The sequence below is a fragment of the Nocardia sp. XZ_19_369 genome, assembly GCF_015355715.1.
GTDB lineage: Bacteria > Actinomycetota > Actinomycetes > Mycobacteriales > Mycobacteriaceae > Nocardia.
This window is the reverse complement of record NZ_JACVED010000012.1, coordinates 171,082-286,424: the sequence shown is the minus strand read 5'-3', so window position 1 is coordinate 286,424 and position 115,343 is coordinate 171,082. Positions and strand designations below refer to the sequence as shown.

The 115,343-nt window shown below is 67.6% G+C and carries 107 protein-coding genes and 2 pseudogenes (2 of these 109 only partly in view); 45 read left to right on the top strand and 64 right to left on the bottom strand.

The features are described 5' to 3' along the window. From IBX18_RS37495 to IBX18_RS37470, 6 genes are all read right to left on the bottom strand, one after another. A protein-coding gene (locus IBX18_RS37495) for an amidohydrolase (protein ID WP_194838155.1) crosses the window boundary here: on the bottom strand, positions 1–421 show its beginning. 1,175 nt of this gene lie to the left of the window's left edge; 421 of the gene's 1,596 nt are visible here — the first part of the coding sequence; it begins with the start codon at positions 419–421; its stop codon lies beyond the left edge, outside the window. A 40-nt stretch (positions 422–461) separates the two neighbouring features. Beyond that, positions 462–704: a ribbon-helix-helix protein, CopG family gene (locus IBX18_RS37490; RefSeq protein WP_135231752.1), complete on the bottom strand. Its 243-nt coding sequence runs from the start codon at positions 702–704 to the stop codon at positions 462–464. 76 nt (positions 705–780) lie between these two features. Next, on the bottom strand, positions 781–1,263 hold the full coding sequence (locus IBX18_RS37485) for an FxsA family protein (protein WP_194838154.1): 483 nt from the start codon (positions 1,261–1,263) through the stop codon (positions 781–783). Positions 1,264–1,356: 93 nt separating this feature from the next. After that, on the bottom strand, positions 1,357–2,772 hold the full coding sequence (locus IBX18_RS37480; protein ID WP_194838153.1) for a vanadium-dependent haloperoxidase: 1,416 nt from the start codon (positions 2,770–2,772) through the stop codon (positions 1,357–1,359). A gap of 104 nt (positions 2,773–2,876) precedes the next feature. Beyond that, positions 2,877–3,536, bottom strand: a complete 660-nt coding sequence (locus IBX18_RS37475; protein WP_107657642.1) for a response regulator transcription factor — start codon at positions 3,534–3,536, stop codon at positions 2,877–2,879. A 166-nt stretch (positions 3,537–3,702) separates the two neighbouring features. Then, positions 3,703–4,878: a histidine kinase gene (locus IBX18_RS37470; RefSeq protein WP_306796576.1), complete on the bottom strand. Its 1,176-nt coding sequence runs from the start codon at positions 4,876–4,878 to the stop codon at positions 3,703–3,705. Between the two features lie 173 nt (positions 4,879–5,051). Between IBX18_RS37470 and IBX18_RS37465 the strand changes: the two genes are divergently transcribed. Then, a complete protein-coding gene (locus IBX18_RS37465) occupies positions 5,052–5,819 on the top strand; it encodes a TSUP family transporter (protein ID WP_194838189.1) in 768 nt (255 codons plus the stop codon). On the opposite strand, the gene IBX18_RS37460 is transcribed toward IBX18_RS37465, so the two are convergent. Next, the gene (locus IBX18_RS37460) at positions 5,820–6,359 is read right to left on the bottom strand and encodes a TetR/AcrR family transcriptional regulator (protein ID WP_240772256.1); all 540 of its coding nucleotides are present in this window, start codon (positions 6,357–6,359) and stop codon (positions 5,820–5,822) included. It lies immediately after the preceding gene. 279 nt (positions 6,360–6,638) lie between these two features. On the opposite strand from IBX18_RS37460, the gene IBX18_RS37455 reads away from it, so the two are divergent. Next, entirely contained in the window at positions 6,639–8,192 is a 1,554-nt protein-coding gene (locus IBX18_RS37455) for a TldD/PmbA family protein (protein WP_373889261.1), read from the top strand. Beyond that, the gene (locus IBX18_RS37450; RefSeq protein ID WP_194838152.1) at positions 8,189–9,574 is read left to right on the top strand and encodes a metallopeptidase TldD-related protein; all 1,386 of its coding nucleotides are present in this window, start codon (positions 8,189–8,191) and stop codon (positions 9,572–9,574) included. The genes IBX18_RS37455 and IBX18_RS37450 overlap by 4 nt, the downstream gene beginning before the upstream one ends. 83 nt (positions 9,575–9,657) lie before the next feature. Here IBX18_RS37450 and IBX18_RS37445 read toward each other — a convergent pair whose 3' ends face one another. Both IBX18_RS37445 and IBX18_RS37440 read right to left on the bottom strand, forming a co-directional pair. Beyond that, entirely contained in the window at positions 9,658–10,041 is a 384-nt protein-coding gene (locus IBX18_RS37445; RefSeq protein ID WP_194838151.1) for a PPOX class F420-dependent oxidoreductase, read from the bottom strand. Positions 10,042–10,059: 18 nt separating this feature from the next. Continuing rightward, positions 10,060–10,608 carry a PadR family transcriptional regulator gene (locus tag IBX18_RS37440; RefSeq protein ID WP_194838150.1) on the bottom strand — a complete coding sequence of 183 codons (549 nt, stop codon included), beginning with the start codon at positions 10,606–10,608 and terminating at the stop codon, positions 10,060–10,062. Between the two features lie 115 nt (positions 10,609–10,723). Between IBX18_RS37440 and IBX18_RS37435 the strand changes: the two genes are divergently transcribed. Next, entirely contained in the window at positions 10,724–11,443 is a 720-nt protein-coding gene (locus IBX18_RS37435; RefSeq protein WP_194838149.1) for a glyoxalase, read from the top strand. Positions 11,444–11,857: 414 nt separating this feature from the next. On the opposite strand, the gene map is transcribed toward IBX18_RS37435, so the two are convergent. Next, entirely contained in the window at positions 11,858–12,625 is a 768-nt protein-coding gene (map, locus tag IBX18_RS37430) for a type I methionyl aminopeptidase (RefSeq protein WP_194838148.1), read from the bottom strand. A 202-nt stretch (positions 12,626–12,827) separates the two neighbouring features. Here map and IBX18_RS37425 point away from each other — a divergent pair, with 202 nt between their 5' ends. Beyond that, complete coding sequence (locus IBX18_RS37425) at positions 12,828–13,091, top strand: helix-turn-helix transcriptional regulator (RefSeq protein WP_194838147.1); 264 nt, start codon at positions 12,828–12,830, stop codon at positions 13,089–13,091. Positions 13,092–13,244: 153 nt separating this feature from the next. On the opposite strand, the gene IBX18_RS37420 is transcribed toward IBX18_RS37425, so the two are convergent. Beyond that, the gene (locus tag IBX18_RS37420) at positions 13,245–13,631 is read right to left on the bottom strand and encodes a PPOX class F420-dependent oxidoreductase (protein WP_194838146.1); all 387 of its coding nucleotides are present in this window, start codon (positions 13,629–13,631) and stop codon (positions 13,245–13,247) included. Positions 13,632–14,540: 909 nt separating this feature from the next. Next, on the bottom strand, positions 14,541–15,704 hold the full coding sequence (locus IBX18_RS37415) for an epoxide hydrolase family protein (protein ID WP_194838145.1): 1,164 nt from the start codon (positions 15,702–15,704) through the stop codon (positions 14,541–14,543). A 197-nt stretch (positions 15,705–15,901) separates the two neighbouring features. Between IBX18_RS37415 and IBX18_RS37410 the strand changes: the two genes are divergently transcribed. The 8 genes from IBX18_RS37410 (at position 15,902) to IBX18_RS37380 (ending at position 22,155) form a co-directional block, all read left to right on the top strand. Further along, the gene (locus tag IBX18_RS37410; protein WP_194838144.1) at positions 15,902–16,333 is read left to right on the top strand and encodes a hypothetical protein; all 432 of its coding nucleotides are present in this window, start codon (positions 15,902–15,904) and stop codon (positions 16,331–16,333) included. 249 nt (positions 16,334–16,582) lie between these two features. Beyond that, positions 16,583–16,975 (top strand): VOC family protein, encoded by a 393-nt coding sequence (locus IBX18_RS37405; protein WP_194838143.1) that lies wholly within the window; start codon positions 16,583–16,585, stop codon positions 16,973–16,975. A 39-nt stretch (positions 16,976–17,014) separates the two neighbouring features. Then, complete coding sequence (locus tag IBX18_RS37400; RefSeq protein ID WP_194838142.1) at positions 17,015–17,950, top strand: triacylglycerol lipase; 936 nt, start codon at positions 17,015–17,017, stop codon at positions 17,948–17,950. A 379-nt stretch (positions 17,951–18,329) separates the two neighbouring features. Next, positions 18,330–18,860: a GtrA family protein gene (locus IBX18_RS42555; protein ID WP_228542361.1), complete on the top strand. Its 531-nt coding sequence runs from the start codon at positions 18,330–18,332 to the stop codon at positions 18,858–18,860. A 5-nt stretch (positions 18,861–18,865) separates the two neighbouring features. After that, the gene (locus IBX18_RS42550) at positions 18,866–19,510 is read left to right on the top strand and encodes a formylglycine-generating enzyme family protein (protein ID WP_228542415.1); all 645 of its coding nucleotides are present in this window, start codon (positions 18,866–18,868) and stop codon (positions 19,508–19,510) included. Positions 19,511–19,730: 220 nt separating this feature from the next. Then, a complete protein-coding gene (locus IBX18_RS37390; RefSeq protein ID WP_194838140.1) occupies positions 19,731–20,705 on the top strand; it encodes a RimK family alpha-L-glutamate ligase in 975 nt (324 codons plus the stop codon). Positions 20,706–20,851: 146 nt separating this feature from the next. Next, positions 20,852–21,130: a hypothetical protein gene (locus tag IBX18_RS37385; RefSeq protein ID WP_135231768.1), complete on the top strand. Its 279-nt coding sequence runs from the start codon at positions 20,852–20,854 to the stop codon at positions 21,128–21,130. 65 nt (positions 21,131–21,195) lie between these two features. Continuing rightward, positions 21,196–22,155 (top strand): YafY family protein, encoded by a 960-nt coding sequence (locus tag IBX18_RS37380; protein ID WP_194838139.1) that lies wholly within the window; start codon positions 21,196–21,198, stop codon positions 22,153–22,155. A gap of 97 nt (positions 22,156–22,252) precedes the next feature. Here the strand turns inward: IBX18_RS37380 and IBX18_RS37375 are convergent, their stop codons facing one another. From IBX18_RS37375 to IBX18_RS37365, 3 genes are all read right to left on the bottom strand, one after another. Beyond that, positions 22,253–22,780: a hypothetical protein gene (locus IBX18_RS37375; protein ID WP_194838138.1), complete on the bottom strand. Its 528-nt coding sequence runs from the start codon at positions 22,778–22,780 to the stop codon at positions 22,253–22,255. A gap of 174 nt (positions 22,781–22,954) precedes the next feature. Next, positions 22,955–26,707 (bottom strand): cobaltochelatase subunit CobN, encoded by a 3,753-nt coding sequence (gene cobN, locus IBX18_RS37370; RefSeq protein ID WP_194838137.1) that lies wholly within the window; start codon positions 26,705–26,707, stop codon positions 22,955–22,957. A 209-nt stretch (positions 26,708–26,916) separates the two neighbouring features. Continuing rightward, on the bottom strand, positions 26,917–27,513 hold the full coding sequence (locus tag IBX18_RS37365; RefSeq protein WP_228542360.1) for a TetR/AcrR family transcriptional regulator: 597 nt from the start codon (positions 27,511–27,513) through the stop codon (positions 26,917–26,919). A 104-nt stretch (positions 27,514–27,617) separates the two neighbouring features. Here IBX18_RS37365 and IBX18_RS37360 point away from each other — a divergent pair, with 104 nt between their 5' ends. Then, positions 27,618–29,168 (top strand): MFS transporter, encoded by a 1,551-nt coding sequence (locus IBX18_RS37360; protein WP_194838135.1) that lies wholly within the window; start codon positions 27,618–27,620, stop codon positions 29,166–29,168. A 6-nt stretch (positions 29,169–29,174) separates the two neighbouring features. Here IBX18_RS37360 and IBX18_RS37355 read toward each other — a convergent pair whose 3' ends face one another. Next, positions 29,175–29,615 (bottom strand): nuclear transport factor 2 family protein, encoded by a 441-nt coding sequence (locus tag IBX18_RS37355; RefSeq protein WP_194838134.1) that lies wholly within the window; start codon positions 29,613–29,615, stop codon positions 29,175–29,177. Positions 29,616–31,020: 1,405 nt separating this feature from the next. On the opposite strand from IBX18_RS37355, the gene cobG reads away from it, so the two are divergent. Next, a complete protein-coding gene (gene cobG / locus IBX18_RS37350; protein WP_194838133.1) occupies positions 31,021–32,214 on the top strand; it encodes a precorrin-3B synthase in 1,194 nt (397 codons plus the stop codon). A 488-nt stretch (positions 32,215–32,702) separates the two neighbouring features. On the opposite strand, the gene ddaH is transcribed toward cobG, so the two are convergent. Beyond that, a complete protein-coding gene (ddaH, locus tag IBX18_RS37345) occupies positions 32,703–33,545 on the bottom strand; it encodes a dimethylargininase (protein WP_373889260.1) in 843 nt (280 codons plus the stop codon). A 137-nt stretch (positions 33,546–33,682) separates the two neighbouring features. Between ddaH and IBX18_RS37340 the strand changes: the two genes are divergently transcribed. The 5 genes from IBX18_RS37340 to IBX18_RS37320 all read left to right on the top strand — a co-directional run bounded on the left by IBX18_RS37340 (position 33,683) and on the right by IBX18_RS37320 (position 37,682). Beyond that, the gene (locus IBX18_RS37340; protein ID WP_135231775.1) at positions 33,683–34,120 is read left to right on the top strand and encodes an Lrp/AsnC family transcriptional regulator; all 438 of its coding nucleotides are present in this window, start codon (positions 33,683–33,685) and stop codon (positions 34,118–34,120) included. A 53-nt stretch (positions 34,121–34,173) separates the two neighbouring features. Beyond that, a complete protein-coding gene (locus IBX18_RS37335; protein ID WP_194838132.1) occupies positions 34,174–34,809 on the top strand; it encodes a precorrin-8X methylmutase in 636 nt (211 codons plus the stop codon). A 293-nt stretch (positions 34,810–35,102) separates the two neighbouring features. Next, positions 35,103–36,779 (top strand): precorrin-3B C(17)-methyltransferase, encoded by a 1,677-nt coding sequence (cobJ, locus tag IBX18_RS37330; RefSeq protein WP_194838186.1) that lies wholly within the window; start codon positions 35,103–35,105, stop codon positions 36,777–36,779. A gap of 32 nt (positions 36,780–36,811) precedes the next feature. Continuing rightward, the gene (locus tag IBX18_RS37325; RefSeq protein WP_194838131.1) at positions 36,812–37,078 is read left to right on the top strand and encodes a hypothetical protein; all 267 of its coding nucleotides are present in this window, start codon (positions 36,812–36,814) and stop codon (positions 37,076–37,078) included. A 73-nt stretch (positions 37,079–37,151) separates the two neighbouring features. Beyond that, positions 37,152–37,682 (top strand): PadR family transcriptional regulator, encoded by a 531-nt coding sequence (locus IBX18_RS37320; protein WP_194838130.1) that lies wholly within the window; start codon positions 37,152–37,154, stop codon positions 37,680–37,682. Here the strand turns inward: IBX18_RS37320 and IBX18_RS37315 are convergent. The 4 genes from IBX18_RS37315 to IBX18_RS37305 all read right to left on the bottom strand — a co-directional run bounded on the left by IBX18_RS37315 (position 37,668) and on the right by IBX18_RS37305 (position 41,330). Continuing rightward, entirely contained in the window at positions 37,668–38,408 is a 741-nt protein-coding gene (locus IBX18_RS37315) for a cobalt-precorrin-6A reductase (protein ID WP_228542412.1), read from the bottom strand. The genes IBX18_RS37320 and IBX18_RS37315 overlap by 15 nt on opposite strands. After that, positions 38,405–39,022, bottom strand: coding sequence for a DUF6861 domain-containing protein (locus tag IBX18_RS42545; protein ID WP_228542359.1), 618 nt, complete (start codon positions 39,020–39,022; stop codon positions 38,405–38,407). Before IBX18_RS42545 ends, IBX18_RS37315 begins: the two co-directional genes overlap by 4 nt. Before the next feature lie 114 nt (positions 39,023–39,136). Next, positions 39,137–40,369 (bottom strand): precorrin-6y C5,15-methyltransferase (decarboxylating) subunit CbiE, encoded by a 1,233-nt coding sequence (gene cbiE, locus IBX18_RS37310; protein ID WP_194838128.1) that lies wholly within the window; start codon positions 40,367–40,369, stop codon positions 39,137–39,139. Positions 40,370–40,574: 205 nt separating this feature from the next. Continuing rightward, entirely contained in the window at positions 40,575–41,330 is a 756-nt protein-coding gene (locus tag IBX18_RS37305) for an SDR family NAD(P)-dependent oxidoreductase (protein WP_194838127.1), read from the bottom strand. 365 nt (positions 41,331–41,695) lie between these two features. Between IBX18_RS37305 and IBX18_RS37300 the strand changes: the two genes are divergently transcribed. Then, positions 41,696–42,124: a PPOX class F420-dependent oxidoreductase gene (locus IBX18_RS37300; RefSeq protein ID WP_194838126.1), complete on the top strand. Its 429-nt coding sequence runs from the start codon at positions 41,696–41,698 to the stop codon at positions 42,122–42,124. A gap of 495 nt (positions 42,125–42,619) precedes the next feature. On the opposite strand, the gene IBX18_RS37295 is transcribed toward IBX18_RS37300, so the two are convergent. Beyond that, positions 42,620–43,747, bottom strand: a complete 1,128-nt coding sequence (locus IBX18_RS37295; RefSeq protein ID WP_194838125.1) for a Xaa-Pro peptidase family protein — start codon at positions 43,745–43,747, stop codon at positions 42,620–42,622. Between the two features lie 727 nt (positions 43,748–44,474). Here IBX18_RS37295 and IBX18_RS37290 point away from each other — a divergent pair. Beyond that, complete coding sequence (locus IBX18_RS37290) at positions 44,475–45,446, top strand: 5'-3' exonuclease (protein WP_194838124.1); 972 nt, start codon at positions 44,475–44,477, stop codon at positions 45,444–45,446. A 1,485-nt stretch (positions 45,447–46,931) separates the two neighbouring features. Here IBX18_RS37290 and IBX18_RS37285 read toward each other — a convergent pair. From IBX18_RS37285 to IBX18_RS37255, 7 genes are all read right to left on the bottom strand, one after another. Then, on the bottom strand, positions 46,932–47,624 hold the full coding sequence (locus tag IBX18_RS37285; RefSeq protein WP_194838123.1) for a DUF4333 domain-containing protein: 693 nt from the start codon (positions 47,622–47,624) through the stop codon (positions 46,932–46,934). A gap of 119 nt (positions 47,625–47,743) precedes the next feature. Beyond that, on the bottom strand, positions 47,744–50,446 hold the full coding sequence (locus tag IBX18_RS37280; RefSeq protein ID WP_194838122.1) for an RNA helicase: 2,703 nt from the start codon (positions 50,444–50,446) through the stop codon (positions 47,744–47,746). A 2-nt stretch (positions 50,447–50,448) separates the two neighbouring features. After that, a complete protein-coding gene (gene tatC, locus IBX18_RS37275) occupies positions 50,449–51,402 on the bottom strand; it encodes a twin-arginine translocase subunit TatC (protein WP_194838121.1) in 954 nt (317 codons plus the stop codon). 89 nt (positions 51,403–51,491) lie between these two features. Continuing rightward, positions 51,492–51,761 (bottom strand): Sec-independent protein translocase subunit TatA, encoded by a 270-nt coding sequence (tatA, locus tag IBX18_RS37270; protein ID WP_194838120.1) that lies wholly within the window; start codon positions 51,759–51,761, stop codon positions 51,492–51,494. Between the two features lie 147 nt (positions 51,762–51,908). Further along, entirely contained in the window at positions 51,909–52,946 is a 1,038-nt protein-coding gene (locus IBX18_RS37265) for a 2-dehydropantoate 2-reductase (protein WP_194838119.1), read from the bottom strand. Next, the gene (locus tag IBX18_RS37260; protein ID WP_306796574.1) at positions 52,943–53,920 is read right to left on the bottom strand and encodes a YafY family protein; all 978 of its coding nucleotides are present in this window, start codon (positions 53,918–53,920) and stop codon (positions 52,943–52,945) included. The genes IBX18_RS37265 and IBX18_RS37260 overlap by 4 nt, the downstream gene beginning before the upstream one ends. Before the next feature lie 141 nt (positions 53,921–54,061). Continuing rightward, on the bottom strand, positions 54,062–55,057 hold the full coding sequence (locus IBX18_RS37255) for a YafY family protein (protein WP_194838118.1): 996 nt from the start codon (positions 55,055–55,057) through the stop codon (positions 54,062–54,064). Between the two features lie 89 nt (positions 55,058–55,146). Here IBX18_RS37255 and IBX18_RS37250 point away from each other — a divergent pair, with 89 nt between their 5' ends. Then, the gene (locus IBX18_RS37250; protein ID WP_107657673.1) at positions 55,147–55,443 is read left to right on the top strand and encodes an MTH1187 family thiamine-binding protein; all 297 of its coding nucleotides are present in this window, start codon (positions 55,147–55,149) and stop codon (positions 55,441–55,443) included. Here IBX18_RS37250 and IBX18_RS37245 read toward each other — a convergent pair. The 4 genes and pseudogenes from IBX18_RS37245 to pafA form a co-directional block, all read right to left on the bottom strand. After that, complete coding sequence (locus tag IBX18_RS37245) at positions 55,440–55,817, bottom strand: nuclear transport factor 2 family protein (RefSeq protein WP_194838117.1); 378 nt, start codon at positions 55,815–55,817, stop codon at positions 55,440–55,442. The genes IBX18_RS37250 and IBX18_RS37245 overlap by 4 nt on opposite strands. Positions 55,818–55,880: 63 nt before the next feature. Further along, the gene (locus IBX18_RS37240; protein WP_194838116.1) at positions 55,881–56,288 is read right to left on the bottom strand and encodes a type II toxin-antitoxin system VapC family toxin; all 408 of its coding nucleotides are present in this window, start codon (positions 56,286–56,288) and stop codon (positions 55,881–55,883) included. A 133-nt stretch (positions 56,289–56,421) separates the two neighbouring features. After that, positions 56,422–56,517 (bottom strand): annotated as a pseudogene (locus tag IBX18_RS43540) (antitoxin); the annotation flags it as partial. A gap of 40 nt (positions 56,518–56,557) precedes the next feature. Continuing rightward, positions 56,558–57,916 carry a Pup--protein ligase gene (gene pafA / locus IBX18_RS37230; protein WP_186818252.1) on the bottom strand — a complete coding sequence of 453 codons (1,359 nt, stop codon included), beginning with the start codon at positions 57,914–57,916 and terminating at the stop codon, positions 56,558–56,560. A gap of 278 nt (positions 57,917–58,194) precedes the next feature. Here pafA and hutH point away from each other — a divergent pair, with 278 nt between their 5' ends. Continuing rightward, entirely contained in the window at positions 58,195–59,874 is a 1,680-nt protein-coding gene (gene hutH / locus IBX18_RS37225; RefSeq protein ID WP_194838114.1) for a histidine ammonia-lyase, read from the top strand. Positions 59,875–59,997: 123 nt separating this feature from the next. Here hutH and prcA read toward each other — a convergent pair whose 3' ends face one another. The 4 genes from prcA to dop all read right to left on the bottom strand — a co-directional run bounded on the left by prcA (position 59,998) and on the right by dop (position 63,467). Continuing rightward, the gene (gene prcA / locus IBX18_RS37220; RefSeq protein WP_135231794.1) at positions 59,998–60,759 is read right to left on the bottom strand and encodes a proteasome subunit alpha; all 762 of its coding nucleotides are present in this window, start codon (positions 60,757–60,759) and stop codon (positions 59,998–60,000) included. Next, positions 60,756–61,616 carry a proteasome subunit beta gene (prcB, locus tag IBX18_RS37215; RefSeq protein WP_194838113.1) on the bottom strand — a complete coding sequence of 287 codons (861 nt, stop codon included), beginning with the start codon at positions 61,614–61,616 and terminating at the stop codon, positions 60,756–60,758. Before prcB ends, prcA begins: the two co-directional genes overlap by 4 nt. Next, positions 61,613–61,807, bottom strand: a complete 195-nt coding sequence (locus IBX18_RS37210) for a ubiquitin-like protein Pup (protein WP_107657679.1) — start codon at positions 61,805–61,807, stop codon at positions 61,613–61,615. The genes prcB and IBX18_RS37210 overlap by 4 nt, the downstream gene beginning before the upstream one ends. A 160-nt stretch (positions 61,808–61,967) precedes the next feature. Beyond that, a complete protein-coding gene (gene dop / locus IBX18_RS37205) occupies positions 61,968–63,467 on the bottom strand; it encodes a depupylase/deamidase Dop (RefSeq protein WP_194838112.1) in 1,500 nt (499 codons plus the stop codon). A gap of 145 nt (positions 63,468–63,612) precedes the next feature. On the opposite strand from dop, the gene IBX18_RS37200 reads away from it, so the two are divergent. Continuing rightward, complete coding sequence (locus IBX18_RS37200; RefSeq protein ID WP_194838111.1) at positions 63,613–64,827, top strand: DUF418 domain-containing protein; 1,215 nt, start codon at positions 63,613–63,615, stop codon at positions 64,825–64,827. 42 nt (positions 64,828–64,869) lie between these two features. Here the strand turns inward: IBX18_RS37200 and IBX18_RS37195 are convergent, their stop codons facing one another. Continuing rightward, positions 64,870–65,625: a DUF6882 domain-containing protein gene (locus tag IBX18_RS37195; protein WP_194838110.1), complete on the bottom strand. Its 756-nt coding sequence runs from the start codon at positions 65,623–65,625 to the stop codon at positions 64,870–64,872. 97 nt (positions 65,626–65,722) lie between these two features. After that, positions 65,723–66,433, bottom strand: a complete 711-nt coding sequence (locus IBX18_RS37190) for a TetR/AcrR family transcriptional regulator (RefSeq protein ID WP_194838109.1) — start codon at positions 66,431–66,433, stop codon at positions 65,723–65,725. Between the two features lie 99 nt (positions 66,434–66,532). Between IBX18_RS37190 and IBX18_RS37185 the strand changes: the two genes are divergently transcribed. Further along, positions 66,533–67,432 (top strand): diiron oxygenase, encoded by a 900-nt coding sequence (locus IBX18_RS37185; RefSeq protein WP_194838108.1) that lies wholly within the window; start codon positions 66,533–66,535, stop codon positions 67,430–67,432. Beyond that, positions 67,429–69,195 (top strand): DUF4873 domain-containing protein, encoded by a 1,767-nt coding sequence (locus IBX18_RS37180; protein WP_194838107.1) that lies wholly within the window; start codon positions 67,429–67,431, stop codon positions 69,193–69,195. The genes IBX18_RS37185 and IBX18_RS37180 overlap by 4 nt, the downstream gene beginning before the upstream one ends. Positions 69,196–69,206: 11 nt before the next feature. Here the strand turns inward: IBX18_RS37180 and IBX18_RS37175 are convergent, their stop codons facing one another. After that, complete coding sequence (locus tag IBX18_RS37175; RefSeq protein ID WP_194838106.1) at positions 69,207–70,031, bottom strand: hypothetical protein; 825 nt, start codon at positions 70,029–70,031, stop codon at positions 69,207–69,209. Positions 70,032–70,096: 65 nt separating this feature from the next. Here IBX18_RS37175 and IBX18_RS37170 point away from each other — a divergent pair, with 65 nt between their 5' ends. Together IBX18_RS37170 and IBX18_RS37165 are read left to right on the top strand one after the other, a co-directional pair. Further along, on the top strand, positions 70,097–70,435 hold the full coding sequence (locus IBX18_RS37170) for a helix-turn-helix domain-containing protein (RefSeq protein ID WP_194838105.1): 339 nt from the start codon (positions 70,097–70,099) through the stop codon (positions 70,433–70,435). Between the two features lie 26 nt (positions 70,436–70,461). Then, complete coding sequence (locus IBX18_RS37165; RefSeq protein ID WP_107657688.1) at positions 70,462–70,743, top strand: DUF427 domain-containing protein; 282 nt, start codon at positions 70,462–70,464, stop codon at positions 70,741–70,743. 78 nt (positions 70,744–70,821) lie between these two features. On the opposite strand, the pseudogene IBX18_RS37160 reads toward IBX18_RS37165, so the two are convergent. Continuing rightward, positions 70,822–71,174 (bottom strand): annotated as a pseudogene (locus tag IBX18_RS37160) (type I glutamate--ammonia ligase); the annotation flags it as partial. Positions 71,175–71,348: 174 nt separating this feature from the next. On the opposite strand from IBX18_RS37160, the gene IBX18_RS37155 reads away from it, so the two are divergent. The 11 genes from IBX18_RS37155 (at position 71,349) to IBX18_RS37105 (ending at position 86,457) form a co-directional block, all read left to right on the top strand. Next, positions 71,349–72,971 carry a right-handed parallel beta-helix repeat-containing protein gene (locus tag IBX18_RS37155; RefSeq protein WP_194838104.1) on the top strand — a complete coding sequence of 541 codons (1,623 nt, stop codon included), beginning with the start codon at positions 71,349–71,351 and terminating at the stop codon, positions 72,969–72,971. A 283-nt stretch (positions 72,972–73,254) separates the two neighbouring features. Further along, on the top strand, positions 73,255–75,060 hold the full coding sequence (locus IBX18_RS37150; protein ID WP_228542357.1) for a long-chain fatty acid--CoA ligase: 1,806 nt from the start codon (positions 73,255–73,257) through the stop codon (positions 75,058–75,060). 20 nt (positions 75,061–75,080) lie between these two features. Next, positions 75,081–76,253, top strand: coding sequence for a CdaR family transcriptional regulator (locus IBX18_RS37145; RefSeq protein ID WP_194838102.1), 1,173 nt, complete (start codon positions 75,081–75,083; stop codon positions 76,251–76,253). A 504-nt stretch (positions 76,254–76,757) separates the two neighbouring features. Next, positions 76,758–78,812, top strand: coding sequence for a CocE/NonD family hydrolase (locus IBX18_RS37140; protein ID WP_194838101.1), 2,055 nt, complete (start codon positions 76,758–76,760; stop codon positions 78,810–78,812). 583 nt (positions 78,813–79,395) lie between these two features. Next, the gene (locus IBX18_RS37135) at positions 79,396–80,700 is read left to right on the top strand and encodes a condensation domain-containing protein (RefSeq protein ID WP_194838100.1); all 1,305 of its coding nucleotides are present in this window, start codon (positions 79,396–79,398) and stop codon (positions 80,698–80,700) included. Next, positions 80,694–82,148, top strand: coding sequence for a condensation domain-containing protein (locus IBX18_RS37130; RefSeq protein ID WP_194838099.1), 1,455 nt, complete (start codon positions 80,694–80,696; stop codon positions 82,146–82,148). Before IBX18_RS37135 ends, IBX18_RS37130 begins: the two co-directional genes overlap by 7 nt. Then, entirely contained in the window at positions 82,145–83,527 is a 1,383-nt protein-coding gene (locus IBX18_RS37125) for a condensation domain-containing protein (protein ID WP_194838098.1), read from the top strand. Before IBX18_RS37130 ends, IBX18_RS37125 begins: the two co-directional genes overlap by 4 nt. Positions 83,528–83,726: 199 nt before the next feature. Next, entirely contained in the window at positions 83,727–84,503 is a 777-nt protein-coding gene (locus tag IBX18_RS37120; protein WP_147128584.1) for an AraC family transcriptional regulator, read from the top strand. A 55-nt stretch (positions 84,504–84,558) separates the two neighbouring features. Further along, the gene (locus tag IBX18_RS37115) at positions 84,559–84,858 is read left to right on the top strand and encodes a DUF6412 domain-containing protein (protein WP_107657701.1); all 300 of its coding nucleotides are present in this window, start codon (positions 84,559–84,561) and stop codon (positions 84,856–84,858) included. A 94-nt stretch (positions 84,859–84,952) separates the two neighbouring features. Further along, the gene (gene yidC, locus IBX18_RS37110; RefSeq protein ID WP_194838097.1) at positions 84,953–85,837 is read left to right on the top strand and encodes a membrane protein insertase YidC; all 885 of its coding nucleotides are present in this window, start codon (positions 84,953–84,955) and stop codon (positions 85,835–85,837) included. Positions 85,838–85,953: 116 nt separating this feature from the next. Beyond that, complete coding sequence (locus IBX18_RS37105; protein WP_194838184.1) at positions 85,954–86,457, top strand: NUDIX domain-containing protein; 504 nt, start codon at positions 85,954–85,956, stop codon at positions 86,455–86,457. Between the two features lie 6 nt (positions 86,458–86,463). Here the strand turns inward: IBX18_RS37105 and IBX18_RS42910 are convergent, their stop codons facing one another. From IBX18_RS42910 to IBX18_RS37095, 3 genes are all read right to left on the bottom strand, one after another. Continuing rightward, positions 86,464–86,592: a hypothetical protein gene (locus IBX18_RS42910; protein ID WP_255528229.1), complete on the bottom strand. Its 129-nt coding sequence runs from the start codon at positions 86,590–86,592 to the stop codon at positions 86,464–86,466. A gap of 47 nt (positions 86,593–86,639) precedes the next feature. Next, positions 86,640–87,320, bottom strand: coding sequence for a TIGR00266 family protein (locus IBX18_RS37100; protein ID WP_107657703.1), 681 nt, complete (start codon positions 87,318–87,320; stop codon positions 86,640–86,642). Between the two features lie 81 nt (positions 87,321–87,401). Next, the gene (locus tag IBX18_RS37095; protein WP_194838096.1) at positions 87,402–87,770 is read right to left on the bottom strand and encodes an arsenate reductase family protein; all 369 of its coding nucleotides are present in this window, start codon (positions 87,768–87,770) and stop codon (positions 87,402–87,404) included. A gap of 79 nt (positions 87,771–87,849) precedes the next feature. Between IBX18_RS37095 and IBX18_RS37090 the strand changes: the two genes are divergently transcribed. Beyond that, positions 87,850–89,334, top strand: a complete 1,485-nt coding sequence (locus IBX18_RS37090) for a bifunctional phosphatase PAP2/diacylglycerol kinase family protein (protein WP_194838095.1) — start codon at positions 87,850–87,852, stop codon at positions 89,332–89,334. Between the two features lie 56 nt (positions 89,335–89,390). On the opposite strand, the gene IBX18_RS37085 is transcribed toward IBX18_RS37090, so the two are convergent. The 8 genes from IBX18_RS37085 to IBX18_RS37050 all read right to left on the bottom strand — a co-directional run bounded on the left by IBX18_RS37085 (position 89,391) and on the right by IBX18_RS37050 (position 98,222). Continuing rightward, the gene (locus IBX18_RS37085) at positions 89,391–90,698 is read right to left on the bottom strand and encodes an aspartate aminotransferase family protein (protein WP_194838094.1); all 1,308 of its coding nucleotides are present in this window, start codon (positions 90,696–90,698) and stop codon (positions 89,391–89,393) included. A gap of 1 nt (position 90,699) precedes the next feature. Further along, positions 90,700–91,842, bottom strand: a complete 1,143-nt coding sequence (locus IBX18_RS37080; protein WP_194838093.1) for an ABC transporter substrate-binding protein — start codon at positions 91,840–91,842, stop codon at positions 90,700–90,702. After that, a complete protein-coding gene (locus tag IBX18_RS37075) occupies positions 91,839–92,627 on the bottom strand; it encodes an ABC transporter permease (RefSeq protein ID WP_194838092.1) in 789 nt (262 codons plus the stop codon). The genes IBX18_RS37080 and IBX18_RS37075 overlap by 4 nt, the downstream gene beginning before the upstream one ends. Further along, on the bottom strand, positions 92,624–93,817 hold the full coding sequence (locus IBX18_RS37070) for an ABC transporter ATP-binding protein (RefSeq protein WP_228542355.1): 1,194 nt from the start codon (positions 93,815–93,817) through the stop codon (positions 92,624–92,626). Before IBX18_RS37070 ends, IBX18_RS37075 begins: the two co-directional genes overlap by 4 nt. 142 nt (positions 93,818–93,959) lie before the next feature. Then, positions 93,960–94,841: an ABC transporter permease gene (locus IBX18_RS37065; RefSeq protein ID WP_194838091.1), complete on the bottom strand. Its 882-nt coding sequence runs from the start codon at positions 94,839–94,841 to the stop codon at positions 93,960–93,962. A 19-nt stretch (positions 94,842–94,860) separates the two neighbouring features. Further along, positions 94,861–95,895 (bottom strand): TIGR03842 family LLM class F420-dependent oxidoreductase, encoded by a 1,035-nt coding sequence (locus IBX18_RS37060; protein ID WP_194838090.1) that lies wholly within the window; start codon positions 95,893–95,895, stop codon positions 94,861–94,863. A gap of 51 nt (positions 95,896–95,946) precedes the next feature. Then, complete coding sequence (hydA, locus tag IBX18_RS37055) at positions 95,947–97,368, bottom strand: dihydropyrimidinase (protein WP_194838089.1); 1,422 nt, start codon at positions 97,366–97,368, stop codon at positions 95,947–95,949. A gap of 17 nt (positions 97,369–97,385) precedes the next feature. After that, a complete protein-coding gene (locus tag IBX18_RS37050; protein WP_107657710.1) occupies positions 97,386–98,222 on the bottom strand; it encodes a nitrilase-related carbon-nitrogen hydrolase in 837 nt (278 codons plus the stop codon). 122 nt (positions 98,223–98,344) lie between these two features. Between IBX18_RS37050 and IBX18_RS37045 the strand changes: the two genes are divergently transcribed. Further along, entirely contained in the window at positions 98,345–99,763 is a 1,419-nt protein-coding gene (locus IBX18_RS37045; protein WP_306796573.1) for an aminotransferase class I/II-fold pyridoxal phosphate-dependent enzyme, read from the top strand. A 184-nt stretch (positions 99,764–99,947) separates the two neighbouring features. Continuing rightward, positions 99,948–100,670 (top strand): peptidylprolyl isomerase, encoded by a 723-nt coding sequence (locus IBX18_RS37040; RefSeq protein WP_306796572.1) that lies wholly within the window; start codon positions 99,948–99,950, stop codon positions 100,668–100,670. Positions 100,671–100,762: 92 nt separating this feature from the next. On the opposite strand, the gene IBX18_RS37035 is transcribed toward IBX18_RS37040, so the two are convergent. From IBX18_RS37035 to arc, 6 genes are all read right to left on the bottom strand, one after another. After that, complete coding sequence (locus tag IBX18_RS37035) at positions 100,763–102,508, bottom strand: CocE/NonD family hydrolase (protein ID WP_194838180.1); 1,746 nt, start codon at positions 102,506–102,508, stop codon at positions 100,763–100,765. Between the two features lie 432 nt (positions 102,509–102,940). Further along, on the bottom strand, positions 102,941–103,684 hold the full coding sequence (locus IBX18_RS37030) for a class I SAM-dependent methyltransferase (protein ID WP_194838088.1): 744 nt from the start codon (positions 103,682–103,684) through the stop codon (positions 102,941–102,943). A gap of 81 nt (positions 103,685–103,765) precedes the next feature. Next, positions 103,766–105,286: a glycosyltransferase family 39 protein gene (locus tag IBX18_RS37025; RefSeq protein ID WP_194838087.1), complete on the bottom strand. Its 1,521-nt coding sequence runs from the start codon at positions 105,284–105,286 to the stop codon at positions 103,766–103,768. After that, positions 105,279–105,914 (bottom strand): TetR/AcrR family transcriptional regulator, encoded by a 636-nt coding sequence (locus IBX18_RS37020; RefSeq protein WP_194838086.1) that lies wholly within the window; start codon positions 105,912–105,914, stop codon positions 105,279–105,281. The genes IBX18_RS37025 and IBX18_RS37020 overlap by 8 nt, the downstream gene beginning before the upstream one ends. A gap of 38 nt (positions 105,915–105,952) precedes the next feature. Further along, positions 105,953–107,197, bottom strand: coding sequence for a carboxylesterase/lipase family protein (locus IBX18_RS37015; protein WP_194838085.1), 1,245 nt, complete (start codon positions 107,195–107,197; stop codon positions 105,953–105,955). 278 nt (positions 107,198–107,475) lie between these two features. Continuing rightward, positions 107,476–109,236: a proteasome ATPase gene (gene arc / locus IBX18_RS37010; protein WP_107660637.1), complete on the bottom strand. Its 1,761-nt coding sequence runs from the start codon at positions 109,234–109,236 to the stop codon at positions 107,476–107,478. Positions 109,237–109,547: 311 nt separating this feature from the next. On the opposite strand from arc, the gene IBX18_RS37005 reads away from it, so the two are divergent. Beyond that, complete coding sequence (locus IBX18_RS37005) at positions 109,548–109,925, top strand: hypothetical protein (RefSeq protein ID WP_228542354.1); 378 nt, start codon at positions 109,548–109,550, stop codon at positions 109,923–109,925. Between the two features lie 58 nt (positions 109,926–109,983). Here the strand turns inward: IBX18_RS37005 and IBX18_RS37000 are convergent, their stop codons facing one another. Then, a complete protein-coding gene (locus tag IBX18_RS37000; RefSeq protein WP_135231829.1) occupies positions 109,984–110,817 on the bottom strand; it encodes a tRNA (adenine-N1)-methyltransferase in 834 nt (277 codons plus the stop codon). Positions 110,818–110,885: 68 nt separating this feature from the next. Here IBX18_RS37000 and IBX18_RS36995 point away from each other — a divergent pair, with 68 nt between their 5' ends. After that, on the top strand, positions 110,886–111,797 hold the full coding sequence (locus IBX18_RS36995; RefSeq protein ID WP_194838083.1) for a RecB family exonuclease: 912 nt from the start codon (positions 110,886–110,888) through the stop codon (positions 111,795–111,797). A 106-nt stretch (positions 111,798–111,903) separates the two neighbouring features. Here IBX18_RS36995 and IBX18_RS36990 read toward each other — a convergent pair whose 3' ends face one another. The 5 genes from IBX18_RS36990 to IBX18_RS36975 all read right to left on the bottom strand — a co-directional run. Continuing rightward, positions 111,904–113,106, bottom strand: coding sequence for a YeiH family protein (locus IBX18_RS36990; protein WP_194838082.1), 1,203 nt, complete (start codon positions 113,104–113,106; stop codon positions 111,904–111,906). Next, the gene (locus tag IBX18_RS42905; RefSeq protein WP_255528265.1) at positions 113,106–113,240 is read right to left on the bottom strand and encodes a hypothetical protein; all 135 of its coding nucleotides are present in this window, start codon (positions 113,238–113,240) and stop codon (positions 113,106–113,108) included. Before IBX18_RS42905 ends, IBX18_RS36990 begins: the two co-directional genes overlap by 1 nt. Before the next feature lie 126 nt (positions 113,241–113,366). Then, positions 113,367–114,218, bottom strand: coding sequence for an ATP phosphoribosyltransferase (gene hisG, locus IBX18_RS36985; RefSeq protein ID WP_107657718.1), 852 nt, complete (start codon positions 114,216–114,218; stop codon positions 113,367–113,369). 48 nt (positions 114,219–114,266) lie between these two features. After that, positions 114,267–114,548 (bottom strand): phosphoribosyl-ATP diphosphatase, encoded by a 282-nt coding sequence (locus tag IBX18_RS36980; protein WP_174412539.1) that lies wholly within the window; start codon positions 114,546–114,548, stop codon positions 114,267–114,269. A 169-nt stretch (positions 114,549–114,717) separates the two neighbouring features. After that, a protein-coding gene (locus IBX18_RS36975; RefSeq protein WP_194838081.1) for a choline/carnitine O-acyltransferase crosses the window boundary here: on the bottom strand, positions 114,718–115,343 show its end. Its footprint extends 1,189 nt past the window's final position; only the last 626 of its 1,815 coding nucleotides appear in the window; its start codon lies off the right edge, out of view — the gene reads right to left on this strand; its stop codon occupies positions 114,718–114,720.

The following is a 115,343-nucleotide window of genomic DNA, read 5'->3' as shown; positions in this document are numbered from 1 at the left end:
GCGCGTCCACCCGGGACAGGTACACAGGCCGTGCGCCCGCGGCCTTATCGATCTCCGCGATGGTGGGCGGGCGCCCCTCCGGCCAGGTGGTTTCGTCCCAGCCGTCGCCGAGGATCGCACCGGTGGGCTGCGCGGCCGCGAAGTCGCTCAGCAGTGTCAGGCACTGCTCGAGCGAACGGGCCGCAGACAAGTCGAGTCCGGTGAGCTTCAGTCCCAGCGCGGTGACGTGCACGTGCGGGTCGACGAAGGCCGGCGCCACGAACGCCCCGTCCAGGTCGATGACCTCGGCGTCCGGGTGCAGTGCCCGGCCGGGCTGTTCGGCGCCAAGCCAGACCACGGTTCCGTCGGTGACCGCCATCGCGGTCGCGTCCGGGGAACTGGAGCTGTAGAAGCGGCCGCCGATCAGCAACTGGGTATGCACGAGGCACCAGTCTGCCGTATGCCTGTTTCAGGCGTTCAGGTCAGCCGTTCAGTACGGGGTGCGGCACCGTGTCCTCGGGGCACGCCAGCACCGTCATCACTTCGGCGAAGCGCGACGGTCCCGGATTCGAGCCGGATCGACACCCCGCTTCGATGGCGATCAGTTCCAGCCGCAGCGCGGCGGCGGTGAATCCGGAGATCGACTGTCCGGCAGCAGCCGCAGCTTTCTTGACCGCTGCGGCTAGCTCCTCGCTCACCGTGATGGTGAGTTGCTCGGTGGCCATCGCGCCACCATAGCCCTGTTTCGCGCGGATCCCTAGCGCGCTGGCGTGCCTTTACTACCCGTTGGTAATCGCGAGACTAGGACTTGGTAATCGCGCGGTGCGCGTTGCCTTGTCCGTCGTCGTACCACTGCTGCACCACAACGCCGTCGACCACCTGATCACCGTCGATCACCACACCGCGATACGGAGCCGCGGCCGCCAGCTTGGCGAACCGTCGTGCCGCGAACGCGGTAAGCAGCGGACGCGCCAGCATCCGGGTCGGCGGCAACAGCAGCAGCAGGCCGAACAGCGAGGTGACCAGTCCGGGCACGAACATCAGCACCCCGCCCGTCGCGACGAGCGCGCCGTCGGCGACCGCGGTACCCGGCGCGATCTCGCCGCGCCCGGCCCGGCGGAACTGTTCGAACACCCGCCGTCCCTGCGCGCCGACGAGCAGCATGCCCGCCGTCGATCCGGCGATCAGCAGCAGGATGGCGGGAATCACGCCGAGCCACTGGCCGACGGCGACCAGCGCGGCGATCTCGGTGACCACGTAGAGCACGAATACCAGGACGGGCATGGCGATCCTTTCGGACGATCTACTGGTTGCAACGTCCGGCGGCTCAATTTTTCTCCCGAATCCGCCTGAGAGCCCGCTGAGATCCGGTTCGGGTCAGCCCGGGCCGACCGTCGACTTGCGCATCCCGGTGTCGTAGATGTCGTTGGCGATGTCGAGTCCGAGGGCCAGGCCGCCGATGCCGAACAGCCTCGGCGCGAAATCGAATTCCCAGTGCACACCGAGCCAGACCCGGCTGCGTCCGTTCTCCACGATCATCTGCCAGAGCCCCTCGGGGAAGCTGCGGACGTGGCGCGGGCGCACGGTGCCGGTGTTGTCGGTGGTGACGCCGTTCAATTCGTCGGACACGAACGTGAGGCCGTCGGCGAGATCGTCCGGATTCCGGTCGTCCTCGGCGATGCCGTAGAACCGCCGCACGATGTGCAGCGCCGCCGCGCCGAATGTCGCATGCCCGGAGGGATAGGCAGGGAAATTCGGTGTGAAGTTCCGATTGGTCGAATTCGACGCCGGTGCGCCCATCGGCAACCAATCCAGCTGGGTATCGGTCCCGATGCCGTTGTCGCCTGCGCTGGCACCCGGTCCCATCGCCGGGGCGTGTTCCCGAATACCGACCACGGGGCGCCACAGGTCGTGCAGGTATTTCTGTTCCCAGGAAAGGATTCCCGCGTCGGCCATGGCGACATTGATCAGCGCGAACAACCGCGCGTTCTCCTGCGTCGAATTGTTCCGGTTTTCGGCCACCGTGCGCACGATCTGGTTGTAGAGACGCGGCGGTGTGCCGATACCGTTCGCTCCGTCGTAGGCCCAGAACAGGCCGATCAGCGTCCGTTCCTCGGTGCGGCGCTGACGGTCCGGCGGCAGACCCTCGATGAGGAACGAGGGCAGCGTGCCCAGCAGGTCGGGGGCGATTCCGGTGACGCGGACGATCCGTTGCGTCTCGAGGTACTCCGCGCCGTCGCCGTCGGGTGGCGGCGCGTTCCGGTGCCGTTCGGAGGCGGAGAACAGCTTGGATCGTGCGCCGTAGAACGGGCCGTGGAAGCCCTGACCAGGATTGAACGGGTCCACCCGGTGGTGGAAGCGCTCGGGCGAGGGCTGGTATCCGGCGCCGCTCGCATCCGGGTCGTCGGCACGGTCGGCCAGGATCCGTTCGGCGACGAGGCGGCCGAACGCCAGTCCTTCGGCGACCCCCGGACCGCTCAGTCCCGCCTCCTCCAGCGCCTGATCGAACGCCGCGCGCTGACTCGGGAACAACGACGTCAACGTCGAATGCGCCGCACCGGCCACCGCGGCATCGGCGTTCGCGCCCGGTGGCGCCGGCGGGAGATCCGGGAGGTACGGCGGGTACTGCGCGCTGTCGCCGAGTACTCCGATGTAGCCGTCGTACATTGCCAGGTGCACGATCCCCAACGCCCGCGCACTGAGCGGCGGGCCCGTCTGTTCGTTGAAGCCGTTGCTGTGGCTGATTCGATTCGCTTCCAGCGCGACGGCATTCCAATAGAAAATAGAATCCATGACTTCCCCCTGAAGTTTGTACTGTTCAGTCCAGCACTCGAGTACTTCCGGGGACAGCCCGAAATGGTCGGGGCATCGTGCGTTTTGCTACGGAGTTGTGGGCATCAGCCGCCGGGGCGTACCAATCCGGTCTCGTAAGCCAGCACCACAGCCTGAACCCGATCGCGCAGACCGAGTTTCGTGAGCACCCGGCCGACATGAGTTTTCACCGTGGCCTCGGAAAGGAAGAGCTGCTCGGCGATTTCGGCATTCGAACGGCCCGCGGCGATCTGCTCGAGCACCTCGCGTTCGCGCGCGGTGAGCACCTCCAGGACACCGGGGTCGCGCATGCGTGCCGGATCCTCGGCAATCAGCCGATCCAGCAGGCGCTTGGTCACTTTCGGCGACACCACCGCGTCGCCCGCGGCGACACTGCGGATGGCGGAGATGAGATCCTCCGGCGGCGTGTCTTTCAGCAGGAAGCCGCTGGCCCCCGCGCGCAACGCACCGAGGGCGTGTTCGTCGAGATCGAAGGTGGTCATCACCAGCACCCGGCAGCCGTGGCCCGCGTCGACGATCCGCGCGGTCGCGGTCACCCCGTCCACTACGGGCATCCGCACATCCATCAGCACCACATCGGGCCGCAGCTCCGCCGCCCGGCTCACCGCGGCCGCCCCGTTCGCCGCCTCCCCGATCACCTCGATGTCGGGGTGCGCACCGAGCACCATCTTCAGCCCCATACGCATGAGTTCCTGGTCATCCACAACGAGAACGGTGATCGGCACGCCCCCAATCTAACGTGCCACGACGACGCACCCGCTCGCCCGCCGCGCACGGTTCCGGCCGGCACACCCGAATCTGCTGGCAGTGTCATGCGCGGCGGGCAATCGTGCGCCCGAGGGCGCGGCGGCCCGGCTGGTCGCGCGACGAGCGGAAGGCAGCGCGGCGCAACTACTCCGGGAGGCCGGGCTCCAGCGGGATGGTCGCGTGCACCCGCCAGGCACCGTCGGCGGCGCGGCCGGTTTCCAAGGTGCCGCCGAGGACCGCGATACGTTCGCGCATGCCGACCAACCCCATGCCGCCGCCTTTGAACCGCATGGACGGCTCGTCGAGCGGGACACCGCCGGTGTCGCTGATGTCGATGGTCACGTCGGCGTCGCGGCGGCGGATCTGCACCCAGGCCTTGGGGTGCGGGCCGGCGTGCCGCAGCGTGTTGGTCAGTGATTCCTGCACGATGCGATGAACGCCGAGGCTGACTTCGGGTGCGATGTCGTCGAGTTCACCGGTCAGCTCGAGTTCCACGGCCAGGCCGGTGCCGCGCATCATCTCGACCACCCGCGCCAGGCCCGCGGTCCCGTGCTGCGGCAACTGGTCGGGGGCGTGCTCGGTGCGCAAAAGCGCGACGGTTCTGCGTAATTCGCGCAGTGCCTCCCGCCCGGTGCTCGCGATCGTGCTGAGCGCCTGCTCGGCCGCGTCGGGATCGCGGCGCAACGCGTAGCGGGCACCGTCCGCCTGCACGATGATCACACTCACCGCGTGCGCGACGACGTCGTGCAGTTCCCGCGCGATCCGGGTGCGCTCGGCGGAGACTGCGTCGTGGGCGCGCCGCTCCTTGTCGTAGTCGGCGACCGCCAGCCGTGCCGCGACTTCGGTGTCGTAAGCGTGCCGGGCCCCGATGAATTCGGCCAGCGTCCAGCACAACGCGAAGAACATGATGGTGAAGATGACGTCGCTGCCGGACCTGACGACCTCCGCCGCGTACGACAGCGCAGTGTCCGCGACCAGACCCGCCGCAAACCACAGACCCTCCCGCCGCCCGACATAGGCGACCAGCGTGTACAGCATGATGCCGAGGCTGAACAACGTGATGTGCTCGACCTTTTCGTCGCCCACCACGTACTGCACCGCGCTCGCGGTGAACGACAGCAGCAACGACGCCACCGCCATCGCCCGCGGATACACCCGCCGGAACACCACCGGAACCGGCAACCACAACCCGATGGCGAGCGAAGCGACCTTGTGCTCCGCATTGGCGGCACCGAGGATCTCGAGCGCCAACAGGACAATCGCCAGCATCGAATCCGCAACGATGGGCTTGCCACGAAGCCACAGACTGAACCGGCGCACGCCCTCAGCCTAGGTCGACCGAGCGGTTTCGCCTGGCACCCGCCCCGCGCGACGCCGTCGACCATGCCGCTCGAGGCCGGGCGGAACCGCCCGAGCGACGCGGTCGGTCCGAGTCCGCCGCCGCACTGGACTGCTCACTGGACTTGGATATCCGATCTGGTTGGCTCACCGACGTGCAGATCGGTGATTGGGCAGTTCTTTTGACGGCGGCGACGGCCGCCGGCTGGGTGGACGCGGTGGTCGGTGGCGGCGGATTGATCATCCTGCCGACGCTGTTCCTGGTCGCGCCGACGATCACACCGCAGACCGCGCTCGGCACCAACAAGCTGGCGGCGGTCGCGGGCACCGGCGCGTCGGTGGTGACCTTCGCTCGGAAGGTGCCGTTGCGCTGGCGAGTGCTGCTGCCCGCGGCCATGATCGCCGCCGTCACCGCCGTGATCGGCGCGGCCGCGGTGTCGTTGATCGACCGCGAGCTGTTCATCCCCATCGTGATGGTGGTGCTCGTCGCCGCCGCGGTGTTCGTCACGCTGCGCCCGTCGATCGGCGTCACACTCGCGACGCATCCGCCGACGCGCCGCAAGTTCATCCTCACCATCGCGGTGGCCGCAGGCCTGGTCGGCCTCTACGACGGCCTGCTCGGTCCCGGCACCGGCACCTTCCTCATCATCACCTTCGCCACCCTGCTCGGCACCGAGTTCGTCCGGGCCGCCGCGATGGCGAAGGTGATCAACTGCGGGTCCAACGTCGGCGCGCTGATCTTCTTCGGCGCCACCGGCAACATCCTGTGGGCGCTCGGCGCGGCCATGGCGGTCGGCAATGTGGCCGGCGCGATCGTCGGCTCGCACATGGCGTTGCGCAACGGCGCGAAGTTCGTCCGCGTCGTGCTGCTCGTGGTGGTCGTCGGGATGGTGATCCGGTTGGGGTGGCAGCAGTTCGGTTGATCAGCCCCTGGTTTCGACCTGGGAGGCCAGCCACGGCTTGAGCACCCGCGAGGTCGTCTCGTGGATGCGCCGGTGCAGCCGCTCGCCGTCCTCGGCGCCGTTCAACGGCTGCTGGAACAGCACGGTGAGCGCACCCGAGACAGCACCGACTACCGCACCGACCAGCGCCGCGGCCCCGACCTCGTCCAGTTCGGCCGGAAACGCCACGTGTAGCTGGCGGGCGATCTCGCGCTGCGCGACCAGCTGCGCGTGCGCGGCCCGCCCGCTCACCGAGGGCACCGTGCGCGACACCTGCGCGCGCAGCGCGGCGATCCGGGCGTTCAGGTCGTCGACGAGATGCTCGCCGGGATTGTCACCGGCCGCACGCAAGGCCCGTAGCAGCACCTCGACCGGTCGCTCCCCCGGCCGCCTGCTGCCGATCGCAGCCACCGCGGCCCGCACGCGCTCGTCCGTCTCCGGGAAAAGTAGCTCTTCCTTGCTGGCGAAGTAGTTGAAGAAGGTGCGGGTCCCGACATCGGCTACCGCAGCGATGTCGGCCACCGTAGTTTCTTCATAGCCTCTCGTCTCGAACAGCTGTACGGCTGCCTCGAGCAGCGCTCGGCGGGTACGTTCGCGTTTACGGTCACGAAGGGCGGATGGCGGCACGCGGGCACAGTACGGCATTTCGCGAGGCAGACGCGGTAGGCGCTGGTTTCGCGCGTGCCGTTCCCGCCGCCCACCCTCCGTTCTTTCACGCTGCGCCACTGTGCATTACGTGCTGGTTTGCAGGCGCTGCAAACTCGCACGGCGTGTAATCCGGGTAGGCGCAAGTCCTCTCGGATGGAACCGACTAGGTTGGACCGGGTGAGCATCGCGACTTCCAAGGATGTGGACGCCGAGTTCCTCGACCTCCCACTGGCCGCGCTGGCCGAGGCCGCGTTGACCGCGGCGAAGGCGGCCGGCGCCCACCATGCCGATCTGCGGGTGCATCGGCTGGTCACCCAGTCGATCCGGCTGCGCGACGGGCGGGTCGAGTCGATTACCGACAACGCCGAGCTCGGCTTGGCGGTCCGGGTGATCGTCGACGGCACGTGGGGCTTCGCCTCCCACGCCGCGCTGACCCCCGCGACGGCGGTGGAGGTGGCCCGCCGCGCGGTGACGGTCGCGACGACCTTGCGCGCGCTCAACCGCGAGCGAGTCGAGCTCGCCGACGAGCCGATCTACGACAACGTGCGCTGGGTATCGGCCTACGACCTGGATCCGTTCACCGTGTCGACCGCCGACAAGGTCGATCTGCTGCAAGACTATTCGGGCCGCCTGTCCAGCGCGGACGGCGTCGACCACGTCACCGCGTCGGTGCTGCAGGTGAAGGAACAGACCTTCTACGCCGACACCGCGGGCTCGTCCATCACCCAGCAGCGGGTCCGGCTGCACCCGCAGTTGGAGGCGACCACCGTCGATTCCTCGGCGGGCGTGTTCGAGACCATGCGCACGCTGGCGGCACCGGTGGGTCGCGGCTGGGAGTACGTCACGGGCGCCGACGGCACCTGGGACTGGGCCGACGAACTCGCGCACATCCCGGAGTGGCTCGCCGAGAAGGTGAAGGCGCCGACGGTCACCCCCGGCCCGACCGATCTCGTGATCGACCCGACCAATCTGTGGCTGACCATCCACGAATCCATCGGCCACGCCACCGAATACGACCGGGCCATCGGCTACGAATCCGCCTACGCGGGCACCTCGTTCGCCACACCGGACAAGCTCGGCAAGCTCCAGTACGGCACGCCGATCATGCACGTCACCGGCGACCGCACCGAGGCGCACGGCCTGGCCAGCATCGGCTACGACGACGAAGGCGTCGCCGGGCAACGCTGGGACCTGGTGCGCGACGGCATCCTGGTCGGCTATCAGCTGGACCGGGTCTTCGCGCCGCGCCTGGGCCTGGACCGTTCCAACGGCTGCTCCTACGCCGACTCCGCGCACCACGTGCCGATCCAGCGGATGGCGAACGTCTCGCTGCAACCCGACCCCGAGCACGACACCAGCACCGCCGAACTCATCTCCCGGGTCGACAACGGCATCTACATCGTCGGCGACAAGTCGTGGTCGATCGACATGCAGCGCTACAACTTCCAGTTCACCGGCCAGCGCTTCTTCCGCATCCGCGACGGCAAGCTCGACGGCCAGCTGCGCGACGTCGCCTACCAGGCCACCACGACCGACTTCTGGGGTGCCATGGAAGCCGTCGGCGGACCGTCCACCTGGCAGCTCGGCGGCGCCTCCAATTGCGGTAAGGCCCAGCCCGGCCAGGTCGCGGCGGTGAGCCACGGCTGCCCGTCGGTGCTGGTGCGCGGCATCAACATTCTCAATACCCGGACGGAGGCGGGCCAATGACCGCGCTTATTCCTGCGGGCGAGGTCGTCGAACGCGCGCTCGCCCTGTCCCAGGCCGACGAGGCGATCGTGCTCGTCACCGATTCGCACGACGCGTCGCTGCGCTGGGCCGGAAACTCGATGACCACCAACGGATCCTCGGTGTCGCGCGGATGGTCCGTTGTTTCGATCTTCCGCGACGAGGCCGGCGCGGCGCGCGTCGGCACCATCGGCTCGACCAGCGTCGACCCGGCCGAGATCGAAGCGGTGGTGCGCAAGAGCGAGGCGGCGGCACGCACCGCCGAACCCGCCCGCGACGCGATGCCGCTGCTGGATTCGGACGTGCCCGCCGACGACTGGGCGGCCGCCCCCGGTAGCACCGACATCGAGGCGTTCACCGATCTCGCGCGCGGCCTGTCCGCCGGTTTCGACGGCAGCGACCGCCTCTACGGGTTCGCCCACCACACGGTGCAGACGATCTGGCTGGGTTCCTCGACCGGTCTCCGGCGCCGCTTCGTGCAGCCCACCGGTTCGGTGGAGATCAACGGAAAGCGCGGCACGGGAAGCGATCTCGCCAGCGCCTGGGTCGGCGTCGGCACCCCCGACTTCACCGATGTCGACGTGCCGGGCCTGCTCACCGAGCTGTCCCGGCGACTGGACTGGGCCAAGCGCAAGGTCGAACTGCCCGCCGGCCGCTACGAGACCCTGCTGCCGCCCTCGGCCGTCGCCGATCTGATGATCTATATGAACTGGGAGATGGAAGGTCGCGGTGCGCACGAAGGCCACACCGCCTTCTCCCGGGCCGGCGGCACCCGAATCGGCGAGCGGCTCACCGACATTCCGCTGACGCTGTACTCCGATCCGAAGGCCACCGGACTCGAGTACTGCCCGTTCGTCGCGACATCCTCGTCGTCCCAAGCGGTGTCGGTGTTCGACAACGGCCTGTCCGCCGACCGGGTCGACTGGGTGCGCGAGGGCGTCATCGAATCGCTGGTCTACCCGCGCGCCGCCGCCACCGAATTCGGTACCGCCCCTACGGTTCCCGGCGACAACCTGCTACTCACCGGCGGTTCCGGCGCCACCCTCGACGAGATGATCGCGGGTACCGAGCGCGGCTTACTGCTCACCACGCTCTGGTACATCCGCGAGGTCGACCCGGCCAGTCTGCTGCTCACCGGGCTGACCCGTGACGGTGTCTACCTCGTCGAGAACGGTGCAGTGACCGCCGCGGTCAACAACTTCCGGTTCAACGAGAGTCCGCTGGATCTGCTGCGCCGGGTCACCGAAGCGGGCGCCACCGAGGTCACGTTGCCGCGCGAGTGGAAGGACTGGTTCACCCGAACGGCCATGCCGCCGTTGCGGATTCCAGACTTCCACATGTCCTCGGTCAGTCAAGCGACCTGACTCGGGTGCCGACGAGGAGGGTCATATGGTCGCTGAAGATCTCGCGCAGCAGCCATTCGACTCTCCTCGATTTCCGCGAATGATCAACCAGGGAAGGTGATCTCGACGGCGACGGTGCCCTTCTTGCCGCGGCGCAGGTTGCTGCCGAAGATGGTGATCGGGCCCATCAGCCAGTACTTGCGCATGAGCAACTTGCGCACGCGATCGGTGCCGTCCTGGTCGAGGATGCGCCCGGTGCCGGTGACCACCTCGCCGTGCGGCTTGCCGCGCACGTTGCACGGCTGCACGGTGACGTCGGGGTTGCGGCGCAGGCGCTTCACCTTCCAGCTGTCGGTGACCGTCCAGACGTAGAGCTTGTCGCCGTCGGCGACCGCCCACACCGGCGTGCCGACCGGCGTGCCGTCCTTGCGGAACGTGGTCAGCAGAACGTAATCGGATGTGCCGACGGCTCCGAGCGTGTTGGTCATGCACGCAGCGTAGGCGTTCTATTCGGACATTCGGTATTCGCCTGCTTCGAGGCGGGCCACCATACCGTCGGTCCAGCCCGCGAGGTTGCCGAAGACGCTGCTCCACAGTTCGAGCAGGTCCGTCGCGTGCGGCGGCTCGCCGCGGCCTGGGAAGTCGGGGATCATCTCGAGCAGGTCGGCGCGGACCTCCTCGCTGCGGCGGCGCTGCTCGCGCAGCTTCTCGATGACGTGCGCGCGGGGCAGCGCGTCCATGAACGCGATGCCCGCGCCGAGTTCCTCCATGTCGATGCTCACCAACGCCTCGTCCATCAGCTTGCGGAACTCGGCTTCACCCTGGTCGGTCAGCCGGAACAGCGTGCGGCCCGGGCCTTGGCTGCTGCCCTCGGTGCCGTAGGCGCTCAGCTTGCCTTCCTGGGTCAGCTGTTTCAGCGCGTGATAGATCGAGCCCGGCTTCACGTTCGTCCACGTTTCCGCACGCCACGACAGCAATTCGCGCCGCACCGCGTAGCCGTAGGTGGGCTGACGCAGGCGCATCACCCCCAGCACCAACAGGCGCACAGCCGACATCGGCGACCTCCTTCAGATAGGAATTTTCTACAGTAGTCAAACTTGACTTCCGGTTCGCGACCGCCCTAACCTTTAGTAGTCAAAATTGATTACCGCAGGTAGTGGGAGGCTTTTCATGGGCGACACGGCAGTACCGGTGATGTGGGGCGGCAACTTGCCCGAGACGCTCGCGTTCTACCAGGCCCTGGGATACCAGGTGACCTACGAGCAGACCAAGCCCTACGCCTACGGCTCGGTAGAGCGCAACGGCTACGGGCTGGACTTCTACTGCGACGCGAGAGACACGCGGAGCGTGGCGGACATCGATGCGGGCTGCCTGGTCAGAGTCGACGAGGTAGCACCGCTGCACAAGCAGTTCAGCGCCGCGCTGCGTGCGCACCTCGGCCGCATCCCGGTCAACGGCGTGCCGCGCATCAGCCGGTTCCGCCACGGCCAGACGCGCTTCACCGTCACCGATCCGGGCGGCAACAGTGTCACCTATCTGCAACGCGACGAACCCGACTTCGAGTACGGCGGATCACGGGAACTACAAGGGCTGCAACGGGTTCTGGACAATGCACGGATCCTGCGATTCTCCAAGGAGGACGACGAGGCGGCCCGCAAGACCCTCGAATCCGGACTGCGCCGCTTCGCCGCTACTGCTTCGGTGCTCGACAAGGCGCACGCGTTGGCCGAGCTCACCGAACTCGCTGTGGCGATGGGTAATCCGGAGCGGGCGACCGAATTGCGTAGCGAGATAGCGGGACTCGAGTTGTCCGACGGGGAGCGTGCCGAGATCGCGGAGCATCTTCAGATCGCGAGCGACTTGGAGCAGTGGTTGGCTGACGCCGAGTAATCGGGGTCGGTGCCGGTGGTCGGCATGGCGTGCGCCGGCCACCGGGTGATGTCGAGCCACCGAGGCGTCACGGCACGGGGGGCGAGGTGCTGGGCCGCCAAAGTGTCGGGCCAGCGAACCGTGGGATTTGGATCACCGAGTCGTCGGGCTGGCGGGCCGGCGGGCCGCCGAGGGACCGCCGCGGCATCGGACCACTCAGTAGTCGCGCAGGCCATCGACGGTTGACAAGAGGTGCGACGCGGCCGTCGAGGGGTCGGGCGTCGAGCACCTCACCATCGGCCCGCCGGACCACCGATGGCTCACCCCCCGAACCATCGGATTGTCAGCCAACGAGCCGTCGGATTACCCATGTACTACAGCACCGTGGCTTGAACTCCCGGACAGTCGAGGCGAAAGTGTTGCGCAGCTTCATCTTTACTGCGCCAAGGTCAGCACCTTGGGCGCATCTTCGGTGATGGCGATGGTGTGTTCGGAGTGGGCGGTGCGGGAGCCGTCGGCGGAGCGCAGGGTCCAGCCGTCGGGGTCGGTGACGATGCGGTCGGTGGTGCGGGCGAACCAGGGTTCGATGGCGATGGTGAGGCCGGGGCGCAGGCGGTAGCCGCGGCCCGGCTTGCCGTGATTGGGGATGTGCGGGTCCTCGTGCATGGTGCGGCCCAGGCCGTGGCCGCCGAATTCGGTGTTCACCGGGTAGCCGTAGTCGCGGGCGACGGCGGAGATCGCGGCGGAGATGTCGCCGATGCGGTTGCCCGGCAGCGCGACGGCGATCGCGGCGGCGAGGGCCTCCTCCGTTGCGCGGATCAGGCGGAGGTCTTCCGGGGCGGCCGTGCCCACCACGATGGTGGTCGCCGAGTCGGCCACCCAGCCGTCGATGCCGACGGCGAGGTCCATGGTCAGCACATCGCCGTCGCGGAGCGCGTAATCGAACGGAAGTCCGTGCAGCACAGCATCGTTGACCGAGAGGCAGACGGTGTTGCGGAACGGGCCGCGGCCGAAGGACGGCGAGTAGTCCCAGTAGCAGGACTGCGCGCCGCGCAGCCAAATCTTCTCGCGCACATGAGCTTCCAGCTCCAGCAGGTTCACACCGACGCGGGCGCGCTCCCGCAACTCCCCCAGCACCTCGGCCACGAACTGGCCCGTCACCAGCATCCGTTCGATCTCACCCGGCGTCTTCAACTCCACCATCAACTAGCCCCAATCTCGGTATTTTAATACCACCCTAACGCATTCGGTATTTTAATACCAACCCTTCCGTCCTGGCCGTTCTTCCCACCCCGGGACTGGCCGCTCCCAAACTGGGTGAGAACATCGTTAGATGCGCATATCTACGTAGGAACATGCTTGTTTAAGTCTTGCGGTATTTAAATACCGTCTCTACCCTGTCCCCATGGTCCGTCTCCCGTTGACTCCGGCTCAAATCGACGCCGGCCGCCGCCTCGGCACCGCCCTGCGCGCTGCCCGCGCCGATCGCGACCTCACCGAAGTCGCCCGCACGGCAGGCATTTCCCCGGAAACCCTCCGCAAGATCGAGACCGGCCGCCTCCCCTCCCCCGCCTTCGGCACCGTCGTCGCCCTGAGCCTCGTCCTAGATCTTCCCCTCCAAGATCTGGCCGACACCTGGCGCGCCGCCGGACTAGCCGAATCCGCCTGACCCACGTCCCGTCCCCAGACGGGTTTCGTGATCAACGGGACACGGTGGCGACAAAGTGCGAGTGAACCCGCCCCCATGTCCCGTCGAGGCACGGTATCCAAGGGTTTACGGGACGTGGTGGCGGTAGATCCCCGCCGGGCCACGGGTCAAGCACTACTCGCCGGGTCGCGGGGTGATGGCGAGACCAATAGAGGCCTCGGCGCCGCGAAACAGCTTGTGCGCCTTGATGGCCAGCGTGCCGATGACGCCGTACTTGCGGGAGACCAGGTCACGTACGCGTTGAGTGCCCTCGGCGTCCAGAATCGTCGCGGTCCCACCGAGCACCTCGTCGCCTTTCGGACGACCACGACCGTCGGACTGCTGCAACGTCACGTCGGCATTGCGCCGGATGCGCTTGACCTTCCACGTCTTCGCGTTGGTCCATACGACGATCCGGTCACCATCCGGCGCCACCCACACCGGCGTCCCCACCGGCGTGCCGTCCTTCTTGAAGGTGGTCAGCAGCGCGAACCTGCTCGCCCCCAGCTCTTTCCATGTCATAGCGAAAACGGTAGGCCGCCGAGCCCGGCGCGACATCCGCCCACGGGCAGAATTCCGTCGTACGCGCGGCGACGTATAGCTGCGCCAGCAGCGCAACTACAACCACAGCCGGAGCGTCCGAGCCATCCCAACTCCTGGTGCCCGCCGACCGCCCGGATGGATGCCGCGGACCACCGCCGAACTCACCCGCGGCCATCTGCCACCACGCGCCCCATCGGCCGCCCCACTCGCCACCGCTGGCCCTGCTGGCCCCTACTGCCGCCGACCGTCCGGATGAATGCCGTGGACCACCGCCGAACTCGCCCGCCCGGCGGCGGGTCAGGTGCCGGTCGACTGGACCGGCCGTAGCGCCGCGGCCGACGCGCTCGCCGCCGCCACCCGCATGCGGCTCATTCGCCACCACGGGGCCCAACCGTCGCCCCACTCGCCCCCGCTCGCCCTGCAAGCCCCTACTGCCGCCGCCTCGCCGCCGCCGCCCGCCCGGATGGATGCCGCGGACCACCGCCGAACTCGCCCGCGGCCATCTGCCACCACGCGCCCCATCCGCCACCGCTGGTCCTGCAAGCCCCTACTGCCGCCGCCGCCTCGCTGCCGACCGCCCGGATGGATGCCGTGCACCGCCGCCGAACTCGCCAGAGCCATTTGCCGCACGCGCGCCTGCTCGCCATCCACCGCTCAGCCTCCGCAAACACCATCCGCTGCGCTCCCCCGAAGCTGACATCCGTTACCCCGGCTCGCCCGAAGCCATTTCCACACGCGCCCGCCCCATCATCCGCCGCCCAACTCGCGCTACCGCTATGACGGGCTGACGCATCTCGGCGCCGGGGCTTCTGGGCGCTTTACGCACCCGAGCCCACCGACACTGCACGCCAGCGGGGTGCACTGATCCGCGCACCCCACCCTGGCGACTCAGCTTCGATGCTTGCGGAAGAACGTCCGCACATCTTCGACGAACAGCTTCGGCTGTTCCAACGCCGCGAAATGTCCACCCTCCGCGTACTCGGTGAAGTGCTCGATGTTGCCCTCCGGGTTCATGACCCGGCGCATCAGCGGACTCGTGTTGAACACCGCCATACCCTGCGGAACGCCGGACGGCATCGCCCAGCCCGTCCCTGAATGTGCTGTCTCCCAGAGAAACTGGGCGGCCGAGGCACCGCTGCGGGTGAACCAGTAGATGCTGATGTTGGTCAGCAGGACATCGCGGTCGACCGCTTCGCCGGCCGGGCGCGCCGGATCAGTCCAGACCTGGAACTTCTCGGCGATCCACGCCAATTGCGCGATCGGCGAGTCGGTCAAAGCGGCGGCGATGGCGTTGGGCTGGGTCGATTGCAGCACCAGATAGCCCTTCTGCTCCGCCCATTGTGCCTGCGCGGCATGGATAGTCGACAGTTCCTCGTCGGTCAGGCCGTCCGGTATCGGCAGCTGCTCGCCGACCAACCCGAGCGAACCCTGGTCGCTGTTGACGTGCGTGGCGATCACCCGCTCCGGATAGAGAGCGGCCAGCCGCCCGGTCACCCCGGCACCCACATCCCCACCTTGCGCAACGAACTTTTCGTATCCGAGCCGAGTCATCAACTCCGCGAACGCCTCCGTGGTCCGCGCCAACTCCCACCCGGTCGCAGCCAGCGGCGTCGAAAACCCGAACCCGGGGAGCGACGGAATCACCACATGGAACGCGTCCGCCGAATCACCGCCGTGCGCAACAGGATCCGTCAACGGCCCGATCAGATCGAGGAACTCGACCACCGATCCCGGGTAACCATGCGTGATCAGCAGCGGCACCGCGCCCGCTTCCGCCGATCGCACATGAATGAAATGGATTGTCTGCCCTTCGATCTCGGTCGTGAACTGGTCGTGCGCGTTCAGCTTCGCCTCCTGCGCCCGCCAGTCGAAGTCATCGCGCCAATACTGCGCCAACTCCGCCAGGTAGGCGGGCGCGATGCCGCGGCGCCAATCGTTCTCGGTCCCCGGCACCGGATGCGGGATCCGTGCGTGTGCCAGCCGGTCACGCAGTTCATCGAGCTCAGCCTGCGGGATGTCGATACGGAAGGGGCGGATGTCTGTGTTCGTCATGAGAACCACTGTCGCGGGCATTGCGGAAGACTTACTTCCGCAATACAAAATTCGGTCAGATTTCGAGGTTCGGCCAAAGCGGAAACCTCACGAGCGACCGCCAACGGCTGCCCCCACAAATGGCGCTCCCAGGAGCACGGCCCCATCGATAGGCTCGGGCGACGGCCACAATTCGTTGCGCCTCGAAAGGACTCCGCATGCTCCGATCACATAGGTCCGCCGCGGTCGCGATATCGGCGATGGGCGCGATGGCGGCCGCGCTGGTGCTGACGAGTTCCGCCGCACCTGCCGCGACCACGGCTTTCACAGTGACGCCGGGGGATCCGCCGACCTTCGTCACGGACTGCGCTTACCCGGCGCGGGTGACGACCGAGCCCGGCGCCTACATCGTTTTCTTCGACAGCCAGAGCGGCCAGTTCGATCCACCCAACGCCATCAAAGCCGACGGCACCGGTGACGTCATCGCGAGGTGGACGCCGTACTACCCCGGTTTGCACATACTGCACGCCGTGGCGATCGGCGCCGACGCCGTGCCGATCGACGGCGGTGAGCGGACCATCGAGATCGAGGTCACCGACAGCGGGAGAGGGTGCGCCCAGACCTTTCCGATGATGTTGGATCACGAATAGTACTGGCCCCAACCGGCATTCCAGGGCCGCTGTCGGCGCGGGAGTCGCCTCAGCCCGACCTGCAGACCAGCATCTATTCGCCAATCATTAGCTGATCCCATCTCCCTGAGTCGGAAGAACCGCGCCCCTAGCCTGCCATCTGGGCAACCACCACAAATTTACCGGGCGGAACTCTAGGAATCTCACGCTAGCTACTATATGGTAATCCCTATTACCAAATAGCTGGAAGTTCTCCATAGGAGGAGACGCATGCATTTCGGTGGAATGACCCTGATGGTGAACGACGTGGACGCGACAGCGACCTTCTACGCGCAAGCTTTCGGTCTCGACAAGGTATTCGCCGACCCCGACGGCACCTTCATCGTGCTGGGCAAGGGTGTCTGGTCCCCGGGCCCGTCGACCGCGAGCCTCACCATCGAACACTGGAAGAAGATCGAGGACTTCGCGGAACCCGGCCCCGCCAACGCTTTTCGAGTATTTCTCGAGACCGCGGACGTGGACGACGCGTACCAGAACGCACTCGCCGCGGGCGGGCACAGCGCACTGGAGCCGACGACCCGCCCGTGGGGGCAGCGAGTCGCGGTGATCCGCGACCCCAACGGCGCGATCGTCGAGATCGGCGCGCCGGTCGAATACAGCTGAGCGCCGAGTACGGCTGTCAGCGAAAGGAAGTAAGCAGCTATGCGTCGACTGATGGTCCTCACCGCGGCGGTGGCCGCCGCCGTCCCCCTAGCCTTCGGCAACGCGTCCGCCGCCCCGCTGCCGGTGCCATATTCGTTGGCGGCCATGGTTACCGCGAGCCTGACCGCCGCGCCCCCGGGCGCACCACCCGGCGCGAACGACTGGGGCTGTGTCCCTTCGGCGGCGCACCCGACACCGGTCGTCCTGGTGCACGGCCTCAGCGGCAACGGCGAAAACAGTTGGCAGACTTTCGCTCCGCTGCTGGCGAACGAAGGGTACTGCGTCTACGCGCTGACCTACGGCGTCTATCCGCAGGATCGAGGCGTCGTGGCGGGCATCGGCGGTCGCGCGCCCATCGACGAATCCAGTTCCGAATTACAGCGATTCGTCGACCGGGTACGCACCGCGACGCGCACCGATCGCGTGGATCTGCTCAGCTGGTCCGAGGGCACGCTGGTCAGCGCGGGGTACCTGCAGTTCCTGGATGGTGCGGCGGCCGTCGACAAGGCGATCAATCTCGCGCCGATCTGGGCGGGCACCGCCATCACCGACCCCCTGGACTCACCGCTGACGTTGCTGGGCCTGCACGGCGATCTGTACCAGTCGCTGGATCCCACCTGCGCCGCCTGCGCGGAGCTGCGGACCGGATCCGATTTCATCAATCGGCTGCTAGCCAGTGGTGTCTACGCGCCGACAGTCCACTACACCAACATCGTGACTACCACCGATATCCAGGTGCAGCCGTACACCAGCGGCATACGCGTCGCACCGAACGCGACGAACATTGTGCTGCAAGACATCTGCCCGGTGAACTTGTCCGGTCATCTTTCCGTCTCGGTCGATCCCACGGTCACCGCATTGGCCCTACAAGCCCTCGACCCCAGCACCGCGCGTCAGATCCCTTGCGCGCCATCGCAGGCGCCACCCGGCGTCTAGCTCAGAAAGCACTGCGGGGGCCTCAGCACATCGCTGAGGCCCCTGCGGTCGTGCCGACCGGTGTCCGAGTGATTTCCTCTGGGCCCCGGCCTCGATACAGAAGGCTCTCATACTTGCGGGTATTCGGCGCACCGAGCGCGGGCGTGACCGGCGCAGATGCGTGCCCGTGCATCTGTACGAGCAATGCGGCGCCGAGCTTCCATACGAATCACCGCGCGAAAGCCGTTCGCAGGTAACGAAATAGCAACGACGCCCGGCAACCGTGCTCGAACTGTTCCGCTCGCCGTTACCCGCCGCCCCTCGAGAATTCGCCGGGGAGTCGCCCGGCGGCCATGGTCCGCCCGCCGGTGCCGAAAGGTCGCTCGGATAACCTGTCCCGATGTTCCTGGCCCAGATCGTCGCCGCTCGGGTACCGAGCCGGATGCTGTCCACGTTCGTCCGCAACGCCGAGTTGCTGAAGTTCCTGACCGTCGGCGCGATCGCCTTCGTGACCACCTCAGTGCTCTTCTTCGGCCTGAAATGGACTGTGCTGGAAGGCAAGCCGGTCACCGCGAACGTGGTCGCCGTGCTGATCGCGACCGTGGTCTCCTACGTGTTGAACAGCGAGTGGGCGTTCACCGCGCGCGGTGGACGTGCGCGCAGGCACGAAGCGGCCCTGTTCTTCCTGGTGGCCGGCGTCGGCATGGTGATCAACCAGCTGCCGCTGGCGGTATCGAGCTACCTCTTCCAGCTTCGCACGCCGCACGTCTCGATCCTGGTGGAGAACATCGCCGACTTCGTCAGCGCGTCCATCATCGGCACCCTGCTCGCCACGGTCTTCCGCTGGTGGGCCATGCGCAAATTCGTGTTCCTCGACCCGGTCCGACCCGAGCTGGAACTGGACGAGCCGGTCTCCGAGACACGAGCCTGACCGTGCTGGTTGCCATTCCGGCGGGCACGGCGACGCTGTCGGATCGGCGAACCCAGCGCAGCTGGCCGGTCGAGGTCGCGCCGTTCGAGCTGGCGGCGGTCCCGGTCACGCAGGCGGAGTACGAGCAGGTCACCGGGTTGCAACCGAGCGGTGAGCGCGGTGACCGACGGCCGGTCGACAGCGTCTCGTGGTGGGATGCGCTGCGGTACTGCAACGCGCGGTCGATCCGGGAAGAGCTGACACCCGCGTACCGGATCGATGACGAGAACGTCGACTGGAACACGGAAGCCGACGGCTACCGACTGCCGACCGAGGCCGAATGGGAGCACGCGTGCCGCGCGGGCAGCACCGGCCCGCGCTACGGCGAAATCGACGAAATCGCCTGGTACCGAGGCAATTCGGCCGAGCACATGCACGACGTCGGCGGCAAGTGCCCCAATGCGTGGGGCCTGTACGACATGCTCGGCAACACCTGGGACTGGTGCTGGGACATCTACGACGCCGAAATCTACGGCTCCTACCGGGTACTGCGCGGCGGTGGCTGGTTCGACGAACACTGGAGCTGCCGCGCCTCGGTGCGCCGCCGCAGTCACCCGTCCCTGCGGTTGGACGACGTCGGCTTCCGCGTCGCGCGCTCGCCGCGTTCCTGACCCACGGACTGCCGCGACCAGCGAAGCTGTTGTGGCCGTGGAGCATTCACCGACCCTGCCGCACCTCGGTCCGGTAACGTACCGAACAGGTCGGCGGCTTCGGTTGTCGAGTCGACCCACACTCGTGCGCCGGAACCGGATTCGAGGCCCCGAACCAGGCCGACCCCAGTGACGCTGTCGCGATTGAGGATTCACCCGTACTACAGAACGGTGGTGCGCGATGAGAAACACCGGCCCGATTGTCGTACTGACCGATCACAGCTCGACCGAGGGCAGTTCCGCTGTGCTCGCCCGCGCCGTCGAATTGGTCACCGACGCTGCACCACTGGTGCTGGACGCGAGACATTTCTACGACGGCGGCGAGGGAGTACTGCGGGTCGACGGACCACCGACGCTGACGGTGCCGTCCGAGCACATCGAGGTCCAGCCGAGCGCGCTCGTCGTCTATGAGATACCGCCGATCGATCGGCATCGATTCACCCGGTTCCAAGCGGCCGTCGCCGACAGCGGTATCCCCTGCCTCGGTGCCGACGCCCAGGCTTGGCGAAACGCGACCGACAAACGTCGCACGGTCGAACGATTCCGGGCCGGAGGTATCCCTCAGGAGGAGTCGCTGGTCCTGGACGATCCCACTCCGAGCGCCGCCGCGGCAGCCTTCGAACGGCTCGGGCGCGACGTCTGGACCCGGCCGGTCATCGGCTTCGGTGGACGCGATGTATTCCACGCGACCACCGAGGCGCAACTCCACGCCGCGCGCGAGCTCTACCGAAAGACCGGCACGAGTTGGCTGCTCACCCGCGACGCACAGAACTTCGACGAGCGCGGCCGACGCCACCAATACCGCGTGGTCGTGCTCGGCCGGCGGGTGCTGCGGGTCTGTGAGCACGTGCAGGCCGACCCGGACGCCCCGTGCAACGAGGCGCAGGGCGCGGTCTCGACCGTGCTCCCCCTCAACGCCCTGCCCCGGCGCCTGCACGAGCTCGCGATCCGGGCGACAGCATCGGTCGGGCTACCGTTCGGCGGTGTCGATCTGGTGCCCGAGAGCGGCGGCGTGGTCTTCGAGGTGAATGTGCATCCGGTGCTGGATGTTCCGCAAGGTTTCGAAACGGTGGCGGTTCCCTTCCTGCTCGCGCACCTTTCTGAGGCCGACGCGCCGTATTTGCGCCGATCCACAGCGGTGCACCCGCAGCACTGATCGGATATTTCGGACAGGTTTTTTCGTACGCTCCACGAAATCGTCAGCGCCGCACATACTGTCCGGTACAAGCATGGCTATCATCCAGACAACGCGCCCGTGGCGCCTACGGTAGGTGCCACGCCGACCCCGAAGCGAGCGTATCCATGGTCATCATCGCTGTGCACGACGCCCTCCTCGCGCAGATCGGCAATCCGACCCCGGAACCGCCGCCGGTCTCGGACAAGATTTTGCAGATGGTCCGCTACCTCACCTGGCTGGTGCTGCTGTCCGGGGTCTGCGGGATCACCTTCGCAGGTGGACGATTCGCCTGGGAGAAGTGGCAGGGCGGTCCGCTCGACTCGCCGAAGATGATCGCAGGCGGCATGATCGGCGGCGTTGTCGCCACCAGCGCGGGCACGATCATGAATGCGGTGGTCGGCTGAGCGGTAGCCGCTGGTCGACTTGATCGCGGAAGATAACCTTCCGCGATTCCTGCGATGATCGACCCATGTTGGAGACCTCCGCGCGGCTACTCCGCCTGCTGTCGCTGCTACAGCTGCACCGGGATTGGACCGGGCCGGTGCTCGCCGAGCGGCTCGGGGTGTCCACGCGCACGGTGCGCACCGACATCGAGCGGCTGCGGTCCCTGGGCTATCCCGTGCACGCCACGCCGGGTGTCGCGGGCGGCTACAGATTGGGCGCGGGTTCCGCACTGCCGCCGCTGCTACTCGATGACGAGGAGGCGGTGGCGGTCGCGGTCGGTTTGGCCACTGCGGCCAACGGGGCAGTCACCGGCATCGAGGAGACCTCGGTGCGGGCGCTGGCGAAGCTGCAGCAGGTGTTGCCCGCACGGCTGCGCGCCCGAGTGGCGGCACTGACCTCGGCCACCGTGCACGCACCGGATATCGGCCGGAGCACCGTCGACGCCGAGGTGCTCACCGCGGTGGCCGGCGCGATCCGGGCGAGCGAGCGGTTGCGCTTCGACTACGCAGCACATTCGGGTGCACCGTCGCGCCGCGATGTCGAGCCGCACCGACTGGTGCACTGGCGCGGGCGCTGGTATCTGGTCGCCTGGGATCCCGGCCGCGACGACTGGCGCACCTTCCGGGTCGACCGCATTGTGCCCAAGACTCCGAACGGCCCGCGGTTCACTCCGCGCGAGGTGTCCGAGGACGACATCGCCGAGCGCGTCCGTCGCGGGGTCGGCTCGGCGACCTGGCAGTATCGCGCGACGGTTCGCATGGCCGCGCCCGCCGAGCGCATGCGGGCTCAGCTGCCGCCCGCCGTGTCCGTCGAGCCGGACGGCCCGGATCACTGTGTGGTGCGGGCGGGTTCGGATTCACCGCGGATGCTCGCGTTCTATCTCGGTTCCGTCGACGTGGATTTCGAGATACTCGAGGGTGCCGAGCTCGCGGAGCAACTGCTGGCGACCGCCGAGCGATTCCGCAGGGCGGCCGGTCACCGATAAACGATTACGTACCGGAATTATGCGATAAACGGGTGAGCCCAGCCTGGTCGGCATAAAAGCACCGAACAGGCTGGGCTGTCACTGTTCTCGATTCCCGTCAGGGCTGGTTGGCACCCGCGATGCCACCGATGATTCCACCGATGATGCAGCCGGGGATGGCGCCGATAATGGCGAAGATCAAGCCGATCAAGAAGCCGATGGCGCACCCGATCAACACACCGGCGACGGTGGTGCCCGCATCACCGATGAACTGCGGCGCACCCGCCTCCGGGACCGCAGCCCCGACCGGCGTCAACGTCAAAGTGGTTGCGCCGGCGTCGACTTGCGGCGCGACCCGCACCTGCTGACCCGCCACCGACTGGAGGGTCGTCGGCACGTTGGCGACCACCGATCCGTCCGGCGCCAGCACAGAGATGCCCTGATCGGGCGTCAGTACGAACTTGCCGGAGGCGAGCGTGACCGTCGCGTTCGAGCGGTCCGGCGCGACGGCGGCCGTGTAGGCGACACCCTGATCGACCCCGCTGATCGCGTCGGCCACCTGCACTTCACCGTGTGCGGTTGCCGCGGCGACACCGGTCGCGGCCACGGTGAGCGCTGCGGTAGCGAGCATTTTCCTGATATTCATAAGGCTTTCCAATCATCTAGCCGATTCGATTGGCGTTTCCCGGAAACGGCCGTGGAACACCATCGATCATGCTCTCTCGACAACAGGATTGTCGAGAGAAACGGGCAGATTGAATTACCTTGCAAGATCACACATTTCGCGGTTCCCCATGAAATTGGGGGGTTGATTTTCGCGCTATTCCAATTCCCCTTCGGTCTCCAAGTAGACCTGGCGCAGTCGATCAAGTGTCGCCTGCTCCGGGTGCTCCCACAAGTCCCGTTCGGCGGCTTCCAGCAGCCGCTCGGCAATACCGTGCAGCGCCCACGGGTTGGACTGCTCCATGAACTTGCGGTTCACGTCATCGAAAACGTAGCTCTCCGCGAGCTTCTCGTACATCCAGTCGGCGACGACGTTGGTGGTGGCGTCGTAGCCGAACAGGTAGTCGACGGTCGCCGCCATCTCGAACGCGCCTTTGTACCCGTGCCTGCGCATCGCCTCGAGCCAGCGCGGGTTCACCACGCGAGCCCGGAACACCCGCGAGGTCTCCTCGGAGAGCGTGCGGGTGCGCACCGCGTCGGGCCGGGTGCTGTCGCCGATGTAGGCCTCCGGGTTCTTGCCCGTGAGCGCGCGCACGGTGGCGACCATGCCGCCGTGGAACTGGAAGTAGTCGTCGGAGTCGGCGATGTCGTGCTCGCGGGTGTCGGTGTTCTTGGCCGCCACCGCGATTCGGCGGTACGCGGTGCGCATGTCGTCGGCGGCCGGTGCGCCGTCGAGATCGCGCCCGTAGGCGTAGCCACCCCAGGTGGTGTACACCTGCGCCAGGTCGTCGTCGGTGCGCCAGCTCTTCGAATCGATCAGTTGCAGCAGGCCCGCGCCGTAGGTGCCCGGCTTGGAACCGAAGATGCGGGTGGTGGCGCGGCGGGCATCGCCGTGCTCGGCCAGGTCGGCTTCGGCATGCGCGCGAACGTAATTCGACTCCGCCGGCTCGTCGAGCTCGGCGACCATCCGCACCGCGTCGTCCAGCAGCGCGAGTACGTGCGGGAAGGCGTCACGGAAGAAGCCGCTGATGCGCACCGTCACATCGACACGGGGACGGGACAATTCGTCGAGCGAGATCACCTCGAGGGTGGTGACGCGGCGGCTCGCCTCGTCCCACACCGGCCGGACACCCAGCAGGGCAAGGACTTCGGCGATGTCGTCGCCGGAGGTGCGCATAGCCGAGGTACCCCACACCGAGAGGCCCACCGAGCGCGGGTACTCGCCGTGATCGGCCAGGTACCGCGCCAGCAGCGAATCCGCCATGGCCTGACCGGTTTCCCAGGCCAGCCGGGACGGGACGGCCTTCGGGTCGACGGAGTAGAAGTTGCGGCCGGTCGGCAAGACATTGATCAGGCCGCGCAGAGGTGAACCGCTGGGGCCCGCCGGGATGAAGCCGCCGTTGAGGGCGTGCAGGACGCGATCGATCTCGATGCCGGTTTGGCGCAGGCGCGGAACTACTTCGGTCGCGGCGAAGCGGAGCACGGAACGCACCGCGGTGAGCCGGGGGTCGGTGGTCAGGACTGCGGCCGCCTCGGCGAGGTCGGCGTGCGCGGCCGAACTGTCAGCAGCCAGTTGAGGACTGGATGCGGATGCCTCGGTGGGGCTGTCGGACTCCGTTGTCGCACCGGACCGCGAGCCATCCGCTGTCGCGAGCAGCGAAGCCGCGAACTCGTCGACGAGCCTGTCGACCGCGTCGGCCGACCAGTCGGCGCCCTGCAACGCTGCCACCAGCCCGCGAGCTTGGTTCTCCACCACGTCCACTCGACCGCGCACCTCGGTACCGGATTCGTCCAGCCCCAAGGCTTCCCGCAGCCCGGGCACATTGCGCTCGCCGCCCCAGAGCTGACGGGCGCGCAGCATGGCCAGCACCAGGTCGACCTCGCTCTCCCCCGCGGGCGCCTGACCGAGGATGTGCAGGCCGTCGCGGATCTGCACATCCTTGATCTCGCACAGCCAGCCGTCGACGTGCAGCAGCATGTCGTCGAAGACGTCCTCGTCGGGGCGTTCGGCGAGGCCGAGGTCGTGGTCCATCTTGGCCGCGCGCATCAACGTCCAGATCTGCTGGCGGATGGCGGGCAGTTTGGCCGGGTCGAGGGTGGAGATATTGGCGTGCTCGTCGAGCAGCTGCTCCAAACGTGAGATGTCGCCGTAACTTTCGGCGCGGGCCATCGGCGGGATCAGGTGATCGACCAGGGTCGCGTGCGCGCGCCGCTTGGCCTGGGTGCCTTCGCCCGGATCGTTGACGAGGAACGGGTAGATCAGCGGCAGGTCGCCGAGGGCGGCGTCGGTGCCGCAGGAGGCGGACATGCCGAGGGTCTTGCCGGGCAGCCACTCCAGGTTGCCGTGCTTGCCGAGGTGCACCATCGCATCGGCGCCGAAACCCTCGGTGGAGCTGAGCCATCGGTACGCGGCGAGGTAGTGGTGGCTGGGCGGCAGGTCGGGGTCGTGGTAGATGGCGACCGGGTTCTCACCGAAACCACGGGGCGGCTGCACCATCAGCACCACATTGCCGAAACGCAAGGCCGCGATGACGATCTCACCGTTCGGGTCGGCGGAGCGGTCGACGTAGAGCTCGCCGGGCGGCGGGCCCCACGCCTCGATGATGGCTTCGCGCAGGTCTGACGGAAGCGTGTCGAACCACGCGGTGTACGCCGCCGCGGTGATCCGAATCGGGTTGCCCTCCAGCTGTTCCGCGGTGAGCCAGTCCGGATCCTGGCCGCCCGCCGCGATCAGGGCGTGGATGAGGGTGTCGCCGTCTTGTTCTTCGAGCCCGGGGACCGCACCCGGCTCGCCGAGATCGTATCCGGCGCTGCGCATCTCGGTGAGCAGGCGAATCGCGCTCGCGGGCGTGTCCAGGCCGACCGCGTTGCCGATACGGGCGTGCTTGGTCGGGTAGGCGGACAGCATCAGCGCGACGCGCTTGCGCTCGGCCGGGATGTGCCGCAGCCGCGCGTAGCGCACCGCGATACCCGCGACCCTGGCCGCGCGTTCGGCGTCCGGGACGTAGGTGGACAGGCCGTCGGCGTCGAATTCCTTGAAGGAGAACGGAACCGTGATGATCCGGCCGTCGAACTCGGGGACGGCGACCTGGGTGGCGACATCCAGCGGGGAGAGCCCGTCGTCGTTGGCCGCCCACTGGGCCCGGCCGCTGGTCAGGCACAAGCCTTGCAGGATGGGCACATCCAGGTCGGCGAGCGCGCCGACGTCCCAGGACTCGTCCTCGCCGCCCGCCGAGGCGGTGGCCGGCTTCGTGCCACCGGCGGCCAGCACGGTGACGACCAGGGTGTCGGCCTGGCGCAGTGTCGCAAGTAGTTCGGGCTCCGCGGTGCGCAGCGAGGCACAGTACAGCGGCAGCGCGTGGGCGCCCGCGTCTTCGATCGCCCGGCAGAGTGCGTCGATGTAACCGGTGTTTCCGGCGAGATGCTGTGCGCGGTAATAGATCACCGCTACCGTCGGCCGTTCGTCACCGGCGTCGGCGGTCGAATCCCGTTCCAGCACACCCCAGCTCGGCAGCTGTACCGGCGGCTCGAAGCCGTGGCCGGTGAGCAGCACCGTGTCGGACAGGAAGTTGTGCAGCTGCCGCAGGTTTTCCGACCCGCCAGCGGCCAGGTAGTTGTGCGCGTCGGCGGCGACACCGCCGGGCACGGTCGAGCACTCCATCAGTTCCGCGTCCGGCGCGATCTCGCCGCCGAGCGCCACCATCGGGACGCCGCTGGCCCGGATCGCGTCGAGGCCGTCCTCCCAGGCGCGCTTGCCGCCGAGGATGCGCACGATCACCAGGTCGGCGCCGTCGAGCAGCGCGGGCAGGTCGTCCACCAGCAGCCGGGCGGGGTTGCCCCACCGGTACTCGGCGCCGCTCGCGCGGGCGCTCAGCAGATCGGTGTCGGACGTGGACAGCAGCAGAATCACAGGTGACGGCCTTCCTCGGGTTACGCGCCCATCGGTTGCTGCTCGCCGCCGGGGTCGGCGGCCAGCGGAGCCGGCGGGGTGGGTGAGCCCAGAGGGTCTGGCTATTCACAGTGGCGCGACCGCACCGGATTTCCACCGGTTTCCTCGTCACCCGCCGAGCACGGCAGATGCTACCTGCCGTACCACCGGGTTCGGCTCGGCGGTCGGCGTCAGCTCGCCGCGCGGGCGGCCAGGAAGTCGTCCACGATGCGCGCGCAGTCGGCCGGGGTGGCGTGCTCGATGCCGATCAGTTTCGCGAAGACGATCGGGCCGACGAGCTGGGTCAGCGCCAGCTCGAGGTCGAATTCACCGAGTTCGGCGCGGACTTCGGGGGTGTCGAGCAGTTCGTCGAACGGCTGGCGGTACTGCTGGAGCAGTCGATGCCGCAGCGATGACAGGGCGGGCGCGCCCTCTCCGTGCTCGGTGCCGGTGGCCAGCCAGGCGAGGGTGGACAGTTGCAGCGGGGCCTCGTTGACGACTTCGGCTTGCCTGGTGAGCAATTCGATCAGCCGGTCCCGCAGCGGGCCGGCCGGCGGCGCCTCGATGACCGGGGGCAGCAGGCGTTCGAGGGTGGCGGCGCGCAGGTGCACGGCATTGTCGAAATGCCGGTACAGCGTGGTCCGGGCGACCTTGGACAGGCGGGTCACCGCCTCGACGGTGACCGCCTCGACGCCGCCGGTTTTCAGCAGTGCGGCCGCGGCGTCGAGCAGGCGTGCGCGGGAGCGTACCTTGCGCGGGTCGACAGTGTCGTCATCTGCCGGGGTCATGGGTTGCAGCATTCCTGTTCCGCAGGGGCTATCGCCACTCGAGCTACTTATGCTACTGATAGTAGCGTAGCGATACCGCTAGTTCTGTTATGTCGGGAGGCCCGATGGAATCCACCGACCATATGCGACTGTCCGCCGCTCAGCGGTGGATGTTGGCGCTGTCCTGTTCGGCGGTGGCGTTGGTCGTCGCGTCCATGGCGGCGTTGTATACGGCCTTGCCGGAGCTCGCGACTGCCACCGGGGCCACCCAGTTGCAGTTGACCTGGATCGTCGATGGGTACACGTTGGCGCTGGCGTGCCTGGTGCTGCCCGCGGGTGCGCTCGGCGACCGGTATGGACGGCGCATCGTTCTGGTCGTCGGGTTGTTCGTGTTCGCGGTGGCGTCCGCGACGCCCCTGCTTTTCGACAGTCCGACCTCGTTGATCGCTGCTCGTGCCGTCGCCGGAGTGGGTGCCGCGTTGGTGATGCCGTCGACACTGTCGCTGCTGACCGCTGGATTTCCGGAGTCTCGGCGCGGCAATGCGGTCGGGTTATGGGCGGGTGTCGCGGGGGCGGGGGCGGTGCTCGGGATCCTCGGATCCGGTCTGCTGCTGGAGCGTTGGTCGTGGCTGTCGGTTTTTCTCGCCATGGCGGTAGCGGGGGCGCTGCTGATGGTCGCCGGTTGCACGATTCCCGAATCGGTCGATCAGGCGCGACCGGCGATGGATCCGTGGGGCGCTGTCACCTCGGCCGCTGCCGTGGGGCTGATCGTGGTGGCGGCGATCGAGGCACCCGCGCGAGGGTGGCTGGATCCGCTGGTGATCGCGATGTTCGTGGGTGGTGTGCTGGCGGCCGGGATCTTCACGCTGGTCGAATTGCGGGTGCCGCATCCGCTTTTGGATGTGCGACTCTTCGCCAGGCGGGGGTTCGCCGCGGGCACGATGTCGGTGAGCGTCCAATTCCTGGTCAGCTTCGGTGTTTTCATGCTGCTGGTGCAGTTCCTGCAGCTGATTCTCGGCTACTCGCCGTTGATATCGGCGTTGGCGATGGCGCCGATGGTCGTTCCCATGGTGGCGATTTCGGCGGTCGCGCCGTGGATCGCCGACCGGGTCGGATTGCGCTTGCCGACGGTCGCCGGGCTCGTGATTCTCGGTGTCGGGTTGGTCGCGGTCTCTCGATTGACCGTCGACAGCACCTATCTCGATCTGCTGTGGCCGCTGCTGGTGATGAGTGCCGGGCTCGGATTGTGTTCCGCGCCTGCGACTGCCGCCATCATTGCCGGGACGCCGGTTGAAAAGCACGGTGTCGCAGCGGCGGTCAACGACGCGGCTCGCGAAGTCGGGGCGGCGATCGGTATTGCGGTGGCGGGCAGCATCCTTGCCGCCGGGTACACCGCGCGCATCGCTCCCGCACTCCCCCAGCTGCCGGAGCCTGCGCGCGGGCCGGTGGGTGACTCACTCGCGGCGGCGCTCCAGGTTGCCGAACGGGCCGGGCCGCAGGCTCAGCCGCTGATCGAGTTCGCCGAGAGCGCTTTCATGCACGGTGCGCACCAATCCTGCCTCGCCCTCGGCTATTTGGCGTTCGGTGCCGCTGTTGTGGTTGGGGTTTGGGCGCCGGGGCGGTCGCGGAAGACCACGGTCACTCCCGATCCGCAGCGGACCCCGGCGCACATCTGAGCTTGGCTACGTCAGATCGGCGTTTCCGTCGACGACTTTGAGGTGGTAGTGGAATCGGTTGACCCGCCAGCCATCCGGGGTCCGTTCGGTGCCGAGGGCATAACTGCCCACGAAGGTGCGGGTCTTGCCGTTGGTCGCGGAGTTCTTCACGTGCACCGCGATCGCGTCGGCATGCACGGTCGCCGTATCACCCGCCAGCTCGATCAAATGGTTCCCGGCCTGATGATGAACCGCATCCAGCTCGGCCAACCCCACCCGCCAGTCCTCGACGATGTCCGCCGCTGCCCGCTCGCCGACCGGGCCGCCGAAGCCTCCATCGAAATCCACCTTCGGGGTGAAGACAACAGTGGCAAGATCATCCCACCGCCCCTGATCGGTGTAGACGAACAACCGGGTGATCACGTCGATGATCGCGAGTCGGTCTGCAAGGGTAGAGATTTCGGACATAAGCCCCACCCTAGCGATCCTCGGGGGCAGTTGCTCGACGACCGTCACTGGTGACGTTGAGCGAATCTTTCGCCGACGTTGCGCGCGCTCGCCCACGACATTGAGCGTGCGGCCAAGTTGCTGACCTATACGTTCGGCCGTACATGCGGCTGCCCGAGCACTGTGACAGCGGGCCGATCGGCGCGGCGGCGGGCGTCCCTATCCCGAAGCAACTGGCCGTCGCCTGTTGAGATCCCATGCGGGTAGTGATCAAGGGCGCGATGCCGCGGCTCGGCTCTGGCGCGCAAAATCCAGGCACCGTGAGCAATTGGCAGCACCGTAGTCGGAAATGCAGCCCATCGATGGCGGTAGTCCAGGACCGTCCGGCTGGCCGGCTGGGACGGGCGGCGCGGGCCGGGAACAGGGCAGCGCGTGCTAGCGCGGCTCAGCAGGACTAGCGCGGCCGAGCAGCCCTAGTGCCGCGCTGCGCCGAGACGTCGGGCTGACCGAGGCTAGCGAGCTGGGCGACGCTAGCGAACTGGGCCAAGTCGGGCTGGGCCGCGCTACCGGGCTGGACGGCGCGAGGTGAATCGACTACTCGAGTCGGGCTCGGCCACGCCAGTCGGGCTCGGCCACACCAGCCGCGCTCGGCCACGCTAGTCAGGCTCGGCCACACCAGCCGGGCTGGACCAAGCCAGCCGGGCCCAACCACGCGGTGCAGCACAAGGTCTCGCATTCCAGCCGGGCTCGACCACGCCGGTCGGGCTGGACCACGCCGGCCGCGCTCGGCCACACCAGCCGCGCTCGGCCACACCAGCCACGCTCGGCCACACCAGCCGCGCTCGGCCACACCGGCTGGGCTCGACCATGCCAGCCGGGCTCGGCCACGCGGTGCAGCACAAGATCTCGCATCCCAGCCGGGCTCGACCAAGCCAGTCGGGCTGGACCACACCAGCCGCGCTCGACCACGCTAGTCAGGCTCGGCCACACCAGCCGGGCTGGACCAAGCCAGTCGGGCTCGGCCACGCGGTGCAGCACAAGATCTCGCATCCCAGCCGGGCTCGACCAAGCCAGTTGGGCCCAACCACGCCAGCCGGGCTCGACCACACCCGCCGGGCTCGACCAAGCTAGTCGGGCAGGGCCACACTGCCGGGCGGGGCGGCGCTACCGGGCTCTCGGCCACGCTAGTCAGGCTCGGGCCACACCAGCCGGACTCGGCCGCGCTACCGGACTCGGCCGCGCTACCGGGCTCGGCCCCGGTAGTCAGGCTCAGCGACGCTACCGAGCTGGGCAGAGCTACCGAGCTCGGCCACACCAGACGCGCTTGGCCACACCAGTCGGGCTGGGCGCGGCCGGGCAACGGCAGTGGGCTGGGCGTCTCCTCCCTGGTGGGCCGGTCGGCTCGGGTACGTACCCTGGACGGACTATGACTCGAGGTGTTCCGGATTCCTGTCCCGGCGTGTTGCGGCTGCATGAGGCGGCGGATGGGCCGTTGGCGCGAGTGAGGCTGCCTGGTGGTCGGGTGGAGCCGGGGCAGTTGCAGGTGTTGGCGGAGGCGGCGCGGGAGGTCGGGGACGGGAATATCGAGCTGACGTCGCGGGGGAATGTGCAGCTGCGGCAGGTGCGGGATGCGGGTGAGTTGACCGGGCGGCTGGAGGCGGCGGGGTTGTTGCCTAGTCAGACGCATGAGCGGGTGCGCAATATTGTGGCTTCGCCGCTGTCCGGTCGGATCGGTGGTATCGCGGATGTGCATGCGTTGGTTCCGGCGCTCGACGCTGGGCTGCTGGCTGCGCCGCGGCTCGCCGAACTCCCTGGGCGCGTGCTGTTCACGCTGGATGACGGGCGTGGGGATGTCAGCATGCTCAGTGGTGATATCGGCGTACACGCAACGGGCACTGAGGAATTCGCGCTGCTGCTGGCGGGGCGTGACAGTGGTATCCGAGTCTCGGCCGCCGACGCGGTGGATGTCATGCTCGCTGCCGCGCACGGGTTTCTCGACCTGCGCGGCGGCGAGGCGGGGCGGTGGCGGCTGCACGAGATCGATAACGGTGCCGAGCAGGTCGCTGAACTACTCGCGCTTAAACGCGGCACCGATCGGGTGGAACTCGGTGCGGCTCAGGATGTTCCGATCGGCTGGCTGGATCAGGACGACGGCTTGGCCAGCCTCGGCGCCGGTGTCCGCCTGGGCTCGCTGCCCGCCCGGACCGCCGAATTCATCGCCGCCATCGAACGTCCCGTGTTCGTCACCCCGTGGCGCAGCCTCGTCATCACCGACTTGGCGGAGTGGGCTGCCGAGCAGGTTGTCCGCGTGCTGGCCCCGATGGATCTCATCTTCGACGCCAACTCCCCCTGGCTCCAGGTCAGCGCCTGCGCGGGCCGTCCGGGTTGCGCGAAGTCGCTCACCGACGTCCGCGCCGACGTGACAGCCGCGGTCGAGTCCGATCGGGTTCTTCCCGCGGAGTCGAATCAGCCTATGCACCAAGGCATGCCGGTAATCGATGCCGACGACATAACCGTCGCGGGCCGCCAGCACTGGTCCGGCTGCGACCGACGCTGTGGCCGCCCACGAGGCACAGTCACCGACATCGTCGCCACCGAGACCGGATACCGAATCGACTGACGGTCGGGTCCGCCTTGGATCTTGCGGACCCGCCCCGGACCACGCTGCCCCCTGACCCACACGGCCCCGCCTTCGAGACCACGCAGTCCCATCCCTCGAGTCCTTGCGGCCCCGCCCCGGGCCACGAGACCCCTCACCCAAGGCCCCGCCATCAAGACCACGAGTCCCCACCCGAGAGCCGCGCAGTCCCGTCCAAAACCGCACAGTCGCGCCTCCAAGACCGTCCGATCTCGCCCTCGAACCGCGCTGTCACGCCTGAAGACGGCGCGATCCCGTCCGCAAACCGCGATGTCGCGCCTTCAGGGCCGTGCGATCTCACCTTCAAGACCGTACGGTCCGAACTCGAAACCCACGCAGTCCGACTTGAAGACCACAGTCCGGCCTTCAGGACCCCGCTGTCCCGCTCAGAACCACGTCTTCCATGACGAACGGCCCTGGCGGCGGCATCGCTCGAAAGCAGCCCACCACCAGCGCCGTTGGTCTCGAAGCTACTCGTGAATCTCCAACGTGCAGCACTTGACGCTGCCACCGGCCTTGAGCAACTCGGACATATCGATGCCGATGGGGTTGTAACCGCGGGCACGCAGCGCTTCGCTCAGCGCAACAGCCTTGTCACTGAGGAAGACGTTCAACCCATCGGAGACCCCGTTCAACCCGAGCACTTCTGCGTCCGCGTCGGTCGCGACGATGGCGTCGGGGAACAGCTCGGCGAGCACCGCCTGACTCTCCGCGCTGAAGGCGGGCGGGAAGTAGGCGACGGTGTTGTCATCGAGCGGCAGCAGCACGGTATCGAGGTGGTAGAAGCGCGGATCGACCAGCTCGAGCGACAGCACCGGCCGGGAAAAGTGCTGCGCCACTTCGCGATGCGCCGCGAGCGAGCTGCGGAAGCCCATGCCCGCGAGCATGCGGTCACCGACCAGAAGGAAGTCCCCCTCGCCCTCGTTGACCTCCTTGGCGTCGACCAGTCCGGCGAGACCGTGCTGCGCGAACCAGTTGTGGTACGCGGGGCCCTCGGCGGCCCGCTGGACGTGGGTGAACCGGGCCGACATCGCCCGGTCGCCGACGACGAGGCCACCGTTGGCCGCGAACACCATGTCGGGCAGGCCGGGCACGCCGGGCACCACGTCGACCTTGTGCCCGTACTCCTCGTAGGTGGCGCGCAGGGTTTCCCACTGGAGCAGGGCGAGGGCGCGGTCGACCGGGGCTTCCGGATCCATCCACGGATTGATGCAGTAGGTGACGTCGAAGTAGTCGGGACGGCACATGACGAACCGTCGCGGTGACGGCTTACGAACGGTGGTCTCGGCACGGAGGGTGGCTACAGACGTCAACGTGTCTCCCGGAGGTCGGCGCGATCTTGCGGCTCACACGACCGTAATTCGCCTAGTATTGCGCCAGGAACATCGAATCGTTGCGCATTTCGGCCCTAGAACATCGAATAATTGCGCAATAGCGAAAGGGCTGTGACGTGGACGACATCGATCGGCGGATATTGGAGCACCTGCTCAGACAAGCCCGCGCCTCGTTCCAGGAAATCGGCAGCGCGGTCGGCCTGACCGCACCCGCAGTGAAGCGGCGCGTGGACAAGATGGTTGCGAGCAAACAGATCACCGGTTTCACGGCGTTGGTGAATCCGGCGGCGATGGGCTGGAAGACCGAGGCCTACGTTGAGGTGTACTACCGCGACAACATCTCCCCCGCCGAACTTCGCCGCAGTCTCGAACCTATCCCGCAGGTCGTCGGCGTATGGACGATCGCAGGCGAGGCCGACGCGCTGGTGCACGTGATGGCCACCGACATGGCCGAGATCGAGGTGACCGTCGAACGCATCCGGGAGAACGCGCGCGTCGGCCGCACCCGCAGCTCCATCGTGATGTCCCGCATTCTCGAACGCCCCCGCACCTGACCCCGGCTACCCGCGCCGACCTGGTGGGGAGGGCACCTCTTAGGGTGGACGCCATGTCCGACTTGCGTGCCAGCTACCTCACCGACGGGGCCGAGATCTATCGGCGGTCGTTCGCGATGATCCGAGCGGAGGCGGACCTCGATCGGTTCCCGCCGGAGGTGGCGCAGGTGGTGGTGCGCATGATCCACGGGTGTGGCCAGGTGGATCTTGCGGGGGATGTGGCGTTTTCGCCGGGCGTGGTGACTTCGGCTCGGGCCGCGCTGCGAGCGGGAGCGCCGATTCTGTGTGACGCGAACATGGTCGCGTCCGGTGTGACGCGCAAGCGGCTGCCCGCCGACAACGCGGTGATCTGCACGCTCACCGACCCGCGCGTGCCGGAACTCGCTGCGCGCATGGGCAATACGCGCTCCGCCGCGGCGCTGGAGCTGTGGCCTGAGCATCTCGACGGCGCGGTCGTCGCCATCGGAAACGCGCCGACCGCCCTGTTCCACCTGCTCGACATACTCGACGCGGGCGCACCGCGGCCCGCCGCCATCATCGGCATTCCCGTCGGCTTCATCGGCGCCGCCGAATCCAAGGACGCGCTGGTCGAGTTCGGCGACATCGAATACCTCACCGTCCGCGGTCGACGCGGTGGCAGTGCCATCACCGCGTCCGCGTTGAATGCGATTGCGAGCGAACAGGAATGACGGGCGACATGAGGGCCGGCGCCGAACACACCGCACCCGACGGTACGCGGAATGGCAGCGCCTCAAACGACACGGGGACCGGCGCCGAACACCCGGCACGCGCCGACGCGCAGCAACGCGGCACGGCCAGGTCCCAACACACGGCACCCGCCAGTACGCGAAATGGCACCGCAGACGACACGATCGGCGCCGGGCACGCGGCTCGGACCACTGCACAACAACGCAGCACCGGCGCCGACGTAGGCACTGCGGCGCATACCGCCGGCGCTGAATCGCCCACGGCGCCAGGCAAGTTGTGGGGCGTAGGGCTCGGTCCCGGTGACCCTGAACTGGTTACGGTGAAGGCGGCGCGAGTGATCGCCGAGGCCGATGTGATCGCGTTCCACAGCGCACGGCATGGGCGCAGTATCTCCAGAGGTATTGCGGCGCCGTACATGCGGGCGGGGCAGCTCGAGGAGCATCTCGTCTATCCGGTGACGACCGAAACCACCGATCATCCTGGCGGATACCAGGGTGCGATCGATGAGTTCTATGAGCAGGCCGCAGAAGTGCTCGCTGGGCATTTGGCGGCGGGCCGGTCCGTCGCGTTGCTGGCCGCAGGTGACCCGTTGTTCTACAGCTCCTACATGCATATGCACCGGCGGCTGGCCGATCGGTTCGAGGCGGAGATCATCCCGGGTATCACCTCGGTGAGCGCCGCGTCGGCGGCCCTGGGCACCCCGCTGGTCGAGGGCGAGCAGGTGCTGACCATCCTGCCCGGCACCATGCCCGTCGACGAGCTCACCCGCAGGCTCCGCGACACCGAGGCCGCTGCCATCATGAAACTCGGCCGCACCTATCCCAATGTGCGCCAGGCTCTTTCGGATTCCGGGCGTCTCGCCGACGCCTACTACGTCGAACGCGCCAGCAGCACCCGTCAGCGCGTGTTGCGCGCCGCCGACGTAGTCGATGCGGACGTGCCGTACTTCTCCATCACCCTGGTCCCCGGCCCGACACCGACCACCCCGCTCCTTCGCGCGAAAACTGCTGCGGCACAGCATGGGTCACCGAACACACGCACTGCCCTGTCCACTGGGCACGCCAACGAAGACATCGCCGACCGCCCCGGCCAAGTCGTCATCCACCGCCCCGACCGAGTCGTCGCCGACCGCCCCGGCCAGGTCGTCGCCGACCGCCCCAGCCAAGTCGTCGCCGACCGCCCGGGCCAAGTCGTCGTCGTAGGTCTCGGCCCCGGCGCCGCCGAGTGGACGACCACCGAGGTACACGAAGCCCTCTCCGACGCAACAGATCTCGTCGGCTACACCACCTACCTGAACCGAGTCCCATCACGCCCGGGCCAGCGCAGGCATGCCAGCGACAATCGCGTCGAGTCGGAACGCGCAGCCATGGCATTGGATCTGGCGCGTCGAGGCGCGCGTGTCGCGGTGGTGTCGTCCGGCGACCCCGGGGTCTTCGCGATGGCCGCAGCGGTCCTGGAGGAAGCCGCAGATCCCCAGTGGCGCGATGTGCCGGTCCGGGTGCTCCCCGGACTCACCGCGGCCAACGCGGTGGCCAGCCGGGTCGGCGCGCCACTCGGGCACGACTACGCGATGATCTCGCTCTCCGATCGCCTCAAGCCGTGGGAGGTTGTCGCCCAACGGCTTTCCGCGGTCGCCGCCGCCGACATGGCGATCGCGGTGTACAACCCGGCCTCGTCGCAGCGCACCTGGCAGGTCGGCGCCATGCGCGACCTGCTGCTGGAGCATCGCAAGCCGGACACTCCCGTGGTGCTCGGCCGCGATGTGGGCGGCCCGACGGAGTCCGTGCGGGTGGTCTCGCTCGGCGATCTGGACCCGGCCGAGGTCGACATGCGCACCCTGTTGATCATCGGCGCGTCGACCACCACGGCCCAGGAAACCGACCAGGGGGTCCGCGTTTACACCTCACGACGCTATGCCCGCAGCGGCGACGCGGCCGCCCCCGACGCGTAAGATCTGCTGACGCACCGACGAATGGAGGGATCTTGGCCGCGACACTGTCGGAGCTGACGCTGCGCGCCCGAGCCCTGGAGGCCCGAGCCACCGCGAGCGAACAAGCACTCGACGAGCAGGGCGACGTGCTCAGCGAGCTCGCGGCTCTCACCCGGAAGGCGCTCGACGGTATCGACCGGATCAAGGGGCGCGCCGAAAAGATCGAGGAAGACCTCGTCGAACTGCGCCTGGGCCAGGCGCGACTGGAAGAGGGCATGGCGCTGGTGCTCGCCAGGCTCGATCAGCTGGCCGGCAAATAGGTGTCACCGCCGATCCGGCGCACGTTCGTATAACATTCCACTATGGAAGGTTGAGAGCGAAGGGAGCAGTCGGTTGACGAAGACCGCGACCAGCCGCAAGCCGTTGAACTCCACGGCCGCGTCGCTGCTCGGATTTCTCCACGAAGGACCGATGTCGGGCTGGGATCTGGTGGCCAAGGCCCAGGACCGCATCGGCGACTTCTGGACGATCACGCAAAGCCAGGTCTACCGGGAACTGGCCGCGATGGACGCGGCAGGACTCGTGGAAAAAGGCGAACCGGGCGCACGGGAACGCACGCCCTACCTGATCACCGACGCGGGACGGGAAACCTTCCTGGAGTGGATCGCTCGCGACCCGGGCGGCGAAAACATCCGGTTCCCACTATTGCTCACGCTGTCTTTCGGCCACCATCTCGACCGCGCGCATCTGGACCGAATCATCGCCGCCAACAGGGAGATTCATCAGACGCGGCTGACCAAGTATCTCGGCGAGGACCCGACCGATCTGCCGCCCTACGCGCGTGCCACGCTGGATTTCGGCATCGGGTACGAACGCGCGGTGCTCGATTGGTTCGATCGCCTGCCCGAACTACTCGGGCGCTGACCGGAGCCAATCCCATACCTGGGCAACGTTTTCCATGACCACCGCGCCTTCAGGCAGCGCAGGTCGATCGATCATGACAACCGGCAACCCTGCCGCACGGGCGGCGGTCAACTTCGCAACGGTCTGATCGCCGCCACTGTCCTTGGTGACGAGCACATCGATGTGCCGGTCTGCCAGCAAGCGGGATTCGTCTTCGAGGGTGAAAGGGCCACGGACGAGCAATAGTTCGTAGCGCAGCGGGAGCGCGCCCTCGGGCGGATCGATAGCGCGGATCAGAAACCAGGGCTCGGTCAGTCCGGCAAAGGCGCCGACACCCTGACGGCCGATGGTCAGGAAGACGCGTTCGCCCACCTCACCGACCGTCTTCGCCGCAGCGGCGAGATCCGGTACCCGGGTCCACTTGTCGCCATCCTGCGGGGACCAACCGGGTCGCCGCAGATGGACGAGCGGCAGCCCCAGATCGGCCGCAGCCGCAGCGGCATTCGCACTGATGGTGCCCGCGAACGGATGGGTGGCATCGACCACGGTGTCGATCCCGTTGGCCACCAACCAGTCCCGCAGTCCCTCGAACCCACCGAACCCGCCGACCCGCACCTCGCCGACTGGCAACAGGGGGTCACGAACGCGACCGGCGAGCGAGGAGACGATATCGAATCCTTGCTCGCCGGAAGCGATGTGAGCGAGCTCCCGGGCTTCCCGGGTGCCGCCTAAAAGGAGGGTTTTCAGGGCTGGCCGCTGAAGTAGGCGATGCCCGCGTTCAGCAGCGACGGCCCGCCGGCGACGGCAAGACCGATGAGCGCGCCGAGCACGGCACCGGGCAGGATCCCGACACCGAAGAACAGGAAACCGATAGCGGCGCCGATCAATCCGCCGACCGCGGCACCGAGCGACGCGCGCTGCAGTTCGGCGAAGAACCATTCCTGCGCGCCGATGAACTCGGCGGCGACCGGAGCGTTCGCGGACGGCGCGACCTTCGGGGTCAGCGTCAGCTGCTTGGCATCGTCGGCGATGGCCGCGGCGATCTCGACCTGCTCGCCCTTGGCGGTCGCGGTGAGCGGAATGGTGGTGACGGCCTCGCCTGCGGCGTTGGTCAGGGTCACCGACTGCTTGTCGGCGGCCAGGCTGAACGCACCGCCGGTGACGCTGGTGACGACGGACTTGCCCGCGTCGGCCAGCTGCAGCGCGTAGCTGACACCCTGGTCGGTGCCCTTGACGCTCTGCGCGGCGGTGGTCTGATCCTGCACCGCGGGCGGTACCGGCGCGGCATACGCGGTACCCGCGGCGACGCCGGTGGCGGCGATGGCCAAAAGTGCGGTGGCGGCAAACTTCTTGTATTTCATCTATCTCCCCATCAGGAACCGGATTTCCGATCATGACCGGATCTCGGCCCCGACCCTACCCGCCGGACAGAACTCGTTTCACTCGCGGACCTCATTTCACGGCTGCGCTTTGTGCTATTTCACAACAAACCACTGCGTGACCGGGAGCTGCGGGCGCCAAGTCGTGAAGGATCCCAGCGACTCCGCGCGGTAGATCTGAAACTTCCGCAATGTACCGCCACGGCTGGCCGCCCAGCTGAGCAGCAGCGATTCGGATTCGGCGGTCACCGCGTTCACGACGAACCTGCCGCCCTGTCGCAGCTGCGACCAGCATGTCTCGAATAGGCCATGCTGAGTGAGTCCGCCGCCGATGAAAATGGCGTCCGGCGAGGCGGATTCGGCGCTCTGGTGCAATTCCTCGAGCACTTCGCCGCGTACGTCGATATACGGTACGCCCAGGGCCGCAGCGTTATCGACGATTTGCTGTCGCCGGTGCTCGAGCCGCTCGAAAGTGACTGCGCGGCAGGTGGGATGCGTGCGGCACCATTCGATCGCGATGCTGCCGGATCCACCGCCGATGTCCCAGAGCAGTTCGCCGGGGGCGGGTGCCAGTGCGGTCAGGGTGAGGGCTCGCACCTCGCTTTTGGTGAGTTGCCCATCGCCGCTGAACAGTTCGTCCGGCAGGCCGGGCAGTCTGGTCGCTCGGGTATGCGCGGGGTCGGCGACGCACCCGATGGCGACGATGTTCAGCGGGTCGCCAGCGGACCGCTGCCACTGTTTCGCGATCCCGGTCTCGACCCGTTCCGCCGGGCCGCCCAGCTGCTCGAGCACCGTCAGCGTGGAATCGCCGAAACCGTTGCGCCCCAATAGCTCTGCAACGTGCGCCGGCGTTTCCTCGTCGGCGCTGAGCACCAGCAGCCGCCGCCCGTCTGCCAGCTCGGGCAGCACCGTTTCCAGCGCTCGGCCGACCACGCTGACCACGGGCGTCTCTGCCAGCCCCCACCCGAGCCGTGCGCACGCCAACGACGCCGACGACGGCTGCGGCAAGACCCGAAGCGCGTTCGCCCCCAGCAACCGCGCCAACGTCACTCCGATGCCGTAGAACATCGGATCGCCGCTGGCCAGTACACAGATTCGGGAGCCGGCGTACCGCTCGAACAGGCCGGGCAGTGCGGGCACCAAGGGCGACGGCCACGCGACCCGCTCCCCTGCCGAATCCCGTTCCGGCACAAGGGCAAGCTGCCGCGATGAACCGAAGAGCACCTCGGCGGTGGCGATAGCTTCCCGCGCCGAACGGCCCAGCCCGTCCCAGCCGTCGGCACCAATCCCTGCCACGACCACCGGCGGGCCGGACCAGGTCACGGTCATCGATACCCCCCGCGCAGCGTCGCCGTCATTGGTGAGCACCAGGGAGTGACAGTCAATCGACCATTCATCGCGTCCGACGCCCGCTTCGACGCCGACCGCAGTCGGCACCGGGCGCTAAGCGCGGGCCTTGGTTCGCTGCCCCAGCCCGGACTGACCACCTCGCGGCGAAGCATCGCAGCCGGACTCACATCGCCGTGCCGCCCGCTCACCGCGGCATCCGGCGCCAGATCGCTTGGGGCAGAAGGCGCATAGCGAAGAAGACCGGGCGCAAGATCAGGGGCGTCCAGACGACACCTGTGCGCTTGTGCAGGCCCTTGACCACGGCGGCGGCCACCTGGTCCGGCGTGCTGGAGAAGGGGGCCGGCTCCATGCCCTCGGTCATCCGGCCGATGACGAAGCCGGTACGCACCAGCAACAGGTGAACGCCGGTGCCGTGCAAGGCATCCGCGAGTCCGCTGGCGAAACCGTCGAGTCCCGCCTTGGCCGATCCGTAGACGTAGTTGGCGCGGCGGACCCGCACGCCGGCCACCGAGCTGAAGACGACGAGCTGCCCTTCCCCTTGCGCGCGAAGCAGATTCGCGAGCGTGGTGAGCACGCTGACCTGAGCGACGTAGTCGGTGTGCACCACGGCGATCGCATGCGCCGGATCACGTTCGGCCCGCGCCTGATCGCCGAGCACACCGAAGGCGACCACCGCCACGCCGATCTGCCCGTACTCGGCCGTGAGCTTCTCCAGGAAGGCCGGATGGTTCGCTGTGTCGTCAGCATCGAATTCGACGCAATGCACGGCCGCCGCGCCGGCGTCGGTGAGCGCCGCGATCTGCTCCGCCAGGTCGCCGCTGCGCCGAGCCGCGAGGATCACCACCTGCCCCGGTGCCAGCCGCCGCGCCACCTCGAGCCCGATCTCGCTGCGCCCGCCGAGCAGCAGCACCGTCCCCTCGGCAATCCCTCGCATTCCCATGCGCCCAGTCTGTCATTCCACCCCCACCCACCCGCGCAACGGGACATACCGAGCCATATCCCGTGCGCAGCCGCTCGACTCAGCTCCGTGAGTGGCATATGGCTGCGGCGAACGCCACGAGACTTACCGAGCCATATCCCGTGCGCGACCACTCGACTCTGCTCCGTGAGTGGCACATGGCTGCGGCAAACGTCGACGAAGCGTCTCCATGGTGTGCCACTCACACATCGCTCCGGCTGCGCTCGACCACACGGGCACCGGCGCTCCGGCGTGACGTGTCGTCGACTCCCCCGTGCGTGCCCACCGGCGGTGTACGCGCCGCGCCCCTGTGCGGGACCACCCGGCGACACCGCTACGGTCTGGTTATGCCCACGCAGACCGCAGAACTTTCGCCCGCCGCCCTCGAATTCGTCACCGAGCGGCATCTGGCGACATTGACCACGTTGCGGGCCAACGGGACGCCGCATGTGGTTGCAGTGGGGTTCACCTGGGATCCGGAAGCCCGGATCGCCAGGGTGATCACCGACGGCGCGTCGGCGAAGGTGCGAAATGTGCGGCGGGGTGGATACACGGCGGTGAGCCAAGTCGAGGGGCGACGATGGCTCACGCTCGAAGGCCCGGCAACAGTGCTCGAGGACCCGGACGCCGTCGCCGAAGCGGAGCAACGCTACGCCGGCCGCTACCGAGTCCCCCGCGTAAACCCGACCCGAGTGGTCATCGCAATCCAGGTCGAGCGCGTGCTGTCCAGCTCCACCCTGATCGCCTCCGCGCCCGAGGCCAACGAACCGGCGTAGTACCGCCGCCGGGCGGAAGCGAGTCAGCCCGTCCGGCGGCGACCGGGCCGCGCGGACGCAAAACAGCTCGTCCGAACACAAGCGCGCCAGCCGAGCAGCGAATCAGGTCGTCCAGCCGCCATCGGGCCGTACGCCAAGCGAGGCAGCGCGCCACCCGCCACGCCGAACCGGTGACGAATCAGCGCCCGACTGCCACCGACCGAACGCGGAGCGAAGCAGCGCGCCCAACCTCATCAACCAGGCCGGACGGACAGAGAAGCAACACGCCCACCGGAACCAGGTTGAACGCGAAGAGACAAACCGCCCAACCGCGACCGGGCAGCGAAACAACCCGTCCAACCGCGACCCGGGCCGAACGGGCAGTGAACAGCCTTACGGCCGCCGAGCCAAGCGGAAGCGGCGGCGACCGGGCCGAGCGGACGCGAAACAGCTTGCCCCGAACTCAAGCGCGCCGGGCGGGCCGTGAATCGACCCGCCCGACCGCTACCCGTCGACTTACAGGACGGTCAATCCGTGGGGTCGCTGGTTCATGGACTCGCAGCCGTCTGCCGTGACCACGACGATGTCTTCGATGCGGGCGCCCCAGTCGCCGCGGAAGTAGATGCCGGGCTCGATGCTGAAGGCCATGCCTTGCTGGAGGACGAGGTCGTTGCCTTCGACGATGTAGGGCTCCTCGTGCACCGAGAGGCCGATGCCGTGACCGGTGCGGTGCACGAAGGCGTCGCCTAAACCGGCTTCGATCAACAGGTTTCGGGCGGCGGCGTCGACGGATTCGGCGGTGACGCCGGGGCGGACGGCGGCGACGGCGGCGGCTTGCGCGCGTTCCAGGGCGGCGAAGCGGGCGGCGATCTTGGGGTCGGGTTCGCCGAGGACGTAGGTGCGGGTGGAGTCGGAGTAGTAGCCGGGGTCGACCGGGCCGCCGATGTCGATGACCACCACGTCGCCGGACTCGATGCGGCGCTCGGAGACACCGTGGTGTGGGTCCGCGCCGTGCGGGCCGCTGCCGACGATGACGAACGCGGCTGCGGTGTGCCCTTCCTCGAGGATGGCGGCGGAGATATCGGCGCCGACCTCGGCTTCGGTGCGGCCGACCTGGAGGAACTCGCCCATCCGCGCATGCACCCGGTCGATGGCCGCGCCCGCTCGGCGCAGCGCGTCGATCTCCGCGGCGTCCTTGTTCATGCGCAGTTCGCGCAGCACTGGTGTGGCGGAGGCGGGCAGGCCGGTGAACGACGCGGCCAGCGGGATCAGGTGCAGTGCGGGCATGGCGTCGGCGACGGCCACCCGGGAGCCGACGTGCAGCGCCGACTTCACCAGTCCGTACGGATCGGTTCCGTCGACCCAGTCCAGGACGCGCAGGCCGAGTTCGCCTGCCGCGGATCCCTCCAGCGAGGCAAGTTCCAGCTTGGGGATGACCACCGAGGGGGTTGCGCCGTCGGCGGGGATAACCAGGCAGGTCAGGCGTTCGAACGATTCGGCTGCGGACCCGATCAGATACCGCAGATCCGGGCCGGGAGTGATCAACAAGGCGTCCAGATGGGCGGCCCGCATCAGCTCCACCGCCCGCTCCAACCGCTCACTGTAAATGTCCGCCGCGAACCTGGAATCCGTATGCGAGCTCATTCATCCGACGTTACCTGCCGCGCCCGGCCCCGCGAACCCGAACTCCCCGCTCGGCCCCGTACACCCGCACCGTCGTCGGCACGTCACACGGTCGCCGACCGATTGCAGAGGTGCGGGGTGGTAGGAAGACGGACGATGCCGAGCTGCTGGTATTCGTCGGCCCTTTGAACGCCGGTAAAGAAGTCGACCATCCGCCTCATCCATTCCGGTGCATTGAGCTGGGGACGCACGCGAATCGAGTGGGGAGCCAACGAACCGCCAATGCTGACAATGCACACGCACCGCCGACCGCCGGATACCTCCCGCCGACCGCTTGCCTGCCTTCCGCTTGCCGCCTATCGACGTCCGGCCTCCCTATTGCCACTCCCACCTGCCGACTGCCGACTGCTGCCTGCCGACTTCCAGCTCTCTCGGCCGCCGCTTCCGCGAGCCGTTTGCCGGCTGCCGCCTGCCCGCGTCCCGCTTGCCGCCTGCCCGCTTGCTGTTCCACCTCCCAACTTCCGGCTCTCCCGCTCGCCGCTTCCGCATCTCGCTTGCGCCTGCCGTCCCGCTGGCCGCTTCCCGCCTGCCGACATCCAATGCCGCCTGCCGACATTCCGCACTCCGCCTCCCCCTGCCGCCTCCGACTCCCCGCCTCACGCCTGTCGCTGGCCGCTGGCTGGCACTGCTATCGCCCGTCACGTTCGGATCGTCCGGGTTTGTCGGGGCTGGGAGGTAGCCTCAGCGCGTGACTTCTGCTGCGACTTCCGGTGGACCGCTGTTGCTCCTGGACGGGGCGAGCCTGTGGTTCCGTGCCTTTCACGCGATCCCCGAGAAGATCACCGCGCCGGACGGGCGGCCGGTCAACGCGTTGCGTGGGTTCACCGACATGGTCGCGTCGTTGATCACCAAGCACGCGCCGAGCCGGTTGGTGGTGTGCCTCGACTTGAACTGGCGACCGGCGTTCCGGGTGGAACTGGTGCCGTCGTACAAGGCGCACCGGCTCGACACCGCCGCGGACGCGGGGCCCGGGGCCGAAGTAGTACCGGACACGCTGACCCCGCAGGTCGACATGATCCTCGAGGTGCTCGAAGCGGCGGGCATCGCGACCGGCGGCGCCGACGGGCTGGAAGCCGACGACGTGCTCGGCACCCTGGCCACCCGCGAAACCACCGACGAGGTCGTGGTCGTCAGCGGCGACCGGGATCTGCTGCAACTGGTCCGGGATACCCCGCTGCCACCCGTGCGGGTGCTCTACGCAGGCCGCGGACTGGCGAAGGCCGAGCTGTACGGCCCGGCCGAGGTTTCCGCCAAATACGGTGTGCCGCTGGAGAACGCGGGCCGCGCCTACGCCGACCTCGCCACCCTGCGCGGCGACGCCTCGGACGGCCTCCCCGGTGTGGCGGGCATCGGCGAGAAGTCCGCGTCCATGCTGATCACCCGCTTCGGCTCCCTGGAAGCATTGGTCGCGGCCGTCGAAGACCCCGAAGCCGACCTGGCCCAGGGCATCCGCGCCAAACTCCGTGCGGCAGAAGAGTATTTGAAAGCAGCAGCCCCGGTAGTCCGAGTGGTCTGCGACGCCGACGTCGAACTCTCCCGCCCCGACACCCTCCCCACCGCCCCCGCCGACCTCGACCGCCTCCGCGAACTGGCCACTACCTACAACGCGGAAAGCCCGGTCACCCGCCTCATCAAGGCCCTCGCCGCCCGCACGGCCTAACCCCCAAAGCGCCACTACCGCAACCCTTCACGGCAGAGCTGTCCTTCGGCGAAATCCCTAAAACAGCACCACAGCCAGTCCCCACGCCGGAACCCACACCCTGCCCATCCCAGGTTGCGGAAGAGAAAGCCGGGAACACCACCCGACGCGCCCAGCACTATCCGGGCATCCCATCGACTGCCATCAACCCTGAGGTCAGCTCACCCCGGGAGGTCTTTGAGCGCGCGGGCCTAGACAGGTACACCCCAAGACACCCGCCAAGGTTCACCTCCACGATAGGAGCAATCAAGAACTCCCCAGGCGAACGGTCCAGTGAGCTGAAGACCTATCCCAGGTTTTCCCGTGAGTAGTGCTGGGCACGTCGGGTGCCGTACCCGGCTTACCTCCGCAGCCAGTCTCGCGGCGCTCAGTTCCAGCGTGGTCATCTGGCTGTGGTTGCGTTTCGAGAGCTCCGAAGGTGGAACACGTTGAGGGGTAAGGAGACTCCCAAGCCGTGCACATCATTCGCAGACGGTCAGCGCCCCATGAAGGGTGTACACGGTCTGCGAGATCACCCCAGCGCTGACGGTGCGGTGGTTGTCAGCAAGATCCGCACTGGCTCTCGGGATCCGCACTGACTACGGGGGTCCCAAGTGGGTGCGGATCCCGAGAGAGGGTGCGGATTTCGCTGCCAGCGGCCCGCTTTCATGACCGACGGGCATCGAGGGCGGGAAACACGAGTAAGCCCGCCATGACGTCCCACTCGAAGCCGGGCCAATCACCCAGCGGGACATAGGGGTCGGAAAAGGCGAGTAAGCCCGCCGTGACGCTCCCACTTGAGGTCGGCCCGATCAACCAGCGGGACATCGGGACATAAGGGTGGGGAAACGCGAGTGAGTCCGCCGTGATGTCCCACTCGGCATGCAGTTGCTCACCCAGCGGGACATAGCGGCGGCGAACCGCGCGCTTTGGTGCCACTGGGTCCCGTTGATCATGAACGGAGCTCCAGAGGATATGCGAAATCGCTCCGACGCTGGCGTAGCGGTGGTTGCCAGCAAGCTCCGCACCGACTCTCGGGATCCGCACACACTACGGGGGTCCCAAGTCGGTGCGGATCCCGAGAAAGGGTGCGGATTTGGCTGGCAGCGCACCGCTTTCATGATCGACGGGCACGGAGGGCGGGAAATCACGGAGTAAGCCTGCCGTGACGTCCCACTCGAAGCCGAGCCGATCACCCAGCGGGACACAGGGGCGGGAAATCGCGAGTAAGCACGCCATGACGTCCCACTTGCGGCCGAGCTGATCACCCAGCGGGACATAAGGGCGGGAAATCGCGAGTAAGCACGCCATGACGTCCCACTTGCGGCCGAGCTGATCACCCAGAGGGACATAAGGGCGGGGAAACACGAGTGAGTCTGCCGCGATGTCCCACTCGTCCACACTCACAGAAACGCCAACGGCCGGCCCACCGAAGTGGGCCGACCGGGAGGCTACTAGCGACAGGACCTAGTTCGGGCGGCCGACCTCGTAGGTTCCATCCTCCTTGGTGATCTTGATAGTCACCTTCTTGCCTTCGCCACTGACCTTCAGCTCGCAGTTGAAGGTGGCGTCGACCTTGACTTCCTGACCGGACGGGCAGGTGACGTCGCTGACGTCTTGGATGCCGTAGGAGTCGGTGAGCACCTTTTTGACGCCGTCCTGGACGGCGGCCTGGTCCAGCTTGTCCTTGGAGGTCAGCACGAGGACGAGGGCGACGATGGCGCCGATGACCACGACACCGAGCACGACCAGGCCGATGACCAGGCCTTTTCCTTTGCTCTGCGGCGGGGGCTGCTGCTGGCCGCCCCACTGTGGTTGCGGCTGCTGCTGACCCCACTGCGGCTGGCCCTGCTGCCAGTCCTGCGGCTGGGTCTGGCCCCATGGCTGGCTCTGCTGGCCGGGCTGACCCCACTGTGGGTTCGGCTGCTGACCCCATTGCTGCTGGCCGGGCTGTTGCGGCGGCTGACCCCACGGCTGCTGCGGCGGCGGCTGATCACCGCCCCACTGCTGGGTCGGCTGGGCCGAGGCCGGAGTCTGCGGCTGGCCGCCCCACTGGTGGGTGGGTCCTGCCCCGCCGGGTGCCTGCTGTCCACCCCACTGCTGGGTGGGATCGTTGTTGCGCCCCTCCCCGGGTTCGCTGGGTCCAAACGGGCCGCTCATCTGGTTGCCTCCACTCGCATCGTTGTACACACGGTAGCCCCCCGCGTGAGAACGGTCCGATATCTCTAGTCCTCCGCCACGGTCGGTACGCGAAAGAAATCAAATCACAATCGAATCCGCTACGCGGCGTCCACCGCGACGACACCCCGCCGGATCGCGCGCACCGCCTTCGCGGCGGTCGCGGCGACCTCCTCGTCGTCGGCGGTGTTGTGGATCTGGTCGAGCAGGTCGATCACCTGCCTGCACCAGCGCACGAAATCGCCCGCGGACAGCGGCGTGGCCTGATCACCGCTGGCGAGCAACGACTCGGCCAACCCGTCGCCGCGTGCCCACTTGTGCACGCCGGTGACGAAACCCAGATCCGGTTCCCTGGTCGGCGGCAGCTTGTGCCGCGCCTCGTCGGAGCGCAACTCGGACCACACGCGGATGGTCTCGCCGATCGCCCGCCGGATCGGTGCCGTCGGGCCCGTGACGCCGAGATATCCACCGTCCTGGCGGGATTCGAACACCAGAATGGATACGACTCCGGCCAATTCAGCCGGGCCGAGCCCACGCCACAACCCCTGCCGCAGGCATTCGGCGACCAGCAGGTCGCTTTCGGAGTAGATCCGGGCCAGCCTGCGACCGTCCGCGGTCACCTCGGATTCGTGCACGAACCCGCGTTCTTCCAGCAGCCCGAGGATCCGGTCGAAGGTACGGGCCAGCGAGTTGGTCGTTGCGGCAACCTTCTGGCGCATGGTCTCGGTTTCCCGGGCCAGCTTGTTGTAGCGCTCGCCGATGCGCGACATCTGCTCCCGATCCGCGCGGGTATGCGCCGGATGCGCGCGCAGACTGCGACGCAAAGTCGACAGTTCCCGGTCGTCGGCCGCCGACGCGCGTTTGCCGCGGCGCGGCCGGCCCGGCGCGGAGATCCCGGTGCTGCGCAGCGCCGACGCCAGATCGCGACGGGTCTGCGCGGTCCGGTGATCGACCCGCCGCGGCAACCGCATGTGCCCCAACGCCTCTGCCGGCACCGGGAAGTCGGCCACCGACACCCGACCGGCCCACTTGTCCTCGGTGAGCACCAACGGCCGCGGGTCACCCGGAGTCGCATCGGGTTCCAGGATGACCGCGAGCCCGGCCCGCCGCCCGGACGGAATCGCCACCACGTCACCGCGGCGCAACGCCGTCAGCGCCGCGACCGCCACCCCTCGCCGGTCGGACCGACCCTGCTGTTCGAGCTGCCGCTCCCGCTGCTTGATCCGTTCCCGCAGCGAAATGTATTCCAGGAAGTCACCATCGGCGCCACCGAGCTGATCGCGCAGCTTGCGCAGCGCGGACTCGTTGCGTTCGATACCGCGGACCAGCCCCACCACCGAACGGTCGGCCTGGAACTGCGCGAACGAACGCTCCAGCAGCGTGCGCGCTTCGGCAGCACCCATCCGGTCGATCAGATTGATCGACATGTTGTAGCCCGGCTTGAACGAACTGCGCAGCGGATAGGTCCTGGTGGAGGCCAGACCGGCGACCGCACTCGTATCGACCTCCGGCTGCCACAGCACCACCGCGTGGCCTTCGACGTCGATGCCACGACGCCCGGCGCGACCGGTCAGCTGGGTGTATTCACCGGGGGTGAGCTCGGCGTGCGACTCGCCGTTGTACTTGACCAGCCGCTCCAGCACCACCGTGCGTGCGGGCATGTTGATGCCGAGAGCCAGTGTCTCCGTGGCGAATACGGCCCGCACCAGACCTTTGACGAACAGTTCCTCGACGGTATGCCGGAACGCGGGCAGCATCCCCGCGTGGTGCGCAGCCAGCCCGCGGTGCAGCGCCTCGCGCCACTCCCAGTACCCGAGCACCTCCAGGTCCGCCTTCGGCAGGTCACCGGTGTGCTTCTCGATGATGTCGTCGAGCTGTTCGCGATCGTCTTCGCGGCTCAGGTCGAGCCGGGAACGCAAGCACTGAGCAAGCGCCCCATCGCAACCCGCGCGACTGAAAATGAAGGTGATCGCGGGCAGCAGACCCTCTTCGTCCAGCTTCGCGAGCACCTCCGGCCGCGGCAACGGACGGAAGTCACGCCGCGGACCGCCGCGCCCGTTGCGCGGACCATGCCAGCTGTTGGCCCGATCGGCCGCCTCACGCTGCTTGATGAACCGGACCAGGTCGCCGTCGACCAGCACCTTCTGATCGGTGGAATCGGTGTCGAACAGGTCGAACATCCGCCGCCCGACCATGACGTGCTGCCACAGCGGCACCGGCCTGGTCTCGTCCACCACCACCGCGGTGTCACCGCGCACGGTTTCCATCCAGGCGCCGAACTCCTCGGCGTTGGACACCGTCGCCGACAGGCTGACCAGCCGCACGTCCGGCGGCAGATGCAGGATCACTTCCTCCCACACCGCGCCACGGAACCGGTCGGCCAGGTAGTGCACCTCGTCCATCACCACGAACGACAACCCGCGCAACGCGTCCGAGGACGCGTACAGCATGTTGCGCAGCACCTCGGTGGTCATCACCACCACGGGCGCGCCCGGGTTGATCGACTGGTCGCCGGTGAGCAGGCCGACGCTGTCGCGGCCGTAGCGCTCGGTGAGATCGGCGAACTTCTGGTTCGACAGGGCCTTGATCGGCGTGGTGTAGAAGCACTTTCCGCCCGCGGCGAGCGCCAGATGCACAGCGAACTCGCCGACCACGGTTTTACCCGCACCGGTCGGCGCGCAGACCAGGACGCTGTGTCCCTCTTCGAGTGCCGCGCAGGCGGTGCGCTGGAAAGGATCCAGGCTGAACTTCAGCTCGGTGGAAAACTTCGCAAGCTCGCCCGTATGCGACCGGTGATGTGTCACCGTCAGAGGGTATCGGAGTAGTCCGACATCGAGCGCCCGGTTTTATCCGGGGGTGTCATGATCGAGTCGGCCGGGTCGATCGGATCCGGGCTGCTCAGCGTGGACGCTTCTTCGTCGGCCAGCGCGGCCAGGTGGTCGGCTTCCTTGCGCGCCTTGCGGATGTCGTTCAAGCGGGAGAACTGGATCGCGACCTCGAACAGCACCGTCAGCGCGAGCGCGAGCGCCAGCATCGAGAACGGGTCCTGCGGGGTGACGATGGCCGCGAAGACGAAGAGCCCGAACGTGATTCCGCGCCGCCACGCCTTGAGCCGGGCGTAGGTGAGCACCCCGATGAGGTTCAAACCGATGATCAGCAGCGGGGTTTCGAAGCTGACGCCGAAGATGACGAGCAGCTGGATGATGAAGCTGAAATACTGCGAACCGCTGAGCGCGGTGATCTGGACGTTGTTGCCGATCGTCAGCAGGAAGCTCAATGCGTGCGCGACCACGACGTAGGCCAGCACGGCGCCGGACGCGAACAGCACGCTGCCCGCCGACACGAACCCGACCGCGTACTTGCGTTCCTTCGCGTACAGACCGGGCGTGATGAACGCCCACAATTGGTAGAGCCAGATCGGCGCGGCGAGCACGATGCCCGCCGTCATGCCGACCTTCAAGCGCAGGGTGAACTGCTCGAACGGCGCGGTGGCCAGCAGCTTGCAGCTACCGTCCGGGCTGATCGAGGCGCGCGACGAGTCCGGCAGCGCACAGTAGGGACCGCGAAGGATATCGCCGAGGCTCTTGAGGCCGAGGAACCCGTACTCGTACCACATGAACCCCAGCACGGTGGTGAGGAGAACCGCGGCGATCGAGACCAGCAATCGGTAGCGCAGTTCCTGCAAATGCTCGACCAACGACATGGTGCCGTCGGGATTGGTCCGGCGCTTGCTGTGCCGGGGATCGAACGGGATTCGCATGGTGGGTGATGGCCCCTGGGTTGAGAAGCTCGGCAACAGCGCACAGATCCCGGAGTGAGTCGCGACTCACTCCGGGTCGAACAGCCCGCTCAGAGCGTCTTCGGCTCGGCCTGGGGCTGCGGGGTGACCGACGGGGTGACCGGCTGGGCCTGCGGCAGTTGCTGAACGGGCTGCTGCTGCGCCGGCGCTTGCGCGTCGGACGAGTCCTTGCCCTCGTTCTGCATCTGGCTGACCTCGCTCTTGAAGATGCGCAACGACCGACCCAGGCTGCGGGCCGCGTCGGGCATCCGCTTGGCACCGAAGAACATCACGAAAACGACCGCAATGATCAGCCAGTGCCAGATGCTCAGACTGCCCATGATTTTTACCTCCCAAGACTGGTGATGGTTCTGATGCTACCGGAGGGTGACGTGCGCGAACGCACCGTCCGGCCGCTCGGCGCACTGGGGAGTGCTAAGTCACGATGCCCTGTTTGCCCGATGTTCACCCCGGCTGGGCGAGCTCTGTCAACGAGCGCTCGCCTGCGCGGCCCGCAGTTGTTCGAGCAATTCCGCACCGGTCCAGGTGCGCCGGTCGCCTTGCTCGGCGGCCACGATCAACTCGATCAGCCGCTGATTCACCGGCGTCGGCAGGCCGACCATCGTACCGAGACCGACGATTTCCCCACAGAGCCAAGAGATTTCGGTTTTCCGGCCGAGTTCGAGATCGTCCGCCATGGACGAGCGCGCCACCGGATCGATGGCGAGCACCCGGCCGAAGACGCGCCGGAAAATGCCGTCGGGGACGGTCAGCAGCCGAGTCATCAAGGCGGGCGGCACGGGTGTCAGCCGGGCGGGCGCTATTCGCGCCCTGTTCATCACCGTGAGCGCCTCGCGCTGGGTCAGCGCCAGGCAGCGCCGATAATTCCGGTCGCTGAGTTGCTCGCGCAGCGGCCGCCCGGACAGCGCGTTGATCGGATTGTTCAGGTTCAGCAGCAGCTTGGCCCACTGCACCGAGCGCAGTTCCGGGTAGCGGCGCAACGCCAGCCCGGCCTGCTGGAAGACGTCGAGGAACTGCACCAATGCCGGATCGTCCTGCACGGCGAGCCCGCCCTCGGTGCCGCGATGGAAACGGCCGCCCGGGTGGTGCACCACGTTGAACAGCACCATGCCGGCCAGCACCACGCAGTTGGGCAGGATCTCCCTGATCACCGTGTCGTTGCCGATGCCGTTCTGCAGGCTCAGCACGACCGTGCCCGGCCGGATCTTGCCGGTGAGCTCGCGTACCGCATCCGCGGTCGCCGCCGATTTCACGGTGACCAGCACGATATCGGCCGAGCCGATGTCGTGCGGCTCGGTAGCCACCCGGAAACGGTCGGGGGTCAATGTGTCGTCGCCGCCGTCGAGGTCGGTGAGCCGGACACCGGACGCGGTGATCTCGTCGAGCAACCGCGGTCGGCCGACGAAGGTGACATCGGCGCCCGCCACGGCCAGCTTGCCGCCGACGAAGATGCCGATGCTGCCCGCACCGATCACCATCACCCGGCTCGCCGCGCCGGTGCTCATCCCACCTCCTCGAATCCGGCGGCCGCGTAGGCGGCCAGCGCGGCATTCGAGCGTTCGCGCACCGCCGCGACCAACTCCGGCGGTCCGAGCACGGTGACGCTCGAGCCGAATCCGAGCAGCAGGCGCGCCATCCAGTCCAGCGTGGCGAACCGCATGGTCGCCTCCAAACTGCCATCGGGGTGCACAGCTAGCCGATGCATCGGGTACTGATCGAGCACCCAGGCGTAATCACCGTGAATACGCAAGCGCGCCAACGGAACCGCGGGATCGTCCTGGAACAGGTCGAGCGCGGCGGACTCCTCGGTGGCGTGGCTCGGCGGCCTGGCCGGTTCGTCCAGTTCGATGGCGTCCTCGATCCGGTCGAAGCGGAACAGGCGGACGCCTTCGGCCTGCCTGCACCAGGCTTGCAGGTAGCTGTTGTTGTCTACGAGGACGATCCGAATCGGATCGACGACGCGTTCGGTGACGACATCGCGACTCGCGGAGTAGTAGACCAACCGCAGCGCGCGCTGCCTGGCCAGCGCCGACCGCACGGTGGCGACGGCGGGCGCCTCAGTCGGCGGGGTACGGGCATCATCGAGCTGGCTGCCGGAACCGCCTGCGATAGCCGACTCGATCTTGGCGATGGCGGCGTGCGCCGCGGTCGGGTCGACCATGCCAGGCATGTCCACGATCGAGCGCAGCGCCACCAGCAGCGCGGTCGCCTCGGTCGAGGTGAGCCGCAGCGGGCGGTCGATGCCCGCGGAGAAGGTGACCTCGATGCTCTCCTCGGAGAACGACAGGTCGATCAGGTCACCGGGGCCGTAGCCGGGCAGGCCGCACATCCACAGCTGGTTGAGGTCGCTCATCAGCTGCTTGGTGGTCACGCCCAGATCCGCCGCCGCCTCCGCCGCGCTGATACCGGGGTGCGCGATGAAGTACGGAATCATGTTCAGCAGTCGCGAAAGTCGAACGGAAAGTCTAGAAGAACTCACGACTCCACCTCGCTGGCGCTCGGTTCCGTCGTGCGTTCAAACGCGCTGTGTTTTTGGTTCGTTCGCTGACGCTCACTCACGACCCCACCTCGCTGGCACAGAACCCCACCGCGCTGTGCCGTCGGTGCACTCGCTGACACCTCACGCCGTGACCTCCGTGCGATCGAAAACCGAGCGCAACCGCGCGACCACATCGGTACGCAGGTCCTCCGGCGCGAGCACGACCGCGTCCGGGCCGAGTCCGGTGATCAGCCGGGCAATCCAGTCGCGAGACCGGACCGGTAGCTCGACCACCGCGCCGACCCGACCGCCGATGGTGCGTTCGCCGGTCACCTGCCCGATCCGGCGGAGTTCACGCCCACGCCCCTCGGCCACCCACACCGTCGCCGTGAAACTGACCGGCGCCGAACTGGTGACGCGATCGACGATCGTGCGCAAGTCGATACCGTCCGGTTTGCGCACGACATTCTCCGGCCCGTAGGCGCTCACATCGTCGCCGATCCTGGACAACCGGAAGCTCCGGACCGCATCCCGCTGCCGGTCATGGCCGACGAGATACCAGCGACCATGCCGGGTCACCACACCCCACGGCTCCACATCGCGCATCAGATAGGGCGCGTTGATCGCGCCACGATGTTCGAACCGCACAGCTTGACCCGCGTCGATCGCGGCGAGCAGTTTGCCGAGCACCGGCTCCGAACCACGCGTCCGCGCGGGCACAGCGGGAACCGAGGCCACCGCGGCATCGGTCTCCACGTGGATACCGGCGGCGCGCAGTTTCAGCAGCGCCCCATCCGCCGCGGCGGCAAGTTCCGGCGATTCCCACATCTGCACGGCGACCGCGACGGCGGCGGCTTCCTCGTCGGACAGGTCGATCTCGGGCAGCTCGTAGGCGTCCCGGTTGATCCGGTAGCCCTCCACCGACGTGTACCGGCCGACCGGTCCGATCTCCAGGGGTATGCCCAGGTCACGCAGCTCGTTCTTGTCCCGCTCGAACATTCGGCTGAACGCCTCGTCGCTGGCGGACTCCTCGTAACCGGCGACGCTGTCCCGGATCCGCTCCGCGGTCAGGAACTGCCGGGTCGACAGCAGCGCGATGACCAGATTCATCAGCCGCTCGACCTTCGATATCGCCACCCGATAGAGGGTAATCTGCCCGGCACCGCGCGTGCGCGTCGGCGCGCGATTCCCTCGATCACAGCTCGCCACGCGGCAGAATCGACGGCATGATCATCGCTTTCTCTGTGACCCCGCTCGGCACCGGCGTCGACGTCGGGCGTGCCGTGGCCGAGGCCGTCCGGGTCGTGCGCGCCAGCGGGCTGCCGAACCGGACCGATGCCATGTTCACCACCGTCGAGGGCGAATGGGACGAGGTGATGGGCGTGGTCAAGCAGGCCACCGACGCCGTGCTCGCCGCCGCCCCGCGCTGCAGTCTGGTGTTGAAAGCCGACATCCGGCCCGGCGTCACCGACGGGATGACGTCGAAGGTCGAGACGGTCGAGCGCTACCTCGCCGAGGGTTAGTCCGGGATCGGCGTCTGCTGATACAGCACCAATTTCCACTCGCCGCCCGCGCGCAGGTAGACACTCGACATCTGCCCGCGGAAGGCCGGTGTGTCCCCCTCGCGATACGCGACGCCGGTGTAGACGAGCACCTTGCTGTCCACCCCGCCGTCGATCACCCGCGGCTCGAAGATTTCGTAGGTCCGCCAGGGTGGTGAATCGTTCAGCGCGGCAATGACTTCCGCGCGCCCCAGCACCATTCCGCGCGCGAGCACCATTACCGCGTCCCCGGTCATCAGCAGCCCGTAGAAATCGGCCCCGGTGCCGTCGCACAGCGAGTCCCAGCCCCGGCGCTCGACCTCGAGCAGCTCATTGAGAAGTTCCGTGTCTGCCATACCCCCACCGTATGCACATTCCCGGCAACCGACATCCGACAAGGTCAGGTGACTACCACAGCGTCAGGAAATCAACTCGATCCGGCAAGGCAGCCCTGGCGCCTTGCTGAGTTTCACGTCAGCGGTGAGCAGCGGGATCTCCAGTCGTGCCGCCAGAGCAACGTAGAGCCCGTCATAGAAAGTGATCGTATGACGCAACAGCCAGGCTTCAGCCGCTAGCCAGCCGTGGTGCGCATAGCGCTGGTCGATGACAGTGGCAAGCAGACGCAAACCCCTCGATGCCGCGATGTCACTGATCTGTTCTCCCCGCTCATGGCGACGCAATACGTGCCCCACCTCTGCGTCGATCAGATGAGGCGCATGGCAGATCGTTGAGCCGAGCAGCTGACCTACGGCGATACCCACGCCATCTTTGCGCAGCAGAGCAGTCGACGCCGCCGATGCGTCGACCACGTATTCGTCACTCGCCACGAACTTCCCTCAACGCGTCCAAGATGCTGTCGGCGTCGGCGCCGGGCCGGGGATCGCGTTCCAGGGATTCACGGATGCTTGCCATAGCCTCCGCCTTGGTGCGCCGCCTAGCCATAGAGATCAACTCTCGACGCATATACGCCTGCAACGACATTCCCGCAGCCTCGGCTCGCTGACGTAGGATCTCCGCGTCCTCGTCTGGAACGTCACGAATCTGAATGGTAGCCATAGCGCTATTCTAGCGCATCTATAGCGCTAGAATAGCGACACTACATGGAGGCGATGAGCCGGTCCACGCGTTCGTCCACCGAGCGGAACGGGTCCTTGCACAGGACGGTGCGCTGGGCCTGGTCGTTCAGCTTCAGGTGGACCCAGTCGACGGTGAAGTCGCGGCCGGCTTCCTGGGCGGCGGTGATGAAGTCGCCGCGCAGTTTGGCCCTGGTGGTTTGCGGCGGGGTGTCGACCGCGGCGTCCACGGCCTCGTCCTCGGTGATCCGCTTGGCCAGACCCTTGCGCTGCAGCAGGTCGAACACGCCGCGGCCGCGCTTGATGTCGTGGTAGGCCAGGTCGAGCTGAGCGATCTTCGGGTCGGACAGCTCCATGCTGTAGCGATCCTGGTAGCGCTGGAACAGCTTGCGCTTGATCACCCAGTCGATCTCGGTGTCCACCTTGGCGAAGTCCTGCGCCTCGACGGCGTCGAGGGTGCGGCCCCACAGGTCGACGACCTGGTCGATCTGCGGGTCACGGTCCCGGTTGCGCAGGTGCTCGACCGCGCGGGCGTAGTACTCGCGCTGGATGTCCAGGGCGCTGGCCTGCCGCCCGCCCGCGAGCCGCACCGGACGGCGACCGGTCAGATCGTGACTGACCTCGCGAATGGCGCGAATCGGATTGTCCAGGGCGAAGTCTCGGAAGGAGACGCCCGCCTCGATCATCTCCAGCACCAGCGCGGCCGTGCCGACCTTGAGCATGGTGGTGGGCTCGGCCATGTTCGAGTCGCCGACGATGACGTGCAGGCGGCGGTACTTCTCCGCGTCCGCATGCGGCTCGTCGCGGGTGTTGATGATCGGCCGCGAGCGCGTGGTCGCGGACGAGACACCCTCCCAGATGTGCTCGGCACGCTGGGACAGGCAGAACGTGGCCGCCTTCGGCGTCTGCAGGATCTTGCCCGCGCCGCAGATCAGCTGCCGGGTCACCAGGAAGGGCAACAGCACGTCGGAAATCCTGGAGAACTCCCCCGCGCGCACCACGAGGAAATTCTCGTGGCAGCCGTAGGAGTTGCCCGCGGAATCGGTGTTGTTCTTGAACAGGTAGATATCGCCGCCGATGCCTTCTTCGGCAAGCCGCTGCTCGGCATCGATCAGCAATTCTTCGAGGACCCGCTCGCCCGCTCGGTCGTGGGTCACCAATTGGTGCAGGCTGTCGCATTCGGCAGTCGCGTACTCCGGATGGGACCCGACATCGAGATAGAGCCGAGCACCGTTGCGGAGGAACACGTTCGAGCTGCGGCCCCAGGACACCACCCGGCGGAACAGGTACCGGGCTACCTCGTCGGGGGACAGCCGACGGTGACCGTGGAAGGTGCATGTCACACCGAACTCGGTCTCGATCCCCATGATTCGTCGCTGCACACTATCGACATTACAGCCATGTCATGCGCCCGCGTGGGGCTGCGGACAACACGATCGCATACGTCTTCACAACGATTCGGTCCGGTTTGCCCTGATTCAGCGTCCCGCACCACCTTGGACACCCTTTTCGCAATCCACGAGTCACCGCGCGGCCGCCGCAGATACCATTCGATCCTCCTGCGTGTATCCCACCTCTCGGTATGCGCCGGTGCGCAGCATCATGGCTACCGCTTCAGCGAAGTTCGTTTGTCCCGATATCGACGACGAAGGTAGGCCGAATGCGAACATGGATCAGGGTGGCGGCCGTCGCGGTAATGTGCGCGGTCGTTTCGCAGGGCGTGGTGGCCGCCGAATTCGACGATGCCCCGCCGACCGAACTGATCGCGGTGGACGGCGGGCACCTCGACTGGCCGACCATGCTCCGAGTGCTACGCGACGAGAGGGTCACCGTTCGGCTGGCCGACTCGGCCCGGCAGCGGATGCACACCACCCGGCAGGGCGCCCTGGATTCCGTCGCGGCCGGTCAGCGCGTGTACGGCTGGAATCAGGCGCTCGGCCCGCTGAAGGACCGTCCGCTCGAGCCGGATCAGCAGCGCGAATTCCAGCGGCGCATGCTGCGCTCGCACGCTGCGGGCGTCGGGCCCATGCTGCCGCCGGGCGTGGTGCGGCTGGCCCTGGTGCTGCGCGCCAACTCGATGGCCAGGGCCGCGATGGGGGTGCGTCCGGAGGTGGTGGACCGGATGCTGGCCATGGTCGAGGCGGATGTGCTGCCGATGATGCCGGAGATCGGTTCGCTCGGCACCGGCGATCTGCAACCGATGGCGGCGGCCGGGCTGAGCATGATCGGCGAACACAATCCGGTCCTGTTCCGCGGCAAGCCGGTCGCGGCGAGCATGGCGTTTCGCGCGGCGGGCCTGCCCGAGCAGTTCACCCTGGAGTCCGGCGAGGCGCTGCCGCTGATCAGCGGCGGCAGCGTGGTCACGGCCCGTTTCGTCGAGGCCATCGACCGTGCCGAGCACGACCTGCACGGTTTCGCCGCCGCCTTCGCGCTGTTCCTGGAGGCGACCAGGGCCGAGCAGGGCGCCTTCGACGAGCGCACGCATACCGAGCGCAACCTCGATCACGATATCGACGGAGCCGGGGACATTCGCTCCATGGTGTGCGGCACCGAATGGATGACCGACCACGGGCGCGAACAGTCCGGCGACGCACATCCGCGCATCCAGGACGCCACCTCGGTCCGCTCGACCCCGCACGTGATCGGCGGGCTGCGGCACAGCCTGGACACAGCGCGCGACATCGCCCTGCGCGAGGCCAACGCCTCCACCTCCAACCCGCTGATCTTCGAAAAGGACGGTGGCGGCTACGAATTCGTGATGGGCGGCAACTGGGCGGTGACCCGGATCGGTGCGCAGATCGACGCGTTGAACGCGCAGATCGCGAACCTGGCGATCCTGTCCGAAGGGTTATCCGGCCGTCTACTGGAACCCAAATGGAGCTATGGGGTGCCCGCGAATCTCGCGGGCGGGGAGATCGGGCTGAACTCCGGCATGGTGCAGGCGCAGACGGTTGCCGCCGCCTTGATTCCCGAGATCCAGGTCAGAGCCCATCCCGCCAGCACCATGTCCCGGCCGGTGAAAGGTGGGCAGGAGGATCTCAACACGATGGCGATGGCGTCGATGCGCAACCTCGCGGACAACCTGGATCGGCTGGATATCGTGCTCGGCGTCCAGATTCTGATGGGCGCGCAGGCGGTCGATTTGATGCGAGAACGTATGGGCGAGTTGCGCCTCGGTTCGGGTACGGAGGCGGTGCACGCGGTGGTTCGTCAGCGCATCCCGATGCTCCATGACGACCGCTATCTCAGCCCCGACGTCGACGCGGCCATCGCCCTGGTCCGCGAGGACGCCTTCACCCCCGCTTTCCGCGCCGCCGACGAAACCCGCTGCGCCGCATAGCCGGAACCAGGCACCGCGGCGCGACTACCAGGACGATGCCGGCCAGGACCGCCGAATATGAAGTGGGCCCGTGCGATACCACCACTGGGGCAGCACCGCACGGGCCCGGACTTCTGAACGGCGTTACTCGGCTTCGGGTGTCTCCGCCGGTTCCGCCTTGGCCTTGCCCTTCTTGGCCGGGTTCAGCAACTGCTCCAGCGCGGAATTGGTGACCCGCCGGAAAGCCCGTCGCGGTCGCGCCTGCTCCAGCGCGGCGACCTCGAGCGAACTGACGCCGAGCACCCGCTTCTCCTTCTCCGCACCCTCGGGGACGCCCGCCTGCAGCGCCTCCACCGCGACCTTGATCGCGGCGCCCAGGTCGAGACCGGGCTTGTAGGACGCCTTCAACGCGGTCAGGATCGGCTCGGTCGTGCCGCCCATCACCACGTATTCGCGCTCGTCCACGATCGACCCGTCGAAGGTGATCCGATACAGCACCGTCGTCGGCGGCTGCTCCGGATAGCCCACCTCCGCCACGCAGATCTCCACCTCGTAGGGCTTGAGCTGATCGGTGAAGATCGACCCGAGCACCTGGGCGTAGGCGTTGGCCAGTGCGCGGCCGGTCACGTCGCGGCGGTCATACTGGTAACCGCGAATGTCGGCCTGCAGGATTCCGCTGCGGCGCAGGTTCTCGAACTCGTTGTATTTGCCGACCGCGGCGAATCCGACCCGGTCGTAGAGCTCACTCACCTTGTGCAGCGTCGCGGACGGGTTCTCCGCGACGAACAGCACACCCTTGTCGTACACCAGGACCACGACACTGCGACCCCGACCGATGCCCTTGCGCGCGAGCTCGGTCTTGTCGCGCATGATCTGCTCGGCCGACGCGTAGTACGGCAGTGTCATGCGCGGGCACTCCCTTCTTCGGCAGCCTCGCGATCGGCGACGATCCCGCGAGCGATCGCTTCGAGCCGGTCCTCGGTCACCTCGACCGCACCTTCCTCGTCGATGACGATCGCCGTCGGATAGATCCCGCGCATCAGATCGGGACCACCCGTCGCGGTGTCGTCGTCGGCCGCGTCGAACAGCGACTCGACGGCGATGCGCAAGGCGCGCTCCTGATCAATTCCCTTGGCGTACAGCTTCTTCAGCGACCCCTTGGCGAAGACCGAACCCGATCCCACCGCGGCGTAACCGAACCGCTCCTCGCTACGTCCACCCACCACGTCGTACGAGACGATGCGGCCGACCCGGTCCGGGTCGGTGGCATTGACGTCGTACCCGACCAAAATCGGAACCACCGCCAGCCCCTGCAGGGCGGCGGGCAAGTTCTCGCGCACCATCTTCGACAGCTTGTTGGACTTGCCGTCGAAGGTCAGGGATACGCCCTCGAGCTTCTCGTAGTGCTCCAGCTCGACCGCGAAGATCCGCACCATCTCGACGGCCATGCCCGCGGTGCCGGCGATGCCGGCCGCGGAGTAGCTGTCGGTGATGTAGACCTTCTCGATGTCCCTGCTGGCCAACAGGTTTCCCTGGGTGGCCCGCCGGTCACCGGCGATGAGCACGCCGCCGCGGTAACTGATCGCGACGATGGTGGTGCCGTGCGGCGCGATGTCCTTGGCGCCGGTGGCACTCAACATTGCGCCGTCGACCATCCCGAACTTGTTGCCGGGCAACATGTCCGGGGCGTGCATGCGGAGGTATTCGGAGAAGGACGAGAGGGCGTACCCCAGGTGGAGACGCGAGGGGTCACCTACTGTCACTGGCCGCCTTTCTGAACGTACGCACGGACGAAGTCTTCGGCGTTCTCCTCGAGCACATCATCGATCTCGTCGAGCAGGTCGTCGGTCTCCTCCGCCAGCTTTTCGCGGCGCTCCTGACCGGCGGCGTCTGCACCCTCCGGACCATCATCCTCGTCGCCGCCCCCGGCGCGCTTGGTCTGCTCTTGTGCCATGGCAGCCGACCTCCTCTGTCCTCATCATGACCGGAGCTCAATTCTGAGCACGGCCCCGGTCATGAGCAATGTCCGTGCTCGTCCTTCAACACTACCCAGCCGAACCGACACGATGTCGTATTCCGTCCCGATGTAGGTCGAGTCGGTAGCGGTCCCGTGATCAGGTTGTGAGCTGTTCCACAAGATCGGCGGCCGAGGTGACCCCGTCCAGCAGCTTGCCGACGTGCGCCTTTGTGCCGCGGCGCGGCTCCAGGGTGGGGATGCGGACCAGCGAATCGCCGCCGAGGTCGAAGATCACCGAATCCCAGCTCGCCGCGGCGATGTCGGCGCCGAACCGGCGCAGGCATTCGCCGCGGAAGTAGGCGCGAGTGTCGGTGGGCGGGTTGGTCATCGCGTCCATCACCTGCTGCTCGGTGACGAGCCGTTTCATCGAGCCGCGGGCCACCAGGCGGTTGTAGAGGCCCTTGTCCAGGCGCACGTCGGAGTACTGCAGATCCATCAGGTGCAGTTTCGGGGCCGCCCAGCCCAGTCCCTCGCGCTGGCGCATGCCCTCGAGCAGGCGCAGCTTGGCCGGCCAGTCGAGCAGGCTCGCGCATTCCATCGGATCGCGTTCGAGCAGATCGAGCACCATGGCCCAGTTGTCGATGATGTCCTGCACGCGCTTGTCGTCGTTGCCGGTGCGGTCCACGAACTTGATCACGCGGTCCAGGTACACCCGCTGCAGGGCGAGCCCGGTGAGCTCGCGTCCGTCGGCGAGCGCGACGGTGGCGCGCAGCGTCGGGTCGTGGCTGATCGTGTGCACGGCGGTGACCGGGCGGGCCAGCTGCAGATCGGTCAGGTCCTCGCCCGCCTCGATCAGGTCCAGCACCAGCGCTGTGGTGCCGACCTTCAGGTAGGTGGACATCTCGGCCAGGTTGGCGTCGCCGATGATGACGTGCAGCCTGCGGTACTTGTCCGCGTCGGCGTGCGGCTCGTCGCGGGTGTTGATGATGCCGCGCTTGAGGGTGGTCTCCAGGCCGACCTCGACCTCGATGTAGTCCGCGCGCTGGGACAGCTGGAAGCCGGCGGTGTCGCCGGACTGCCCGATGCCGACCCGGCCGGAGCCGGTGATCACCTGGCGGGACACGAAAAACGGGGTGAGGCCGAGAATGATCTGGTTGAACGGGGTGTCGCGGCTCATCAGGTAGTTCTCGTGGGTGCCGTAGGAGGCGCCCTTGCCGTCGACGTTGTTCTTGTACAGCTGCAGGCGCGGGGCGCCGGGCACGCTCGACGCGTGCCGGGCGGCCGCCTCCATCACCCGCTCGCCCGCCTTGTCCCAGATGACCGCGTCCAGGGGATCGGTGACCTCGGGCGCGGAGTACTCGGGGTGGGCGTGGTCGACGTAGAGCCGGGCGCCGTTGGTGAGGATCATGTTCGCCGCGCCGACCTCGTCGGCGTCGATCACGGGCGCCGGTCCGTTCATCCGGCTCAGGTCGAAGCCACGCGCGTCGCGCAGCGGCGACTCCACCTCGTAGTCCCAGCGGGTGCGTTTCGCGCGCGGCACACCCTCGGCGGCGGCGTAGGCGAGGACGGCCTGCGTGGAGGTGAGGATCGGGTTGGCCGACGGCTCGGTTGGGGTCGAAATGCCGTACTCGACCTCGATTCCGATGATGCGCTGCATAGGTCGAGCCTAACGGGCACCGCCGGGCGGAGTCCGTCGGCAGGCTGCGCCAGGCCGGGGACGACGGCAGTGAAGCTCGATCTCATACCGCCCGTCGTACTTCCGGAGGATTCTCGCGGCCCCAGGTCGGCGCGATAGTCGGTGCATGACCGAATCTCTCGCCACCCCGCACGCCGATGCGGGGCGACACGGCGCGGCAGCCGCGCAGGCATCGGCCGGGCGCTCGCGCTTGGTCGCCTTGGACGTGCTGCGCGGTATCGCGATTCTCGGCACCCTCGGCACCAACATCTGGATCATGACCAACCCCGAGGGGCTCATCGGCTACATCGATCAGTTGAACGGACCCGCGAGCGGCTGGATCTGGGCCGAACGGGTGCTCCAGCAACTGGCCCAGGGCAAGTTCCTCGGGCTGCTCACCATTATGTTCGGCATCGGGCTCGCAATTCAGCAGGCGTCGGCGCAGCGCGGCGGGCGGCGCTGGCCGGGCAAGTATCCGGTGCGCGCGGGGCTGCTGTTCCTGGACGGTCTGCTGAACTTCCTGTTCATCGCGGAATTCGATGTGTTGATGGGGTACGCGATCACCGGTTTGGTCGTCGCCTATGTCCTCGCGACAAGTGAACGTGCGCAACGGCGTTGGCTGATCATCGCGGCGAGTATTCACGTCGCCATGCTCACCTTGCTCGCCCTGGCGATAGCGTTCGTGCCGGAGCAGGATTCCGAGCCGCGCCGACCGCTGGACCCGAATCCCTATGCCGACGGGTCGTTCTGGGATCTGGTGGTGTTCCGGGTGCAGCGTGCGGGCGAGTTCCGGGTGGAGGCGGTGTTCGTGTTCGCGATGTCGATCGCGCTGTTCCTGGTGGGCGCCCGGCTGTTTCGGGCCGGGGTGTTCCGGCCGGAGGGCGCGGCGCTGCGTAAACGGTTGCTGATCATCGGTTTCGGTGTCGCGGCGCCGATCGACCTGATCGCCGGTGTAGCAGGCGGCGGTGACCTGTTCCTTTTCACCCGATACGGCACTGCGCCTTTCGTTTCGCTCGGCATCCTCGCGCTGGTGGCGCACCTCTATCTGCGCAAGCCACACGTCGGATTCGTGGGCCGGCGGCTCACCGAGGTCGGTCGTACCGCGCTCAGCTGCTACATCCTGCAGAATTTGGTGGCGTCGATCCTGTGCTACGGCTGGGGTTTCGGTCTCGCGGCCCGTGTCTCCGCCGACGCGCGGGTGCCGTTCACGGTGGGCGTCTACCTGCTGGTTTCGCTGATCATCGTGACCGGTGCGCACCTGTGGTTGCGCCGGTTCGAGCGGGGGCCGGTCGAATGGGCGTGGCACCACAGTTTCCTGGTGCTGACGGGCGGAAAAGCCTGATCGGATCCGGCGGGCGTCCGGTGCACTCGGGCCGGACGCCCATCACAATGAGTTGGCGGACTGGGCTTTCGGTGCCGACGGCAACTCGATGTGGTCGATGACCACCCCGACGTCGAGGTTCGCGACGAGCCCCGCGTCGTCGAATTCGATGGTCCCCGCCATACCTGAACCGCTGAATTCGAGTAATCGATTGTCCTCGAGGAATCCGGTGACCAGCCCCCGCCTGCTCAGGTAACTCTGGGTGGCCCGCCGATGGTCGACCAGCGGCAAGGCGTTGATGCCGTGGGCGAGTACGCGCGCGAGGCCTGCCGCGCTGGGCGGCGGTAACTCGAACGCCGGGTGCTCCACCAGAAACGCCACGCAGGTGCCGTCGGTGACCCCGCAGTACGAACTCCAATGCCCGGAAATCACTTTCGCGGCGTCCAGCAGCAGGGTCGCCACCTGGTGCGGCTCCGGTGTGGCGCGGCCGAGCGCGACCGGCATTTCCGCGGCACACAATTCGGCGACGCCGTAGCGGAAACCGAACTCGCGCACCATGCGCGCGACCGCGATCAGCGGCGGCGCGAAACCCCACGGATTAGCCCAGGCCCATAGCCACGTCTCGGCGTCGGCGGTGCCGAGCAGGTGAAAGTTCGTGCACTCCAATGTCTGGTCTTCGCCGATGAATTCGAGCCGCCGCTCCTCCATATCGGCCTGCCACCGGTGCGGACCGAGCAGTTCCTCGACATGTAGGCGATGCTCGAGCGACAGCAATCCCGCGTCGTCGAGCAGCCTCGTCAGGGGCACAGGTTCGGACACCGGCATGAGCGTAGTCAACGCACGCCGCGTCGTAGGCATCCTCGCCCGGCGCTGGTTTCGTGTCGAAATGCATCGCCCGCGATCGCTGGGCCCGGAATTACTCGGCGCGCAACGCTTCCGGGCGGGCCAGCAGATCGCCGACGATCACGTCGCGTTCCAGTGGCACGCCGAGGCTGCGCGCGTTGCCCTCGAAGAGCGCGAGCACCGATTCGGTGAGGATGCCCTCGACCTGATCGGAGGCGAGGGTGCTGTTCGGGTCGGCGCGCCAGCTGTTCACCACTCCGTCGACGAAGCCGATGATGCCGAAGGCCATCGGACGCGCGCGGCCCGGGTCGATGCCGAAGCGGGACAGCCAGAGGGCGAACAGGTCGGCCAGCCGGCCGCCGATCCGGTCCTTCGCCCCGGCCAGCGACGAATCACCCTGCGGCGACGCGCCGCCGATGAAGCGGTGCAGGTTCGGGTGGCGTTCGACCCAGCGGACGTAGGTGCCGACGGCGCCGCGGACGGCATCGCGCACGGTGCCGTCGGGGTGCAGCTTCGGCATGATCTGCGCCAGTAGCGATTCCAGGATCTGGCGCCGGATCTGCTCGTCCAGATCGGTGCGGCCGTCGAAATGCCGGTAGACGACCGGACGGGGCAGGTTCAGGCGGTCGGCGATCTGCTGCACCGACACCTCGACGCCGTGCTCCTCGATGACGGTGATCGCGGCGTCGATCACGTCGGCGCGGCGCTGTGCCTTGTGCCCGTTCCAGCGGGTCGCGCGTCCGTCCGAGACGGGAGGCTCGAGGTTTCCGCTGGTCGTGGTCACAGAATCACGATACCCGCCCGGCGGTTGACTGCGACAGAGTGTCTCACTAATCTGAGTGTGACAGCTTGTATCGGTTAGTCGACATGTTGGAGAGCAGTCATGGGCAACGAAGCCGCACTGATCCCCCAAGAGTCCTTCGCGCAGCGCCTACTGGCCGGATCGGTCAAGAAGTCCTACGACCCGGTGGTCGACATGGACTGGGACGCGCCGCTCGATCCGGACAAACTCTTCCTCCCCGCGGCGGTTGTCTCGCTGTACGGCACCGAGCTGTGGGAGTCGATGACGCCGCAGCAACAGCGCGAACTGTCCCGCCAGGAACTGGCGAACGTGCTTTCGGTCGGCATCTGGTTCGAGAACCTGCTCAACCGGCTGCTGTTGCGCGAGCTGCTCGCCGACGACCCGACCAGCAGGCATTCGCACTACACGCTCGTCGAGATGGGGGACGAGTGCAGGCACATGATGATGTTCGGCAAGCTCATCGACCGCATCGAGGCCCGGCCGTACTGGCCGCGGCGCGCGGGCAGGCTGGTGATCGGCGTGCTGCCGCTGTTCCTGCGCGGCTCGATGACCTGGGTCGGCGCGCTGGTCGGTGAGGAGATCTTCGACGCGATCCAGCGGCGCACTCTCGACGATCCGGAGTTGCAGCCCTTGGTGTCGCGTGCCATGCGCATCCACGTCACCGAGGAGGCGCGTCACATCGGCTTCGCCAGGGACGCGCTGGCCCGCATGGTGCCGACCATGTCGCGCGCCGAACTCGCTTACACCAGACTGTGTGTCGCGGTCGCCGCACCACTGTTCGTCTACCTGCTGACCAACCGGCACATGTATACCCGCGCCGGTTTGGACGGGCGCGCGGCCCGCCGGATCGCCACCAAGAACCCGGACGCCAAGAAGGCGCTCGGCATCGGCGCCGCGAATCTCGGTGTCTTCCTGCAGAAGCAGGGGCTCATCGGGCCGGTCGGCGAGTGGATCTGGCGGCGGCAGGGGCTGCTCGCATGATCGAGAACCCCGAAATCGTCATCGTCGGTGCCGGTTTCGGCGGTATCGGCATGGCCATCGAGTTGCGCAAGGCAGGCATCGACGATTTCGTCGTGCTGGAAAAGGCCGGCGAGATCGGCGGCACCTGGCGGGAGAACACCTATCCCGGCGCGGGTTGCGACGTGATGTCGCTGATGTACTCGTATTCCTTCGAGCCGAACAAGCGGTGGACGCGGATGTTCGCCCGGCAGCCGGAGATCCTGGACTACCTGCGCCGCACCGTCGACAAGTACGACCTGAGCAGGCACCTTCGCCTGCACGCCGAGGTGGTGACCCTCGACTTCGACGACGCGGCCGATCGCTGGGACGTCGGTCTCGCGGACGGGCGGCATTTCCATCCGCGGGTGGTCGTGATGGCGCCCGGACCGCTGCACGAACCGGCGGTGCCGGACTTTCCCGGCCGGGACACCTTCCGCGGCAAGAGTTTCCACTCGGCCGAGTGGGACCACGACTTCGACCTCAGCGGCAAGCGCGTAGCGGTGATCGGCACCGGTGCCAGCGCGGTGCAATTCGTGCCGCAGATCGCCAAAGAGGCTGGGCACGTGACGGTGTTCCAGCGCACCCCGCACTGGATCGTGCCTAAACCGGACCGCCCGCTCTCCGCCGTGGAACACCGAGTGTTCCGGTATCTGCCCGGCGCGCAACGGCTTTACCGCTGGGCGATCTACTGGGGCTACGAGTCGCTGATTCCCGCGTTCATGAACCCGGAGCTGATGCGCCGGGTGGAAACCGTCGCCCGCGGCCACCTGCACCGCCAGGTCCGCGATCCGGAGTTGCGCGCTCGGCTCACCCCGGACTACCGGCTGGGCTGTAAGCGGATCCTGGTGTCCAACAACTTCTATCCCGCGTTGCAGCGGGACAACGTCGAGCTGGAGACCACGCCCATCGCAGGCATCACCGAGTCCGGGGTAACCACCGTCGACGGTGCCGAGCAGCCGTTCGACGCGATCATCTACGGCACCGGCTTCAAGATCTCCGACCGGTTCGCCGACCAGCACATCGTCGGCGCCGATGGCCTTACCCTGCAACATGCTTGGCGCGACGGGGTGGAGGGGTTCCTCGGCGTGGCGGTCAACGGGTTCCCGAACCTGTTCCTCATCGTCGGCCCGAACTCCGGCGGCGGGCACCAGTCGATCGTCTTCATGATCGAGGCACAGGCCCGCTACATCCGGCAGTGTGTCGAGTTGCAGCGCAAGACCTCCACCACCCGGATGGAGGTGCGGGCGGCGACCCAGCACGAGTTCAATCGCCGGACCCAGGCGAAACTGGCTGGGACCGTGTGGAATTCGGGCGGTTGCCAGAGCTGGTATCTCGATGAGCACGGCGTCAACCGGGCCGCGTGGCCGGGATCCAGCGTGTCCTACTGGCGCACCATGCGCCACCCGGACCCTGGCCACTACGACCTCACCGTTGCGGCGGATCGCGAACCGGCACACGAGTATTCGGGTCCAGCCACGCTCGACTCCCCCGGCTCGCTACTGCCGGTGACGGTGACGCTCAGCGGGCACGCCGATCCGATCGATGGCCGATATCACTGGTATGGACGTATCCGGGCTGCCGACGGGGCCGACCTGCCCGATCCTGGCCGCGCCGAGGTGTTCCTGACCCTTCCCGGTCGCTTCCCCACCGCGGGGCGGCTACAGGAGCGCGACCCGTGGGGCAACCTGCGCATCGTCGGTGTCGGTGACCCACCGTTCGCGCTGGAGCCTGCCGAAATCCATTGAGCCGTAACGGTTTATGCCGTCCAGTCCTGCCGCGCGGCCCACTGTGCGGGAGTGGTCGTCGTCCGCCACACCAGTTCGGCGGGCAGCGGAGGCGGCGGTGCCGCGGCAGCCTGCTCGTAGATGCCCGCGACGGCTTCGGCCGCGGTTTCTCCGATGACGGGTGCCATCAGGCGGCCGTATTCGGCGGGCGGCACCTGCACCCAGCGCACCGGACGTCCGACTGCCGCTCCCACTGCGGCCGCGAGTTCGTCACCGGTGACCGCCGCTGGGCCGGTCGCCAGGGTGACCCCGGATTCCGTCCCGCTAGCCAGTGACTCGGCGATGCGGTCACCGATGTCGTCGAGCGATACCCACTCATCAGGGACGCCCGCCCGCAGTGGGTAGGCCACCACGCCGTCCTGTGTGATGCGCCGAATCGACCACGGCTGCAACAGGTTTTCCAGATAGCGACCGGCGGGCCCGATCGTCGTCCCGTACGCCACCGCGCCGGGCAGTTCCCGCATGAGGTGCACTCGCGCGTCGATGAAGGGCACCCCGATCGGCTCCGGCGGCAACCCCGTCGCCGGGTTGAACACCGCCTGCTCGATCCCGGCTTTGGTCAGCGCGCCGAGGATCGTCTCGGCGTACCGCACGACGATCGGTTCGAACAGCAGAGGCAGTTGAACGAGGACCGCGTCCGCCCCGGTGTACGCCGAAACCAGTGAATCGATATCGGACAGGTCAGCATTCCGGGAGTTGAGCGGCCGAACCACCCAGCCTGCCGCGGCGAGCCTGCCACTGATCGCCGCTCCCTGCGCCCCGGTGGCGCCGTGCACTGCAATCGTCTTGGTTGTCATGCTCCGAGTCTGCGCGTGATACTTCCCCAGCGGAAGTACGCACATTTCTCGCATATACTATGCGAATGGTAAGTATCCAGGTAGAGGCACCGATGACGCCCGAACAGTGCCCGGTCACCCGCACCCTCACGCTGGTGGGCAGCCGCTGGACACCCCTGGTCATCTACCACCTGCACGCAGGCACCCACCGCTACGGCGAACTCCAACGCGCCCTCCCCGGCATCAGCCCGAAAACCCTGGCCGATCGCCTGCACATCCTCGAACGCCACGGCCTGCTCACCCGCACCGTCTACCCGGACAAGCCGCCACGCGTCGAATACACCCTCACCCCGAGCGGCCACCGCCTCGGCAACATCCTCGATTCGGTCGCCGAGTGGGCCGCCGAACCCGACGTCACCATCTGACCCCGCGATTCGGGCAGAATCGAACCATGGCAACGGCAACCTGGCAGGGTCGCGTCCTCGCGAGCAGCGACGACACGGTCATCGTCGAAGGCAACCACTACTTCCCGCCGGACTCGGTGCACACCGAGTTCTTCCAACCGTCGCAGTCCCACACGTTCTGCCCATGGAAGGGCACCGCCAGCTACTACACCGTGGTCGTCGACGGCGAAACCAACGAGGACGCGGCCTGGTACTACCCCGACCCCAAGCCGGAGGCAGCCCAGATCAAGGACTACGTCGCCTTCTGGCGCGGCGTGGACGTCGCCTGAGAGTCGCGGAGCTCTGACATCCGCACGCGTGTCAGCGCAACGATTCGTTGTGCGGCACAGTGCGGTAGGACTTCGCGCTCACACGTCGAAGTAGAGCTCGAACTCGAAGGGGTGTGGGCGGACGTTGATTTCGGCTATCTCGGTGTCGCGCTCGAGGCGGACCCAGGTTTCGAGGAGGTCGTCGGTGAAGACGTTGCCTTCGGTGAGGTAGTCGTGGTCGGCCTCGAGGCGGTCGATGACGCTGGCGAGGCTGGGTGGGGTCTGGGTTACCTCGGCGGATTCCTCGGGGCTCAGTTCGTAGAGGTCCTTGTCGATGGGGGCGGCGGGCTCGATCTTGCGGCGAATGCCGTCGAGGCGGCCATCAGCATGGCGGAGAAGGAGAGGTAGGGGCAGGTCCGGCTCGCCGAATCCACCATTCGAAACCGCACTCGGCACCGGAGGTGAATCGCTCGGGCAGGCCATCATTCGCGGGTTCGGCACCGGGCATCGGCACAAAGAACGACCGTCAGGTTCGGCATTCTGCCGATACCACCCGGTCGGGCGATGGGGTGGGCTGGATCACACGGCGGTGCGCGGCACTGTCGAGATCGATCCGGAAGGCCCCGATGAAACTGTCTCCGCCGCAGCTCGCCGCGGCGAGCGTGCTCTGCTGCGCGCTCACCGTCAGCACGGCATCGATGCACGCGTCCGCCGAGCCGGGCCGGACCTGGTATGTGAGTGCGACAGCCATGGCTGGCGGGAACGGTACGGAGGCAACACCTTTCAATACTCTGCAGGCGGTCCAGCAGGCCTCGGGTGACGGTGACACGATCGTCGTCCTGGCCGCGCCACTCGGCACGACACCGCTCGATGGCGGTATAGCGCTGAAGCAGGGCCAGCGTCTGCTCGGCCGTCAAGGTCCCGGCGGCGTTGCGGCCGTGGCCAATACGACCACCGCGAACGACGGTGACGCGGTCCGCCTGGCACCGAACACCGAAGTGCGCGACCTCACCGTCACCGATGCCCAGCGCGGCGGCATCTACGGCCGCAATGTCGGCACCGCGGTCATCGCGGGCAACACGATCGCCGCCACCAATCGCGCCTGTCACGACGGGTTCCTGGTGCAGCCCTTCCCGCCGATGCTCGGCGTTCCGTTCGGCACGCCGCTCCCCGTCGCGCCGAATGTGGTTGCGCTGAACAACGGCTGGGCCGGAATCATGATCGACTCCGACGCCGGCGGCAGCGCGCTGACCATCGAGCGAAATACTGTGCGCGACACCGCCTGCGGCGACGGCATCGACGTCCGGACCACCGGCACCGCGCAGGTCACCGCCGCCATCACCGACAACCTGACCGAGAACATCAATCAGGGTCTCGCCAAACTCTCCGTCCTCGCCGTCGGCATGCAGAGCACCGGAACCTCCGCCCTGACTGCCACGGTGCGCAGCAACACCCAGCGCAATATCGCGGTGCCTGCCAACGACCCACTCAACGCCGCCGCCGACAGCGAGGGCATTTTCGTCAATGCGGCCGAGCGCGCCCGCATGCGAATCACCATCGACCGCAACAGTTATCGCCACGGCGGCGGCCATTTCTCCGCCAACGGAATCGAATTCGTCACCAGCAACGGCACCCCGGACAGCGAAGTCACCCTCACCAACAGCGAATTCCTCGATGTCCCGGGCGATATCGTGGAAAACCTCAATCTGAGCGCCGAGGGCGCCCGCCACGTCATGACCATCGACGGCCTCACCGCGTCGCGCTCCAGCTTCGTCGCCGCCCTGCTGAACCCGTATGTGCCGGGCAATCTCGGCAGCTGCCTGTTCTCGGCCAGCTTCGGCCGGGACAACACCACCGCGCTGACCCTGCGCAACGCCCACCTCAGCCAGTGCAGCGCCGACGGCATCGGCATCTACGCCTACTCCCCCAGCGGTCCGGCCCCCGCGACGGCGACGATGAGTTTCGACATCGCCGACACCACCATCACCGATGCCGCGGTCGCCGACCTACAGGTACACACCGTCGGCGATCTCGCCAAGCTCACCGGCAAAGTGGAACGGTCTCGCTTCAGTGGTGACATAGTGCTGAGCCAGCGCAACAGCACCCTCGGCGCGGGCTCGGTGGTCGACTTCGGCGGCGGTCGCCTCGGCAGCGCGGGCGACAACTGCTTCTCGCCCGCCACTGAGGCCGCCCTGGCGGCGCCGAACCTACCGCTCGACCACCCGGGCTCCTGGCCGATCTGCGGCTGACCCTGCCATCCAGCTGAGTCGAATGGTCGTTGCCCAAGATCAACTAGCGACCATTCGACTCTGCTGATCTTGCGTGGCCCACCACCGGGCAGCCCGCCGCGGTGCACGAGTGACGCACAAGCCCCGAATTTGGTCGAGTGCACAATGTCGTGCGCCACACTCTGCGCGTTTGCCGCTAGCGCACACACTCGCTCATGCGTTCTGCTGATAGATGACGATGAGGTCATCCGCGTCCCCAGACGATCGGGATGACCTCAGCCCTTCGCTAGCAGAGGTTAGGTTCTTGGTTTCATCGACAGTCCCGGCGGCCGCCCGCCCGGACACGCTGTGTGCGGCGTTCCAGTCAAACGTCGCGAAGTACCCGGACGCGGTCGCGCTGCGCACCCTCGGCGGTGCCGTCTCCATCACCTGGCGCGAGTACGGCGAACGGGTGCGGTCCATCGCGACGGGCCTCGCCGCGCTGGGCATCACCTCCGGCGACACGGTCGCGATCATGCTGACCAACCGCCCCGAGTTCCACCTCTGCGACACCGCCATCCTGCACACCGGCGCGACGCCGTTCTCGGTGTACAACACCAACCCTGTCGACCTGCTCGTCTACCAGTTCGGCAACGCGCGCAACAAGGCCGTCGTCTGCGAGCGCCAGTTCGCGCCCAAGATCCTGGAGGCGGTCGCCAAGGCCGCCGCCGAGGGCATCCACGTCGAGCACGTGATCTGTGTGGACGAGGCGCCCGACGGCACGCTCGCGCTGTCCGACCTGGTGCAGCGCACCGCCGAGGGTTTCGATTTCGAGGCCACCTGGCGCAAGGTGCAGCCGGACGATCTGCTCACCGTCGTCTACACCTCCGGCACCACCGGCCCGCCGAAGGGCGTGGAGCTCACCCACACCAACTTCATCGAAAACGCCCGCGTCCTGGAGACTTTCGGCGGTGGCGGCCCCGAGGACCGGGTGATCTCCTACCTGCCCGACGCGCACGCCGCCAACCGCTGGTTCGCGCATTATCTGACCTTGCTCGAGGGCTGCCAGATCACCACCGTCCCCGACTTCAAGCAGGTGGCAACGGCTTTGGCCGAGGTGCACCCGAGCGTGTTCCTCGGGGTCCCCCGGGTGTGGGTGAAAGTCAAAGGCGCACTGGAGGAACGGTTCGCCACCGAGTCGCCGGTCAAGCGCCGCCTGATCCACTGGGCGGTCGACGTCGGCCGCAAGAAGGCCCGCGCCACCTCCGACGCCAGCCCCCTCGGCGCCCTCGATCGGCTCCAGTACGCGCTCGCCGATCGCCTGGTGCTCACCTCGATCCGCGCCGGACTCGGGCTCGATCAGGTCCGCATCGCGGTCACCGGCTCGAACGCGATCCCGCCGGAGGTGCACGAGTTCTTCCTCGGACTCGGTATCCCGCTGTGCGAGGGCTACGGCATGAGCGAATGCACCGCGGGCGCCACGCTCAACCCGCCGGAGCGGGTCAAGATCGGCACGGTCGGCACCCCGCTGCCCGGCGCCGAGGTCAAGCTCGCCGACGACGGTGAGGTGCTGGTGCGCGGCAAGATGGTGATGCGCGGCTACCGGGGCGACCCGGTGAAGACCGCGGAGACGATCGACAGCGACGGCTGGCTGCACACCGGCGACATCGGCAGCATCGACAGCGACGGCTACCTCTCGATCATCGACCGCAAGAAAGAGCTGATCATCAACGCGTCCGGCAAGAACATGTCGCCGGCCAACATCGAGAACACGGTCACCGACAACTGTTCGCTGATCGGCACGGTGGTGGTGATCGGCGAGCAGCGGCCGTTCAACACCGCGCTGCTGGTGCTCGACCCCGACCTGGCCGCCGCCTACGCACAGCGGCACAACCTGACGGGCAGCACCGTCGCCGAGCTCGCGAAGGACCCGCAGATCCTGACCGCGATCGACGAGGGCATCGCCGCGGCGAACAGCAAACTGTCCAGGGTCGAACAGATCAGGAAGTACATCGTGCTCCCCGAGGTATGGGAGAACGGCAGCGACTACCTGACCGCTACTGGCAAACTCAAGCGAAAGCCCATTTCCAGCGGCTACACAGATACCATCGAGGCCTTGTACTCGACCTAAGTCCGGGAAGAAGAACCAGCATGATGCCATCGCGGACTCGGGTGTTCGACGATCTTCATCGGCGGACCGCGTCGACTCTCGAAGCGTTCTACGCCGCGCTGCCGCCGTACCAACGGCTGCCGCAATCCATGGTGGAGACCGACTTCGCCCGGGGCACCAAGCTCAACGTGGACCTGTTTTTCGAGTATCTGCGCCGCGGCGAGGATCCATCGGAAGAAGACACCAGGGAACTCGTCGAGCTCGCGATGGACCGGTTGCGCGACGGCACCCCGCTGCCCGAGGTGCTGGAGCGCTACCGGTTCGGGGCGGCGTTCATCTGGGAGCGGTTGCGCGCCTCGGCCAGCCCGGCCGAGCGTGAGCTGCTCTTCGAGGCCTCGCTCGCGCTGCTGAAGTACGTCACGCTGGTCACCTCCCGGATCGCCACCGCGGCCACCCAGCGCGTGCACGACCCGCGCTGGGAACTGCTGGAGCGCAGGCGCGGCATCGCCGACGCGCTGCTCACCGGCCGCGACCCGGTCGAATGGGCGAACGATCCGGTGATCCCGGTGGCCGACGCCTTCCTCGTCGCGGTGTTCCGCCTGTGCGGCACCCGCGGCGGGCCCGCGTCGGCGCTGCGGCATCGGGTGGAGGCGATTCCCGGGGTCTTCCTCCGGCTGGACGCGGGCGGCTGGACCGCGCTGATCCCGTTGCAAGCGGGCGACGACGGCTCGGCCACCCTGTCCGGGCTCACCTCGCGGCTGCCCGCGCAGGAACCGGCCGAACCGCCGCCGTACTGGGTGGGGGTCGGCGCGGCCCGCACCAAGGACGCGATTCCCCCGATGTACGCCGAGGCGCGGGTACTCGCCGAACTGGGCCGCTGCCTCACCCGGCGCGAAATCCTGTGCCGCAGACAAGATTTACAGTTCGAATATACGGTCGCGGTGAGCGACGCGGCGCGCCCCGGCCTCGCGTCGGTCCTTGCGCCGCTGGACCCGCAGCCCATGCTCGCCGAAACCCTCGAGGTATTCGTCGACAGCGGCTTCAACCAGCTGGCGACGGCCAGGCAGCTCAATGTGCACCGAAATACGGTGACCTACCGCCTTTCTCGGGTAAACGAACTGACCGGCCTCGACCCGCATCGCCCAGCCGACGCCATGACTCTGTCGGCAGCACGGCTGGCGCGGCGACTCGAATCCGCCTCATTTGCACCGTAATTCGCGCTTTCGTACCGCCGCATAAAGCGCCACAATTCGGCGATCGGCGACATCGCGCCGAATCGGGACGGCATCGCGCGTAATCGCCCGCGTCGCACCGCAATCCGCACCAACACTGCAATCCCCGTGCACGCCGCAATCCCCGACATGACGCCGCAATCCCCGACACCACCGGCTACCCCAGCGGCGCAGCGCAAACGGCGACTCGCTCCAGAGCCGGCTGGCGTTGTGCCATATCTGGGTGCGCCACCCTCGAACCCACTAAACACCGCAAATTTAGGCACTTTCCCAAAGACTCGTCGATACCTCTAGCGAATTGCCGGTGTCGCGGCACCCCGTTTATGCGTTGTGCTGAAGGACGACGATGAGGTCAGGCGTAGCCACCGCACCTCCGGACACAATCCGGGATCAGTTGGCCCGACTCGGCACTCGAACCGCGGTACCGGCCGGCGGACGGGTAGCCGGCCGCCCGGCTTCGACCACAGCCAGCAAAGGTTCAGGTAGTTGAGAATTGCATTCCGGGCGCGGGCCTTCCGCCGCGCTGTGCCGGTCGCCGCCATCACCGCCGTCGGCCTGATCATCCAGCTCACTCCCGCCGCGAACGCCGTGCCCACCGCGGGTCCGGTCCCGAACGCGCCCGCGAACTTCGGCCTGCCCGCCGACTATCAGCCGACGCCCGAGCGCTATGGCATCGCTTACGAACTGGGACACATCGTTCCGCTCGCGGACGGCACCCAGTTGCAGACCGAGGTGCGCTACCCCACCGACCCCGTCACCGGCCAGCGCGCCACGGGCGAGTTCCCGGTCGTCGTCAACTTCACCACCTACGGCGCGGTGTCCAGTGCGCTCGCCGCGGCGGTGACCAGCGTGATCGACACGCTGCACATCCCGCTGCCCGATCAGCTGAAGGACGCGCGCCGAATCATCAACCAGGCCACCAGCGCTCAGGACATGCTGGTGCGGCGCGGCTACATCGAGGTGATCGCCGACGTGCGCGGCACCGGCGGGTCGACCGGCGCCTGGAACCCCGCGTCCCAGCAGGACGGCCTCGACGGCGCCCAGCTGGTCGACTGGGCCGCGAAGCTGCCCGGCTCCAACGGCAAGGTCGGCATGTTCGGGTACTCGTTCCCGGCGCTGTCCGCCCTGCGCACGGCCGAATCCGTCGCGCCAGGTTCGCCGTTGAAGGCGATCGTGCCGATGGCCATGCCGAACAACATCTTCAACGAGGTGCTCGGCCACGACGGCATGATGAGCCCGATCCTGCTCACCGCCATCTCGGTGCTGGTGCCGTATCTGAGCTTGATCGGCCCATTCATGACCGCGGTGGTCTCACCGCAGATGTTCATCAAGACGCTCGTCGACCATCTCCAGGCGGTCGTCTCCTCGGACAGCACAATCAAGCTCCTGCTGGAGGCGTACGGCGGCGGCCCGCTGGCCTACGACGGTCAGTGGTGGCAGGACCGCCGCTTCGAGACCGACCTGAACAAGGTCGTTGAGAACGGCATCGCCATGTACCAGGTCGGCGGCCTGTGGGATCTGTACCAGGAAGGCCCGTGGCGCAACTACTCCCAGCTGCAGAACCTGGCCGCGGGCCGCGACCAGTTCGCGCCGATGGCGCCGGAGCAGACGCCCGACGGACGGTTCCAGCTGCTGATGGGCCCGTGGTACCACGTCGGCCTCGGCTTCGGGCCCGGCTCCCGGCTGGACACCGACATGATCACCGTGGCCTGGTTCGACCGGTGGCTGAAGGACATTCCGAATGGAATAGACAAAACAGACAAAACACTGCATGTGATCGACCCGAACAATACGGCGGTCAGCGCCGCGCGTTATCCGTTCGAGCAGGCGACCGTTCAGCAGCGGTATTTCGACGGCGATCGACTTGTCACGCAACCGCCCGCGGTCGAGGACGCGTCGGATCGGCTCGACTACACCGGCATCGACTCCATCTGCAACCGGCAGACTCTCGGCCAGTACAGCGCGGGCCTGTTCGACTTCCTGTTCCGCCTGTTCAACGCCTACAACCCCTGCACGGAGTGGGTGCAGGAACCGGTGGCCGGTCGCCGCTACACGATGGACCCGGTGGCCGAGCCGACCGTGCTGGCCGGCCCGAGCAGCGTCACCCTGTACGCGTCCTCGACCAGCACCGACGCCGCCTTCCAGGTGTGGCTCGACGATGTCGCGCCGGACGGTTCGGCGGTCAACATCACCGGCGGCTCCCAGTTGGCCAGCCAGCGTACGCTGAACGATGAAAAGACTTGGCGCGCAACCGATGGCACCATCTACGCGCCGGAACACGTGGTCCGCAAGGACGCGGAGCAGCTATTGACGCCCGGCGAGGTGACCAAGCTGGAGATCAAGATCCGCCCCACCTTCTATCGATTGGCACCCGGACACGCGCTGCGACTACGGATCACCAGCGGCACCTTCCCGTCGACCATGCCCATTCCGACCGATTTGCCGCGATTACTCGGTTCGTCTCAGCAGCTCCATCGGGACGCGGCCCGGCCGTCGAGCCTGGTCGTGCCGCTGGCGCCCGAGTCCGCGTTCGGCGGCTGAGACAGGCGAGTAAGGCGGGCTGAACCGGATAATTCGGGCGTGACCCAGGTTACGTTTAGCCCGCCTTCAGGGTTGGTAGCTGTAAAGATCATGCAAACCTGGGATGAATTCCAGGTGCATTGAGACACATTGTCCGGCAATCTATCAGCTACCTGAACATTGAGTGTTTAACATTGCCGCTGGCAGCGGCGTCGCACTCCCCCATTGCGTTGCCCGCAACGCCGTTGTCCGCGATATCGAGGCAAATATCGGTGATCAGGCTCACCCACGCATTCACCAAGAATTTCTTCTACAGTTTGTCTCGTTCCGGTCCGACGATGACGTCCCGGAACCGTACGGACAAAGTTCTCGGATGCAGGCCGAAATTCTTGTCACTATTCGGATCGGCAATTCCCTTACCGCGCATGGGGAACGGCCGATGGGCAGCTGAAGGTGTGTCATGGAATTCATCGAACTGGCCGATTATCCGTTGCCGAGCGGCCGTGTGATCGAGTGGCTCCCGACTGCCACTTCACACTGGGCCGACTGGCCGCGAGATACTCGCGCCGTTTCCTACAATCACGAGCATCATCTTCGAGATGCGGTGGAACACAGTCGAATACGAGATCGGCGCCACTACTGGCTCGGGCACGCGTTCCGGATCGACGGACCGCTCGACCCGCAGGCCTGGCGTACCGCCTTCGATGCCTGGATCGACCGGCACGAGGGTCTGCGCTCGCATGTCGCCATCGAGGGCGGCCAGCCGGCCAGATACACCTTGCCGCCCGGCGACATCCGGGTCCAACCGGTCGACGCGGGTGCGCCGACCTCGACGATGGCGACATATCGCCTGGTACACGGGCTACTCGACGACGGGACCTCGCCGCTGCGCTGGCCCTCCTACGTCGCCGTGACCATCGCGGGCCGCGACAGCTTCACCGTCGTGTTCGCCGCCGATCACTCGATCATGGACGGGTACTCCACCGTCTCCACCGGCGGCGAACTGCACGCGCTCTACAACGCGGTCCGCGCGGGCAAGTCCGCGCAGCTGTGCGACACCGGCAGCTACGTCGACTTCTGCCAGGACGAGCGCGTCCGCGCCACCGCGGCCACCGCCGACGACCCGGCCGTGCAGACCTGGCGGACGTTCTTCCCGGAGAACACCGAAAACACCCTGCCTTGCGGCACCTTGAGCAAGGTCGCCGCGGCGCCGATCGAGTTCACCGGTCCCGCGGAGGCTTCGTCGCGGCGGGTGCCGCAGCGCAATCTGTCGGTCGAGGTGCTCGACGCCGACGCGGCCGACGCGGCGGCCTCGGTCGCCAGGGAACAGGGCCAGGGGCTGTTCGCGGCCCTGCTCGCCGCGTTCGCGGTGACCACCACCGAGCTCGGCGCCGGACGGGATTTCCGCACGGTGATCCCGCTGCACACGCGCACCGAAGCGCAGTGGGCCGACACGCTCGGCTGGTTCGTCGGGCTCGCGCCGTTCCAGCTGGATTGCGGTCCGGCGCGCAATCTCGCCGAGCTCATCCAGCCCGCGGGTGAAGAGCTGCGGCGCACCCGTGGCGCGGCGACGGTGCCGTTCGGCCGGGTCTGCGAGTTGCTCGGCACCCGGCCGCGCATCTCGTTCATGGTGTCGTACATGGACGTACGTGGCGCCCAGTCGGCCCCGACCTGGGTCGATACCAACACCCGCTGGCTGCGCAGCCGCAACGTCTCGGCCGACGAGTTCTTCTTCTGGTTCGTCCGCACGCAGCAGGGCGTGACGCTCAACATGCGCTATCCCGGCACCACCAAGGCGACCCGCGACATCCACCGGCATGTGCTGCGGATGCGCGACCTGCTCGCCGAGTTCACCCGCTATGGGGACGCCCGAATCCGTCCGATCGAAGGAGCGCCGCTGTCATGGTAGAGATGACCCTCACCGAGCACTGGCAGCCGAAACCCGGCGTGCTACTCGAGTTCACCACCACGGCGGCGAGCCAGGCCGCCACCGAAACCACCGCGCCCTCCGACATTCCCGCGACCTACCTGCAGGAGTCGCACATCCGCCGCTGGTCGGCGCGCAGGCAGACCGACGACCCGCTCGCCTCCGAGCTCTCGTTCTGCTTCACGATCGCGCGCCCGCTCGACGCGGAGGCACTGCGCCGGACCTACATCGCGTTCCTGCAGCGCCACGAGACACTGCGCTCGTGGTTCCGGATCGACGAAGCCGACGGCGGGTTCGCGCTGACCAGATACCTGCTCGACCCGGCAGCGGTCGACCTGGAAACCCACACCCTCGACACCTTCACCGACAGCGGCGAGCTGCGCGACACCCTGGTCGCGAAGTTCAAGGCGAACGCCAACCCGACGCGCTGGCCGGCCATCGTCTGCTGCGCGATCGATCACGGTGCGGACGGATTCACCATCGTCTACAGCGCCGACCACGCGTTCACCGACGGCATGTCGGTGCTCACGTCCACCTACGAATTCCACGCGCTCTACACGGCGTTCAGCACCGGCCAGGAGCCGGTGCTGCCGCCGGTCGGCAGCTACGTCGAGTTCGCGCGGACCGAGCGCGCCGCCGTCGCCGCACGGCCGCCGGAGTTGGAGCAGTTGGCAGGCCTGCTGGCCGAGAAGGCCCACCAGGTCCGCCCGCTGCCGATCGAGCTCGGCCTCGCGCCCGGTGAGGTGGCCGACAGCTTCGGCACCAAGGTCGACATGCTCGATGCGGCCGAAATCGACGCGTTCGCCGCGGCGTGCAAGAACGCGGGCGGTTCGTTCTCCGCGGGCCTGTACGCGGCGGTCGCGCTGGCCGAGCTCGAATTCGCAGGCCGGACAAGCTATCTGGGCATGAATGTGGTCGGCACCCGGAGCGAGCCGCAGTACCAGCTCGCGCAGGGTTGGTTCATCAACCTGATGCCGATCGCGTTCGACCTCGACGGGGCGCAGCGGTTCACCGACCTGATCGGCCGAGCCGGTGTCGCACTGGACTGGACCAAGCCGCTGTCGAACGTCCCGATCCATGCCGCGCTCGACCGGGCGGCCGAGCTCACCGGCGCGCCGCTGCCGGTCACGACAGACTGGCCGTGGGTGTCCTACCTGGACATGCGCGCGGTGTCCGGTCCGGCACTGGAGGCCGCGCTGCCCGGCGTCTCCGGCATCAACGGTCTCGGCTCCCGCAGCAAGATCGGGCAGACCTCGCCGATCTGGTTCAACCGGGAGTTGGAGCGGCTGCACGTCACGATGATGTATCCGGACACGCCGGTCGCGCACAAGTCGGCCGCCGAGTATCTGGAGCAGATCCGCACCACCTTGCGCGCCATCGCCGAGACCGGCGATTTCGCGGTCACCGCACCAGCTCTCGCGAGGTCATGATGCAGTTGCTTTTTCTCGATCAACTGAATGCACCACCGGGCACCCTGCTCGAATGGACCGCGGTCGCCGAGCCCGGCCCGACCCCGGACGCGACACCACCCTCAGCCAACCAGGCGATCCACCTGGCCTCAACCGGGCCGACGACCTGGCTCGCCGCGACCTTCGACGTGGCCGGTCCGATCGACGAATCCGCCTTGCAGACGGCGTTCTCGGTGTGGCTACCGCGCCACGACGCCCTGCACTGCAGCTTCGAACGCCCCGCGGACGGCAAGCCCGCCTCGGTGCACGTGGTGGTGGACAGCGACATTCGCCTCCTCCCCCAGCCCGCCGTCGAGACCGCGACCACCGAGGACCTGCGCACCGTCCTCGGCGGCCGGCTCGATCAGGCGTGCTCGCCGTTCACCTTCGCGCCGTACTTCCTCGGCGCGGTCAGCAGGTCCGAAACCTCCACCATCGTCTGCGGATTCGACCACGCGGTGTGTGACGCCTGGTCGATCACCATCGCGGTGGCGGAGCTGGACGAGCTGTACCGGGCTGCCTGCGAGGACGGCCACGACGGTGCCGTCGCGGCCGCCGACCGGCTGCCCGAGCCGGGCAGTTTCCTGTCCTATTCGACCAGGGAAGCCGCCATTCCGGCGGCGGCGACCGGGCCGTTGATCCGCTCGTGGCGCGACTTCCTGCACGCGGCGGGCAACGACCTGCCGCACTTCCCGCTCGACCTCGGCCTGCCCGCCGGGTCGGTGGCGCCGTTCGGCAGCGATGTGCGCCTGCTGCTCGGCGCCATGGCCACCGACGCGCTGCACCGCAAGTCGCGTGCCGACGGGTATTCGATGTTCGCGGCGCTGCTCGCGGCGGTGGCCATGGCGGCCGCCGAACTCGGCGGCCGCACCGGCATCGACCTGGTGTTTCCCGTGCACACCCGGCGGGAACCGCGACACCACAACACCTTCGGCTGGCTGGTGTCGAACGCCCCTGCGCATGTGCCGGTGGCGCACGACTTCTGCGCCACCGCGCAGGCCGCCGACGACGCGGTGCGGTCTGGGCAGCGGTTGGCGCAGGTGCCCGCCAACCGCGTCCTCGCCGCGATGGGCAGTGATCTGCGCCGGACCAGGCAGGATCTGTTCAGCGTCTCCTACACCGACTACCGGCGACTACCCGGCGGTTCGCGCAGCGATACGACCCGCACGGTGCCCCGCAATCCGGCACAGCTCAGCCGCAGCGCACCGCTGGACGACGTGCAGCTGTGGTTCACCCGCACCGATGACGGGCTCGCCCTGCGCACCCGCTTCCCCGCGACGCCCACCGCAGCACCGTTGATCGGTGAGTTCCTCGACAAGGTCGCCGCGACCCTGTCCGCGGCGATCTCGGTCCGGGTATGACCGATCGCTCCACGCACCGCGTCCACCCCGCTAGACCTGCAGGCTCGGCGACCCCGGCAACGGGGGCGTCGAGTCGCGGGATCGCGGCCCTGTTCGGGCCGCGACCATCGAGAAAGTACGACTGCCGGGTAGTCGAACCCGATAGTCTCAGCACAGGATCCAGCGAGAGAAATCTCGTGAAAGCCGGGAGCGTCCGACGATGAAGGCTCTGGTCAGCAACGAATCAACGACGTCATCGGACGCCGAAGTGCAGTGGCGGGGCACCGCACTGCTACGGCCGGGCATCCTGGCTTTCGAAGGTGAGGTCCTACCGACCGAACTGCACGCCCATCACGCCGTGCAGATCATGGCCTCGTGTACCCCCGTCATGGTCGTGGACGGCAGCGGGGTGCGGCGCGAAGGCAGTCACCTCATCGTGCCCACCGACGCGCCACACCGGGTCTGCGGCGGGGCCGCGCACGGTATCGCGGTCTACCTCGACCCGGAGACCGTCGCCGGAGCGGCCGCCGATCGGCGCGCTCATCTGCACGGTTGGGTGCAGAGTCTCAACGTCGATCCGGGGCAGGGCAGGCTGGCCGGGCACGTGTCGGACATCCTCACGGACCTGTTGCGCGACAACAAGGCAGCCGACCGCGACGATCGGCACGGCGTGGTGACCGCGGCGTTGCAGCTGCTGCCCGACATGGTCAAGGACGGCTCGGTCCGCGGCTCCGATGTGGCGCGACAGCTGGGGATCTCGGCGACTCGGCTCACCCATCTGTTCACCGAGCAGGTCGGTATTCCGTTGCGGCGCTACATCCTCTGGCTGCGGCTCTACATCGCGATGAACGGCGTGATGGCCGGTGACGACATGACGACCGCGTCCGCGTCGGCCGGTTTCGCCGACAGCGCTCACCTCACCCGCACCTGCCGGCGCACCTTCGGGCTGCCGCCGTCGATGATGAGTCCCGACATCGACTGGGACATCAGCCTGTAAGGGCCGGCCCGTCCGTCGGCACACCGGCGGCGACGACGGGCAGTATGCTCGGAGCATGATCTCGCGGGCCAGGCTGACGACGTATGCGGTTTTCGCATTCGTGCTGCCCGCGTTGCTGCTCTTCGTGATTCCGGCGGGCGAGCCGGGTTCGGTGGCCGCCGTCGGCCTCGTCGCCGCCTCGCTGTTCGTCGCGCTCGCCGCGGTGCACCCACCGGCCCGGCTGCCGCTCCCGCTGGTCGGTTCCGGCCCGCCGCCGTCCGCGCAACGCCGCCGGCGCGGCTCGTTCCTGCGCCAGAGCAATCCTGACACCCCCGGGCGCCCGCGCCCACGAGCGCCAGGGTTCGCGACCGCCTGACGTCCACTCCGCACCAGGTGCGGGTGTGCGTCGGCGTTGTCGTCGACCCCTTCCGTTCTCGTGCGCCTCCGCACGCCCACAGTCAGGTGCTCTCATGCTCGACTTCGTCTACTACCCGGTGTCCGCCATTCTGTGGCTCTGGCACTACGTCTTCGCTGCGGCTCTCGGTCCGGCGAGCGCACTCGCCTGGGTGCTTTCGGTGATTTTCCTCGTGCTCACGCTGCGCGCCGTCCTTTTTGTGCCCTTTCTCAAACAAGCGCGCAGCCAAGCTATTGTCAAAAAATTGCAGCCGAAGGTCGCCGGCTTGAAACAAAAATACGCGACCGATCGCAGGCAGCAGGCCGTCGAGATACAGAAACTCTATAAAGACAATGGCATCAATAGCTTCGCGACACTGATTCCGCTCATCGGTCAGCTTTTGGCATTCCTCGGCCTGTTTCATGTGCTGCGTTCGTTCGACCGCACCGGGGCCCTCGCTCATCTGCCCTTTCAGGCCATCGCGACCCCGATGACGCCCGAGCAGAACGCCGCGACGCCCAATTACGTCTTCAGCGCCGCCGATGTGCAGTCGTTCCTGCAGGCGAAGATCTTCGGCGCCCCACTGTCGGCCATCCTGGCCGGCACCGGCGATCTCCTGGCAACGGTGGCCGCCGTCGCCGTCCCGCTGATGCTGATCGCCGCTGTCGCAACGCATTTCACCGCACGCGCGTCGCTGTCCCGGCAGGACACCACCGTCCAGCTCCCCATGATGCGCCCGCTCACCCTGTGGGCCTTCCCGGCGTTCGCCCTGATCGGCGGCGCGCTGGTCCCGGTCGCGATCCTGCTGTACTTCGTCACCAACAACGCCTGCACCCTCGCCCAGCAGCACCTCGTCTATCGCCGGCTCGACGCGGAAGCCGCCGCCGAGGCCGAGCGGACAGCGGTGGTCCGCGCACAGTCGGCCCCCAAACCGGGTGCCAAACCCATCCGGCGCCGATGAGGACCGGGGTGGGTGCGCCGACGCACCCACCCCGACACAGGTCCAGCGCTGGTCGCTGCGGGGGTTACCCTCGAGCGGTGTCAGCGCAGCCGGAACGCGTCCAGCAGAAGTCCGAGATGATCGCCGTCTACGACGCGGCGGGGCGGGTGGTCGGCGCCGCCGATCGGGCGGAGGTGTACCGCGCGGGGATCTGGCATGCGAGTGCCGGTGTGCTGGTTCGGTCCGGCGACGGCGAGCGGATCTACGTGCATCGGCGCACCGACACCAAGATGGTGTTCGCGGGCATGCACGACTGTCTGGCGGGTGGGGTGGTCGGGCCGGGGGAAAGCCCGGAGGAAACCGCGGTCCGGGAACTCGCCGAGGAACTCGGCATCACACTGACCGGGACCGAACCGCGACCGCTGGCGCGGGTGGCCTGGGATGGTGAGTGGCAGGGAAAACCTATGCGCTGCCACGTTTTTGCCTATGAACTGCGCTACGACGGACCGATCCGCCACCAGCCCGAGGAGATCGCCGACGGCTGGTGGTGGACCGACGCGGAACTGCGCGCCCACCTGGCTGACCCGGACTGGCCGTTCGTGCCGGACACCCGGGTACTCGTCGGCGATCTGCTCAGCTGAGCGGGGTCAGGACGCGCTGCCGCTGCCCAGCGAGAGGACGGTGGCGAACAGGTTGGCGAAAACTTCGAGCAGTTCCATGAATTCTCCGTTTGTTTGGCTATACCGATGAAGCACCGGAGCTTCGACGACCGACATGGCCGATGCCTGAACACCGGGGGAACACCGATGATCGCCGCGCCGGATTACCCGGAGGAGGCTACCGAACTAGCCCACGCAGCGAAAGCGCCAGGATTCCTCGTCTGCAGCAGCACCCGCCCCGGCCCCACAAAATCGAAGACGAAGCCCTCACCGGACTTCAGCGACTGGATGGAACGCCCGACCACCGCCCGCCGGATGGTGAAGTTCATCGCCAGGTCGTAGGCCACCACATGCCCGGTGTCGATGGTGATCGGCTCCCCCGGCTGCAGATCGATGACATCGATGGCGCCGAAGACGCCGACGACGACCTCGCCCTCACCGTGCGCGCGCAGACCGAAACCGCCCTCGCCGCCGAACAGGTTGGCGAAGCCGCCCCACTTGCCTTCCACTTGCACCCCATGGGAATTCGCGATCCAGCCGCCGCGGCTGATGAAGAACGGGCGGTCCTGGGTGATCTGCAAATTCAGCATGTCGCCGGGTAGTGCGGGCGCCACGTCCACCCAGCCGCCCTGCTGCGGCGCGGTGAACGTCGAGACGAAGAACGATTCCCCGGCGAGCACCGAGCGCTTCAGCCCGGCCAGGATGCCGCCTTCGGCCTTGGCCGCCAACGTGACTCCCGCCGAGTGCGCGACCATGGCGCCGCTCTCGACCCGCATCGGCTCGCCGCCCGCGAGGAAGCACCGCGCGATGGCCGATGCGGGGTTATGGCGCAGTTGTACCTTCATATTCGCCGACCCTACCGCCTGATTCGCGGTGGCAGGGACACCAATAACGGGGATAGGTCCGCAGTGTGCGGACCGTCTCGTTCACCCGAGTTCGCGCAGCGCCGCCTCGTCGCGGGCGACCACCGCGCCGCCGTCCGCGGTGAGCACGATGGGCCGCTGGATCAGTTTCGGGTGCTCGGCCAGTGCCGCGATCCATCGGTCCCGGTCGGCGGGGGTGCGACCCCAGCCGGACAGGCCGAGATCCTTGGCGATCTGCTCGCCGGTGCGGGTGATGTCCCACGGTTCGGCGCCGAGCCTGCGCAGCACGGCGCGCAACTCGTCGGCGGTCGGCGGCTCGTCGAGGTAGCGCCGCACCGAGTACTCGACGCCCGCCTCGTCCAGGAACGCGGTGGCGTTGCGGCTCTTGGTGCACCGCGGGTTGTGCCAGATCTCGGTCTGCCCAGATGTCATGCAGGCAGGGTACCGAGGCACGCCGACACCATCGTGGCGACACCGTTTGAGCAGTGCCTGGCTGGATAAGCTCGACTCGATGCGTAAACGAATGAACTCGATCAACACCCTGGATCGCCGCCTGGTGCAGCGCACCGCGCACTGGCGCGCCTCGCCCGCCGACCAGTTCCTGCGGTCACTCAGTATGAGCGCCAACCACAGTCGGCTCTGGATGGCCATCGCCGCCGGGCTTTTCGTGGCGGGCGGGCGATCTCAGCGACGCGGTGCGGTGCGCGGCCTGGCCGCCGTCGGCATGGCGAGCGGCCTGGCGAACGGTGTCGCCAAGCCGCTGTTCCCGCGGCGACGGCCGCCGGTGCAGGCGGTGCCGCTGCTGCGGCGGTTGGTCAAGCCGCCGGTCTCCTCGTCGTTCCCGTCCGGCCACGCGGCCTCCGCGGCGGCGTTCACCACCGCGGTGGCGCTCGAGTCGCCGGGGACGGCCGCGGTGCTCGCGCCGCTGGCCGTCGCGGTGGCCTACTCGCGGGTGCACATCGGCGTGCACTGGCCCTCCGATGTGGTGGTCGGCGCGGCGCTCGGCTCCGGGGTCGCGCTCGGCACCAGGCGATGGTGGGCGGTGCGCGACGATGAGCCCGCCGCCCTGGGTCCGGCGAAGCGAACCGAACCGCTGCCCGACGGACGCGGCATGCTGCTGGTGGTCAACCCGTCGTCGGGCCCCGGCGACGGCGCCGAAGAGGTTGCGCTGCTGCGTAATCGGTTGCCCGCGGCGCAGCTGCTCGAGTTGGGCGGCGACATCGACCTCGATGCCGAGATCGATCAGCGGGTGCGACGCGACGACATCGCGGCCCTCGGCGTGCTCGGCGGCGACGGGACGGTGTCGGCCGTGGCGGAAGCCGCTGTGCGGCACAGCCTTCCGCTGGCGGTGTTCGCGGGCGGCACGCTCAACCACTTCGCGCGGGATGTCGGCGTCGAGGAGTCCGCGACGACGTTCGCCGCACTCGATGCGGGTCAGCTCATGCTCGTCGACACCGCCCAGGTGAAGCTGGACGACGGGGAAGAGCGCACCTTCGTCAACACTGCCAGCCTCGGCGGCTACCCCGACTTCGTCCACCTGCGGGAGCGCTGGGAACGGCGGATCGGCAAATGGCCCGCGGCCGGTATCGCCATGCTGTGCGTGCTGTTCCGGGCCGAGCCGCTGCGCGCGGTCGTCGACGGCGAACGCAACGACCTCTGGATGCTGTTCGTCGGCAACGGGGCGTACGACCCGGCGGACCAGATCCCGATGTCGCGTCCTCGCCTGAGCGACGGCACCCTCGACATCCGGTATCTGCGGGCGGACCTTCGCTTTTCGCGGCTGCGCCTGATCTTCGCCACCTTCACCGGGACGCTGAACCGCTCGCACACCTACGTGCATCGGCGCGCCGGACGCCTGAACGTTCAGGTCGAGGGCGCTCCGGTGTCGCTGGCGACCGACGGCGAGGTCGCGCACCAGGCCGAGAAGCTCGACTTCGCCAGTCAGCCGGCCGCTTTGGCCGTGTTCCGGGAAGGGCAACCCGACGACATGGGGTGATCGGTCCGTAGTAGCAGGGTGGCGTCGTCGCGCGCACGCCACCCTGCTACCTCGGGTCAGCTGACGTAGCCGTCGGCGACCTCCAGTACCTCGTCAATGATCTCCAGGCCGGTGCGCAGGTCGTCCGCCGACGTGGTGAGCGGCGGCGCGATCTGGAAACGGTTGCCCACGCTGAACGGCCACAGACCGCGGGCCTTGGCGGCGGCGGTCACCTTCGCCATCGGCTCGGCGGCGGCACCGGCGGCGGCGAACGGAACCAGCGGTGTCCTGGCCGCCGGATCACGCACCAGCTCGAGCGCCCAGAAGAACCCGAGACCGCGCACCTCCCCGACGCTCGGATGCCGGGCGGCCAACTCGCGCAGGCCTTTTCCGAGCACGTCGGTGCCCACCGAGCGCACGTGGTCGAGAATGCCGTCGCGCTCGAAGATGCCGATCGAGGCGACACCCGCCGCGCAGGCCAGCGGATGTCCCGCGTAGGTGAGGCCGCCGGGATAGACCGTGTGGTCGTAGCGCTGCGCGATCCGTTCGGCGATGAGCACGCCGCCGAGCGGCACGTAACCCGAGTTCACGCCCTTGGCGAAGGCGATGATGTCCGGTGCGACGTCGAAGGCCTGCACCGCGAACCACTGCCCGACCCGGCCGAAGCCGACCATCACCTCGTCGGCGATGTAGACGATGCCGAACTCGTCGCAGAGCGCGCGCACACCAGCGAGATAGCCCGGCGGCGGGATCAGCACGCCGTTGGTGCCGACCACCGTCTCCAGGATCAGGCCCGCGATGTTCTGCGGGCCCTCCAGCTCGATCACCTGCCGAAGGTGGGTCAGCGCCGCGGTCGTTTCTTCCTCGGGAGTGCTTGTGCCCCAGGGGGATCGGTACGGGTACGGGCCGAAGAACCGCACCACGTCGACGTTGGTCGGCTCGGCGGCCCAGCGGCGCGGTTCACCGCTGAGCCCGATCGCCACACCGGTACCGCCGTGATAGGAGCGGTAAGCGGCCAGCATCTTGGTGCGGCCGGTGAAGCTGCGCGCCAGCCGCACCGCGTGCTCCACCGCTTCCGCGCCGCCGGTGGTGAACAGGATGCGGTTCAGCTCGCCGGGTGCGCGCTCGACGATCAGCCTGGCCAGTTCGCTGCGGGCCTCGTTGCCGACGGTCGGCGAGATGGTGGCCAGCTGCTGCGCCTGGGCGATGATCGCGGCGATCATGTCCGGATGCTGGTGTCCGAGATTGACATTCACCAACTGCGAGGAGAAGTCGAGGTACCGATTGCCGTTGTCGTCCCAGAAGTGCGAGCCCGAGGCACCGACGATCGTCGCCGGGTTCAGCTCGGCCTGCGCGGCCCACGGATAGAAGACGTGATCGGTCAAATCACTTACCCCCTTCGGTCAGGGTGACCTGGCTCGGGGCGAATCCCGCTCCGGTCACCTCGGTGCCACCGGACTTCAGCAATTCCAGTGCCTTCGTGACGTATTCGCTCGTGTAAGCGCTCGCGTCGGGATCTTTCTTCAGGACGGTGACGCCCTCTTGGTTCTTGGTGTTCTTGGCGATCTGCACGGTCCGGGCCCAGGCGGCGGGGTCGACCATGCCGATCCCGGCGGGCGCGGGCCAGATCAGCTTGTTCACCTCGTTGATCTGCCACTGCTGGTGCGTCGCGCCGAGCGTGGAGCCCGCGGCGACGGTGATGTCCCGGCATTTGTCCAGGTTGTCGCGGCAGAACACCCAGCCCTTCAGCGAGGCCGCGATGAATTTCACGGTCTGCTCTTGATATTTGGCGTCCTGCAGCTTCTCGGTGTTGGCCCAGATGGCGTCCTGCAGCATGGCGACGCCTTCGTCGTTCCAGTCGATGGTGGCGAAATCGTCTGCGGTGTACAGCTTTCCGGTGGCCGGGTTCTTGGTCTCCAGCAGCTGGGCGTACTCGTTGTAGGACATGGCCTGGGCGGCGGTGATGTCCTTGGCCAGGAAGGCGTTCATGTCGAACTGCTGCTGCACCAGCTTGACGTCTTTAGCCGGGTCGATGCCCGCCTTGGTCATGCCCGCGAACAACTCGAATTCATTGCCGTAGCCCCAGTTTCCGACGGTCTTGCCGCGCAGCGCGGCCGGACCGTTGATGTTGTCGGACTTGAACGACACCTGCTTGGTGCCGGAACGCTGGAAGATCTGCGCGACATCGGTGATGCCCGCGCCCGCCTCGCGCGAGGCCAGCGCCTTGGGCACCCAGGCGATGGCGTAGTCGGCCTGCCCCTGCGCCAGCACCGTCTGCGGGACGATATCCGTTCCGCCGTCCAGGATCTCGACCGATAAGCCCTGCTCCCTGTAGAAGCCCTGATCGACCGCGGCCAGATAGCCCGCGAACTGCCCCTGCTTGAACCACTGCAGTTGCAGGCGCACCTTGGTGAGGCCGTCGGCCGTGGTAGTGGAGCCGCTGTCGGTGGTGCTACAACCGGTCAGCACGGTCGCGGCCAGCGCGGTGAGCGCGAGCCCGATCCGGAATCGCTTGGGGGACTTCGTCATCTAGATCTCCAGAGGGTGGTGCGTGGTCTACGGGTGAGGAATTCGAGGAGTAGGACGGCGGCCAGGAAGATCAGGCCGACGAGCACGGCGCCCGCCACGTACGCCCACGCCCTGGGGTAGGCGGTATTCGCCGCCGCGGAGGTGATGCGGCTGCCGAGCCCGTTCTGCAAACCGCCGAAGTATTCGGCGATGACCGCCGCGATCACCGCGCCGGGTGCCGCGATGCGCAGGCCGGTGAACAGATACGGCAGCGCCGCGGGCAGTCGCACGGTGCGGGTGATCTGCCAGCCGCCCGCCGCGTACGACGTCATCAGATCCGTATGGACCTGCGGAACCTGGCGCAGGCCCCTGGCCGTGCTGACGAACATCGGGAAGAACACGACGATGGTGACGACCATGCGGCGCGGGGTGTCCGTGGTGGTCGAATACATCGAATTCAGCAAAGGCGCAAGGGCAACGATCGGCACGGCCGCTGCGCCGGCGGCGAGCGGGCTGAGCAGTCCGTCGACCAGATGGAACCGGACGGCGAACATCGCGGCCACGATGCCGAGCACCGCACCCACCAGCAGGCCGATCAGGGCGTTGGTTCCGGTCGCGGTCGCGGCGTCGGCGATGCGGTCGAAGTTCTCGGTGAATTCGCTCGCGATGGCCGTCGGCGCGGGCAGCAGGAACGACGGGACACCGGCGGCGACGGTCAGCACCTGCCACAGCGCCAGACTACCTACGCCGAACAGCAACGGCGGCAGCACCGTTCGCCACGGCAGCGCCGTCTTCCAGGACGTCATCGGAGCTCCCGCCCCGCCACCGCGCCGCTGTCGCCGTGCCCGTCGCGCAGCGCCGCGCGCACGGCGGCCACCGCCGCGAAGAAGGCTGGGCTGGAACGGACTTCGTCGCCAGCCTCGGCCGCGTCACGCTTACCCCAGCCGCCCGTCGGCACGATCTCGGTGATGCGGCCCGGGCGCGGCGACATCACGACGACCCGGTCGGACAGGAACACCGCCTCCGGAATCGAGTGGGTCACGAAGACCACGGCCGCCTCGGTCTCCCCCGCGATCCGCAGCAGCTCGCCCTGCATCCGCTCGCGCGTCATCTCGTCGAGCGCGCCGAACGGTTCGTCCATCAGCAACAGCGAGGGTTTCGGGGCCAGCGCCCGGACGATCGCCACCCGCTGCTGCATGCCGCCGGACAGCTCGGCCGGATAGCGCTTGGCGAAATCGGTCAGCCCCGCCATCTCCAGCAATTCCGCACTGCGCGAACGCCGTTCGCTCTTGGGCACCTTGTGCAGTTCGAGCGGTAACTCGACGTTGGCCTGGACGGTGCGCCAATCCAGCAGGCCGGACTGCTGGAAGGCGATGCCGTAGTCCTGGTCGATTCGGGCCTGCCGCGCGGTTTTGCCGTGCACCGTCACGGTGCCGCCGGTCGGCTGCTCCAAGTCGGCGATGATGCGCAGCAGGGTGGACTTGCCGCAGCCGGAAGGGCCGATCAAGGAGACGAATTCGCGTGGTGCGACGGTGAGGGACACATCCGAGAGGGCAGTAACGGAGCCCGCGGTGTAGACCTTGTCGACGCCGGTCAGCTGGACTGCCGCAGTCCTTTCGGCGGTTGCTATGGTGCCGGTGAGGGTGGCTCCGGCGCTTCTCGGCTCGACCGCGCTGGCCTGCCCAGCGGCGCTACCCTGCCCAGCGGCGCTACCCTGCCCAGCGGCACTACCCTGCCCAGCGGCACTACCCCGCTCGGCGGCAGTACCCTGCTCGGCGGCACTGGCCTGCCCGAGGGCGCTGCCCTGCCCGACCGCATTGCCCTGCTCGACGGCGTCGGGCTGCTCGACGGTACTGGTCTGTCCGTCGGCGCTGTCCTGCCCGGCCGCGCTGCCCTCCACGATGGCGTCGGGCCGCTCGACGGCGCCAGTTTGCCCGTCACCCGAAACCTGCGCCCCCTCTGCGGTTGTGGCGCCTGGGCGTCCTTTGACGGTCAACGGGTACCTCCTGATGAGCTGCCGCGCGGGCGGCGGTAGTAACTGAGCGCAGATTCGAGGTGGCCACTCCCTGTAGGCGGCGCGCTGCACATTGCGGTACACCCGGCGACCGCCCGAACCCGATCAGCGCACGAACGGGCCCTCACCGATCGCCTCCCGAAGGCCGAGCGGCCCCGACAGGCCTGCTGTAGCGACGCAGCGCCAGTTCGGCCACGCCGACCACCGCGGTGACGACGACACCGAGCAGCGCGGCGGCCAGGACCGCCGCGTAGAGCCGCGAGGCATCACCGGTGGCCTGCTGGGAGAAGACAATGATCTGGCGCCCGATGCCACCAGCGGTACCGGTGGAGATCTCCGCGACGACCGCCCCGATCACCGAGGCCGCGGCAGCCAACCGCAAGGCGGGCAGCAGGTGCGGGACAGCTGCAGGAAGCCGCAAGTGCAGCAAGGTTTCCCACCAGCTGGCCGAATAACTGTGCAGCAGTTCGACCGACGCCTTCGACGGTGCCTGCAGTCCGCGCAGCATGCCGACCGCCACCGGGAAGAACGCAAGGTACGACGCAATGACCGCAATACTCATCCACGGCCGCCACGGCTCCCCCGCGATCACGATCTTGCCGCCCCACCCGGCGACCAGCGGCGCCAGCGCGATCAGCGGAACCGTTTGCGACACAATGATGTACGGCAGCAAGCCGCGCTCGACGAACGCGAAGCGCTGCATCACCACGGCGAGCAGCACGCCGATGACCGTGCCGATCAACAGCGCGAGCAACGCCAGGCCGAGGGTGAATCCGGCGGTCCGCACCAGGGTGACGCCCACCGTCCCGTTGCCGTCCCGCTCGCCGAGCACCGTGAGGACTGCCCACACGTGCGGCAGCGCCCCGTCTCCGGTGCGCGGCAGGATCCGCTGGTCCCCGATGCTCACTCCACCTTCGGGGACAACGAGTTTCACCAATTCCCAGCAGCCGAGCACCAACACCAGCACGGCGACCGCGTACACGGCCCGTGCCGTACGCAACCTCATCTGTAATCCGCCTCGACCATCAGACCACCTCCGTGGCGGTGACCGGATGCGCCAGCCGCGGCAACACCGACTCGCCGTACGCCTCCAACGTCGCGGTTTTCGCGTCGTGTTGCAGGTACACCGCGAACTGGTCGACCCCGAGCTTTTCCAGCTCCCGCAACCGCGTCAGTTGATCATCCGGTGTGCCGAGCAGGCAGAAGCGGTCCACGATGGTGTCCGGCACGAAATCCGCGTGCGTATTACCCGCGCGCCCGTGCTGGTTGTAGTCGTAACCCTGCCTGCCCGCGATGTATTCGGTCAGCGCAGCCGGAACCTCGCTGCCCGCACCATATTTCGACACGATATCGGCCACGTGGTTGCCGACCATGCCACCGAACCAGCGGCACTGTTCACGAGCGTGCGCCAATGCCGCATCCGACCCGTCGGTGACGTACGCCGGTGCGGCGACACAGATCTTCACCGCGCCGGGGTCGCGCCCGGCTCGCTCGGCGGCGGCCCGCACCCGGGCGATGGTCCACGCGGTGATGTCCGGGTCGGCGAGTTGCAGGATGAACCCGTCGGCGACCTCACCGGTGAGATCCAGTGCGCGCGGGCCGTATCCGGCCATCCAGACCTCGAGCCGGGAGTCACCGGCCCACGGGAACCGCACGATCGTGTCGCCGACCCGGGCGCTGCGCCCGTTGCCGAGCTCCCGGATCACCTCGATGGCGTCCCGCAGGGTGGCCAGCGTGGTGGGCTTGCCGCCGAGCGTGCGCACCGCCGAGTCGCCGCGGCCGATGCCGCAGATGGTGCGGTTGCCGAACATGTCGTTCAGCGTGGCGAAGGTCGACGCGGTCACCGTCCAATCCCGGGTGGCCGGGTTGGTCACCATGGGGCCGACCACGACTTTCCGGGTGGCGGCGAGGATCTGGCTGTAGATGACGTAGGGCTCCTGCCACAGCAGGTGCGAGTCGAACGTCCAGACGTGCGAGAACCCGTGCGTCTCGGCCTGTCTGGCCAGTTCGACCACCCGGGAGGCGGGGGGTGTGCATTGCAGCACCACACCGATGTCCATGCGGCACTCTCCGTTTCGAAGTCGGATACAGCTGTGCGGGAGCTGCGGGTGTCAGATCAGGTTCTGTGACAGTGCACGTTTGACGAACCGGCCGTGCCCGGCGCTGCCCAGGTACGAGCCGTCATCGATGACCACCCGGCCGCGGGAGAGCACGGTGTCGACGTGACCGTCGATCTCGAAGCCCTCATAGGCCGAGTAGTCCATGTTCATGTGGTGGGTCTTGCCGAGCCCGATGCTGGTGTGCCCGTTGGGGTCGTAGATCACGATGTCGGCGTCCGCGCCGGGACTGATCACGCCCTTGCGCGGGTACATGCCGAACATCCGGGCCGGCGTGGTGCAGCACACCTCGACCCAGCGCTCCAGCGAGATCTTGCCGCTCTTGACGCCCTGGAACATCAGGTCCATCCGGTGCTCGACGCCGCCGATCCCGTTCGGGATCTTGCTGAAATCGCCGATGCCCATTTCCTTCTGGTCCTTCATGCAGAAGGGGCAGTGGTCGGTGCTGACCGTGGTCACGTCGCCGGTGCGCAGGTAGCGCCACAGCTCGTCCTGGTGCCCCTCGGCCCTGGACCGCAGCGGTGTCGAGCAGACCCATTTGGCGCCCTCGAAACCTGGTGCGCCCAACTGTTCTTCGAGTGAGAGGTACAGATACTGCGGGCAGGTTTCACCGAAGACGTTCTGCCCGTCGCCCCGTGCGGTGGCGATCTGCTCCAGCGCCTGCTTGGCCGATACGTGCACCACGTACAGCGGCGCACCGGTCAACTGCGCCAACATGATCGCGCGGTGCGTGGCCTCCTCTTCCATCTGCCACGGGCGGCTGGTGCCGTGGAAGTACGGCGCGGTGTCACCGCGGGCGATGGCCTGCTCGACGAGCACGTCGATGGCGATCCCGTTCTCCGCGTGCATCATCAGCAGCGCGCCCAGATCGCCCGCCGCCTGCATGGCGCGCAGGATCTGGCCGTCGGTGGAGTAGAAGACACCCGGGTAGGCCATGAACAGCTTGAAGCTGGTCACACCCTCGGACACGAGTTCGCTCATCCCCTTTAGGGATTCGTCGTTGACCTCGCCGATGATCTGATGGAAGCCGTAGTCGACGGCGCACTTGCCCGCCGCCTTCTGATGCCACGCGCCGAGCGTGTCCTGCAACCGCTCCCCCGGCGTCTGCACCACGAAATCGACGATGGTCGTGGTACCGCCCCAGGCCGCGGCGCGGGTGCCGGTCTCGAAGGTGTCGGACGCCTCGGTGCCGCCGAACGGCATCTGCATGTGCGTATGTCCGTCTACCCCACCGGGAATCACGTATTTCCCGGTCGCGTCGATCACGGTCTCGGCAGTGGTGGTCAGGTCCGCCCCGAGGGCGGTGGCGCCGGGTTGCAGGACGGCGACAATGGTCTCGCCGTCCACCAGCACATCGAGCAGTTGCGATCCGGTGGCCGAGACCACCGTGCCGCCGTGGATGAAGGTCAGTGCCATGTGATCCGCACCCGCTCTCAGGGAGCTACCAGCGGGCCATAGGCGTCCGGCCTGCGGTCGCGGTAGAAGGCCCACCGGTCACGGACCACTTTGATCAAATCCAGGTCGAGGTCGCGGATCACCAGTTCGGGATCGGTGTCCGAGGCGACCTCGCCGACGAACTTACCCTCGGGGTCGACGAAGTAGCTGGTCCCGTAGAAGTCGTCGTCGCCGTACTCCTCGATGCCGACCCGGTTGATTGCGCCGATGTAGTACTCGTTGGCCACCGCGGAGGCGGGCTGCTCCAGCTTCCACAGGTAGCCCGACAGGCCACGCGAGGTCGCGGACGGGTTGAACACGATCTCCGCACCCGCCAGGCCGAGCGCGCGCCAGCCCTCCGGGAAATGCCGGTCGTAACAGATGTAGACGCCGACCTTGCCGACGGCGGTGTCGAACACCGGCCAGCCCAGATTGCCCGGCCGGAAGTAGAACTTCTCCCAGAAGCCGTTGACGTGCGGAATGTGGTGTTTTCGGTACTTGCCGAGGTAACTACCGTCGGCGTCGATCACCGCCGCGGTGTTGTAGAGCAGGCCGGGCTGCTCCTGCTCGTACACGGGCAGGACCATCACCATGCCCAATTCCCTTGCCAGCGCGGCGAATCGCTCCGTCGTCGGACCCGGCACCGACTCCGCGTACTCGTAGAACTTCGCGTCCTGCAGTTGGCAGAAGTACGGGCCGTAGAACAACTCCTGGAAGCAGATCACCTTCGCGCCCTGCGCGGCCGCCTGGCGGGCGTAATCCTCATGCGCTTTGATCATGGACTCTTTGTCGCCGGTCCAGTTGGTCTGGACGAGCGCCGCTCGAACGATTCCCATGCTTTGTTATACTTCACTGCGAACCAATTCGGTTGTGTTACAAGATTGCGGAAACAGTTTCGTAGCCGTAAACCTCGAGCCTGGTCGTAGTTCCGGCGACGCCCCCGACGCAGAATGACGGTGTGAGCGAGCGAATCGGCGAGGTTATGGCCTCCACGAACGGGTCGGGGCGGTTCATCGCGGACCTGGCCGACCGGACGCCCGCGGGGATCGCGGCGGCCGTCAGCAGGCTGATCCGTTCGGGGACGTTGACACCGGGCTCGCGGCTGCCCACCGTCCGCGAAGTCGCCCGCGAATTGAAGGTCTCGCCCGCGACCGTGAATCAGGCGTGGCGGGCGCTCGCCGCCGCCGGTGCGATCGTCGCGCGCGGCCGGGCAGGCACCTTCGTCGGCGCCGCCGCCACCAACGGGTCCGGCACCGCCGTCGGCCGCTACCAGCGGCTGCACCCGCCGTCGTTGAGCGCGTTCCGCGTCGATCTGTCCCGTGGCACGCCCGACCCGGAACTGCTGCCCGATCTGGGCGCCGCGCTGCGCGACCTCACCAAGGACGGGGCCAGCGACCTCGCCGCCGACTATCTGGGCGAGGCGGTGCTGCCCGAGCTGGCCGCGAAAGTCCGGGCGGACTGGCCGTTTCGCGCGGAACGGCTCGCCGTCCTCGACGGTGCGCTGGACGCCGTGGACCGGCTGCTGTCCGCGCACGTCCGGCTCGGGGACGCGGTAGCGGTCGAAGACCCTTGCTTCCCACCGTTTCTCGACCTGCTCGCCGGCCTCGGCGCCCGGCCGGTGCCCGTTCGGATGGACGAATCCGGTTTGCTGCCCGAGGAACTCGCGCGCGCTGTCGCAGTGCACGGTGCCACCGCGCTGATCCTGCAACCGCGCGCCCAGAACCCCACCGGGGTGTCGCTCACCGCAGCTCGCCTCCGCGAACTGGCCGACATCCTGCGGGACACGGGCACTCTCATCATCGAGGATGATCACTCCGCCGGAATCGCCGCCGCCGCACTGCGTTCCCTCGGCAGCCGGCTCCCCCGGCGCACCGTCCACATTCGGTCGTACTCCAAATCGCACGGCGCCGACCTGCGTTTGGCCGTGGCGGGCGGGCCGGCGGACCTGCTCGACCCGGTCATCGAACGCCGGATGCTCGGCGCGGGCTGGACCAGCAGGCTGCTCCAGCGCGTCCTGCTGAGCATGCTCGACGACCCGGCGGCCATCCGGGCCGTCACCACCGCTCGCGCCGAATACCGCAGGCGCTCAACGGAACTCCGTCGCGCCCTGGCCCGTCGCGGCGTCGCCGTCGCGCGCGGGGACGGCATCAATCTCTGGCTGCCCGTCGCCGACGAGAACGCCGCCATGATCTCGCTCGCCGCGGCGGGCATCAAGGCGGCGCCCGGTGGGCCGTTCAGCGTCGGCGACCATCCGCCGACCGACCACCTCCGCATCACCGTCTCGGCGCTCGCCGACGGCGACCTGGATTGGCTCGCCACCGAACTCACGGCCGCCACCGCCGCGGCACCCACCTATCGCCGCGTTCGCCGGGCCTGAACCCCTTCACATAGCCCACAGACATGCATCGGGTATGCGAAGAACCTGCTGGTTATGCGAGGGGCCCCGGAGCATGCGGATTCCGCAGTGATCGAGGCGGTCCCAGCACGCTATCGGCGGCGAGATGGAATGATTCGGCACGGCATCGTCCGGTGCGCAATCCGAATGAAGGAGATTCCTAGCGGTGAGCAGCGAAGTGCAGGGGCGGCATTTAGGCATCAAGCAGGGGTGGCGGTTCGGGGTACCGCGCGGCGTGCTGCGGGTCGTCGGCGTCGCGGCGGTCGCCGCAGCGCTCGCGGCGTTCGCATCCGGCGGCGTTTCGGCCGATACCTGGAGCGTGCGCACCCAGCAGCCCGTCCAGTGCAATCCGCCGACGGAAGGCGCCGTGACCGCGCGCACCTATCCGGCGCCCGGCCCAGCCACCGAGCCCGGTGCCAGCTACGCCGCGACGCTCGACACCACCTGCGGGCCGATCCAGATCGACCTCGATCCGGCAGCGCCGCAGACGGTCAACTCGTTCGCCTTCCTGTCCAACGAGCAGTACTACAACCACACCAAGTGCCACCGGATCACCACCGACGGCATCTACGTGCTGCAGTGCGGTGACCCGACGGCCACCGGCACCGGCGGCCCCGGCTACCAGATCCCGGACGAGAATCTGGCAGGCGCCACCTACCCGGCAGGCACCGTCGCCATGGCCAACGCAGGCCCGAACACCAATGGCAGCCAGTTCTTCCTGGTCTACCGGGACAGCCAGCTGCCGCCGAACTACACCCCGTTCGGGCGCATCACCGGCGGCCTGGACACTCTCCAGTCCGTCGCCGCCCTGGGTACGCGGGACGGCGGCCCCGACGGCGCCCCGCGCGACGACGTCGTCCTCAACAAGGTCGAAACGTTCAAGAAGTAAGACCACTCGGCGATGGCGGCGTCCTAGGACGCCGCCATCGCCGTATCCAGACGTCGAGTGGCACAGGGCCGGAAGCCCTATGCCACTCGGCGCTACTTGTGCGGGGTGAGCGGGAAGGTGGTGGCGCCGTCGTTGCCTGCGGGGATGATCGGGACGATCACCGACGACGGATGTTGGGGGTCCTTGTAGATGGTTTGGGTGGCCAGTTCGGTGCGGGTGCTTTCGCCGAAGGGTTCGCCGGTGTTCGGGTTCGGCGCGTACTGGGGGTAGTCGCTGCTGGAGATGGCGACGCGGATCCGGTCGCCTGCCTTGAATTGGTAGCTGGTCGGCCAGATCTTGATGGTGAACTCGTAGGGCTGGCCGGGCACGATCGGCGTGGGGTTGGTGAGTGAGTCGCGGAACGCGGCACGGATGATGCCGTTGTTCAGGTTCACCGCGGAGCCGTCCGGGGCCAGAACCTCCAGGCGCGCAACGAAATCGGTGTCCGGCGCGGTCGAGGAGGCCCACAGTTTCACCGTGATCGGACCGGTGATCTCGGTGTCGGTGCCCAGCGGGGCGGTGTCGTAGGTGAGCACGTCGGTCCGCTGCTCCACCGCAGCCTGGTCGAACGGTCCCTGCGGCGTATTGCCGACGCCGCAGCAGGAATGCCCGCCCACACTCGGGGCCGGATCGGTCGGGTCATAGAGGTAACGGTCGCCTTCGGCGGGTCCGGTCGGGGCCTGCTCGACCAGTTTGCCGGTGCGACCGGACGAGCCGTTCTCGCCGTCACCGCTGAAATAGTAAGTCTTCCATTGGGTTTGCGGCAGCGGCCAGCTCGGTGCCGACTTCCACCGGTTGGCGCCCATCACGTAGTAGTCGACCCGCGGCTTGCCCGCGACGCCGTTGTCCACGCCCTTGAGGAAGTGGTCGTACCAGGCCAGCATCAGCTCGTTGATCGGGCTGTTGCCCACCGGTCCGAGCTGATCGAGCAGCGGTGCGACCGCCGAGGTCGGGCGCCCCCAGCCGAGGTGGTCCCACGGGCCGATCACCAGACGCTGGTTCTGCCGCGCCTCCGGTGTCCCGCCCTTGTCGACCATGCCGGTGAAGTTCTCGATGCCGCCGGCCAGGAACGAGTCGTACCAGCCCTCCATGTTCAGCACCGGCACCTTCACGTTCTGGTAGCGCTCGCGGATGCTCCACTTCTTCCAGTAGTCGTTGTAGGTCGAGTTGCGGATCCAGTCGAAATACCAGGGTGCGACCGCCGGATTTCCCGGTTGCAACGGCGGAAAGTCCTTGTACGGACGGAAATTCATCCACTGGGTGGCGTTGTCCATGGCCGCGCGGATCTGCTCGATCGCCGCGGTGTCGCGGCGATGTTCGGCGGCGGCGAGGCCGATCGTGCTCACCGCCCACGGTTCCACGAAGCCGAGCCGGAACTGCCCGCCCTCATAGGTCCAGCCGTCGTAGTAGTCCGACGAGGTGTTGGCTGGCACGATGGCGGCCAGGTGCGGCGGCGTCTCGACCGCGGCGAGCCACTGCGTCGCACCGATGTAGGACGACCCGTACATGCCCACTTTGCCGTTGGTACCGGGCAATTGGGCCGCCCACTCGACGCTGTCGTACCCGTCGCGCAGGTCGTTGTCGAACTCGGTGAACGTCCCGTCCGACTTCCCGACGCCGCGAATGTCCTGAATCACCACCAGATAGCAGTGCGAGGCGAACCAGTCCGGTGTCTGATAGCGCGAAGAGCTCACTTGCGCAAAGGATTTCCCGTACTGCGTCCGCATCAGGATCACCGGCACCGGCTCGCTGGTCTGCGGCCGATACACATCCGCCCGCAAGATCGTCCCGTCCCGCATCGCCCCCGGCACGTCGGCCTCCTTGTCGACCGCGCATTTTCCCCGCCCCGTGTTCGGCGGCCAGGCCCCCGCCTGCCCCGGCGCCCCCGTCTGCGTACTCGCCGCATCATCGGTGTCCGAGCCCGGCGTACACCCCCCGACCAATACTCCGACGCACACCAGCGCGGTAAGCAACCGCCCGACGCCAATACCGTGACCGGACAACCGGATACACCTCCCGTGAGGCGCCGACCGGACACTCGACGCGTGCCCCTCAACAGTGAGAACGCCTCCGTCGAGCCGATGCTATCAAGATCCAGTACCAAACGTCCTACGAATGCGGTTCCGCGACGGAAGGTCGCCAGCCTCGCGAATTTCGTTGCTACACAGCATTTCCCAAGACCCTCCGCGCCTCGATTTCGCTGACAGGTCAACAGACATACCCAGGAGTCCTCACGCGCGGCGGGCGACAGTGATGATCTCCGCGCTGGTCGGCGTCAGTGGGCTGCGATCCCAGTCGCCGTACTGCTCCGCAACGACCAACCCCGCGGCGGACAGGAAGGTAGCGAGGGTGGGCGCGCCGAGGAATCGGAGCGTGCTGTGGTTGATCTCGGGCCGAGGCCAGAGGTCGCTGGTGAAGGTGTCGGTGAAGGAGACGAGATCACCGTCTACGGGCTCGGTGACGTGACAGACGCACCGCACCACCTCACCCGTCTCGTCCGAGACTTCGCCTGAGTACCGCTGGTGCCACGTCTCCCATTCCCGCGCAAGGGGATTACGGGTTTCGAAGATGAAGCAACCGGTGTCGGTCAGTGTCCCGGCGATCACGGCCAGCGTCGACCGAAGTTCGTCGTCACCGACCAACACTTGGAACGCGTGCCCGGTCATCACCACCAGATCGAAGCGGTCATCCCGGCCGCGCATCACGCTCGCGTCACCGAGGACCCACTCGATATCGTCCTGCGTCCGAGCCACTTCCAGCATGCCCGGCGCGGGATCCACTCCGCACAGTCGGCCGCTGTGGCCGTCGGCGCGGGCTTTGCGCAGAAGTGCCCCCGTTCCGCATCCCAGGTCCAGAACCGAGGGTGCGGCCATGACCAGCGGCAGGTAGAACCGAAAGTCGTCGCGCGCGTCCTCCGGGCTGAAGCTGTCGTACAGCGCGGCGAGCCGGGTATCGGTGAACACCTTGTCGACCATGATCGAAGGGTCGCAGAGCCGAGCAACCCGCCGCGACTTGTTTTCTGTCTCTCGCCGCGATAGCGCGGTCCGCGCCTACGCTCAGTCCAAGCGGAGTAGGTCGGGCCAGGTTTGGGACCAGGGGTGGCGGGGACCGTCGCAGCGCCAGATGGTGACGTCGCGGGTCGCGCCGGGGAAGCCTAGGGGTGTGTCGGCGCGGCCGATGGGGGTTACCGAGGCGAAGAGGGGGCGGATGTCGGCGGCGTCGTCGCCCACCCAGAGGATGGTGGTTGCGGAGTCGGGTGGGGTGCCGAAGTAGCCGAAACCGCGGTTGGGGCTGTAGGCGGCGGGGAGGTCGTATTCGGCGCGGAATACGTCGAGCGCGCTTGCCTGCCAGTAGGAGTCGGTGATGATGACCGTGGCGGCGCGGTCGGCTTCGGGCAGGGATCGGTAGGCGGTCGCGGTGGCGGCGGCGAGTTCGGGCCAGCCGAATCTGCCGTAGACGCCGATCGAGAGCCCCGCTTGGGCCTCGTTCTCGGCCGGGGTGTAATCGGATTCGGGTCGCCACGGCATGGTAAAGGCCACCAGGGCAACGGATATGACGACCAGCACGAGGGTGACGATCGTGCGCACGCGACCCATCTGCTCGGTCCAGCGAACCGCGCCCGCGGCGAAGATCCCGGCGTAGCAGCCCGCCGCGTAGTACGGCCTGCCGTCGGTGGCGATGAAGATCACGGCGAGCAGCAGCGGCAGCGGAGCGAGGAATCGATACCGGCGCAACGGTTCCCAGCGGAACAGCGTCACGATGCCGTAGATCAGCAGCAGGCCGCCGAGGATCCCGGCAGAGGCAACGGCCAACGGCAGCCAGGTGTAGCGGCCGCCGATGGTGGCCTGCTCGGCGGCGATCACCGCGCCGAGCCGCAGTTGCGGCCAGCCGTGACCGGCCTGCCAGATCAGGCTCGGCGACGTCAGCAGCACCACCAGGGCCGCGCCCGCCCACAGCGCGGGACGGCGGAAAAGATCGCGCGGGCCGTAGCACAGCACGCCGATCGTGACCGCGATCCAGAAGAACGGGATCAACCATTTGACCTGCATATCCAGGGCGGTGGCCAGCGACGCCCACAGCAGCAACGAATCCCGCCGCGTCCGCACCCAGCGGACGAGCAACCAGCTGATCAACACCCACAGCGCGGTGTCGACGGTGTTGGTGGCCAACTGGGTTCCCTGCACCAGCAGGAATGGTGATGACGCATAAGCGATTGCAGTCAAGATCTGGGCGCGGTGCCCTCCGCCGAACTCCCTGGCTATCTGCGCACTGATGACCACCGCCGCCACCGTGACCAGCAGCGCCGGAATACGCTGCGCCACCAACGATCCCGGCGCGAGCAGGTCCATCAACCGGGCAATCGCGGGCACCAGCGGACCCTGATCGGCGTAACCGAAGGAGAGCCTGCGACCGGCGGAGATGAAGTACAGCTCGTCGCCGAAGAATCCGTACCGACCGGCCGAGGCCAGCAGGGCGATCGCCGAGACGACAGCGACGGCACCTACTCCGGCGAGCGCGAACGGCCGTTGCTCGTGCGTATCCAGTTGCCGCACTGAGGTTGTCGTAGTGTCAGTCATCTTCCCCCGCCTTTCGTGTCGCCACATCGAACAACCGGCACATGTGGGCCGAAAACCCGGCCATGTCGAAGTCCGGTTCCTTGATCGCCCGCCCGGCCGCGCCGTCGATCGCGTCGCGGATGGATTTCGCCATCGCCACCGGATCGAAATCGCCGAACTCCCCGGCGCGCTGGCCTTCCCGCATGATCTCGATCAGCGGCTCGATGATCGCCTGCTCACCGTCGGCCGAGGCGAACTTCGGCCTGCCGTCCGCGTCACGCAGGTTCAGCACCACCTCGGTGAGGGCCGAGACGTAGTTCTTGTTCGCATCGATGAAGTCCAGATTCGATGCGATATAGGCCAGCAACATGTTTCGTGGCCCCGTCGCCGCCGCGACCTTCGGCCCGATGTACTCGCCCGCCGACAGATACAGCTGGATGACCAGCTGCGTCATCAGATCGTCTTTACCGGCGAAGTGGTAGGAGATGACCCCTTTGGAGATCCCGGCATGCTCGGCGATCCGCGCCAGAGACGCATTGCCGTAACCGACTTCGGAGATCACCTCCACCGCCGACGCGATGATCTGTCGTCGTCGCGCCTCCTCGATGAACGACTTCCGCTGGCCGCTCCGACCATTTTCTGACCGCACGGCCAGATATTAACACGATTGGCCAACCGAGCACTCGGTCAGCCGAACTGCCGGATGCCCTCCCGCTCCCACCCCGGCTCACCGTCCTGGACGAAAGCGATCCAGCTGCCACGCATCTCGTCGACCAACCACTGCGGACGCTCCCCTTGCAGCATCGGTGCGTGCTCCCAAGCCGCCGCGCTACCGAGCACGAACGGCAACTCGAGGCAGTGGCACGCGCGGAACGGACTGCCCGCCGGCTGCCACTCGAACTCGAACAACCAGGCCGCACCGCCGCCCGCGTTCAGCGACTCGCTCAACTCCCGGGTCGGCGCGCCGAAGATCTGCTCCGAGACCTTCGCGACCGCGTCCCAGTCGTCGGAAAAGAACGCCGCCACCTCATCTCGCGTCGTACCCATCAGCATCCGCAGATCACGCTCGCCCACCGCACGCGCCAGATCCGGGGCAACCAACTCCCCATCCGCCACCAACTGGAACGGCGGCACCACCTGCCCCTCGCCCCCTTTCGCCACTGCCGACTGCGCCGCCAGCAACGCCGCCACCGGCACCTCGCCGAGCCTTTCCGCCTCGATCCCCAACTCCTGCAACAACTTCGCACCGACCCGCTCGGCCGCTTCCGACGTAGCAGGCAGCATCCCGAGCGGCGGACTCTGCAAGATGGTCTGCTGGAACAGCCCGTCCGCCTGCTTCCCCGACAACATCGCCACCAGCGAAATCGCCCCCGCCGACTGACCCGAGGCGGTCACCCGCGCCGGATCCCCACCAAAAGCGGCGATATTGTCCCGCACCCACGTCAGCGCCGCGATCTGATCGCGCAGCCCCAGATTCCCGTCACTCACCCCCGGCAACCGCAGAAACCCGAGAGCACCCAGCCGATAGTTGATCGTCACCACGACAACGTCCCCCAGCGCCGCCACCTCACCCCCGTCGTACCACCCGAGACTGCCCGCCCCACTGGAGAATCCACCGCCGTGCAGAAACACGAGCACCGGATGACCATCCCCCGGCGGCGCCCACACATTCAACGACAGACAATCCTCCGCCTGCGCCACCTCGAACGACCCCATCACCCGCTCCAGCCGCGACGCCAATTGCGGTGCCGCCGGACCGAATTCGTTCGCATCCCGCACCCCCGCCCACGGCGCCACCGGTTCCGGCCTCCCGAACCGCACAGCCTGCGCGTACGGAATACCCCGATAAACCGTCACCGCCCCCTCGACAACCCCACGCACCGCCCCCGCGGTCGTCTCGACAACGGTCGACAAGTTGATCTCACTACTCATACCCCCGAGTCTGCCCCGATCCGGCCAACCCAGCAGCCCAGCGCCCCCACCACCCCGAAATCCGCCACTCCCCCACGCCGTAGAAACGGATTCCGCCATGATCGACGGGACATAGTTGCGGCGACACGCCGAGTTCAACGACCATCATGTCCCGTTGATCATGGAGATTCCCGCCCACCGGGCAACGGTGGAGCAGCGCCCACCTCCGGCTACTCGACAGTGGTCAGACACCAAAAGGCCGCGCTCCCAAGAGAAGCGCGGCCTTCGGCACTTGAAACTTACAGGTACTGACCCGTATTGGACTCGGTATCGATCGCCCTGCTCGCGCTGGCGTTCTTACCGGTGACCAACGTGCGGATGTAGACGATCCGCTCGCCCTTCTTACCCGAGATGCGGGCCCAGTCATCGGGATTCGTGGTGTTGGGCAGGTCCTCGTTTTCGGAGAACTCGTCCTGGATCGAATCGTAGAGATGCTGGATGCGCAGGCCGGGGTTGCCGGTGTCGAGGACGGCCTTGATGGCGTACTTCTTGGAGCGGTCCACGATGTTCTGGATCATGGCGCCGGAGTTGAAGTCCTTGAAGTACAGGACTTCCTTGTCACCGTTGGCGTAGGTGACCTCCAGGAAGCGGTTGTCCTCGCTCTCGGCGTACATCCGGTCGACGACCCGTTCGATCATCGCGCGGACGCACAGGGCCTTGTCGCCGCCGAACTCGGCGAGGTCGTCGGCGTGCAGGGGCAGCGTCTCGGTGAGGTACTTCGAGAAGATGTCCTGTGCCGATTCCGCGTCCGGCCGCTCGATCTTGATCTTCACGTCCAGGCGGCCCGGCCGCAGGATCGCGGGGTCGATCATGTCCTCGCGGTTGGAGGCACCGATCACGATGACGTTCTCGAGGCCCTCGACGCCGTCGATCTCCGACAGCAGCTGCGGCACGACCGTGGTCTCCACATCGGAGGACACGCCTGAACCACGGGTGCGGAAGATGGAGTCCATCTCGTCGAAGAACACGATCACCGGCGTCCCCTCGGACGCCTTCTCGCGTGCCCGCTGGAAGATGATCCGAATGTGGCGCTCGGTCTCGCCCACGAACTTGTTGAGCAGCTCGGGGCCCTTGATGTTCAGGAAGAACGACTTGGCTTCCTTGGCATCCTCACCGCGCGCCTCGGCGATCTTCTTGGCCAGCGAGTTCGCCACCGCCTTGGCGATGAGCGTCTTACCGCAGCCGGGCGGACCGTAGAGCAGCACACCCTTGGGCGGGCGCAGCGCGTACTCGCGGAACAGATCCTTGTGCAGGAAGGGCAGCTCCACCGCGTCGCGGATCTGCTCGATCTGCCTGCCCAGGCCACCGATATCGGTGTAGTCGACGTCCGGAACCTCTTCCAGCACAAGGTCTTCGACCTCGGCCTTGGGGATGCGCTCGAACGCGAAGCCAGCCTTGGTGTCGACCAGGAGGGAGTCACCGGGGCGCAGTTTGCGAATCGGGGAGTCGGGATCCTCCATGTCGTCGTACTCGGCGACCTTGGCCAGCGGACCCGCCAGCCAGACCACCCGCTCCTCGTCGGCATGACCGACCACGAGGGCACGGCGGCCGTCGTCGAGGATCTCCCGCAGGGTGCCGATCTCGCCGACCGCGTCGTAGATGCCGGCCTCGACCACCGTGAGCGCCTCGTTGAGGCGGACGGTTTGACCGTATTCGAGGGTCGAGGTCTCGATGTTCGGTGAACACGTCAACCGCATCTTCCGGCCCGAGGTGAACACGTCTACGGTCTGATCGTCGTACACACCGATCAGAATTCCGTATCCACTCGGCGGCTGGCCGAGCCGATCGACTTCCTCACGCAGGGCGATCAGCTGCTGGCGCGCCTCTTTGAGGGTGTCCATCAGCTTGGTGTTGCGAATCGTCAGCGAATCGATGCGGGCTTCCAATTCCCGTGCACGATCCGGCGAATCGGCGAGTTGCCTACGGAGCGCAGCCGCTTCGGCGCGTACCGCCTCGAGCTCTCTCCAGGCCGCCGAATCCGAATTCTCGATGGGGCTCATGTGCTGCTCCTCCCAGTCCCGGTCTATCAACGCTACCGGGCGCGAACCGTTCTCGCTGTCCGACATGGTTTCGTCGTGATCACATCTGGGCTGCGATCGACAGCCGGATGACCATGTTAGCCTGCCCTAACCCGCACTCGGTGAGCCCGCTCGCCGACCGAGCCGAAAGGTTGCTGAATATGCTCCTTCCCGCCAGGATTCTCCGCGTTTCTGTTGCTACCGCTACTGCCGCGCTCGCCGTTACGGTCGGGCTCGCGGGCTGTAGTTCTGATGACAACAAATCCGATGCCAAAGTCTCTTCCTCCAGCGTTGTGGCGTCGAGCAGCGCCGCGGCGACCGGGAACGCGGCGGCGCCGACACCCGAGACGCTGCAAGCGGTGCTCGTCAAATTGTCCGATCCCGCGGTACCCACCGCGGAGAAGACCAAGCTCATCGTCGACGGCGAAAAGCGCACGGCGAACATCGATCAGATGAACAAAGGCCTGGCAGGATACACACTGACCTACGCAGTGGCCGATATCACAACGCAGGGCAACACTGCCACCGCGCAGGTGACCATCACCTCGCCGCACGGCGCCGTGCCCCCGATGCCCCTCAGCTGGGAGAACGTCGGCGGTACCTGGAAGCTCTCGGACGCGAGCGGCTGCCTGATGCTCGGCTTCGCGCAGGCGCCCTGCGTGCCCGCCTGACCCGCCGCGGCCGGCCGAGGGTGCTGTGCGGGCACCCTCGGCCGCGTCAGTCGCGCCGTCAGCCCTTGGACGGCCTGCGCTGCGGCTTGGGGGTCACCGTGCCCTCGGCAAGCTTGCGTGCGCTCACCAGGAAGGCCGTATGGCCCTGCATCCGGTGCTCGGGGCGCACCGCGAGGCCGACCACATGCCAGCCGCGCACGATCGACTCCCAGGAGCGGGGTTCGGTCCAGCATTCCTGTTCGCGCAGCGCCTCCACGACTTTCGACAGCTGCGTCACCGTCGCCACATAGATGATCAGCACGCCACCGGGAACGAGCGCCTTGGACACGGCGGGCAGCGCGTCCCACGGCGCGAGCATGTCGAGCACCGCCCGATCGACCGGTTCGCCCGCGAAGTCGGCGACGTCCCCCACCGTCAGCGACCAGTTAGCCGGACGTTCGCCATAGAAGGTTTCGACGTTGCGGATGGCATGGTCAGCATGATCCTGGCGAATTTCGTAGGAAATCACCTCGCCCTGCGGCCCGACGGCGCGCAACAGCGAACACGTCAGCGCGCCGGAGCCCGCGCCGGCCTCCAGCACCCGCGCGCCGGGGAACATGTCGCCCTCGTGCACGATCTGCGCGGCGTCCTTCGGGTAGATCACCGCGGCACCGCGCGGCATCGACAACACGTAGTCGATCAGCAACGGGCGCAACGCCAGATACGGGGTGCCGTTGGTGGAGTTCACCACCGAACCCTCGTCGGCGCCTATCAGGCTGTCGTGCTTGATGCCGCCGCGATGGGTGTGGAACTCCTTGCCCTCCTCCAAGACCACCGTGTACAGGCGCCCCTTGGCATCGGTCAGCTGTACCCGGTCACCGAGGGTGAAGGGACCGGTCCGTCTGGCCGTCATGAATCTCCGTTCGTGCTGGCGAATAGTCGCGCACCTGCATGTCGGTGCCGCCGGATAGCCTGCCAGGTATGAGCTCGCCCGCGTCCACGCCCCCTACCGACGGCGCTGCGGCGTCCGATCCCGGTGCGGCGGCGAGCCGGTCGCGGCCCGCGCTGTCGCCTTCGCGGGCAATGGATTTCAAGCAGTGCCCGCTGAAGTACCGGTTCCGGGCGATCGACCGGATCCCCGAACCGCCGAGCAGGAACGCGCTGCGCGGCACGGTGGTGCACGCGGTGCTGGAGGATCTGTACGGGCTGCCCGCGGCGCAGCGGCAGCCGGTGCGGGCCGAGAGCCTGATCGTGCCCAGCTGGGCGCGGGTGGCGGCCGAGTGGCCCGAGGTGACCGAGTTGATCACCGACGCCGAGCTGGACGGCTTCCTCGGCGAGGTGCGCACGCTGGTGCAGACCTACTACCGCCTGGAGGATCCGACCCGCTTCGACCCGGAGTCCAGGGAGGCACGGGTGGAGGTCGAGCTCGACGACGGAGTTCTGTTGCGCGGCTTCGTAGATCGGATCGACGTCGCGCCGACGGGGCAGCTGCGGGTGGTCGACTACAAGACCGGCCGCGCCCCCGGGCCCACCCAGGAGACCAGGGCGCTGTTCCAGCTGAAGTTCTACGCCCTGGTCGTGCTGCGCACCCGCGGCATCGTGCCCACCCAGCTGCGCCTGATCTACCTGGCCGACGAACAGATCCTCACCTACACGCCCGACGAGGAGGAACTGCTGCGCTTCGAACGCACGCTCTCCGCACTGTGGGAGGCGATCCTGGACGCCGGGCGCACCGGCGATTTCCAGCCGAACCGCGGCTGGCTCTGCGCGTACTGCGACTACAAGCCGCTCTGCCCCGAGTTCGGCGGTACGCCGCCCCCGTACCCGGGTTGGCCGACCGGCGGGACGACGGAGTCGCCGGATGAGACGTTGGCGGACGCCGTCGCCGAGTAGCAGCCGATGCTCTGTCGGCCTCGGCCCACCGCACAGGAGGTTCACCCCGCGCACGAGACTGTCCGCAATCTCGTGCGCGGCGGGCGATTTCGTGCGCCGCTGCGGGTCAGAGAGTGAAGTTGCGGAACAGCAGCACCGAAAGCCCCAGGCCGACAGCAAGGTTCACCACGACGGCCGAGCCGAAGACGACGATCGGCCGCCAGCCCGCCTCACGCAGCCCGCGCAGCGAGAACTCCAGCCCGATCGAGACGAAGGCGAGGATCAGGAACCAGGTGCGCAGATCGTTGATGACGGCGATGTGCGCGGCACCGACCTTCTTGTCGACGGACTGCAGATACAGCGTGCCGATCACCGAGGCGGCGATGAAACCGAGCACGAACTTCGGGAACCGCTCCCAGAACTGCCGCGCCGAGGGCCGCACCGCACCGGCCGTGCGTTCCACCTTCAGGGTGAAGTACGCGGTCAACGCGATCGCGACGATCCCGATCAGCGCGTTCTGCGTGGTCTTCACGATGGTGGCGATCTGCAGCGCCTTCTCCCCCGCGATGGCACCGGAGGCCGCGACCGCCGCCGTGGTGTCGATATTGCCGCCGATCCAGGCCCCCGCGACCGCGTCGGACAGCCCGAGAGCTTCGGCGAGCCACGGCAATACGAAGATCGACGGCAGCGCGAAAATGATCACCAGCGACGCCGCGTAGGCGATCTGCTCCCGCTTGGCCTGCACCGCACCGGCCGCCGCGATGGCCGCGCTGACACCGCAGATGGACACGGCCGAGGCCAGCAGCGCCCGCAGCTTGTCGTCGAGCCCGAGCCGCCCGCCCAGCCACCAGGTGAACCCGAACACCGCCGTGATCAACAGCAGCGCCTGCAGGATCGACGGGCCCGCCGCGGTCACCAGGATCTTCAGGTTGATCGAGGCGCCGAGCAGCACCACGCCGGTCTTGATGAAGAACTCGGTCCGGAAACCGGCCGAAAGCCGGTCGCGCAGCGCCAGTTTGGTGAGGATGACATTGCCGAGCAGGCCGATCGCGATGGCGTACACCGGGAACTCGACCGACTTGGCCACCCGCTTGAACGGAGTGTCGGCCGTCCACCGCGGCACGTGCGTGTCGAAGTAGCGGGTCAGCGCGCCGAGCATGACGACGACCGCGATGCCCGCCACGATAGCGCCGACTGTCGGCCGCGAAACTGCCTGCAACGCTGCAGTTTCGGACTTCACCGGTCCGGAAGCATCAGCGTTTTCGGCGACCGACTCGGTCGCGACACCGCCTTCGGCCGGATTGCCTTCGCGCGCTTCAGGACCCGGCATCACGGCACCAGCCAATCCGGAATAGCGCCCACCAGAACCAACGCGATCAGCGTCAGCCCGACGATCGCCGCCAGCCAGTCCTCGTTCCAGGCGAATGTGCTTCCCGAACGTTGCTCGGGCGATCTCTGTGACACGGGTGTGCTCCTTGCGTTCCTCATCGAGAGGCCGCACGGTAGCAACACCCGGTCACCAGGCGCACCGGTTGCGTTCAGCGTGAATTATTCACGCATACCAGACAAAGCAGACGGCGATAATCCGGTTCAGAAGGCGCGGCAGGAGCGAATGTCGAAGGCCAGGATGGCTTTTGCGCCGAGTTCGGCGAGCTGGTCCATCACCTCGTTGCCCTGCTTGCGCGGCACCATGGCCCGGATCGCAACCCAGCCCTCGTCCGCGAGCGGGGAAACTGTCGGCGACTCGAGCCCCGGCGTGATCTTGACCGCCTGCTCGAGCAGCTCCTTCGGGCAGTCGTAGTCCAGCATGATGTACTGCTGGCCGAACACGACGCCCTGGATGCGCGCGATGAGCTGGTTGCGGGCCCGTTCCTGCTGGTCGGAGCCGCTGCGCTCGATCAGCACGCCCTCCGAGTCGCACAGCGACTCACCGAAGGCGACCAGGTTGTGCTGGCGCAGGGTGCGCCCCGAGCCGACCACATCGGCGATGGCGTCGGCGACGCCGAGCTGGATGGAGATCTCCACCGCGCCGTCCAGGCGGATCACCTCGGCCTCGATGCCGCGCCGCTGCAGATCGGCGAGCACCAGGTTCGGGTAGGAGGTGGCGATGCGCTTGTCGTAGAGGTCCTCGACCTGCCACGCCTTCCCGGCCGGTGCGGCGTAGCGGAAGCTGGAGCGGCCGAAGCCGAGGCCGATCCGTTCACTGACCGGCGCGCCGGAATCGAGAGCGAGGTCGCGACCGGTGATGCCGAGGTCGAGTTCACCGGACCCGACGTAGATGGCGATGTCCTTGGGCCGCAGGAAGAAGAATTCCACCTGGTTGGCCGGGTCGAGCACGGTCAGATCGCGCGGATCGGTGCGCCTGCGGTAGCCGGCCTCGACCAGGATGGCGGTGGCGGCTTCGGACAGGGCGCCTTTATTGGGGACTGCGACGCGCAGCATGGCAGGAAGTCCTTTCGGAGGGAGAAACTACGGAGTAAGACGCACCCGTCACAGATGTCGGTACACGTCTTCGAGCTTCAATCCACGACCCACCATCAGCACCTGAACCCAGTACAGCAGCTGCGAGATCTCCTCGGCGAGCGACTCGTCGCTCTCGTGCTCGGCGGCCAGCCACACCTCGCCGGCCTCCTCGAGCACCTTCTTACCCTGGCTATGCACGCCGGCGTCCAGCGCGGCCACGGTTCCGGACCCCTCGGGGCGGGTAACCGCACGATCCTGCAGCTCGGCGAACAGGGTTTCGAAGTTCTTCACGATGAGCCATTGTTTCAGACCGGTGTGCGGGACCGTTGCTCCGGCCCATCCCAGCTTTCGGCGTGCCTCGACGCGGCGACCTGGACCGCCGATCTCGAGCAGTCGACGCCGGTGCTCGCGGCCGCGTGAACACGGACGGCCGCGAGCCCGCATCCGGTCGGGTGACCGGATGCGGATCTCCGTCGGATCAGCTCGCCGCGAGCAGGGCCTCCAGGTCGGCGACCGCGGTGCGGAGGTGGTCGGCGAAGGCGTGCATCTCATCGGCGACCGTGGTCGGGGTGGCCAGGTAGAGATTCCAGCGGTCCGGCAGCAGGACGTAGGCGACGCCGATGCAGCGCGGGCTGGTCGAGCCGAAACCGAAGTAGCGGATATTGACCGACGGCGCCGAGCTGGTGCTCAGGTAGTCGTCGCGCATGACCAGCCAGCCGGGGCTGTCGTAGAGCGGAATCGGCTCGGTGACGCCGAGCTCGGCGCCGCGGCGGCGCTGGATCCACTGCAGTTCCCACAGATGCTGTTCGGGCGCGGCGCCCGCCTGACACTCCTTGGCGCGGCCGACGTGCGCGGCGGCCGCGGTGCGCGCGGCGGCGAGCCGGGCCGCATGGTCGACCGCGGGGTCCTGCATGGCATCCACGAACGCCACCATCTCCGGGGTGATCACCCGCATGGCCTCGGTGCGGCCGTTGCGGTACTGCCGGGTCGCGATGGATTCGTAAGTGGCGCCGGTGATTCCCTTGCTGCGCCGATGCGCCAGCTGATAACTCAACTGCGCGAAGGCATCCGGCGAGATGCCGAGTTGCTTGGCCCGCGCGGTGC

Coding starts and splice junctions, on each gene's coding strand:
- IBX18_RS37490 (WP_135231752.1), bottom strand. CDS start 704: ATGGCCACCGAGCAACTCACCATCACGGTGAGCGAGGAGCTAGCCGCA.
- IBX18_RS37485 (WP_194838154.1), bottom strand. CDS start 1,263: ATGCCCGTCCTGGTATTCGTGCTCTACGTGGTCACCGAGATCGCCGCG.
- IBX18_RS37480 (WP_194838153.1), bottom strand. CDS start 2,772: ATGGATTCTATTTTCTATTGGAATGCCGTCGCGCTGGAAGCGAATCGA.
- IBX18_RS37455 (WP_373889261.1), top strand. CDS start 6,639: ATGGAACCGACTAGGTTGGACCGGGTGAGCATCGCGACTTCCAAGGAT.
- IBX18_RS37450 (WP_194838152.1), top strand. CDS start 8,189: ATGACCGCGCTTATTCCTGCGGGCGAGGTCGTCGAACGCGCGCTCGCC.
- IBX18_RS37445 (WP_194838151.1), bottom strand. CDS start 10,041: ATGACCAACACGCTCGGAGCCGTCGGCACATCCGATTACGTTCTGCTG.
- IBX18_RS37440 (WP_194838150.1), bottom strand. CDS start 10,608: ATGTCGGCTGTGCGCCTGTTGGTGCTGGGGGTGATGCGCCTGCGTCAG.
- IBX18_RS37435 (WP_194838149.1), top strand. CDS start 10,724: ATGGGCGACACGGCAGTACCGGTGATGTGGGGCGGCAACTTGCCCGAG.
- map (WP_194838148.1), bottom strand. CDS start 12,625: ATGGTGGAGTTGAAGACGCCGGGTGAGATCGAACGGATGCTGGTGACG.
- IBX18_RS37425 (WP_194838147.1), top strand. CDS start 12,828: ATGGTCCGTCTCCCGTTGACTCCGGCTCAAATCGACGCCGGCCGCCGC.
- IBX18_RS37420 (WP_194838146.1), bottom strand. CDS start 13,631: ATGACATGGAAAGAGCTGGGGGCGAGCAGGTTCGCGCTGCTGACCACC.
- IBX18_RS37415 (WP_194838145.1), bottom strand. CDS start 15,704: ATGACGAACACAGACATCCGCCCCTTCCGTATCGACATCCCGCAGGCT.
- IBX18_RS37410 (WP_194838144.1), top strand. CDS start 15,902: ATGCTCCGATCACATAGGTCCGCCGCGGTCGCGATATCGGCGATGGGC.
- IBX18_RS37405 (WP_194838143.1), top strand. CDS start 16,583: ATGCATTTCGGTGGAATGACCCTGATGGTGAACGACGTGGACGCGACA.
- IBX18_RS37400 (WP_194838142.1), top strand. CDS start 17,015: ATGCGTCGACTGATGGTCCTCACCGCGGCGGTGGCCGCCGCCGTCCCC.
- IBX18_RS42555 (WP_228542361.1), top strand. CDS start 18,330: ATGTTCCTGGCCCAGATCGTCGCCGCTCGGGTACCGAGCCGGATGCTG.
- IBX18_RS37390 (WP_194838140.1), top strand. CDS start 19,731: ATGAGAAACACCGGCCCGATTGTCGTACTGACCGATCACAGCTCGACC.
- IBX18_RS37385 (WP_135231768.1), top strand. CDS start 20,852: ATGGTCATCATCGCTGTGCACGACGCCCTCCTCGCGCAGATCGGCAAT.
- IBX18_RS37380 (WP_194838139.1), top strand. CDS start 21,196: ATGTTGGAGACCTCCGCGCGGCTACTCCGCCTGCTGTCGCTGCTACAG.
- IBX18_RS37375 (WP_194838138.1), bottom strand. CDS start 22,780: ATGAATATCAGGAAAATGCTCGCTACCGCAGCGCTCACCGTGGCCGCG.
- IBX18_RS37365 (WP_228542360.1), bottom strand. CDS start 27,513: ATGACCCCGGCAGATGACGACACTGTCGACCCGCGCAAGGTACGCTCC.
- IBX18_RS37360 (WP_194838135.1), top strand. CDS start 27,618: ATGGAATCCACCGACCATATGCGACTGTCCGCCGCTCAGCGGTGGATG.
- IBX18_RS37355 (WP_194838134.1), bottom strand. CDS start 29,615: ATGTCCGAAATCTCTACCCTTGCAGACCGACTCGCGATCATCGACGTG.
- cobG (WP_194838133.1), top strand. CDS start 31,021: ATGACTCGAGGTGTTCCGGATTCCTGTCCCGGCGTGTTGCGGCTGCAT.
- IBX18_RS37335 (WP_194838132.1), top strand. CDS start 34,174: ATGTCCGACTTGCGTGCCAGCTACCTCACCGACGGGGCCGAGATCTAT.
- IBX18_RS42545 (WP_228542359.1), bottom strand. CDS start 39,022: ATGAAATACAAGAAGTTTGCCGCCACCGCACTTTTGGCCATCGCCGCC.
- cbiE (WP_194838128.1), bottom strand. CDS start 40,369: ATGACCGTGACCTGGTCCGGCCCGCCGGTGGTCGTGGCAGGGATTGGT.
- IBX18_RS37305 (WP_194838127.1), bottom strand. CDS start 41,330: ATGGGAATGCGAGGGATTGCCGAGGGGACGGTGCTGCTGCTCGGCGGG.
- IBX18_RS37300 (WP_194838126.1), top strand. CDS start 41,696: ATGCCCACGCAGACCGCAGAACTTTCGCCCGCCGCCCTCGAATTCGTC.
- IBX18_RS37295 (WP_194838125.1), bottom strand. CDS start 43,747: ATGAGCTCGCATACGGATTCCAGGTTCGCGGCGGACATTTACAGTGAG.
- IBX18_RS37285 (WP_194838123.1), bottom strand. CDS start 47,624: ATGAGCGGCCCGTTTGGACCCAGCGAACCCGGGGAGGGGCGCAACAAC.
- tatC (WP_194838121.1), bottom strand. CDS start 51,402: ATGCGAATCCCGTTCGATCCCCGGCACAGCAAGCGCCGGACCAATCCC.
- tatA (WP_194838120.1), bottom strand. CDS start 51,761: ATGGGCAGTCTGAGCATCTGGCACTGGCTGATCATTGCGGTCGTTTTC.
- IBX18_RS37265 (WP_194838119.1), bottom strand. CDS start 52,946: ATGAGCACCGGCGCGGCGAGCCGGGTGATGGTGATCGGTGCGGGCAGC.
- IBX18_RS37250 (WP_107657673.1), top strand. CDS start 55,147: ATGATCATCGCTTTCTCTGTGACCCCGCTCGGCACCGGCGTCGACGTC.
- IBX18_RS37245 (WP_194838117.1), bottom strand. CDS start 55,817: ATGGCAGACACGGAACTTCTCAATGAGCTGCTCGAGGTCGAGCGCCGG.
- hutH (WP_194838114.1), top strand. CDS start 58,195: ATGCGAACATGGATCAGGGTGGCGGCCGTCGCGGTAATGTGCGCGGTC.
- prcA (WP_135231794.1), bottom strand. CDS start 60,759: ATGACACTGCCGTACTACGCGTCGGCCGAGCAGATCATGCGCGACAAG.
- IBX18_RS37210 (WP_107657679.1), bottom strand. CDS start 61,807: ATGGCACAAGAGCAGACCAAGCGCGCCGGGGGCGGCGACGAGGATGAT.
- dop (WP_194838112.1), bottom strand. CDS start 63,467: ATGCAGCGCATCATCGGAATCGAGGTCGAGTACGGCATTTCGACCCCA.
- IBX18_RS37200 (WP_194838111.1), top strand. CDS start 63,613: ATGACCGAATCTCTCGCCACCCCGCACGCCGATGCGGGGCGACACGGC.
- IBX18_RS37185 (WP_194838108.1), top strand. CDS start 66,533: ATGGGCAACGAAGCCGCACTGATCCCCCAAGAGTCCTTCGCGCAGCGC.
- IBX18_RS37180 (WP_194838107.1), top strand. CDS start 67,429: ATGATCGAGAACCCCGAAATCGTCATCGTCGGTGCCGGTTTCGGCGGT.
- IBX18_RS37175 (WP_194838106.1), bottom strand. CDS start 70,031: ATGACAACCAAGACGATTGCAGTGCACGGCGCCACCGGGGCGCAGGGA.
- IBX18_RS37170 (WP_194838105.1), top strand. CDS start 70,097: ATGGTAAGTATCCAGGTAGAGGCACCGATGACGCCCGAACAGTGCCCG.
- IBX18_RS37165 (WP_107657688.1), top strand. CDS start 70,462: ATGGCAACGGCAACCTGGCAGGGTCGCGTCCTCGCGAGCAGCGACGAC.
- IBX18_RS37155 (WP_194838104.1), top strand. CDS start 71,349: ATGAAACTGTCTCCGCCGCAGCTCGCCGCGGCGAGCGTGCTCTGCTGC.
- IBX18_RS37145 (WP_194838102.1), top strand. CDS start 75,081: ATGATGCCATCGCGGACTCGGGTGTTCGACGATCTTCATCGGCGGACC.
- IBX18_RS37130 (WP_194838099.1), top strand. CDS start 80,694: ATGGTAGAGATGACCCTCACCGAGCACTGGCAGCCGAAACCCGGCGTG.
- IBX18_RS37125 (WP_194838098.1), top strand. CDS start 82,145: ATGATGCAGTTGCTTTTTCTCGATCAACTGAATGCACCACCGGGCACC.
- IBX18_RS37120 (WP_147128584.1), top strand. CDS start 83,727: ATGAAGGCTCTGGTCAGCAACGAATCAACGACGTCATCGGACGCCGAA.
- IBX18_RS37115 (WP_107657701.1), top strand. CDS start 84,559: ATGATCTCGCGGGCCAGGCTGACGACGTATGCGGTTTTCGCATTCGTG.
- yidC (WP_194838097.1), top strand. CDS start 84,953: ATGCTCGACTTCGTCTACTACCCGGTGTCCGCCATTCTGTGGCTCTGG.
- IBX18_RS37105 (WP_194838184.1), top strand. CDS start 85,954: ATGATCGCCGTCTACGACGCGGCGGGGCGGGTGGTCGGCGCCGCCGAT.
- IBX18_RS42910 (WP_255528229.1), bottom strand. CDS start 86,592: ATGTCGGTCGTCGAAGCTCCGGTGCTTCATCGGTATAGCCAAACAAAC.
- IBX18_RS37100 (WP_107657703.1), bottom strand. CDS start 87,320: ATGAAGGTACAACTGCGCCATAACCCCGCATCGGCCATCGCGCGGTGC.
- IBX18_RS37095 (WP_194838096.1), bottom strand. CDS start 87,770: ATGACATCTGGGCAGACCGAGATCTGGCACAACCCGCGGTGCACCAAG.
- IBX18_RS37090 (WP_194838095.1), top strand. CDS start 87,850: ATGCGTAAACGAATGAACTCGATCAACACCCTGGATCGCCGCCTGGTG.
- IBX18_RS37080 (WP_194838093.1), bottom strand. CDS start 91,842: ATGACGAAGTCCCCCAAGCGATTCCGGATCGGGCTCGCGCTCACCGCG.
- IBX18_RS37075 (WP_194838092.1), bottom strand. CDS start 92,627: ATGACGTCCTGGAAGACGGCGCTGCCGTGGCGAACGGTGCTGCCGCCG.
- IBX18_RS37065 (WP_194838091.1), bottom strand. CDS start 94,841: ATGAGGTTGCGTACGGCACGGGCCGTGTACGCGGTCGCCGTGCTGGTG.
- IBX18_RS37060 (WP_194838090.1), bottom strand. CDS start 95,895: ATGGACATCGGTGTGGTGCTGCAATGCACACCCCCCGCCTCCCGGGTG.
- hydA (WP_194838089.1), bottom strand. CDS start 97,368: ATGGCACTGACCTTCATCCACGGCGGCACGGTGGTCTCGGCCACCGGA.
- IBX18_RS37050 (WP_107657710.1), bottom strand. CDS start 98,222: ATGGGAATCGTTCGAGCGGCGCTCGTCCAGACCAACTGGACCGGCGAC.
- IBX18_RS37035 (WP_194838180.1), bottom strand. CDS start 102,508: ATGCGGGACGGGACGATCTTGCGGGCGGATGTGTATCGGCCGCAGACC.
- IBX18_RS37030 (WP_194838088.1), bottom strand. CDS start 103,684: ATGGTCGACAAGGTGTTCACCGATACCCGGCTCGCCGCGCTGTACGAC.
- IBX18_RS37025 (WP_194838087.1), bottom strand. CDS start 105,286: ATGACTGACACTACGACAACCTCAGTGCGGCAACTGGATACGCACGAG.
- IBX18_RS37015 (WP_194838085.1), bottom strand. CDS start 107,197: ATGAGTAGTGAGATCAACTTGTCGACCGTTGTCGAGACGACCGCGGGG.
- arc (WP_107660637.1), bottom strand. CDS start 109,236: ATGAGCCCCATCGAGAATTCGGATTCGGCGGCCTGGAGAGAGCTCGAG.
- IBX18_RS37000 (WP_135231829.1), bottom strand. CDS start 110,817: ATGACGGCCAGACGGACCGGTCCCTTCACCCTCGGTGACCGGGTACAG.
- IBX18_RS36995 (WP_194838083.1), top strand. CDS start 110,886: ATGAGCTCGCCCGCGTCCACGCCCCCTACCGACGGCGCTGCGGCGTCC.
- IBX18_RS36990 (WP_194838082.1), bottom strand. CDS start 113,106: ATGCCGGGTCCTGAAGCGCGCGAAGGCAATCCGGCCGAAGGCGGTGTC.
- hisG (WP_107657718.1), bottom strand. CDS start 114,218: ATGCTGCGCGTCGCAGTCCCCAATAAAGGCGCCCTGTCCGAAGCCGCC.